The organism is Xanthomonas sp. 3793 (assembly GCF_024806835.1).
In the GTDB taxonomy this organism is placed as follows: Bacteria; Pseudomonadota; Gammaproteobacteria; order Xanthomonadales; family Xanthomonadaceae; genus Xanthomonas; species Xanthomonas arboricola_F.
This window is the reverse complement of the sequence record NZ_JANTYU010000002.1, coordinates 713,904-829,246: the sequence shown is the minus strand read 5'-3', so window position 1 is coordinate 829,246 and position 115,343 is coordinate 713,904. Positions and strand designations below refer to the sequence as shown.

The following is a 115,343-nucleotide window of genomic DNA, read 5'->3' as shown; positions in this document are numbered from 1 at the left end:
AGCCCAGTATGCGGCGCGCACCTTCATTCCACGAGGTTACCCGGCCGCGCATGTCGGTGGCGATGATCGCGTAATCCATGACGCTATCGAGGATCTGCCGGTTGCGCACCTCCGCCTCGCGCACGGCGCGTTCCAGGCTGATGCGATCGGTGATGTCCAAGCCTTGCACGAAGATACCGGACACCGTGCCGTCGGCGCCGGCAATCGGTTGATACACCAGATCCAGCAGATGTCGCTCGGTCGGCCCGCCCGGCACTGCCTGGACGTCGTACACCAGCGCGTTGGCCGTGTACGCGCGCCCGGAGCGATACACCTCATCCAGATGGCGCAAGTGACCCTGCTCCAGCGCATCCGGCAACGCTTCGGCGAGCGGACGCCCGATCACGTCGCGGTGTCCGATCAGGCGCGAATAACAGGGGTTGGCAAACTCCACACGATGCTGCGGTCCGCTCAAAAACGCCATGAACATCGGCGCCTGCTCGAACAAGCGGATCAAGCGCTCATGCTCGTCGGCCAACCGCGTCTGCGCCAGCTTGCGCGCAGTCACCTCGTTGGTCACGCAGAACGCGCCGCCGATACTGCCATCGTCCAGATAGATCGGCGAAAACGAAAACGTCCACCAGGTGTCTTCCGGCACACCGTAGCGGTTCATGGCGATCGGCACTTCCTCAAAGCGCGAGGCGCTCCCGGCAAACGCCGCCTCGATCGGCGCACGCACCGCCTCCCAGGCATCGGCCCACAGCTCGCGCAGCGGCGCGCCCAGCGCATACGGCTGACGCGGCCCGAGGATAGGCGCATACGCATCGTTGTAGAAAAACGTCAGTGCCTCGCCCCATACCACGTACATGCTCTCTGGCGAGGTGAGCATCAGGCTGACCGCGTTGCGCAACGGCGACGGCCACTGCTCGCTCGGCCCCAACGGCGTGCCAGCCCAGTCGTATGCACGTACCGCCTGCGCCATGGCGCTGTCGCCATACGGAAATGCAGCGATCATGCCGCGCGCATCCGCACGGCCACGCCATGCAGGTCGCCTGCACAAGGCAAGTGTGTCGCCGCACCGTCTACGCCCTGATGATTGTTCACCCATCCGTGCATCTGTGCCAAACCGTTATTAAAGAGCCCGAGACCGCGCGGCGCATCGCCAGGAAGCACGATCGACCGCCCACACCACTGTCATCATCCAACGCGCGGCAGGCGGCGTCCATACAGCCACTCGCTGCCATGGCGCCACGGTACTGCGCCGCGTGTGAGGACGTGGGTTAGCCGAGGGCGACGTGGTGCGCGACTGCCAGCCCGCGCCGCGCGGCGGGCCTGTCCGCCGTGCGGATCGCCTGCGTGGCGCCCTCAAGTCCCTAGTGCACCTCACCCGTCCATTGCTCGCGACGTTTCCTCGGCGCCTTCAAGATCGGAAGGTGTCGGTTGTCCTTGGCATGCTTGACCGCTCCGGGTGCGGCATGGGAGAGCCGCTGATCGGCGCCCGGCTGCGGGGCCCTTGCCCGCCCACCGCTACGGGACATGGCGTGAGTCCGCCATGGAGCTCTCAAGCGCCGAAGCCAACGGAAGCAGCATGTTCGCGACGACTCGCTGGATCAGCAACGGCCGCGCCGCCGCCCGGGGTGCGTGCCGACAGACGCATCGCGCCGCTGTGCTGGGAATCAGGACGCGTATATCAAATATGCACGCGACACCTACCGCAGGAACTACCGCAAACCATGCCTGCGTCGCCGCCGCCACTGCATCGGCGCCCTGCAGGGCCCCGTTCGCCATCTTGCTGCGCACGTCCAACGTCGCCCGCTCGATCCCATGCATGCGCATCCGCAGCGCGATCCAACGGCGCCTGAATGCCGGATGCGCGGTGCGTACAGTTCCAGTGGATGAGGTCGCTAACGGACGAGGCGATACACGATTGGGGTAGCAACGCAGCCCTGTCGGAGGCCTCCCTGCTGCCCCGCATCCCTGCCCATGCCGGGATTCCCCCCGCCCTCCGGATCACCGATCTCCTCCTTATGCACACCCTCTCCGACCTGCGCATTGGCCAACGCCTGTCCCTCGGCTTTCTCGCGATCATCATCCTGATGGTGATCCTTACCGTGGTGGGCATCCAGCGCGTGCGCAGCATCGACCGGCAATTGACCGCCATCAATGAAGTCAACAGCGTCAAGCAACGGTACGCAATCAATTTCCGTGGCAGTGTGCATGACCGCGCAATCGCCTTGCGCGATGTCGTGCTGATGGATGCGCCGGCTGACCGCCGCACTGCGGAGCAATCGATCGACAAGCTGGCCGCCGATTATGCCCGCTCCGCCCAGCCGCTCGACGACATGATCGCCGCCTCCACAGACGCGCAGGAAAAAACAATCCTGCAACAGATCAAATCCATCGAGCAGCGCACCCTGCCATTGATCGCACAGGTGCGCGCATTGCGCGACGCGTCGGACCGGCCGCATGCCGAACAACGCTTGCTGCAGGAAGCACGCCCGGCCTTCATCGATTGGCTGGCCAGCATCAACGCCTTCATCGATCTGCAAGAGCACAAGAACCGCCAAGCCGCCACGCAGGCCGTCGCCACCGCACGTGGCTTCGCCATGCTGATGGTGATCTCCACCGTCATCGCACTGCTGCTGGGTGCAGCGATTGCCTTGCTGCTCACCCGCAGCGTCGTACTACCCTTGCGCCTGTCACTGCAACTGGCCGAGCGCATCAGCGCAGGCGACCTCGGCACGGCCGATACCACGGCAGGCAAGGACGAATCCGGCCAGCTATTGCGTGCCATGCAGCAGATGCAGCGCCGCCTGCGCGATGTCATATCGGCGCAACGCACCATGGCGGCGCGTCACGACGCCGGCCAGATCAGCTATCGCACCGACGCGCAGCAATTTCCTGGCGAGTACGCGCACATGGTGCAGGACACCAACGCGCTGGTGCACGCGCATGTGCAGACCCAGTTGCGCATGACCGAGGTCATGGGACGCTATGCAATCGGTGACCTGACTCCGGAAATCGAACACTACCCCGGCGAAAAAGCCGCCATCACCACCACCATGCAGCAGGTCAAGCAGAACCTGCGCGCCATCAACGCACAAATCCACGCACTGACCCAGGCCGCATGTGCTGGCGACTTCGCGCTGCGCGGTCAACCTGAAAAGTTCGAACATGATTTCCGCCTGATGGTGGACAACCTCAACACCATGATGGCCACCGCCGACAGCAACCTGGCCAAGTTCTCCGAGCTGCTGCGCGCCATCGCCGACGGCGACCTGACCGTGCGTATGTCCGGCAACTTCCATGGCGTGTTCGCCGCCATGCGCGACGATGCCAACAGCACCGTGCATCGCCTGACAGACATCGTCAGCCAGATACAAACGACCTCCAACAGCATCGGATTTGCTGCCGAGGACATCGCCAGCGGCAATCAGGAACTGGCGCGCCGCAGCGAACAACAGGCCGCCAATCTCGAAGAAACCGCAGCCTCGATGGAAGAGCTGACCTCCACCGTCAAGCAGAACGCCGAGCACGCCGGCCGCGCCAACCAGCTCGCACGCGGCGCCGCCACCATCGCGTCGGAAGGACGCGATGTGGTCGGCCAGGTGATCGACACCATGTCCGGGATCGAAGCATCGTCCAGGCGTATCGCCGACATCATCTCGGTCATCGACGGTATCGCTTTCCAGACCAATATTCTGGCGTTGAATGCAGCGGTCGAGGCCGCACGCGCCGGCGAACAAGGCCGAGGCTTTGCCGTCGTCGCCTCCGAAGTACGTACCCTCTCGCATCGCTCATCCGATGCCGCCAAGGAAATCAAACGCCTGATCGACGATTCAGTACAGCGCGTGACCGATGGCTCGGCCCTGGTGCACAAGGCCGGCACCACCATGGGCGAAGTCGTCACCAGCGTGCAGCACGTCACCGACATCATGGGCCAGATCTCCGCCGCCTCGCTGGAACAGGCCGGCGGCATCGAACAGGTGAATCAGACCATCGCCCAGATGGACGAAACCACCCAGCAAAACGTGCGCCTGGTCGAGGCCGCAAGCACCGCCGCGCGTGCGCTGGAAGACCATTCCGTGGAACTGACCCGCGCAGTGGACGTGTTCAAGGTCAAGGCGACGGTGATGTGAGCACGGGGGCCCACATGCCGACCCTCGTTCGCACCCAACGTTGGGACTCGCTAGAGAAAAGCCGCCGAGGTTTGAATAAAGGTCTGCCGCTTGATGGCTTGCACTACAGCTGACGAATAGAGTGGGAAGTGAAGTAACGCCCCTAACCCACTTGTCGATTCCCCGCAATTCAATTCCAGCCAAAATTAGAGGTCAGCGGTTGATGTTGATCACGGAACTCAGCGGGCGTTAGTGCGTCCAAGCTGTCGTGCGGGATCTGCTGGTTGTAGTCGGCCAGCCAGTGTTCGGTCTGTTGCGGACCTCGCTCAGCGTGCGGAAGAGATGCATGTCTAGCACGTCACGCCTGTAGCTGCCGTTGAAGCGTTCGATGAAACCGTTTTGCATCGGACGGCTCGATGAAGTCCAAGGCGATACCCTTGCGCTCAGCCTACTCGGCTAAGGCCAACGCGACAAGTTCCGGTCCGTTGTCCAAGCGTAGCTTGTTCGGATAGCCGAGCCAGGCCGCGATGCGTTCCAACGCGCGGATGACGCGGGCGGCCGGAAGATTCAAGTCAACTTCGATCGCCAAGGCTTCCCGACTGAAATCGTCGATGACATTGAACGTGCGGAAGCGTCCACCATCCCATAGCGCATCAGATATGAAGTCGATCGACCATCCGGCATTGGGACGTGCTCCGCATGCCAACGGTTGTGGATGGCGCGTGGGGACCCGGCGCCTGCTGCGACGACGCTGATTGAGCTTCATCAGGCAATACACGCGCCAGACCCTCTTGTGATTCCACGCATGTCCGCGACGGCGGATGATCTGAAGAGCTTTCCAAAACCACGCTCGGGAAAGCGCTCGGCCAATTCGGACAACAGCGCAATGACTTCCTCGTCGCGATCGGGACGACGCCGATAGCGCGCTGTCGAGCGCGCTACACCAAGCGCTGAGCAAGCCCGACGCTCGCTCCAGCCATGCTGCTCGACGAGCCAGGCAAGGAGCGGGCGCTTATGCGCCGGGTCTACAGCTTTTTTGCGATCAGATCCTTCAACGCATGGTTCTCCATCGCCAACTCGGCATACATCCGCTTGAGTTTGGCGTGCTCGGCTTCAACATCACGCAGCCGCTGCACGTCGGAGGCTTCCATGCCACCGTACTTGGACTTCCAGACGTAGTACGTCGCATCAGAAATGCCCAACTCACGGCAAACATCCTTGACCTGTCTTCCGGCCTCAACCTGCTTCAACGTCGTAACGATCTGGCTCTCGGTGAATTTGCTCTTGCGCATCGTTGGTCTCCTCGGTGGCTAGTGTGCCCGGAGACCTCTAACTATGGATGGACCAATTTTACGGGGAGCTGACAAAGTCACCGACGTCCAGAACTTCGAACTCACCGGCTGCGTTGAAGCCGAAGGCGCCGAGGGCTACCGCTGCGACACGAGTGGCAAGGTGGCGATCGATATCGGTGGCCGCCAAGTGCCAATCCCCGTGAGCAAGAACTTGAGGTATGCCAAGGAATCCGGCACCTGGAGGGCCTACGCCAAATGAATACCGAATCGAATCCAATGGCAGGGGCGTCAGTCGGCGCCGTGGGAGGGCTCGGTGGGGACGGCGCACTACGCGCCGCTCACAAGAAAGTCCTGACGCCGCACACGCGCTTCTTCCGGTGGTTCTCGCTCAGCCTGCTCTTCCTGGGCCCACTCGGCTTCATCATGGGGCCGTTGATGGCGCGCCGGGGTCTGCAGAAGGCGGAGCGGCTCTACCCTCAAGAGGCCTACGCGGCTCGGCAGAGGGATCAGGGCTTTAACTGGGGCCAGTGGTGGGTGATGACCCCGCTGACCGTGATGGGAGCTTTTTGGGTCTACTCGGTGATGAGTGGACTGCCCATGGTATTGCTGGTGCTGTTGTTGCAAGTCAATTGAGGATTGGGCTCTTCACCACCGTTCCGACTTTTCTTACGTGTTTCGCAATAGCGAGAGCGCCACTTAATTACACCTTACGACCTCGTTACCACCGCTGATCTCTCAAAGGGAGCGAATCCATAAAAGAATACTTTCCAGCCATTTGTCGGATTAAATATATTATTGTGAGAAAAAAACCTAATGGCCAAAGAAAAATAATCAAAATAAAAGTAAAACGATGCAGCCATTCCATATACCATACTTGCAATAACAATACGCTCATCGCACCCGGCACAAAACCCAGTAGCGCAACTAAACAAATTAACCAAAACAACTTTGGCTTATTGGTTATGAATTTAAAATCCATCTACTAATCCTTCTCGTCACGAAGAGGGGGAGTAACAATTGCCCCAGTATAAAGCGTTCCGCCGCCTACACCAATGTAACTGCCGATACCAGGCTTGAATCCAGCAGACACACCACCTCCCCCACTACTCCACTGAACAGCCCCGCCCACATCTACAGGAGTTCCCGACGCAGTGACCGCAGTGACCTGAGCAAATGCCGTATTCGTCTGCGAGATCCCGGTTTGTAGAGGGCCCTCATTTAGGCCAATCGAAAAATTTCCAGAAACAACGCTGCCCCCACCGATCGATGGAACAAACCCCACGTTTCCTTGCAGTCCGAGCTGACCGGAACTCAAGTTTGCTACCACCCCAGCATCAGCAACAAGGGTAACGCCCGGGGTCATCCCGTTCCCAATCAGGGGGCCTCCAATCATGCCGGATCCTCCCACTGTGACAACCGCATCGCGTCCACCAATGAAATTTTTAACATCCTGTGCCGTTCGGTCAACAGCGCTTTTACCTTCGCCAACAAGCGCTCGACCAAAGGCAAATGACTTTTCCACGACAAGGTGCGTCGCAGCGCTCTTTGCCTGATTAACCAAGCTACTACAAATCTCACAGGAGATACGCCCATCCGGGTCAGTGAACCGATATGGATTGTTGTTCGCATACCAGTAGCGGTTGAAGTTGGCTGCAAGCACCGAGTCCGCGGCCACCGGATCCACGCTCAGGAACCGTCCCAAGTCTTGGTCGTAGTAGCGCTGCTGCATGTAGGTCAGCCCGGTCACCCCGTCCATGGCATGGCCGGTATAGCCAATGCCATCTACCGTCTTTCCAATAGGGCTGCCGTAGGGCTGGTAGTCAGTTCTCTCGACCACCTGACCAGCGGCATCCGTCACCGCGATCGGGCTGCCCAATGCATCGGTGTGCTGGAACTTGATGGCCCCTGCATTACGCGTGGCGAGCAAGCTGCCGTTGAGGTAGACGTATTCTGTGTTGCCTTTTCCACGCACCTCCGCGTAGAGCAACTGTCCTGCCTGACTGTAGGCCTGAACGTTCAAGGTAGACAGCCCGCCAGACAACACCCGACGTCCATAGGCGTCGTAGCGATACGCCTCTTTTCCCGTCGCGTCTCTGAGGCGATTGCCATAGTCGAACACAAAGGCTTGGCCGTTCTTGTTCTTCAGGTTGCCCTGCACGTCATAACCTAAGCCAATGACGGTGGCGCCTGCATTGTTCTGAATATTGGTCAGGCGGTTCTTGGAGTCATACCAATAGTTGTTCTCGCTGACACCCGGCAACTTGGCTGTCAGGATGTTGTCCAGCACGTCGTAGGTGTAGCGGTTCCAATGATCACCTCCGAAACGGGCGGAGCCCGCTTCCATGAGTCGATCCAAGCCGTCGTATCCCATGTAGCGATTCAGGCTCTCGCCACGCTGCTGATCAAAGATCCCGGTGACGTTGCCATTAGCGTCGTATTGATACTCGAAGGAAGCAACGTTGTAGTCGCGCACCTGCTGTGGCATCTGGCGCCCATTGAGCACCAAGGAATGATTTACGCCGTTGCCGTAAGTGAACTGGCTGGCCGCACCATTGGGGTAATAGGCAATCCCGGTGGCATAGTTGTTGCCAGCTTGGTCGCGAACGCCCGTCGGCTGACCCAGCGCGTTTGGTGCGTAGGTCACCGTTGTGCCGGTGGGATAGCTTTGGCTCGCCAAGGCCCCATTGGCGTCGTAGCCATACCCAAATGACCAGCTGACTCCTGGTTGTTGAGTCACCTCGGACAACAGCTGCCGACGTTTGTTGTAGTTGTAGACGTTAACGACTGTCGTGTTCCCGGCATCGTTTACTGTGCTTACGCGAGACGGAAGACCATCTGGCGTATAGTCCCAATCTTGATCACCATTGCGATCGGGGAATCGCAGCGTCTTGAGTCTGTTACGCGTATCGTAGGTGCGGGCGACACGCCTTCCACTGTTCGCTGCTGCATCCAGATCACAGCTGGTCGTGCTCGGAAGGTCCAGGCCGCTAGCCGACCAAGCCAGATTGCCAGCAGCATCGTAGGCCATAACCGTAGCGCCAGTTTCGGGTTCGATCACTTTGCATAGCTGCTGGTTGGCGTCGTAGACATAGCTGCGAGCTGCGAGGCCCACGCCATGCTCAACCGGCGGCGGAGCGACGACTTGCACAACCTGATTACTGGATTCGTTCCCAATGTCCCCGGCGGAGTCACGCATCCGCCAGCGCAGGTTGTAACCTCCTGCAGCCAGAGGCGCCCGCAAGTTGAAGTTGAAGTCCACGCTCGCGCCGGGCGCCACGTCGGAGGGAAGGCTAACTTCGCCGGGAGACCAGCCACGTGTGTCGCCGACCAACACGACGCGGTAGCCCTGACCTTGGCGCCATGTGATGTTACCAGTGTTTGTGAAGCGGACAGACCCGCTCACCGAACGTCCAGTCGATAGCTGGCCTGGCATGTTCTGAGACACGAACATAGCACTGCGCTGCATGGCAGGAATCGCCAGCACGCCCGATCCATCAATGAGGCTGTTCGCTCCACCAAGTGGCGATATCCCATGGATATAGAAAGGCTTACCTCCGTAACTGCGGATCAGATCCTCTGAAATTGGGATAGAGAAGCGGTAGTTGTTCCCCGATGAAGAGCAAGCACTTGCCACACCAGCTTCGCTTGAAAGGTTAGCAGCCGCACTTGCCACCATCGCGCCAGTGCCAGCAGGTCCACCCGCATACAGGTGAACATCAATCGATCGGCGCAGTCCTGCAGAACACGCCCAGCCGACGATCGCCTTGTTGTCTTGGATACCGTCGATTCGTCCTTTGATCACCGATGCAGGCACAGCTACCGCGCCCGATCCAGAAATAGTGTCGTTCGATGCGCCTACAGGAGACAGCCCATGTATATAGATGGGCTTACCGCCGTTCTGGATGATGAAGTTCTCATCGATGGGGAACGAAAATCGGTAGTTGCTGCCGGAAGCACTACAAGCGCTAGCAATACCGGAATCACTGGGCAACGTTGCGGCTGTCGCCCCAGCAAAGGTCCCGGAGCCAGCAGGCCCGCCCAAATACATATGCACATCAACAGAGCGATTCAAATACGTCGAGCAAGCCCAGCCAGATATTGAGCCGTAGGTGACGCTATCGATGTTGCCTTTGATCAGCGATGGGATGACCTGGACCATCTGTGAACCAAAAGCACCAAACCACTCTGTCCCTTCCTGCAGCATTCGCCAGACGAACTGATATTGCCCGGGAGTGGTCGGGGCAGTGACATTGAAGTTAAAAGTTACATTGCTATCAATGGAAACCGGGGCTGGCAGTTCCACCCGAGAAATTCCCCACGGGCTAACTGGAACCGAACTACCGCCGTAGCCGAGCTTATGCCCTATCCCGGAGCCCCATACCTGGTTCCCCACGTTCTGATAGGTAGCGCTCACGGCATAGGTCTGCCCGACAATCATTTGCGATGGCACACCGTAACTAAGCCATTTCGCTGAGTTTTGCGGGACGTCTGGACACACATTCCCTCGGCCTGCAGGGCTTCCGTCCGGACATTGTCTAGCTGCTTCTGCAAGACCCGGAAGGGTCACTAGCGAAATCACAACAATCGCTGCTCGCAGCAACCTAGAGACCTTGGGCTTTTTAAGAGCGCCTAGTTGACAGCTACCCAATACCTGCTGACTTGCTTCCATGCACTGGTTCATTGCGCGCCCCGCTCAATCTTTAGAGCTTTTCCGAAGACATCACGAGCAATATTCGTCCTGCTGGACTCTGGTAGCAGCACCCACACAGGTGCGTCATAGACCGGTTGGTCAAACACCTGGTAACCAGTGCGCGTCTGAGCACCACGCGGGTTGGTAACCAGCGTTTGCGCGCCAGGCAGATACTGCGTGATCGTGGTCAGCAGTCCTTGCTCACTGTCCTGCGATACCGCCGTGGGCCGCCCTACCACGTCGAACTCCGTCCAGACTCCGGTGCTAGCTGTCTCGTTGCCACTCGGATAGGAAGCAAAGACAGCCCGTCCTTCGTGGTCGTAGACAAAGCGCTTGACCCGAAGCGTTCCCGTGACGTTTGCCGCATCGTATTCCCGCGTCAGTAGCGGCTGCCATAGCGCATCGAAGTAGGTAACTTTTTGTGCGTTTCCAGTGGTCACGGTCTGGCGCCAATGGCCGGCACCGATGCCGTATTCGTCGCCACCCACTCGCTCGAACGCCTGTGCAGTCGAGTTCCAAGCGGTGCTGTCGCCCGATGGGTAATTCGTGGCGTTCAACCGCCCCATCGCGTCGTAGCCATACGTCGTGGCGAAGCCATTTTCGTCGTTGGTCTGACGGATCCAACCGTTGTCGTCCACAGAGGCGGACTTGGCCGTGCCGTCTGGATTTGCAACGGTTTGAGGGATGCCGCGCTTCCAACCAGACAAGGTCGTTGTGTTTCCTAAGCCATCCTTGACTTGGGCCAGGGTCCCATCGGGATTGTATGTGTAGCTTGCGACCAGCTTCCCGTTGCGCCACTCCGTTCGGGGCAATGCATTGCTGCCGTAATCGACCTGAGAGGTGACGATGCCGGTGTTGATGTTGCGAGCAATGGCAGTTTGCCCCAAGACCCAAGCACCGCGTTCGTCGTAATACGTGGTCTCGTCAGTGCGGCTGTGCCAGGGACTGAAGCGTTCGATCCGCAACGGACGGGCGAACTCATCGAAACACGGCTGGCCACTGCAATCGGCCACACGCCAAACGAACTGATCGCCATTGTCTATGGTCGTCACTTGACGGGCTGGCCGATGCTCTGCTGCCACAGTGTTATCACCCCAATCGCCCGCTGGATACATAGTGCGGGCTGCATAAGGCGAGGTGGACGCCGCTGCGTAGTCCGTCAGTTTGCTTCGCGTTGCACCCGAGCCGTTCCATCCGAAGTCTTGCTGAAGCAGCAACCCCTCGTTGGCCCGATAGCGATTACCAAACCGGTAGCGGGTGGTTTGGCCCGCAGGATCCTTGACCGTGATGTCTCGGGTGATGGGCGAACCGGCATTGCACTCGACGTATCTGGAAGGGTCGAGTGGTTTCGGGTTGGGACTTGGCTGCCAGCAATTGTTTGGTGTTCCATAGTTGTAAGACCACGTCAGGCCTTGGGACGGCAATCCCGGGCCGGAGATACGCCGACTGGTCACTGCCATGACATAGAACTGGTAAGGGATGTCTGAGTAGGCTTCCTGGATATGGCAGACTCGAGGCACCCAGGACCGACCCATTAGCATGGAATTGAGTGTGTAGTCGCTGCGAGCACCGGTGGGGGCAGTGATGCTTCCCACAACATTGTTGCGAGACCAAGGACGAATGTTGTCGCAGTCTGGCGGCTGGCTATAAGTCACGCGTGCACGAGACAAGGCAAGCAAATCGAACGTCCAGCCGCTGCCGTCAGGCAGCGTCACTGTATCCAGGGTGTCGCTGTAGCCGTAAGACCAGGTTCGCCCGCCTGTGGTCACGGAGGTGATGGTCTTGCCATCCCCTCCAGCATACGACAGGTCAATGCGACGCCCATCGCTGGCAACAATGCTTAGAAGCTGCCACGGAGCACCAGGATTCCAGTTGTATACCACTGTGTTGCCAAAGCGATCCGTCACACGAGTCGGATAGATCAGGACCTCTTCTCTCACCAAGTTGTAGTTAAGGCCAACCATAGGGACAATTCCGCCAACGGCGGCAGTTTGCATTGCACTTCCCGCGGAAATCGACTGAGGAGCTGGTGACGACTTGTGCAGTGCTGGGTAATGGCGTGACACCAAGTGATTGAACGAATACATCGAGCCTTGGGTGTCCACTAACTCAAACCCTTCACCACGAGCACCGGCTTCACTTGCACCATCCAGTGAGGCTAAGCATCGGATTGCAGACCCATCTTTTAGGACAATGGGATACGTCCTTCCATCTGCTGGCCTCAGGGCTCCAGCAGACGCTTGAAGAAGCTCTTGGTCGCCAGCACCTGGGCGGTATGCAAAGCTTCCCCGCCAATACTCCGGGGCATCGAAGAAACCGCCCTGGACCTCGATGACTGGAGGCCGACCGTAGAGGCTGCAACGGTTGTTGACGAGATCACGCGCGGCTTCAACAGTCCACCCGCTGCCAGAAAAGACCCCATGCATGTAAGGAATGTCCAAGTCCCAAAGCTTGAAGTGCCCTTTTGTAGGACTTCCGACTGAGAAGCGACGACCGATGCGCACCTGAAGGGCGTTGTTGCCCTTCAGATCCACGTCGGTTTGGACGATCTCCATCGACCCCGTGTAGAGGTTGATGTTGTCCCCGAAGAGCTGGTCGCCGGGGCTCTTCACCACTGCGCCCGATTGGATCAACTTGCCATAGTCGTCGTAGACATCCTCGGCGGCGCCTAATGCAGGGGACAATCCTGCCAAAGCAGCCAGTGCAAATCCAAACGCGCGCATCTGGCGCGGCTTTGTGCCCGATTCCATAGCATCTTCCAAGTTAATGACTGACCGAGATCCGAATAGACCTCATCGCTCCCACGAACTCGCGCTCACGTAAAGGCGAGGCATGACAACACATGCCCGGCCAAGCCATTGGCAGGTGTTCGTTATCAAGAATCCGGGGGTGCGCGAAGCGCGACCGCGAGGTCATTCCCCAATACCCCCACGCCACCTACGGTTGCGCGCCGCCAGTTCGTTGTCAACTGACCACCAGCCCCTGCTCGGCTCTGCATGAGCCGGGACCTAGATCAGCAAGTTCTTGACGTTATGAGGAATCGCTCACGAAAAGATATGCGATGAGCGATCTACCTACACTGGACTCAGAAATTTCTGACACAATTTTCAGCAGTAGTCTGACACAGCACAACGATGCCGTTGACCTGCTCGCAACACGCAGCACTTGCTGTTTTTGCCATTACGCGACTCGACGCGCGGGCAACTGCTGAAGGCGTTTGGTCACACCTTCCGAAATTAAGGACTGACGCTAGCGCTCGTTTGTTAGATACAAATGATGATCGCGCGCCACATCGTGGCAATAGTACGCGGCGTAACCCCACCACTCGCCCAGTTGAGCTGTCTTCGACTGTCTACTTTACCTCGTCAACTTGTGCGTTCCTCAGCTGGTAACGGTCTTGTCCGATGCTTGAATGGGTTGTGCGCCCCCCCCAAACAACAAAAGGAGATGCGCTGCTATGCGATTCCGAATCCTCCTCGCCTTATTGCTGCTCACAACACTAAGCGTTGCTGCCCAAGTGACCTCCTCCCCACGTTAGGTCCCAGCGAAACTGGAAAATCCGGCTTTGGGTGAGCAGGTGAATCGGGCGGCAAACTCGGCCGGCGTACATCGCCGATCGAGAAGTGCGTCCAGAAATGATTGTAATCGACCCTTCAGTGTTCGATCTTCTGGCGGGCTTCATAGAGCGACAGAAGCCAGTGCGTTTGAGGCACTCATCCCGGAAACTGCCATTGAACGATTCGATGAAAGGATTGCCTGTCGATTTGCCGGGACGGGAATAATCCATGGTCATGCCGTTGTCTTAGGCCCAGCGATCCATCGCCATCGAGATGAACTCGCTACCATTGTCGGTCTGGATGCGCTGCGGCAGGTAGCGTTGGTGACGCAAGCTCTCCATCACTGCCACCACCTCTTCGCCCTTGAGTTGCTTATTCACTTCGATGGCCAAACTCTCCTTGGTGAAGTTGTCCACGACAGTCAGGGCCCGGAAGCGGCTTCCGTCGAATAACGCATGTGCTGCAGCCTTGCGTCTGCACGGACGTTTGCGCCGCAGGTTGAGGCCCGCTGGGCAGTACAGGCGGCACACACGCTTGTGGTTGGCTTTCCAGCCTTCTCTGCGCAACGGCACGAAGATCCGCCAGAAACCATAGCGGACCCGTAAGGCCGGGATCTCTTCGATCCGTCGAGATAGTGGCGCATCATCATTGTCATGAGACTGGTAATACCACGCCGACCGACTTTGCTTGACGACCGCGCACGCCCGACGGACCCCAACCGGATACCGATCGACCAGATGGCCCACGAGCGTCTTGCGCTGAGTGGGGCTCAGAACTTTTTTGACAGCACGTCCTACAGCATCACCTTGCCCAGGCGCAAATCGGCAACCAGTTGCTTGAGCTTGCAGTTCTCCTCCTCAAGCTGGCGTAGCCGACGCAGTTCGACAGCACCGAGCCCGGCGAACTTCTTGCGCTACGCATAGAACGTGGCCTGGCTGATGCCCATTCTTGCGACAGATCTCCTCGACCGTTGTGCCGGTCTCGGCCTGCTTCAGAACAAACGCGATCTGCTCTTTGGTGAATTCCGACTTCTTCATGGCGACGGGCCCGCTTGGGCCTGAGTGTCGCTGAATTCTCTAGTTCTGGCGGTCCAAGTTATAGGGAGGAGGTCACCGAGCATAGTCCGCGCCAAGCAGCAGTGCCCGAACGTGAGCATGCACCAACTGTTTTGTTCGCAAGGTGCGCTTGACAAGCCGGCAGCCCATCACGGTTTGCAAATCAATGGGCACACGTTGGACGAACGACCAGCGGCCGGTGGACGACCGGCTCAAATGATGAGGGATGCGCATGCGAGTGTTTCCTCCGCATGCTTCCTGCCTTCCAATCAGACCAAGTTAGATTTTTATATTCAAAATCAATGATTTGGAGGCAACTGGCGGAGAGAGTGGGATTCGAACCCACGGAAGGTTTGACCCTTCGCCGGTTTTCAAGACCGGTGCCTTAAACCGCTCGGCCATCTCTCCGATGTTGCTGCGCGCGACCGCCGAAAGCATCGGTTGTCACGCTGGCGACCCGCATCGCGCGGGTGGCGCCTGGCGGTGACCGCACGGGCGTCCATGTGCAGAGCCACCACTCCCGGGATTGCTCCCGGGCGCGCATTCTCGCATGCCCGGGCGCGTTTTGCTTGGGCACTACTCGCTTATGGCTGGCGCAGCGTAGTGCGGCGCTAATCGTGGCCGGCCACTGCACGTGGTGGTCGGCGGGATGCACCTAAGCATAGATGCAGCCTGCCGAATGTCTGAGGCGAGCTGACTGCCGAGCAGCTCGCTGGCTGCCAAACAACCGGGCAGCCAGCGCAGCGGCGAACACAGCCCTCAGCTTGCTTCGGTCACGACTGCTCAGCCTGCCTCGGCCACCGCCAAGCGCGGCGCAGTGCCAGCGGCGCGCTTGAGCTTTTCGGCCAGTTCGGCGCAATTGCCGCCGCAGTCCAGGCGCGAGCGTTCGATTTCCTGCGGCAGGTGTTCGGCCAGGAAGTCGATGAACACCCGCACCGCCGGCAGCAAGCCGCGACGCGAGGCGAACACGGCGTGGCAGATGCCCTGTGGTAGCGACCAGTGCGGCAGCACCACTTCCAGTTCGCCGCTGCGCACCGCTTCGGCGCAGACGGTCTCCGGCAGCATGGTGATGCCGAAGCCATCGCGCGCCATCGACTGCAGCAATGGGAAATCGAAACCGGCCAGACGCGGCTGCAGGTCCACGCGACGCATCTCGCCGTTGGGGCCGTGCAGTTCCCAGCGCTGATGCGCTTCGTCTTCGCTGGTGCTCATGGTGGTGTGGTTGGCCAGCTCGCTCGGGTCTTTCGGGCGACCGGCGCGGTCCAGATACTTCGGGCTGGCGACCAGCAATTCCTGCACCTGGCCGAAGCTGCGCATCACCAGGCTGCCGTCGTCGTCCAGGCGCGAACGCACCCGTAGCGCGATGTCGTAGCCCTCGTTGATGACGTCGACGCGGCGGTTGCTGATGTTGAGCTGCAGCCGCACCTTGGGGTACTTGGCCAGAAACTCCGGCAGCAGCTTGGGTAGCTGGATCTGCGCGAGCGAGACCGGAACGCTCACCCGTACAAGACCGCGCGGCTCGGCGCTGAGACGATCCACCACCTCGCGCGCGGCCTGGGCTTCGGCAAGCATGGTCTGGGCGTGCCGGTGCACGCTGGTGCCCACGTCGGTGACCGCGAAGCGGCGCGTGGAGCGTTGCAGCAGGCGCACCCCCAGGTCGGTTTCGAGTTGGCTGATACGACGGCTCAGGCGCGACTTGGGGATCCCGAGCGCACGCTCGGCGGCAGCAAAGCCACCGTGGTCCACCACCATCGCGAAGTAGTACAGGTCATTCAGGTCGTGCATGGCGCAGGTATCCATGGATAGAACGATAAGTGATATTTAATCACCTTTATCCCAACAGAGCAACGACCTAGTCTTCGCAGCGACTCGGTTGCCCAGGCCCTGGCATCGCTGCAGGAGCCGGAAAAAAGAAAACGGGACCTTCGCAGGTCCCGTTTTTTACTCGCCGTTCTGGATGCTGCTGGTTACTGCGGGCTGCAGCGCTACGCAGCCGCCCGCAGCAACCAGGCTGCAGATCGGCCTTGCGCGCCGGCATCGACGTCACGCAAGGCGCGTTGCCGCGCATTGGAGCCGATGCGTAGCGCCCCAGCCCAACGCAAGTGAGATCAGCCGATCTTTTCCAGCCCACCCATATACGGACGCAGCACCTGCGGTACATCGATCGAGCCATCGGCGTTCTGGTAGTTCTCCATCACCGCGATCATCGCGCGGCCCACGGCGGTGCCGGAACCGTTGAGCGTATGCAGCAGTTCCGGCTTGCCGCTGGCCGGGTTGCGCCAGCGCGCCTGCATGCGGCGCGCCTGGAAGTCGCCGCAATTGGAGCACGACGAAATCTCGCGGTAGGTGTCCTGCGACGGCAGCCAGACTTCCAGATCGTAGGTCTTGATCGCAGCAAAGCCCATGTCGCCGGTGCACAGCAGCACCTTGCGATACGGCAGGCCGAGTTGTTCCAGCACCACTTCGGCGCAGCGCGTCATGCGCTGATGCTCGGCATCGCTGTGTTCCGGCGCGCAGGCGGTGACCAGCTCCACCTTCTCGAACTGGTGCTGGCGGATCATGCCGCGCGTATCGCGGCCACCGCTACCGGCTTCGGCACGGAAGCACATCGAATGCGCGGTCATGCGCAGCGGCAGACGCTCGGCGTCGACGATCTCGTCGCGCACGATGTTGGTCAGCGGCACTTCCGAGGTGGGGATCAGATAGCGCTTCTGAAGACCATCAACCACACGGCTGAAACCGCTCTGATAACTGCCAGCCACTAAATCTGGCGAGGGCGTAGCGGACATCAACGTATGCAACCGCTGAGAAGCTACATCTGTTAACTCGGTATCGACAACCGAGAACAGATCCTCTTCGAACTTGGGCAACTGCCCGGTGCCGCGCATCGACTCGGCATTGACCAACAGCGGCACATTGGTTTCTTCGTAGCCGTGCGCGCCGACATGCAGGTCGAGCATGAATTGCGCCAGCGCGCGATGCAGGCGCGCAATCGGACCGCGCAATACGGTGAAACGTGCGCCCGACAACTTGGCGGCGGTTTCGCTATCCAGCCAGCCGTGCGGTGCGCCGAGTTCCACATGGTCCTTGACCGGGAAATCGAAGCTGCGCGGCGTGCCCCAGCGCGACTGCTCGACGTTCTCGCCCTCGTCCTTGCCCAGCGGCACATCGTCGGCCGGCAGATTGGGCAGGCCCAGCGCGATGGTTTCCAGCTTGGCGCGGATCACGTCCAGCGCGTCTTCCGAAGCCTTGAGCTCATCGCCGAAGCCGGCCACCTCGGCCATCAGCGCGGTGACATCCTCGCCCTTGGCCTTGGCCTGCCCGATCGCCTTGGATCTGGAATTGCGCATGCTCTGCAATTCCTGCGTGCGCACCTGGATCCGCTTGCGTTCGCTCTCCAGCGACTCCAGTTCCGCAGTGTCCAGGGAGAAACTGCGCGTGCTGCGCAGGCGCTCGGCAAGGTCGGCGGGATGTTGGCGAAGCAGGGCCGGATCTAGCATCGGAAGTCTGTGTGTCGGTGAGGAGCACTAGATTATCGCCTGTTCCGCCACCTGCTGCGATCGATTCACCGGGGCTATGCCAGAATTACCGCGATCCTTCAGGTGAGCCCTATGCCCGCGCCCCGCCCTGCATCCGATCGTCAGATCGTCCTGCGTCTGCCCCGCCACACCCTGAAAATCGCCGGTATCGCCTTCGGCGCCGGCCTGCTGCTGTTCCTGCTGGTGTGGGCCACCGGCCGCAAGGACGATTTTTACAAGGCCTCCCCGACACAGCCGACGGCTGGCACGCCGGCCGCCGACGACACCATTCAACCGCTGCCGGCGCCGCTGCCCGCCCAGGACGGCGCCAGCGACATGCCACAGGCCAAGCCGCCCGAACAGGCGCCGACCCTGGTGGAGACCGCGCCACCGGCGCCGCCTGCACCGGCTCCGTTGCCGGAGAACACGGTACCCGGTGCGCCAGGCACTTCGGCGCCGCCTAACGCGCCAGTGGCAGGCGGCAACCGCCCGGTCCCCATGCAGGGCCAGATGCCACCACCGCGTTATCCGTCGGCAGCACTGCGGCGCGGCGATGCAGGCGATGTGGTCGTGCGTGTGGACGTCGATGCCGCCGGCAATCCGGGCGGTGTGACCCTGGTCAAGCGCAGCGGCTCACGCGATCTGGATCGCGCCGCAATGGAAGCGGTACGCCATTGGCGCTTTCACCCAGCCCAGCAAAACGGGCAGCCGGCTGCAGGAAGTCTGGATATCCCCTTCGAGTTCAAGCCGGCGCAGTAAGCACGGCACGCCAGCTGGACCGGCGGACTGGGGCCGCCACCACAAGCACGTGCAACGGGCTGTTTTGCAAGGAATTAGCTGGCGCTGCCCCGACGATTGTTGGCAGTGCCATCGCGCCATCGGCGCCTCACCAAGCTGAACGACTACAGCGTCGTAACAGTGACGCGGGCATCCGCCTTAGCTGCCCCTCAGGCAGCGCCGACCAGACTGGCTGCGTCATCCCAAAGATGCGCCAGGAGGCGGCCATGTCCTTCACCTCGAACCCCTCGTCACATCACACGCCGTCACTGTCTCGCTCTGCCCCTAAAGCGTCCGGGCGTCGGCAGGACATGCAGGACGACGGTGCCTCGCCGTGGCTATGGGCAACGCTGCTGGCCTTGTTGGTGGTGATCCCGGCGTGGTGGTGGGCCCGGCATGGCGATGAGTCGCTCGCCACCGACATCCGCCCTGCCCCTGCTGCGAGCCGCCAGATCCTGCCCAGCGCGGATGGCCCGCGCGCGATGACGATGATTGCGCATCAGCCGGTGCGCGCGGCGATCAACAGCGTGGATGCCAAGCCACTGCCGGGTAACACGATGCCCCGCTACCCGGCCGATGTTGCGCGCGCCGGCGTTGAGGGCAGCCGCACCGCACGCCTGCAACTGGACATGCAGGGCCAGGTGCGTGCAGTGACCATCGTCGACCGCAGCGGCAGCAACGACCCGCGGCTGGACGCAGCGGTGACCGAGAGCCTGCGCCAGTGGCGTTTCGAACCGGCCACGCGCGATGGCCACGCAGTGGTCAGCAGCGTGCAGGTGCCGGTCGAGTTCAGCGCAGAGCGCTGAGCCCGAAACCGGCGCCCTGCGCCAGCGTGTCGAAGTCCGGGAACGAAGTAGCGACGTTGGCGATGTCGTTGACCTGCACGGCGCCGGTCGAAAGCTGACCGGCAATGGCGAATGCCATCGCGATACGGTGATCGCCGTGGCTTTCGATTACACCGCTGCCAATGGGGCCGCCGTGAATCGTGGCGCCATCCGGTGTTTCATCGACCCGCACGCCGAGCGTGCGCAGACCGGTGGCCATGGCGGCCAGACGATCGGACTCCTTGACCCGCAGCTCGGCAGCGCCGGTCACGACGGTCTTGCCGTTGGCGGCCGCAGCGGCCACGAACAAGGCGGGGAATTCGTCGATCATGTCCGGCACCAGCGCCTCGGGAATCTGCGTGCCCTGCAACGGCGCATAGCGCACGCGCAAATCGGCCACCGCTTCGCCGCCGTGTTCGGCATGGTTTTCCTCGCTGATGTCCGCACCCATCAAGCGCAACGCAGCCAGCAGCCCGGTGCGCCGCGGATTCAGGCCCACCGCGCGCAGTACGATCTGCGAATCGGGAATGATGCTGGCAGCCACAATGAAAAACGCTGCCGACGAAAAGTCCGCAGGCACCGCAATGTCGGTCGCACGCAAACGCTGGCCGCCACGCAGGCGCGCCTTGCCCGGCGAGAACGCAATCTCCACACCGAACGCAGACAACATGCGCTCGGTGTAATCGCGCGTGGGATGCGGTTCGGTCACCGAGGTCTCGCCCTGGGCGTAAAGACCTGCCAGCAGCACGGCGGATTTGACCTGCGCACTGGCGACCGGCGACACAAACTCGATGCCGTGCAACGACTGACCACCGTGCACACGCAAGGGAGGCGTGCCGTCGTCCTGGGTCTCGATGCTTGCGCCCATTTGCGCCAACGGGCCGGTCACGCGTCGCATCGGCCGCTTGGACAGGGACGCATCGCCGACCAGCACGCTGTCGAAGCGCTGCGCGGCCAGCAGGCCGGCGAGCAGGCGCATGCCGGTGCCGGCGTTACCGCAATCCAGTTCCTCGGTAGGCGCCTGCAAGCCGTCCACGCCGACGCCGTGCACGATGCGGCGCGATGCCGATGGGGTGTCGATCCGCACGCCCAGCTTGGCGAAGATGGCTGCGGTGGAGCGTGTGTCTTCGCCTTCGAGAAACCCATCGATCTGCGAAACGCCATCGGCGAGCGCGGCAAACATCACCGCACGATGCGACACCGACTTGTCGCCGGGAATGGCCAACGTACCGCGCAATGCGCTGCCTTGCTGCGCGATCCAGTGTTGCGTGCTGCTGCTCATGCGAATGATCCGATTGCTGCGCCGCCATGCAGGCGATGCGCTGGGTAAGAGATGACAGCGCCGTCATCGCCAGAGCGGCGGCGCGCCAGTTGGGCGGGTGGTCGAGCACTCAGGGGATCGCCACCGGATACGAGCCCAGCACCTTGATCTGCGCCGAATGCGCTTCCAGTTCGGCCAACGCCTGCTTCATCGCCTCGTCTTCCACGTGGCCGGCCAGATCGATGAAAAAGCCGTATTCCCACTTGGCCTGGTGCGAGGGACGCGACTCGATGCGATTCATGCTGATGCCATGCCGCGCGAACGGGCTGAGCACGTCGAACAACGCGCCCGGCTTGTCGTGGATGAACACCAGCACCGAGGTGCGGTCATGCCCGGAGGTGGGAAAGATCTGCCGGCCGATCACCAGGAAACGCGTGGTGTTGTCGTCGTCGTCTTCGATCGACTTCATGATGACTTTCTTCAAGCCATACACGTGCGCGGCGCTCTCGCCGCCGATCGCTGCGGCATCTTCGGCATTGCGCGCGCGCCGCGCGCCCTCGGCATTGCTGGAGACGGCGATCTTCTCGACCTTGGGCAGGTGCGAGCGCAGCCAGCCGGCGGTCTGGGCGAAGGATTGCGAATGCGCGTAGATGCGCTCGATATCTTCCAGTCGGCCGTTGCGCGAGAGCAGATACTGGTGCACGCGCAACTCGACTTCGCCGCAGATTTTCAGGTTGGAGGTCAGGAACATGTCTAGCGTGACCTGGATGGTGCCCTGGCCCGAGTTCTCCACCGGCACCACGCCGAAGTCCGCATTGCCGGCTTCAACTTCCTGGAACACTTCCTCGATGGTCGCCATCGGCAGACCCACGGCCGAGCGACCGAAATGCTTGAGCACGGCCTGCTGGCTGAAGGTCCCTTCCGGGCCGAGATAACCGATCTTCAGCGGCTCCTGCTGGGCAAGGCAGGCCGACATGATTTCGCGGTACACGTGCACCAGCACTTCATCGCTGAGCGGGCCTTCGTTGCGGTCCACCACCATGCGCAGCACCTGCGCTTCGCGCTCGGGGCGGTAGTAATCCACCGCTGCGGCGAGCTTGCCCTTGGCCTTGCCGACCTGGTGGGCGAAGTTGGCGCGCGCGGCGATCAAGGCCTGGATGTTGCGGTCGATCTCGTCGATCTTGGCGCGCACGTCGGCCAGCACCGGTGCGGCGGCAGCCGGCTTGCCGATGGACTTGCCCGGCTTGGTCGCCGGCTGGGCGACCTGCCTGGTCGCCGAGGTGTCAGCCGGGCTGCTCGCTGTTTTGGTCTTGCTGCCCTTGGCAGCAGCGGGTTTGTTGGACTTGGGAGCCATCGCTGGGCATTCCTTGAAAAACGGCGCAAGCGCCTGCGCGGCCTGCGCCGCGGTCGAAGATGGGACTCAGCCGTGACGCTGCTGAAAGTCGTGCATGAAGGCCACCAGCGCCTGCGCGCCAGCCACCGGCATGGCGTTGTAGAGCGAGGCGCGAATGCCACCGACGGCTTTGTGGCCCTTCAATGCCAGCAGACCGGCGGCCTTGGATTGGCTGACGAACAACGCGTCCAGCTGCTCGTCCGGCAGGAAGAACGGGATGTTCATGCGCGAGCGCACGGCCGGCTTGATCAGGTTGCGATAGAAGCCGCCGGAGCGATCGATGGCGCCGTAGACCAACGCGGCTTTCTCGGCATTGCGACGTGCGAACTCTTCCACCCCGCCCTGCTCCAGCATCCACTTCACGGTGAGCCCGAGCAGATACCAGTTCCAGGTCGGCGGGGTGTTGAGCATCGAATCGCGCGCGGCATGCGAGGCGTAGTTGAAGATGTCCGCACGCGGCTGGCCGGCGCGCTCCAGCAGGTCGCGCCGCACGATCAGCACCGAGATACCGACCGGGCCCAGGTTCTTTTGCGCACCGGCGTAGATCAGCCCGTAACGCGAGATATCCAGCGGCTCGGAAGCAATGGACGAGCTGAAATCGGCAAACAGCGGCAAGGTACCGACATCCGGCGTGTCGCGAAATTCGACGCCGTGGATGGTCTCGTTGGCGGTGATGTGCACGTAGGCCGAGTGCGGCGACAAGGTCCAGCTGGCCACCGGCGGAATGTCGATAAAGCCATCTGCCTGCGCATCGGCGGCAATGCGCGCATCCACATAGGTGGCCGCCTGCTTGATCGCAGTCTTGCCCCAGTGCCCGGTGATCACGTAGTCGGCGGCCTGCCCGGGCGCGGCGAAATTCAGCGGCAACAAGGCCTGGATGGTTGTGGCGCCACCGGCGGTGAACAGCACCGCGTAGTCGTCGGGAATGGACAACAAACTGCGCAGATCGGTTTCGGCCGCGGCCGCTACGGCCATGAAATCGGCGCTGCGGTGGCTGATTTCAACGATCGAAGCGCCAACGCCATTCCACTCGATCATCTCCGCCTGCGCCTGCCGCAGGACCACTTCCGGCAATGTCGCAGGGCCGGCACTGAAATTGAACGCGCGTGTCATGGCACACCTTGTCGAGCTAGCCTTCTAGTATGCCGCAGCGCATCGGGCTTGGCAGCGGGTAAAAAAGTTGCAGCTGCATCCTTTTGACCGGGCCTCACGTAACGTGGTGACAGCCACGGGACGAACGTTCACCCCTGTGGGCTACTCTCACGCTGCAGCCACTGCCGGAGCCTGCCATGTCGTTTCGCGATGCGTTCAAACTGCCGTCCAGCCAGATCACCGATGAGTCCGTCTACCGCGACCGGCGCCGGCTGCTGCAGCTGTTTGCGCTGACCCCGGCACTGGGCATGGCCGGATGCGCCGAGGCCGACCCGCCGCCTCCGCCCAAGACCGTGGTGACGCCGGCGCAGGCGCGCAGCGGCTTCCGCACCGCCGAAGAACTGACCAAGCTGGAAGACGTGACCAGCTACAACAACTTCTACGAGTTCGGCACCGACAAGACCGACCCGTCCAAGGCCGCCAAGACCCTGAAGTTGTCGCCCTGGTCGGTGAAGGTCAGCGGCGAATGCGAAAAGCCCGGCAGCCTGTCGCTGGACGAATTGCTCAAAGGCATCAGCGCCGAAGAACGCATCTACCGGCTGCGCTGCGTGGAAGGCTGGTCGATGGTGATCCCGTGGACCGGTGTGCCGCTGGGCGAGGTACTCAAGCGCTTCGCGCCAACCTCCAAGGCCAAGTACGTGGCGTTCACCACGCTGGCCGATCCGCAGCAGATGCCAGGCGTGCGCTATCGCTCGATCAACTGGCCCTACCGCGAAGGCCTGCGCATCGATGAAGCGATGCACCCGCTGACGCTGCTGGCCACCGGCCTGTACGGCAAGCCGCTGCCGCAGCAGAACGGCGCGCCGCTGCGGCTGGTGGTGCCATGGAAGTACGGCTTCAAGAGCATCAAGTCGATCGTGGAGATCCGCTTCGTCGAGAAGATGCCCGAGACCGCCTGGCACGATCTGCAGCCGTCCGAATACGGGTTCTTTTCCAACGTCAATCCGGCGGTGGATCACCCACGCTGGAGCCAGAAGACCGAGCGGCGCATCGCGGGCACCGCCAGCAAGTTGTTTGCCGAGCGCATCGCGACCAAGCCGTTCAATGGCTATGCCGATCAGGTCGCCTCGTTGTATGCGGGCATGGACCTGAAGAAGTGGTTCTAGGCGACGCCCCCTCTGATACCGACCTGTCGTAGGAGCGCACCCGGGCGCGACGGGCCTTACCGGTAATGCCTGTCGCGCCCGGGTGCGCTCCTACGTTTCCTGCCCGCGCGGCATCTCCTGCCCGCGTGGCACCGCTTCCTTGTTCGAGATCGCATGGCCAAGACGTCCGCTTCCCTGATTGCCGCCAAGACCCTGGTGCATGCCGCCGCACTGACGCCGATCGCATTGCTGGCCTGGCAGTTCTGGCAGGTGTGGCAGAACGGCAGCGATGCACTGGGCGCCGACCCGGTGGCCGAGATCGAGCATCGCACCGGGGTGTGGGCGCTGCGCTTTCTGGTGATCACCCTGGCGATCACCCCGCTCCGCCAGCTCACCGGCCAGGCCGTGCTGATCCGCTTCCGCCGCATGCTGGGGCTGTACGCCTTCTTCTATGCCAGCGTGCACCTGGCGGTGTACCTGAGCCTGGACCTGCGCGGCTTCTGGACGCAGATCTTCGAGGAGATCATCAAGCGCCCCTACATCACCGTGGGCTTCGCGGCGTGGCTGCTGCTGGTGCCGCTGGCGATCACCTCGACCCAGGGCTGGATGCGGCGGCTCAAGCGCAACTGGGGCCGCCTGCATCAGCTGATCTATCCGATCGGCGTGCTGGCGGTGCTGCACTTCTGGTGGCTGGTGAAATCCGATATCCGCGAACCGGCGCTGTATGCCGGCATCCTTGCGGCCCTGCTGGGCTGGCGGACCTGGAAGAAACTCAGCGCGCGCCGAACCACAGCAAGGCGCTCAGCGCAGCCGCCAGCAACACCGCGCTGAGCAGCAGCCACGGCCAACGCGCCACCTTCATCGGCGCGCGCGCCGGCTCGGCGACGGCGCGCGGGGGGAGCGGCGGCTCGGAATCGGGGATGTCCCAGGTGGTGCCGTGATGGATGCGCGGCACTTCCACCACGAAGCGGTGGCGAGCGTCAAACACCACCTGGTCGCCGGCCTGCAGCCAGCCATCGCGCACCTGCACGCCGTTGATCCAGCTGCCCTCCTCCGAGCCGAGATCGCGAATCAGTACGCGGTCGCCATGACGCTCCAGGCGTGCATGCTGCGCGGCGAAGGCGGGGTCGTCGATGACGATGTCCGCGGCCGGGTCGCTGCCGACCAGACGCGAGCGGTCCAGGGTGAAGCTGCGCCCGTGGTGACGGCCGCCCAGCCCGCGTAACAGCAGGCAGACTTCGCTCAGGCCGGCATCGTCTTCCGGCGTATCGTTGGCCGGCGCGCTGGAGGGCGCACTGCGCAACAGCATCTCCACGCCATCGGCATAGATCGCATCGCCCGGGCGCAACAACGCCATGCGGCGCACCGGGCGCCCGTTGACGTGGATGCCGCGGATGCCGTTGGCCACCTGCAGCCACAGGCCGCGCTGGTCCAGACAGAATTGCGCCAACAGCAGCGCCCCCTGGGCATCAGCCACCACCCGCACGCTGCCAGAGGCATGACGGACGATCCGGTGGACGCCGGGCTTGAGGGAATGATCCGGCTGCTGCCGGTGAGTGAAATGAACTTGCAGGTCGCGCACCCGCGGCAGACTAACAGGTTTGCCCCCGCCAGCGGCCAATCACCTCGCGCGCAGCCGCTACCGCGCGTTCGAAATGCGGGCCGCGTCCGTCACCGCGTCGCCGCAGCATCGCTTTGCTCGCCTCGGTGCGGCCCTGCAACGTGCGTCCACACTTGGAGCCAGCCGCGCGCATGCGCACAATGCGCGACTACTTTCGTCTTACCCAGGCAGCTCATGTCCAGCATCGATATCCGCCACGACCATTCCCTGCCGCCGGCACAGGCCCGCGCGGCGATCGACGAGGCGGCGCGCAAACTGACCGATCGCTACGGCGTCGCCTCGCATTGGGAAGGCGACACCTTGCGCATCTCCCGCGCCGGCGTGGACGGGGCGATCGCGCTACTGCCGCAGCAGGTGCATGTCACCGCCGAACTCGGCTTCCTGCTATCAGCCATGCAGCCGATGGTGGAATCGGAAATACGTCGCCTGCTCTCGGAAAAGCTCGCCTGAGCGAGCGCTGTCCTCACAGCTGCTTCAGCGCCAAGTCACCCGCCCCGCACGCGATGGGCGGATGCTTGAGCCGGGCCGGGTCGGGCACCGCTTCACCTGCCCGATGCAGGGCCGGCACTAGGGTGAACGTAACGTCACTTCGGCAATCGACAGGAGCATCGCATGACGACCGGATACGATCAGAACGGCAACCGTGACACCACGGCGTCGGGCTTCCAGGCCCAGGCAGAGCAGATTTCGCGGCGGCTTGGCGAGTCGGCGCAGACCGTATGGCTGGCCGGACTCGGCGCACTGGGCCGCGTGCAGAGCGAAGGCGGCAAGTTGTTCGACTCGCTGGTGCGCGAAGGCGCCGCCTACGAACGCAGCGGCCAGCGCAAGGCCGCCGACAGCGTGGACGAGCTGCGCGAGGAAGTGGAGACCCAGTTCGAGCAGGCCCGCGATACCGCAGTGCGCGGCTGGGACAAGCTGGGCAAGGCCTTCGACGAGCGCGTCAAGGGGGTGCTGCGCACGCTCAATATCCCCGAGCAGGAAGAACTGGAAAACCTGCGTCGCGAGGTCGAATCGTTGAAGGCGCAGGTGCGGGCCAACACCGCCGCAACCAAGCGGGCCAATCGCACCGCCAACCAGGCCGCACAGGCTGCGAGCAGCGACGCGGGCTCGTCGACCGGCAATCCGGCGGCGTTCGACGGGGAATAAGCGTTACCGCCGCTGGTGATGGCGAAATCTCACGCCCCCCGGCGGCGGGTAGAGGTAGCAGTTCGATCTGCATGGGGGTTGCCCGTGCAACTCTTCGGGTTGGACCGTCTGTGGGCTGACGGCATCATTGAGGCCTCCGTCTGGGCGGCGATAGGCTGGACGCCATTACGCAGCATGGCGTCGCAAGCCTAGCTGGCGTCGCCAAGGTGCGCCACGCTTGCGCATCTGCGGCCGGGCAGCAGCCATACACATGCGCGATGTTGCAAGGCAGCATTATTTTTCGGACAATCGGGAAGGACCCGCCAGTCCTGCAACACGAAGTCCGTTTGCTCCCCTCCCCTCACGGCTTCGGACTGGCGGGTCTTTCGCTGCCTGGGTCACGGCTCGTGACATCCCTGCCTGCGATGCATTGACGAAACCTGCGCGAAGGATTCTTCTAGGCGTACCGATTCGTTATACGCGCCATACCCTCGCTTGATGCTTATGCCTTCCTGGATCTTGGCGCTGCTGGCCGCACTGCTGCTCTGGCTGGCGGTGTCTGTCTACTTCTGGCTGGTGCGACGTCGCGCCAACGAAACCGATGCGGGCATCCGCGCGCTGGCGGCCATGCACTGGCGCGATTTTTCCACCGTGGTGCTGCGGGTCCTGCAGGACCAGCGTGGCTGGCAGCCGGTGCAGCTGCCGCAGGACGGCCTGCCCACGGCCGACTTCATGATGCAGACCGATCACGGCACCCGCCTGGTGGCCTGCAAGCATGGCCGCGGCTATCGCATCGGCGTGGCTGCTGTGAACGAGCTGGGCGCGATGGCGCGGCTGGCCGGTGCCGGCGGCGGCGTGATGGTGACCGAGGGCCGCATGGAGCGCGAAGGCCTGGCCGCTGCGGAAAAACAGTCCATCGAAGTGCTGGACGGCACGCGGCTATGGCCACTGCTCAAGCCTTATCTGCCGGGCGATGTGGAGACCGGCGTGGTCAACATGGCGCGGCGACGGGCGATCCGCCACAGCATCATCGCCGGTGCCGCACTGGCCACGCTGGCGCTGGTAGCGGTGCTGGCGCTGCGCCCCCCTGAGCCTGCTCCGGCACCGGCGCAGACGGTGGCCGCTGCGCGTGCATCGGCGGATGCGGCACCGCGCACGCCACCGGCGGCCACTTCGCCGGTGAACGCTCCGCAGGCTGCGCCCGGTGCAGCGTCGACAACGGCCGCCCCCCTGCCGCCGGCAACGGCGGCAGAGCCGGACGACGCAACGCTGCAAGGCTATCGCCGCGAGGTGTCCAGGACGCTGGCGCAAACGCCGGGCCTGGTGCGCGGCATCTGGATCACCCAGGCAACGCTGGCGGTGGATCGCACCGTGGAAGACAGCGCGGCCTGGCCATTGATCTGCCAGCAGCTCGAACGCTATCCCTATCTGCGCACGGTCCGCGTACAGCTCAATCCCCGCCCCGGTGTGGACGAGCCGGTGCGCTGGCGGCAATGCACCACGATCTGACCGGGTGTGCCCTACAGATTGCGCCGCGCCATCGAGCACCGGCGGTTCTGATATGGACGCGATTGATCGAGACGGCAGTTGCATGCACAAGCAGCTGCAAGTCCAGAAAGCAGTGGCGCAAATGCGCCGGCTGACTACCTGCGGACGTCGAGGTCGCGATCCTTACGTCACCCGATCCAGCCAAGACAGCACGAGAAGGCATGAGACGGCAGTCGTGCGCACGATCGTCTGCACACCGGCGCTGCCCTGCCGCAGATGGACCGGCTGGCTGCCTGCAGTCGGGAGTCACGCCCCTCTGTCAGCCAAATGTCGGGATACATGGATTGGCCGACCGACGCCTCGAAAGGATTGCGCGTTCGATTTGCGGCGTGATTGCAGCTGCTGACCCGCTCAGGCAGCGCTGCCTGCGACACGTCGATGTCGATCACGCCGACATCTTCCACAGCACCGTTACCGATGCCACCCACCCATTCCAGCACCGCCCCTCAACGCATGCCGGGCGCAAATCGCGCCACCAGATCGTATGAGCCGCCCAGAAACATTTGCCGCACGTAGGTCACCGGCTGATCGCCGCGCCAGGTGTGGCGGTCGATCACCAGGCATGCAGCACCCTCGTTGACCTGCAGGCACCTGGCTTGTACGGCGTCGACGCTGACCGCACTGATGCGATGCTCGGCGCGCGTCCACGGCACGTTGCGCAATAGCCAGCTCCCGGGCGCCACATCGGTGAACGTCTGCCTTAATGCGTCTGGCACGGTGGTCACATCGATCACGCGCTGCTCCAGCGCAAACGGGCTGCCGTCGGCCAGATGCACGCTATCGAGCGCCAACAGTTTGCCGGTGCTGCCCAACGCGCGCTCCTGAGGCACGCGCTGACGCACGTTGCGCAGCCGGCGCGACAACAGCGAAAACGCATACAGGTGACCGCGCGTGGTCATTTCCACTTCGATATCCGGGATCGAGAGCGCCACCTGCTCCAGATGCGGATGCGGCCGGGCCACGAACGACCCGGTGCGGCGGCGGCGCTCGATCATGCCCGCATCGGCGAGCAGGCCGAGCACCTTGTTGACGGTCATGCGCGAGCAGCCGTACTGCGTCATCAACTCGTGTTCGGGCGGGATGCGATGGCCCGGCGGCCAGTCGCCGCTATGAATGCGTTGCTCCAGATCCTGCCGGATGCGTTGATGCAAGGTGCCGGGTGCGGCGATGGGGGTGGCGGTCAAAGCTGCGGTCTCCGGTCAGACCTGCATTGTGCCCGCATCGTCTCAATTGCCCAGCACTGTGCGCAACACGCCGGCAAAACGCGTGGCAATGCGCGCGCGATCCACATGCCGACCATCGCGCACCACCTGGCGCCCGCCGCGCCAGACGTGACGCACGGCAGTGGCGCGTGCGGCGAACAGCCAGCTGTCCAGCAAGGCGTCGTCGCTGCGGGCGAGCAAGGACGGATGGGCAGTGTCCAGCTCCACCAGATCGGCCGCAGCGCCGGACTGGATTCCATGCCGCGCCACGCCCAGCGCCTGCGCTGCACCGTCGCCCGCCTGGTCGTACAACCAGCGCCCGCTGGAGACGTCGGCAGGCGCGAGCACGTTGCGCGCCTGCCGGTGCAGTCGTTGGCCGTATTCGAGCAGGCGCAGTTCTTCGGCCGCATCGATCAACACGTTCGAATCCGAGCCCACGCCAAAGCGCCCACCGGCGGCGGCGAATGCCTGCATCGGGAACAAGCCGTCGCCCAGATTGGCCTCGGTGATCGGGCACAGCCCGACCACCGCGCCGCTGTCGGCGATCGCCCGCAGCTCGCTGGCGTCCACATGCGTGGCGTGCACCAGACACCAGCGCGCCGCCACCGGTGCGTTGCCCAGCAACCATTGCACCGGACGCTGGCCCGACCACGCCAGGCAGGCGTCGACTTCGCGCTGCTGCTCGGCGATATGGATGTGGATCGGGCCATCGGTGAGCGGCACCAGCGCCAGCAGTTGCTGCGGCGTGACCGCACGCAAACTGTGCGGTGCCAGCCCGAGCACGGCATCGGGCAATGCCTTGAGGCTGAGCCTGCAGTGCTCGAGCAGGCGCGCGAACCCATCGATGTCATGGATCAGTCGCTGTTGCGCCGCGCTCGGTGCAGCCCCGCCGAAATCCGAATGCGCATAGAACACCGGCAGCAGGGTCAGCCCGATCCCGGTGCTGACGGCCGCAGCGGCGATGCGCTCGGACATCTCGCCGGCATGCGCGTAGGGCGCACCGCCGACAGCGTGGTGCAGATAATGGAATTCGCCGACGCGGGTGAAGCCGCTTTCCAGCATCTCGACATACGCCTGCTCGGCGATCGCCTGCAGGCTGTCCGGATCCAGCCGGTCGACGAAGCGGTACATCAACTCGCGCCAGCTCCAGAAGCTGTCGCCGCTGCGCCCCCCCACTTCGGTCAGGCCGGCCATGCCGCGCTGGAACGCATGGCTGTGCAGGTTGCCCAGGCCTGGTACCAGCATCTCTGCGCGGGTATCGGTGGCGGCCGCGGCCACCTCGCTCTGTACCGTAGCGACGCGCCCCTGCTCCAGGGTGATCCGGACACTGCCCGCCCAGCCACTGGGCAACAGGGCCCGCGCTGCCCACAACGCCTGTACCGGTTGATCTGCCACTGGACACCCTCGATTGACGATCTTATTGTATATACATATCAGACACCACGAGCCTGCGCCATGCATTGCGACGCCCTCTGGCACAACGCGCAGCTGATGACCCTGGACGCCGCCGATGCTGGCCTGGGCATCGTGGACGATGGCGTGATCGCCTGCCGGGACGGCCGCATCGTGTATGCCGGCACGGCGGCACAGGCGCCCGCGCTCGAAGCAGACAGCACGCACGATTGCCAGCGGCGCTGGATCAGCCCGGGCCTGATCGATTGCCATACCCACCTGGTCTATGCCGGCAATCGCGCCAACGAGTTTGAACAACGCCTGCGCGGCGCCAGCTATGCGCAGATCGCCGCGGCCGGTGGCGGCATCGTGGCCACCGTGCGCGCCACCCGCGCCGCAGCCGATGCCGCATTGCTCGCCGCCAGCCTGCCGCGCCTGGACGCCATGCTCGCCGAGGGCGTGACCACGCTGGAAATCAAATCCGGCTACGGGCTCACGCTCGAGGACGAAACCAAGCAACTGCGCGTGGCGCGCCAACTTGCCACGCTGCGTCGGGTCGAAGTCGTGCCGACTTTTTTAGGCGCGCATGCGGTGCCGCCGGGCAGCGATGCGCAGCGGTACATCGATGCGGTGTGCACGCAGATGATTCCGGCCATTGCCGCGCAGGAGCTTGCCGAGGCGGTCGACGTGTTCTGCGAGCACCTGGCGTTTTCGCCGGCGCAGGCCGAACAGGTTTTTACCGCCGCGCAGGCCCAGGGCTTGCGCGTCAAGATCCACGCCGAGCAACTGAGCAACCAGCACGGCGCAGCCCTGGCGGCGCGCCATGGCGCGTTGTCGGCCGACCACATCGAATACCTGGACCAGGCCGGCATCGATGCGATGGCCGCTGCCGGTACCGTGGCGGTCCTGCTGCCCGGCGCGTTCTATTTCACCCGCGATACCCAGCTGCCGCCGATCGATGCGCTGCGTGCGGCCGGGGTGCCGCTGGCGTTGGCCACCGACTGCAATCCGGGCACCTCGCCGCTGACCAGCCCGTTGCTGGCGATGAACATGGCGGCCACGTTGTTCCGCATGACGGTGGACGAATGCATCGCCGGTTTCACCCGCGAAGCTGCGCGTGCGCTCGGCCGCAGCGCCCGGCTTGGCCAGCTGCGCGCCGGCATGGACTGCGACCTGGCGATCTGGGACATCGACGCGCCGGCCGACCTGGTCTATCGCATGGGTTTCAACCCTCTTCATGCCCGCATCTGGCGCGGGCATTCGACCTGATCGATCGTGGAGTTGTCATGAGTGCTTCTGTTGTCTTGCAACCCGGCCAGGTGACGCTGGCGCAATGGCGCGCGTTGTATCGCGGCGCTGACGTGGCCTTGGATGACGCCTGCGCGGCGGCGGTGCTACGCAGCGCGCAGACCGTGGAGGCCATCGTCGCGCGCGGCGAGCCGGTCTATGGCGTCAACACCGGTTTCGGCAAGCTGGCCAGCGTGCGCATCGAGCGGCAGGACCTGCAGACCTTGCAACGCAATATCGTGTTGTCGCACGCAGCCGGCGTCGGCGATCCCACGCCGGTGCCGGTGGTGCGGCTGATGATGGCGCTCAAGCTCACCAGCCTTGCCCAGGGAGCCTCGGGCGTGCAGCCGGACACGTTGGCATTGCTGGAAGCGATGCTGCGTCAGGGCATCACTCCGGTGGTGCCGTGTCAGGGGTCGGTCGGTGCGTCCGGCGATCTGGCGCCGCTGTCGCATCTGGCGGCGGCGATGATCGGCGTCGGTGAAGCCTTCGTCGGCGGCAAGCGTTTGCCTGCCGCCGACGCGCTTGCGCAGGCGCAGTTGCAGCCCCGCGTGCTCGGCGCCAAGGAGGGCCTGGCGCTGCTCAACGGCACCCAGTTCTCCACCGCCTGTGCATTGGCCGGCCTGTTCGAGATCGAAACCGTGTTGCAGGCCGCGCTGGTGACCGGAGCGCTATCGGTGGAAGCGGCCAAGGGCTCCGATACGCCGTTCGATGCGCGCATCCATGCACTGCGCGGGCAACCGGGGCAGATCGCAACCGCTGCGGCGCTGCGGGCGTTGATGACCGACTCGGCGATCCGCGAATCGCATCGTCTTGGCGATGTGCGCGTGCAGGACCCGTATTGCCTGCGTTGCCAGCCGCAGGTGATGGGCGCGGCGCTGGACATCATGCGGCAGGCTGCGCGCACGCTGGAAATCGAAGCCAATGGCGTCTCCGATAACCCGTTGGTCTTCAGCGACACCGGCGAGGCCTTGTCTGGCGGCAACTTCCATGCCGAGCCGGTGGCCTTTGCTGCCGACATGCTGGCGATGGCGGTATGCGAGATCGGCTCGATCAGCGAACGCCGCACCGCAATGCTGGTCGACCCGGCGCTGTCCGGCCTGCCGGCGTTTCTGACCCCGCGCCCGGGCCTGAATTCCGGCTTCATGATCCCGCAGGTGACTGCTGCGGCATTGGTGTCGGAAAACAAGCAGCGCGCGTATCCGGCCAGCGTCGACTCGATCCCGACCTCGGCCAACCAGGAAGATCATGTGTCGATGGCCGCGCATGGCGCGCGACGCCTGCTGGCCATGGCGGAAAATGCCGCGCACGTGATCGGCATCGAGTTGCTGGCGGCGGTGCAAGGCTGCGATTTCCATGCGCCGCTGCGCTCCAGCACTGCACTGGAAGCCGCACGCGCCCTGCTGCGTGCACAGGTGCCCATGCTGCAGGACGATCGCTACTTTCATCCCGACATGCTGGCGGCCAGCGCGCTGGTGCGCTCGGGTGCGTTGGCCGACGCGGCGGCGATCGCGTTGCCGGGCGTGGAGCAGCACGCATGACGCAGCGGCTAACACAGCATTTGCGCAGCGCCATGGCGCCGTGCTGTGCGTTGGCGGCGGACGCGAGATCTGCACGCAACACGGCTGCATTGCGTACTAAAGCCGATGACGCTCGCTCTGGCCGGCACGACTTTCTGGTTTCCAAGCATGCAACCGGAGCACAGCGATGAGCGCCCTGCCCGCTTGGCTGGAGGTGCATCGCGGCGAGGCGCCATTGCTCATCAGCTTCCCGCATACCGGCACCGAGCTGCCCGAGACGGTGGCCGACCAGTTCGTGTCGCCATGGCTGGCGCGCCGCGACGCCGATTGGTGGGTGCACCAGTTGTACGACTTCGCACAGGCGATGGGTGCCACGACGGTGCGCACGGCCATCTCGCGCTCGGTCATCGACGTCAACCGCGACCCCAGTGGCGCATCGCTGTATCCGGGCCAGAACACCACCGGCCTGTGTCCACTGACCACCTTTGACAATCAGCCGCTGTATGCCGACGGGCAGGCGCCGAATCAGGCGCAGATCGATCTGCGCCGCACGCAGTGGTTCGACCCGTATCACCTCGCCCTGTCCGACGAAATCGCGCGCCTGCGTCAGCGCCACGCAAACATTGTGGTGTACGACGCGCACTCGATCCGCTCGGTCATCCCGCACCTGTTCGACGGTGAGTTGCCCCAGTTCAACATCGGCAGCAACGACGATCGCAGCTGCGATCCCGCCCTGGCCGACGCCGTCGAACAGCTGTGCCGAAGCAGCGGCTCCAGCACCGTGCGCAACGGACGTTTCAAGGGCGGCTGGATCACCCGTCATTACGCGCAACCCGATCGGGGCGTGCACACGCTGCAGATGGAGCTGGCCTGCCGCGGCTACATGCGCGAGCCGGACACCATCACCCAGGACAGCTGGCCCACGCCGTGGCAGCCGGTGCACGCCGTCGCGTTGCGCGCAGTGCTGCGACACGTGCTGCTGGCCTGCCTGCAGTTCGCCAATGCGCCCCTCTCCAACACCGCGCCGCACGCGGCCAACCGTTGATTGCAAGGAACCCGGCATGACCCGTCACGATGCAACCCGCGTCATCCGCGCCGCCACCGGCACCACGCTCACCGCCAGGAGCTGGCTCACCGAAGCGCCGCTGCGCATGCTGATGAACAATCTGGACCCGGACGTGGCCGAGCGCCCGCAGGAACTGGTGGTGTATGGCGGCATCGGCCGCGCCGCGCGCGATTGGGAATCCTTCGATGCGATCGTCGCCGCACTCACCCGACTGGACGAGGACCAGACCTTGCTGGTGCAATCGGGCAAGCCGGTCGGGGTGTTCCGCACCCATGCCGATGCGCCGCGCGTGCTGATCGCCAACTCCAACCTGGTGCCGCGCTGGGCGACCTGGGACCACTTCAACGAACTGGATAAGAAAGGTCTGGCGATGTACGGCCAGATGACCGCCGGCAGCTGGATCTACATCGGCGCGCAAGGCATCGTGCAAGGCACCTACGAAACCTTCGTCGAGATGGGCCGCCAGCACTACGCCGGCAACCTGGCCGGCAAGTGGCTGTTCACCGGCGGCCTCGGCGGCATGGGTGGCGCGCAGCCGCTGGCTGCGGTGATGGCCGGCGCTTCGTGCCTGGCGGTGGAATGCCGCCGTTCCAGCATCGACATGCGCCTGCGCACCGGCTATCTGGACACCTGGACCGACTCGCTGGACGAAGCGCTGCGCCTGATCGAGGAATCGTGCACGGCCAGGAAGCCGCTGTCGGTCGGCCTGCTCGGCAACGTCGCCGACGTGCTCGACGAACTGCTGCTACGCGGAATCAAGCCGGACCTGCTGACCGACCAGACCTCCGCACACGACCCGGTCAACGGCTATCTGCCGCAGGGCTGGAGCGTGGAAGCGTGGGACGCAAAGCGCGTCAGCGCGCCCAAGGAAGTAGAAGCCGCCGCGCGCGAGACAATGGCCAACCATATCCGCGCGATGCTCACCTTCCACGCGCTCGGCGTGCCCACCGTGGACTACGGCAACAACCTGCGCCAGATGGCGCTGGAGCAAGGTGTGTCCGACGCGTTCGACTTCCCCGGTTTCGTGCCGGCCTACATTCGCCCGCTGTTCTGTCGCGGCATCGGCCCGTTCCGCTGGGTCGCGCTCAGTGGCGATCCGGACGACATTGCCAAGACCGATGCCAAGGTCAAGGAACTCATTCCCGACGATGCGCATCTGCATCGCTGGCTCGACATGGCCGCTGAAAAGATCGCCTTCCAGGGACTGCCAGCGCGCATCTGCTGGGTCGGCCTGGGCGACCGCCACCGGTTGGGCCTGGCCTTCAATGCCATGGTCCGCAGCGGCGAGCTGAAGGCGCCGGTGGTGATCGGCCGCGACCATCTGGATTCCGGCAGCGTGGCCTCGCCCAATCGCGAAACCGAAGCCATGGCCGACGGCTCCGACGCGGTGTCCGACTGGCCGTTACTCAATGCCCTGCTCAATACCGCCAGCGGCGCGACCTGGGTCTCGCTGCACCACGGCGGCGGCGTCGGCATGGGCTTCTCGCAACACGCCGGCATGGTCATCGTCTGCGACGGCAGCGAAGCGGCCGACAAACGCATCGAACGCGTGCTCTGGAACGACCCGGCGACCGGCGTGATGCGCCATGCCGATGCCGGCTATGCCATTGCGACCGATTGCGCGCGCGAGAAAGGACTGGATCTGCCGGCGATTCTGATCTGAAGGTATACGAAGAAGCAGTGCCGCGTGCTGGGTGGACCGACGCACGCGTTGGAACCGAATGCGCCTGCCGCCACGCGGTGGCGCCAGCGCTCGAACCTGCATCCTGCCTCCATTGCAGCATCCGCCGGCCAAGCGTGCGACGTTCGACGGTCGTCGCGTCGCTCATTGGTACCGCTTGCCTGGAGTGAATGCGGCGCCCTGGCCGACACGGGGCGATCTTGCGTTCATGGCTCAGCGGCCAATCCCGACATGCAGCGTCCCTGTTCAGCCCGATACATTGCGTGACCTCCATCACAATGGGGATGGACTGCATAAAGCGATGACGCGCAATGCGCCGATCGGCTAGGCTTGCACCTGGTCAGATCCGGGGGGGGATGCTCTGACCACGACGACTTCGCACCACACAGCAGCATCGCGCCAGTTCAGGCGTGGGTTTTTTTCGCATGGATCACACTGAGAGCCCCCCTCATGCAGCAGGAACAGCGCATCGATTCATTGACCGGTATTCGCGGGCTCGCTGCCTTGCTGGTGGTCTACGCACATCTGGCCGAAGAAAAATTCTTCGCCGACACCCATCTTTATCCCGGTGAAATGGGCGTCATGGTGTTTTTTACCCTGAGCGGATTCTTGATGGCGTTTCTTTATGGCGATAAAGAAGCCAATTATGGCTCGGTGGCCCGTTACGCCATTTCAAGGTTCTCGCGCATTGCACCGGCCTATCTCACTGTCGTGCTGGCTTCGTACCTGATCTACAACCTGATCGACCCGCAGTTTGTTTATGCCATCAGCCATGGCAACCTGCTGCGTCACCTGTTGTTTTCGGGCAATGTCTCCGCGCTATGGAGCATTCCGCCGGAAGTTCAGTTCTACGTGGTCTTCGTTGGCATCTGGTTTTCGTTGCGCGCCCTGCGCAACAAGAACAATGTTGCCTTGATGGTGGCGGTGCTCGGCACCATCATGGCGCTGATCGCCTACCGACAGGAACTGCCCGGTACGTTTGTCGGATCGAAAATCCATTATTTTCTCGCAGGCGTGGTGTTTGGCCTGATACGCAGCCGCGTGCGTGCGAGCGACAGCATGACCGCGATCGCGATACTGCAGGCGGCAGTCATCGGACTGATATCGCTGGTGATCCTCGGTGTGATCGACGTGGATCTGGGTTCCAAACGCGAGCTTTACCTCACGCTGGAGACGGCGGGCTTCTCCGGCATCTTCGTCTTCCTGTTCTCCTTCGATACCGGCCTCAGCAAGCGCCTGCTCGGCAACCGCTTCATGATGCTCAGCGGCGAATGCAGCTTTTCGATGTATCTGCTGAACATTCCGATCATCTATGCCGCGCTGGCGGTGATGGATGGCATGCCACCGAAGCCGGCCCTGGCGCTACCGATCATCGCCATCACCGTTGCTGCGGCATGGGCCATGTATCGCCTGGTCGAAATGCCGGGTAACACACTGCTGCGCCGGCTGGGCACGCGTCTGCTGCTGCGCCCCGCGCCTGCGCCGCCGCTGCCGACCAATCCCCCTGTGGCATTGGCAACACAGGCGTCGCCTGGTACGCCCCCGCTGCCTTGATAGCCGCCCACTGGCTTACCGGCATACCACGTTACGCCTCCTGACCGGAGGCGTTTACGTTTCAAGCAGCTGACAGAACCGGATGGTGAGCGCGGCCAGTGCCAGGAAGCGGCAGATAGCACCCGTCTATCACGGTTACGTTGCCCCCATATCTGTCTTGCAGCACCCGCTAGGTGGTATTGCTGGCAGCCAAAGCGGCCAGATGATGGTGAGTGGACCAGTAAACTGATCGCCCGCCGCCGATTGCCCTCAAGAACATCGCTGCCAAGCCGACAAGGTATGCAACGTTTCGAGGAATCCCCATGGGCATCCTGATCTACCTGGTGCCTGCTTTCGCACTCTGGGCGCTCATCGCCACGGGGCTGGCGTACGTGCGTGGGCGCCAGCTCAACGCCGAGTACGGGCAGCACGCCAGCACCCAGGACAGTCTTGCGCGCTATCAGGCAGCGCTGTCACAGCTCAAGGCGCGCGCCGCAGCCACGACGCTGGAGCTGGAATCGCTGCAGCGCAGTTACACCGTGCTCAAGCAGTCGCTGGAGCAGCAGGAACAAAGCGCCGTAGAACAGCAGGGCGCGGACGCGCCCGAGCAAGTGATCCCGATGGTCATGGTGCAACAGCTGGATATCGCCAACGAGATCGGAACGCTGTTTGCCCACGTGGCGCGCGTCGCCCGCAGCCTGCGCCGCTACAGCGCCTACAGCCGCGGTCACAATGCGCCCGAGCCCAGCACCGCACGTTACGATCTGCATTGGCTGGCCGACTGCCTGCACAGTTTCGACCAGATCGGCCACGCGTTGGTACGCGGCAATATCGCCGCATTGATCACCGCCTGCCAGGATCTGCTGTCGATGTACGAGCACTATCTGAGGGACGGCTCCGGCTACAACAGCCGCGATACCTTCCAGCGCCTGAGCAGCGACGTGCCGCTGTCGGAGGCCACCGACGCCATCCGCTCGATCATCGTCAAGGCGACGCTGGCGCAGGATGTGCGAGATGCGGTGCAGGACGATGCGGTGGCAGTGGCGCAGTGAGTTCGGGATTCGGGATTCGGGATTCGGGAATCGGGAATCGGGAATCGTAAGAGCGTGTGTGGCGCGAACTGTGGAGTCACCGCGTGCGCATGGATTGATGGCCTTGAAGCCGCGCCTGGCTAGCGCAAAAAAAAACGCGCCGTTATCGGCGCGTTTTTGTTTCCACTTCCAGCACTAATGCTGCGGTAATGCGTAGGCGATCAACGCGTCGCCTGCCGGGGTTTCCATGAAGTGGTGGCCGCCGGCCATGATCACCAAGTACTCGCGGCCGCCATAGGAATACACCATGGGGTTGGCCTGCCCGCCTGCCGGCAACTTGGCGTGCCAGAGCTCCTTGCCTGTCGACAGGTCGATGGCGCGGATCAAGTCGTCGGTGGCTGCCGCGATGAAGATCAGCCCGCCCGCAGTCACCACCGAGCCACCGTTGTTGGGCGTCCCGATCTCGATCGGCAGGCCGGAGCGGATGCCGAACGGGCCATTGCCGCGCGCACTGCCGAACGGGCGATCCCACAGCGTCTTGCCGCTGGCCAGATCGATGGCGCGGATGCCGCCATACGGCGGTTCCTTGCACAACAGCTTGGTGAACGGCAGCCGCCAGCCGGCGTTGACGTTGATCGCATACGGCGTGCCGGCCTGCGGGTCGCCCGCGCCTTCTGCGCCGCCTGCATCGCCGCGCACCTGGTCGCGCGGCGCCCAGCCCAGCTTGTCGGCCTTGGCCCGCGGCACCAGCAGGTTGTAGTTCGGCATGTCGTTGTAATTGGCCACGATCACGCCGCGCTGCGGGTCCACCGCCACGCTGCCCCAATCGGAGCCGCCGTTGTAACCGGGGTATTCGATCGAATGCCGCTCGGCTTCCGGTGGGGTGTAGATGCCCTTGTAACTGGCTTTGCGGAACTGGATACGACACACCAATTGGTCGATCGGGGTCATGCCCCACATGTCGCGTTCGGTCAGATCCGGCTTGCGCAACGTGTGATACAGCGAAAACGGCTGGGTCTTTGCGCGCATCTGTGGCTCGACGCCACCGGCGGGCACCGCGCGCTCTTCCACGCCAACCAGCGGCTTGCCGGTGCGTCGATCCAGCACATACAGCTCGCCCTGCTTGCTCGGCAGCAACACTGCCGGCACGTTGACGCCGTCCTTGGGGAAATCGATCAGGCTCGGCTGCGAACCCAGGTCGTAATCCCAGGCATCGATATGGGTGGTCTGGAAATTCCACACCGGCTTGCCGGTGGTGACATCCAGCGCCACCAGCGAGGTCGCGTAGCGATTCTCCTGCGGCGTACGCGAGCTGCTCCAGTAATCGGCGGTGGAGTTGCCCATCGGCAGGTACACATAGCCCAACTGCTCGTCCGCAGCGGCAGTGGTCCACATATTGGGCGTACCACGCGTCCAGGTCTGCCCCGGCGGTGGTGCGCCATTCCAGTCCGGATGGGTCATGTCCCAGGCCCAGCGCAGTTTTCCGGTGATCGCGTCGAACCCTTCGATCACACCGGAGGGTTCGTAGCGCTTCTGTCCATCCAGCACCTGATGGCCGGTGACCACCACGCCGCGCACAATGGCCGGCGGCGAATTGATCGACACATAGCCCGGCGGGGTGTCGCCCATGCCCACGGTGATATCGACCTGGCCATTGCTGCCGAAGTCCGGGCACAGTTGACCGCTACGTGCATCCAGCGCAATCAGGCGTCCATCCAGCGTGCCTTCGATCACCCGCGTGCGGCACAGCGCCGAACCGGCGGTTGCGGCCTCGGCAGCGCCCGTCGTGGTCACGGCCGGCACCTCGTAGTACGACACGCCACGGCACGCGGCGGTATACGGAATCGCCTCGTCCCTGACCTTGGGGTCGTAGCGCCAGCGCTGCTTGCCGCTGGACGCATCCAGCGCGATCACCTGGTTGCGCGCAGTACACAGGTACAGGCTGTCGCCCACCTTCAACGGCGTGGTTTCCGCGCCCCAGCGCTTGCTTGGCAAGTCTCCGGTGTGGAAGACCCAGGCCTGCTGCAGCTGCGCGACGTTGTCGCGGTTGATCTGTTGCAGCGGCGAATAGCGCTGACCTGCCTGGCTACGCCCGTATGCGGCCCAATCGCCGTCGGCGGGCGCGTTGGCCGGTTGCACGTCGGTCGTTGCAGACGCTGCCGGTGCATCGCCATTGACCAGGCCGCCGCCCATCCCTGCAGCAGGGGCCAACGCGCCATCGGCCTCGGTCACCCCAAACGGCTTGAACGCCAGCGCGAACGCGAACACAAACACCGTCGCCAACACACCCGCCACGCTGCGCGACACCGCGCGCGATACCGGGCGCTGCAGCCTGGGCAACAGCAGCGCAAGCACCAACGCCAGACCGACGATCAGGCCCAGGCGCGGCACCCAACGCCAGTAATCGCTGCCCGACTCCCACCATGTCCAGAGCAGCGAGCTGGCCACCACAGCTGCAAACCACCACGCGCCCGCGTTGCGGCCACGCAACAGCAACACGCCTGAAATCAGCATCGCCGCACCAGCCGGAGCGTAATACCAGGAACCACCCAGCGCGGCCAACCACACGCCACCGGCCAGCAACACCGCACCCAGTACGGCAATTACGCCTCCCAGGATCGCAAGCGCCCAATGGCCGCGACCGGAAGGACGATCCACATTCGTCATCAGTTGTTCCTCTTCGACTCAGCGGCGACGCAACGCCGCCGCACCGCCACTTACCTTCGACCCGCAGCGGTGAAAGCACCGCGTTTTTCGCGGGGATGACGGGTAAACACTGCGTTGCACATGTCATCGCGTGCAACAAATCAAGCACATAAAACTGGAACACAAAAAAAACGCCGGCATTGCCGGCGTTTTCGTTCGACTGCAGCGATGACGCTACACGATCACTCTTCGGTTGCCGGTGGCAGTGCGACGGACTCGGCGGTTGCGCCCGCGTCGTCCACCACGTCGTCCACTTCATCCAGCGATGCATCCAGGCGTTCGACCGCCTGCAGCTTTTCGCCCTTGGACAAGCGGATCAACGTCACGCCCTGGGTATTGCGGCCCACGCGCGAAATTTCCGAACCGCGTGTGCGCACCAGGGTGCCGCCATCGGAGATCAGCAACACTTCGTCGGTAGCGCCCAGCAGCACCGCACGCACCAACTTGCCGTTGCGCTCGGTGGTCTGGATACCGATCACGCCCTGCGTACCGCGCCCCTTGCGCGGATACTCGGCCAGCGGAGTGCGTTTGCCGTAGCCGTTCTCGGTGGCGGTGAGGATATAGGCCACATTGCCGTCGTCGGCGACTTCAATCACGCCTGCATCGGCGCCGTCGGCGGTGTCGACGACTTCGTCGGCAGCGTCTTCATCGGACTCGATCTCGATGCCACCGGCCGGGTCGGACACGATCAGGCTGACCACTTCCTCGCCCTTGGGCATGCGGATACCACGCACGCCGGTGGCGGTACGGCCCATCGAACGCACGGTGGACTCGCCGAAGCGCACGGTCTTGCCGTTGGAGGCGAACAACAGCACGTCGCGATCGCCGTCGGTCAGGGCCACGCCGACCAGCGCATCGCCTTCATCCAGATTGATGGCGATCTTGCCGCGCGCCAGACGGAAGGCGAATTCGCTCAGCGGGGTCTTCTTGACGGTACCGTTGCGGGTAGCGAAGAACACAAAGCGGTTGTCGGCGTATTCGCGCACCGGCAATACCGCCTGCACCCGCTCGCCGGATTCCAGCGGAATCCAGTTGATGATCGGGCGGCCACGCGCATTGGAGCCGGCTTCCGGCAATTGATGCACAGGCAGCCAGAACACCTTGCCGCTGCTGGTGAAGGTCAGCAGCGTGTCGTGCGTGTTGACCAGCCACAGCTGGTCGATGAAATCCTCTTCCTTGGTCGCCGCGGCAGACCGGCCACGGCCACCACGCCGCTGCGCGCGATACGCGCTCACCGGCTGACGCTTGGCATAACCGGCGTGCGACAGCGTCACCACCACGTCTTCCGGCGCGATCAGATCGAGAATATCCAGATCTTCTTCGCTGTGACGGATCTCGGTGCGGCGCTCGTCGCCGTACTCTTCGCGGATGTTGATCAGCTCGTCGCGGATCACCTGCAGCAGCACGTCCGGGTTTTCCAGGATGCGGATCAGGCCCTGGATGACCTCGAGCAACTGCTTGTACTCGTCGGTCAGCTTTTCCTGTTCCAACCCGGTCAGGCGATGCAGACGCATTTCCAGGATCTGCGCGGCCTGCACTTCGCTGAGCTGATAGAAACCATTGGCCAGGCCCACGCCCGGCGCCAGGTCTTCCGGCTTGGAGGCCTCGGCGCCGGCCGCGCCCAGCAGCGCACCGACCAGACCCGGTTCCCAGGTCTTGGCCAGCATGCGCTCGCGCGCTTCCTGCGGGTTGGCCGAGGTCTTGATCAACTCGATCATTTCATCGATGTTGGCCAACGCAACGGTCAGGCCTTCCAGCACATGCGCACGCGCACGCGCCTTGCGCAGTTCGTAAATGGTGCGGCGGGTGACCACCTCGCGGCGGTGGCGGATGAACGCCTCCAGCATCTGCTTGAGGTTCATCAACTGCGGGCGGCCGTCGATCAGCGCCACCATGTTGATGCCGAACACCGACTCCATCTGGGTCTGCTGGTACAGGTTGTTGAGCACAACCTCGGCCGACTCGCCGCGCTTGATTTCGATGTAGATGCGCATGCCGTCCTTGTCGGACTCATCGCGCAGCTCGCTGATGCCTTCGAGCTTCTTTTCCTTGACCAGCTCGGCGATCTTTTCGATCAACCGCGCCTTGTTGACTTGGTACGGGATCTCGGTGACGACGATCGCCTCGCGGCCGTTGTCGGCCACTTCAACATCGGCCTTGGCGCGGATGCGCACGCGGCCGCGGCCGGTGCGATAGCCCGCGGCAATGCCGGCGGTGCCGTTGATGATGCCGGCGGTGGGGAAATCCGGGCCCGGGATGTATTCCATCAAGCCTTCGACGTCCAGCTCGGGCGTGTCGATCAGCGCGATGCAGGCGTTGATCGCCTCGGTCAGGTTGTGCGGCGGGATATTGGTGGCCATGCCCACCGCGATACCGGCCGAACCGTTGACCAGCAGGCTCGGGAACCGCGTCGGCATGACCGTCGGTTCCAGTTCCTTTTCATCGTAATTGGGCTGGAAATCGACGGTTTCCTTGTCGATATCGGCCATCAGTTCATGCGCCAGCCGCGACATGCGCGACTCGGTATAACGCATCGCCGCGGCCGAATCGCCGTCGACCGAACCGAAGTTACCCTGACCGTCCACCATCATGTAGCGCAACGAGAACGGCTGCGCCATGCGCACCAGCGTGTCGTATACCGACTGGTCGCCGTGCGGATGGTATTTACCGATGACGTCGCCGACGATACGCGCCGACTTGAAGTAGGCCTTGTTGCTGTGGGCGCCCAGTTCGTGCATCGCGAACAACACGCGGCGGTGCACAGGTTTGAGGCCATCACGGGCATCGGGGAGTGCGCGGCCCACGATCACGCTCATCGCGTAATCGAGATAGCTCTTGCGCATCTCGTCTTCCAGGTTGACCTGGATGATTTCCTTGGCGGTTTCTGCCATTCGGGTTCCGTAAGTGAGGTGGCGGGCGAGCCGGAAAGCCGCGTCGGGGGCGCCTTAGTCACAGGCTGCCGACCCCACGCTCCCGCCGATCGATTCAAGCCCCGGATTGTACCACGAAGGGGCTTCCCGATACCGTCGCTTTACGGCCAGAAACAAGCACTTGCGGGGATTTTGGCGGGACGTTGGCGGCAACCTTGCCGCCGGTCCGGCTCAGCTGCCGAAAGCGGCCTGCATTCGGGCCGGATCGGGGTGCTCGATCACCCCTCGCTCGGTGACGATGGCATCGATCAGTGCCCCCGGGGTGACGTCGAACACCGGGTTCCAGGCATGGATGCCCTCGGCCACGGTCCGCACCCCGCCCACGCCGAACAGCTCGCCGGGATCGCGCTGTTCGATCTCGATCTGATCGCCATCGCTGGTGGCCATGTCCACCGTCGACGACGGCGCCACCACCATGAACTTGACCCCATGGTGGCGTGCGGCAATGGCCAGCTGATAGGTGCCGATCTTGTTGGCGGTATCGCCGTTGGCGCAGATGCGGTCCGCACCGACGATCACCCATTGCACAAGGCCGGATTTCATCAGATGCGCGGCCGCCGAATCGGCGATCAGGGTGGCATCGATGCCGTCCTGCTGCAGTTCCCACACGGTCAGGCGCGCGCCCTGCAGCCACGGGCGGGTTTCGCCGGCGAACACCTTGGCGATGCGTTGCTGCGCCATGCCGGCGCGAATCACGCCCAGCGCAGTGCCGAAACCGGCGGTGGCCAGCGAGCCGGTATTGCAGTGGGTCAGCACGCCGCTACCCGGCGCGATCAGCCCGGCACCGAGCGCGCCCATGTGACGATTGGCGGCCAGGTCTTCATCGGCGATGGCCTGTGCCTCGCGCGCAATCACCTCGCGCCAGTCGGCACCGGTCGCGCCCAGCACGCGACGCATGCGCATCAATGCCCAGGCCAGGTTGACCGCGGTCGGGCGCGCAGCATTGAGCCGCAACAGCGCCGGTTCGAGTTTCTGCAGTGCCGCACTGCCATCGTCGGCAGCGATGTCGCGCGCCGCCAACACCACGCCCCACCCGGCTGCGATACCGATTGCCGGCGCACCACGCACGGCAAGCGAATGGATGGCCTCGGCCACCGCATCGCTGCTCTGGCAGCGCACATGCTCCACCACGAAAGGCAACTTGCGTTGGTCAAGCAATTCCAGGGCATCGCCGGTCCACAACAGCGGACGGATGTGGTCGTAGCGGGCGTAATCGATATGGGCGCTGTCGTTCATGCGTCTATTGTAAGGCGCAGGGGCGGTGCAGTCAGTGGGCCGTCAATGGGCAGCTCGCAGCGCGCACGGCGATGCGTAAGCGCAAACGCCCGGTTGGTTGAGGGCGCGGTGCCCTCGCCGCTCGCGGGACACGCCGTGAACCCGTCCATGGGGGCTCGGTGGCGGCATCCATGCCGCCAACGGTCCCGCAATCGGCGAGGACACCGCACCAGACAGTTGGCTAGTGGTTTATTGAAGAACGAGGGCAGCGCGTCGCTGTCTGCCGATTGCTTGTTGCAAACCACGCACGCCGACCATCTCGACTGGTCCTTGCCCGCCCAGCGTCGCGGGATCTTACGCGGCGTGGACGGCGTGACAGCTTGCGAGGACGTACCTTCAGCACGTGCCGGGATGGTGGGCGGGCAAGGACGCTGCGACCAAACCACAGATCAGCGCGCTACGGCGCAAGCCGACATCCCGCTCAATACTTAGGCCGACACCCAACGGGCTTGTCAGCCGCTCAGTCGACGATGAACTCGGCGCGGCAACCGTCGTTGACCCACACCCCGTCGCGGCTCCAGCCCCAGGTCTGGCCCTCCACGCACGGCGTTCGGGATATCTGCCGGCCCAGGCGCACCTTGCGCTCCACCGACACCCCGCAGGTGCGGCGCGTGCTCTTCTTCGATTCGCAGGTGACCATGCGCGGCACCGCCACGAACCCGGAGCCATCTTCGGCACCGACCTCGAACTCGCCGTCGCAACCGCGCGACACCCAGATTTCGTTACGGCGCGTTCCCCAGGTGCGGCCTTCCTTGCACGGCCACATCGAGCGCTGGCGCAGCAGGCGTACCGGCGCGCCGCGCAGCACCACCGGGCACGCAACCTTGCCGCCATTGGAATCGCAGCGCACCACCCGCCGCATCAAGGTAGCCGCAGGCGCAGCGGTGGCGAATTCGGCACGGCAGCCCTGCTCCACCCACACACCGTCGCGGTCGACATCCCATTCGCTGCCGCGGATGCAGCTGGTTTCGGAGAGCTGACGGACCAGCTGCACGCCGCTGGCGACATCCATCGCGCAGTGCACGCGGGCCAGGTCCTTGGATTCGCAACGCACCACGCCCGAGCCCCGCTCGGCGGCACGCGCATCAGCGAGCATCAGCAGCGGCAGGCACCACAAACCGCATAAGCTGATCAGCCACTTCATGCCAACAATCCTCACCCGAAACGATCGACGTCGCGCCCCCGTGGACGTGAAGATGAGAGCATCATCGATGTGAAGATGGCAATACGGCGGCGATGACAACCGGATGGCAGCGTCACGCCATCGTGGTGGTCGCACTGCCGGGTGCGGGCGGTATTGCTTGCATGCAGTGAGTTGCACCGATTGGATCTATGCCGTGATCGGTGCTGGCCCACTGCGGCCTACAGCGACGCGACAACTGCATTCCCATAGTGAATCAGGAGCGGCCAAGAACGCCTGGCAAGTCGTCGTCAGGTGGGCATGAACAGTGCGCTCGAACCGGAGTGACGCGCGCAACGGGCACTACGTACCGCGCCGAGTACCGCCTACACCCGCCTGGCGATGCGCGTAGCCAGTTCATTGGCCGCTCTCGGTGCCTGTTACGCCGCCACTGCCTGCCAACGCATCAGGCGCGCGCGAAGTCGAATGCCAGCACGTCGGCAATCTGCGTAGTGCCGCGCAAGGCCATCAATAGCCGATCCACTCCCACCGCCACGCCGGCGCAATCGGGCAGCTGCGACAACACCGCCAGCAGGTGCTCATCCAGCGGCAGCTGCGGCAAGCCGCGCGCCGCACGCACGCTGTTGTCGCGGATGAAGCGGGCCCGTTGCTCCCGGGCGTCGTTCAATTCGTGGTAGCCGTTGGCCACTTCATAGGCGCCCAGATACAGCTCGAAGCGCTCGGCCACCGGCGGGCTGTCGTGACGGATCCGCGCCAGCGCGCATTGGCTGGCGGGCCAGTCGTGCACCACGGTCAAGGTATCGCTGGCAAAGCCCGGCTGGAGGCGATGGGTCATCAACAGGTCCAGCCAATCGTCGCGCGTCAGTCCCTGCGGATCGATGGCGACGTCATGCAGTACTGCACGCAGCGTGTCGACCGGGTCCAGCAAGGGGTCGATGCCCAGGCGTTGCACGAACAGCTCGCGATAGCTGAGCACCTGTACCGTCGCTTGGCGCTGCACCAGGGCCAGGGCGCGCTGGACCAGCGCGATGGCTTCCTGGGCCAGGGCGCGGTCGTCCCAGCCCACCCGATACCACTCGAGCATGCTGAATTCCGGATTGTGCCGGCCGCCGGCTTCGCCATTGCGAAACACGCGTCCCAGTTCGTAACAATCGCCCAGGCCGGCTGCGAGCAATCGCTTGAGCGGATATTCCGGCGAGGTGCGCAGCCAGCGCACCGGCGCGCCGGCATCCACGTGCCCGCTGAAGCAGGTGCTGAAGCTGTCGATGTTCGGTTCGGTGTTGCCGGCCTGCGACAGCACCGGCGTCTCCACTTCCAGCACGTCGCGCTCGGCAAAGAACGCGCGAATCGCGGCATTGAGCTGCGCGCGCAGTTGCAGCGCGGCCAGATCCAGTTGCACTGCCGTCATGGCTGTTGACCGTGCTCGCCCAGGAAGGCCAGCAGCCGTGCTTCGTCCCAGATTTCCACACCCAGCGATTGCGCCTTGTCGAGTTTGGAACCGGCCTCTTCGCCAGCCACCAGGAACGCGGTTTTCTTGGAGACGCTGCCGGCGACCTTGGCGCCCAAGGCTTCGAGCCGCTGCTTGGCGGCATCGCGCGTCAATGCGGCCAGGGTGCCGGTGATCACCACGGTCTGCCCGTCCAGTGGACCGGACTGCACGGCCTCGGCTTCCGGCAGGCGTGCCAGCACTGTTTCCATCGCCTGCTGCGCCGATGTGGCGAGTGCCGCGTTTTCGGGGCGATTCAGCCATTGCAGCAGCGCGGCGACCACCGGTGCGGGCACGCCGGCCTGCAACAAGGCGTCGCTGCCGGCAGTACGCAGCGCATCGAACGACGGCACCGCTGCCGCCAGTTGCTGGGCGCGCACCGGCGTCACCTTGGGAATGTCCATGTCTTCCAGCACGCTGGCAAAACTCAGGGCATCGCGCAGCTTGGGCGATGGCGGATGTGCATCGCCGATGCGCACACCACGTTGCAGCAAGTCGTCGATGGCCTGCTGATTGCCCGGCTGATCGAGAAAGTGCCCGAGCGAACGAGCTACTTCGCCACCGATATCGGGCACGCGCTTGAACAGCGGCCACGGCAGATGGCGGATCAGCTCAAGATCGCCGAACCAGGCCGACAAGGCCTTGGCGGTGCTCTCGCCCACATGCTCGATGCCCAGCGCGAACAGGAAACGTTCCAGCGTGGTGTCGCGCGATGTTTCGATCGCCTCGATCAGGTTCTCGGCCCATTTGGTGGCGATCTTGCGGCGGTTCCAATCGAAGCTCGGCAGCCCCGCACGCAGCAGGTCGGCCTGCCAGCTCTGCGGCGCCTCGCGCTCGCCGGCCAGATCCACGCCGATGCTCGCCACGGTGGCTTCCAGCTGCGCATACGCACCGGTTGCCAGATGCTCACGCGCCTCACGCAAGAACGCATGCGGGCTGTCGGCGGTGCTGATCAGGCGCAATTGCAGCAGTTGATCGACGCTGAGCAGATACAGATCGGCCACACCCTGCACCAGCCCGCTATCGACCAGCACTTCGATGAATTTTTCGCCCAGGCCATCGACATCCATCGCGCGGCGCGAGACGAAATGCCGAAACGCTTCCTTGCGCTGCGCCGGGCAAGTCAACTCGCCCGAGCAGCGCCACACCGCCTGGCCTTCTTCGCGCACGATCTCCGACCCGCACACCGGGCATTGGGTGGGCATGCGCCATTCCTGCGTGCCCGGCGGGCGCTGATCGGCGACCACACCGGCCACTTCGGGAATCACATCGCCGGCACGGCGCACGATCACCGTATCGCCCACGCGCACATCCAGCCGCGCGATCTGGTCGGCGTTGTGCAAGGTCGCGTTGGTGACGATCACGCCCGCCACATGCACCGGCTTCAGTCGCGCCACCGGCGTGGCCGCACCGGTACGGCCGATCTGGATCTCGATCGCCTCCACCGTGGTGGATTGCTCCTGGGCCGGGAACTTGTGCGCGATCGCCCAGCGCGGTGCGCGCGAGACAAAGCCCATCTCGCGCTGCCCGGCCAGATCGTCGAGCTTGTAGACCACGCCGTCGATATCGAAAGCCAGCCCGTCGCGCGCCGCTCCGATGCGTTGGTAGTACGCCAACAGGCCGTCGCCGCCCTGCACCACCTCCACCAGCTGGCTGACCGGAAACCCCCAGTCGCGCAGCTGCGCCAGGATGGCCGAATGCGTCTGCGGCAAGGCACCGTCGCGCACCTCGCCCACGCCATAGGCAAAAAAGCTCAGCGGACGCTGCGCGGTGATGCGCGCGTCCAGCTGCCGGAGCGAGCCGGCCGCGCCATTGCGCGGATTGGCCAGCACCTTGCCGCCTTGCGCGCGCATCTGCGCGTTGTACGCCTCGAACGCGACGCGCGGCATGTAGACCTCGCCGCGCACCTCCAGCACCTTCGGCCAGCCCTGCCCGCGCAGGCGCAACGGAATCGCCTTGACGGTGCGCAGATTGGCGCTGACATCCTCGCCGGTGGCGCCGTCGCCACGGGTCGCACCCTGCACGAATTCGCCGTCTTCGTAGCGCAGGCTGATCGCCAGGCCATCGAGCTTGGGTTCGGCCGAGAACACCGGTTGTTTGAGCTCCAGCCGCTCGCTGATGCGCCGGACGAACTCGTTCACTTCCTCGTCGCTGAAGGCATTGCCCAACGACAACATCGGCATGGCATGCCGCACCTCGGCAAAGCGCGACGCGGCCAGATGGCCCACCCGTTGCGTTGGCGAATCGGCACTGGCCAGTGCCGGGTGCTCGGCTTCCAGCGCCTCCAGCTCACGCATCAGGCGGTCGTAATCGACGTCGGCCATCTGCGGCTCGTCGAGCACGTGATAGCGGTAGTTCGCGTCTTCGATTCGACGACGCAAGGCGTCGATGCGCTGAACGGGATCCGGGCTGACAGTCATACTATCGCTGGGCTGGCACTGGGCCGCCCATTCTAACGGGCCGTGCCGATGCGCAAGCGATGGTGGGCGTGACCGCGACGCCCGACATGCCCTCCCTCACTGGATGGACCGATGCAGGCAACCGCAAGGCCGGAGGCGATGGCGCTGCTGGAGCGCGGGGCACAGCCGGCCAGCAAACCCGCCAGGAAGTGCCAGAGCGCAGCCGGCCCCGATGGGCTTTGTGGACCAACGGCCTCGCCCGCTGACGGCCGACAGCCTACCGCCCGGGGATTTCCCGATAGGCAGACCGGCACAAACCCGCTAGCGTGGCGCCCTCTTCGCCGCCCCATCTGGAGCTCACCCGTGTCGTTGCCCGTCTCGCGCCGTTCGTTTCTCAGCCTTGCCACCACTGGCGTGGCGGTCTCCGCATTGGGGCTGGCACCCGCGGCCGAGGCGGCCCGCAAGCGCGCTGCCGCTCCGGCAGCGCCTGGCGTGGCCGCGGCGGCCGGCACGGTGTACCTCAATCTCAACGAGCACCCGCTTGGGCCCGCTCCGGCCGCGCTGGATGCCGCAACGCGGTCGTTGGCGCGGTCGGGCCGCTACCTGCTGGAGATGGAGCAGGACCTGCGCAATCTGATGACCGGCGAACTGCAGCTGCCCAACGACCATCTGGCGTTGTTTGCCGGCTCCAGGGATGCGCTCAACCGCGCCAGCAACCTGTTCACCTCGGCGCGCGCCGGCCTGGTGGTGGCAGACCCGAGCTTCGACCCGGTGATCGACAGCGCCACTGCGCGCGGCGTCGCGGTGCGCAAGGTGCCGCTGCGGGCCGACGGCGCCCACGACGTCAAGGCGATGGCCAAGGCCGACCCGACCGCCGGCATGATCTATCTGTGCAACCCCGGCAACGCCACCGGCAGCATCACCCCGCGCAGCGACATCGAATGGCTGCTGGCCAACAAGCCGGCCAGCGCGGTGCTGGTGGTCGATGAGGCATACATCCACTACAGCAACGAGCCGTCGGTGGTCGATCTGGTGCGTCAGCGCCAGGATCTGATCGTGTTGCGCAGCTTCTCCAAACTCTACGGCATGGCCGGTCTGCGCCTGGGTGCGGCGCTGGCCCCGCCGGGCCTGCAGACCAAGCTCGCCAGCTTCGGCAGCAACCCGCTGCCGGTCCCGGCGATGGCCGCCGGCATCGCCAGCCTGCGCGATCCGCAGCTGGTGCAGACCCGGCGCGCCGACAACGCGCGCGTGCGCGATGAGACCGTCGCCTGGCTCAAGAGCAAGGGCTACACCTGCCTGCCCACGCAAGCGAACTGCTTCATGCTGGACGTCAAGCGCGACGCCGGCGTGTTTGCCGATTCGATGCAGAAGCAGGGCGTGATCGTCGGCCGCAGCTGGCCGATCTGGCCCAAGCGCGTGCGCGTGAGCGTCGGCACCGAGGCGGAGATGGTGCGGTTCCGCGAGGCGTTCACCAAAGCCAAGCGCTGAGCACTGAGCATTGCGTGGTCATTCCTTCTCCCTTCGGGAGCAGGTATCCCGAAGGGGCGCATGAGGGTGCGCCTCGAAGATCTGCCAACACATGTCATGACAAACGCGTCGCCACGCGCCGTCAACAGTGAATCAGCAACTGCGCCATTGCTTCGCTCCGTGCCCGCACCCCTGCCCCGCGCCCCGGCCCGCGCTTGCGGCGCGAAAGCCGTGCTTGCTCGTCCCGCAGGGAGAGGTGCGTTAGAGCTACCGATCCAACGCCTCGCGCTGCGGTGTGCGCAGCGTGTGCCGGATCCAGCAATAACTGATCACAAAGGTCAGCACCATCGAGCCGGCATTCCACAGCAGTAGCTCACGCAACAGCGGCGGGCCTTGCAGGATATGCGCGTAATAGCGGCGATCCAGCAGCGCGATCGCATGCGGCAGGAACACGCTGATGAAGGGCGTCGGCACCGGGGCAACCAGCAAGGTGATGGCAGCGGCAAAGCTGCCCTCCACCCACGGCGAGTTGCGCGGGCGTTTGCGCAGGCGCGCGGTGATCAACGAAAAGATCCACAACAGCGGCATTGCCAGAATCGTCCACAGCACCAGCAGCAATGCCACTGCCAGCATGCCCTGCAGACTCAACATCGCTCAACTCACCAGCGCGGGGATTTGGTCAGCGGCGGTGCCTGGTGCTGACGATCGTAGGCGCGCAGTTCGTCGCGGATATGCGCCACGCGCTGACGGCCCAGCGCATTGCGGCTGTCATCCAGTACCACGCCGTCCAGCAACTCGGCCATGCGTTGTACTGTTGGCAACATCTTTTCCCAGGCATCCAGCGCGGTCATCGGCGCCGGCAGGGTCAGGAAAAACGCGATCGCCGGCGTCTGCATCTCGCGGATGTTGGCCATGTCGAAACTGCCCGGCTTGAGGATACTGGCCATGCTGAAGATCGGCCCGCGTTCCGGATGCCCTTCCACCAAGCGGTGGAACACATTCATATGGCCGAACACCAGGCCGGTCTTTTCCGCAGCAACCACCACATCTTCGCCACGCAGGATCTGACCTGCCTTGGCCGCCACGAACAGCGACACAATTTTGTCGAAGTCCTGATTCGGGCGCTTGCCGACGTCGTTGCCGCCGGCCGCGTCCTGCTCGCCCAGGTCGAGCTCGCTCTGTTCGGTGCCGCCTTCGCTGCGCTCGAACGCGTCTGCGTCAACCCCCGCATCGCCGGAAATCACCGGCTCGCGGCGTTCGCGCAGCTGGCTCTCGTCCTTGTCGACGCGACGTCCCTGCGGCGACTTCTTCGGGCGGCCGAACAGAAAAATTGCAGCGACCAGCAGCACTCCCGCGATCAGGATCCCGATCCGGATCATGGCCATGTCGGACATTCAGCGTGCCTCCGCATAAGAGTGACAGGTGTCGATATTCCGACAAGCATGGCACGTCATGCCGCACCCGCCAAACGTGCGGCTTCTTCCAGGTCCACGCTGACCAGGCGGCTGACGCCTGGCTCGCGCATGGTCACGCCGGACAACTGGCGCGCCGCTTCCATGGTCGCCTTGTTGTGGCTGACGAACAGGAACTGCACCTTCTCGCTCATCTCGCGCACCATGTTGGCCAGGCGGCCAACATTGGCTTCGTCCAGCGGCGCGTCCACCTCGTCCAGCAGGCAGAACGGCGCCGGATTGAGCTGGAAGATCGCAAACACCAGCGCCACCGCGGTCATCGCCTTTTCGCCGCCGGACAGCAGCGAAATGCTGGACACGCGCTTGCCGGGCGGGCGCGCCATGATGGTCACGCCGGTATCGAGCAGGTCTTCGCCGGTGAGTTCCAGGTATGCGTGGCCGCCGCCGAACAGGCGCGGATACAGCGCCTGCACGCCCGAGTTGACGCGATCAAAGGTGTCCTTGAACCGGCCACGGGTTTCGCGGTCGATCTTGCGGATGGCTTCTTCCAGCGTTTCCAGTGCGGTGTTGAGGTCCAGGTTCTGCGCGTCCAGATATTCCGAACGCTGCGCGGCCTCGCCGTATTCCTGGATCGCCGCGAGGTTCACCGGCTCCAGGCGCCGCATGCGGCCGTCGATCTGGTTCACCGCCGCTTCCCATTCGGCCACGTTGGCGGACTCGGACAGGCCGTTGACCACGTCTTCGAGCACGAAGCCGGCCTTGACCACTGCGGCAGACAACTGTTCGGCGTTGAGCACCAGCGCCTGTTGATCGAGCTTGCGCTGGTTGATGCGCTCGCGCTGCGCCAGCGCCTGTTCGTCGCGCTGCTGGCGGGTCTGCTCGAAGCTGCGCAGCTCGCCGTCGATGCTGTCGAGCAGCGTGCGCGTTTCGCTGAGCACACGCTCGGTGCGGACGCGCTCGCTGAGCGCGGCCTGATGTTCGTGCTCCAGCGTTTCCACCGGCGAATCGCCATCGCTGAGCTGGGCGACCAGATCCTCCAGACGCGTGTCCAGCTGGCCGCGCTGGCTGTCCATTCGCTCCAGGGTCTGGCTGAGCGAGGTGATCTGGGTGCGCTGCGATTCCAGCGTGAGCGCCAGTGCATGCATCGCATCGCGCACGCCGCGTGCGGCATCGCGGGCCTGGTCGCGGCCATCGGTGAGCTGGCGGCGTTCGTCTTCCAGCGCCTGACGCGTGCCTTGCAGGTCGCCCATCAAGGTGACCGCGTCTTCAAGTTTCGCACGTGCCTCGCGGGCCTGTTCGCGGCTGGTGTCCAGCGTTTCCAGCAACTGCGACAGCTCGTTTTCGATGCGCTCGATGCGCGTACGCGCGGCATCGACCTTGCCCTGCTGGCTCTGCAACTGGCCGGCCAGTTCCGACACGCTGCGGTGCGCCATGTACAGCTGGCGCTGCGCATCTTCGCGCTGCTGTTCGGCCGCCAGCAGCTGCTCGCGGAAGCTGCCCAGGCGCTGCTCGAGTTCGGCTTCGCGCTCCTGCAGCGTTTCGATCTGCGCACGCAGCTCCTGGATTTCGCGCTCGCGCAGCAAGGCGCCCTGCTTGGCCGCGCCGGAGCGCGATACGCGCACCCAACCCTCGCCCAAGCGCTCGCCGTTGCGGGTAATGACCGAGTCGCCTTCCGGCAACGAGGCCTGCAACGCGCGTGCGGCCTGCAGATCGTCGGCGGCGTGCAGACGCGCCAGCAGGCGACGAATCGCGATCGGCCCCTGTACTTTCGCCGCCAACGAGGTCGGTGCGAAGGTGGCGGCATCGGTGGCACTGGACACCAGCGCGATACGGCCCTCGCCCAACTCGCCCAGCGCGTCGACCAGCTGCTCGGGCGCATCCACCAGCACGCCTTCGATCAACTGCCCCAGCGCGCTTTCGACGGTATTTTCCCAGCCGCTTTCCACCGTGATGCGCTCGCCCACGCGCGCCGCCGAATCCAGCCCGCGCGACTTCAGCCACGCCACCGCCGCGCCCTGTTCCTGGCCAAGGGCGGCCTGTTGCAGGGTTTCCAGCGACGACAGCCGGCCACGCGCGGCCTGCGCCTGCTTGCGCACCTCGGCCAGCTCGCCCTGGCTGGCTCGCTGCTGTTCCTGCAGCCCGCCAAGTGCGTGCTTGCGCGCCTCGACCTGCTCGGTCAGCCCGTCCAGCGACGTCTTTTGCGTCTCATGGCGCAGCTCGATCTGCTCGAACGCCTCGGCCAGCGCGTCCAGATCCAGCCCGGCACGTTCGTTGACCAACGCTTCGCGGCGGCGGTCGGCTTCCAGCGACTGGCGGTCCAGGTAATCGACACGCGTACGCTCCACCTCGCCGGCGCGCGAGGCTTCGCCGGTGTCGCGGTTATGGGTTTCCCAGCGTTGCTGCCAGTCGGCCAGCCGCGCTTCGGCTTCGCGCAGTGATTCCTGGCGGAACTCATGGTCTTCGCGCAGCTGTTCCAGCTGCGGCTCGGCCGCATCCACGGCCTCGCGCAACACCGCCAGTTTTGCCGAGTCGCCGCTGATGTGCTGGGTCAGTTCCTGCAACTGGCTTTGCGCCTCGTCGCGCGCCTTGTGCAGGCGATGCGAGAGTTCGCGCTGGTGCTGGATCTGCTGCTCGATGCGCGCCAGCGCGCTGCCCACCTGGTACACATCGGCCTGCGCCTTGGCCACCGCTTCGGCGGCTTCTTCGCGACGCACGCGCCCGGTTTCGATCCGCGCCTCGGCATCGCGCTGGTCGGCGATCAGCTGCTGCAGGCGGGTCTCTTCCTGGTTCAATTTTTCGCGCAGGCCCTGCAATTGCCCATCCAGGCCGCGGTATTCCAGCGCCTTCCACTCGGCATCCTTGATCCGGCGTTCTTCCTGCAAGGCCTGGTACTGCTCGGCCTGGCGCGCCTGGCGCTGCAGATGCGCCAGCTGCTTGGTGATTTCCTCACGCAGGTCGCCCAGGCGATCGAGGTTTTCGCGGGTATGCCGGATGCGCGTTTCGGTTTCCTTGCGGCGCTCCTTGTACTTGGAAATGCCGGCGGCTTCTTCCAGATACACGCGCAGGTCTTCCGGGCGCGCCTCGATGATCTGGCTGATCATGCCCTGCTCGATGATCGAGTAGCTGCGCGGCCCCAGGCCGGTGCCCAGGAACAGGTCGGTGATGTCGCGGCGCCGGCACTTGGTGCCGTTGAGGTAGTAGGCGCTGTTGCCGTCGCGACTGACCAGGCGCTTGACCGATATCTCGTTGAACGAGGCAAACTCGCCGCTGATGGTGTGATCGGAATTGTCGAAGATCAGCTCCACCGTCGCCTGCGACACCGGCTTGCGCGCCGATGAGCCGGAGAAGATCACGTCGGTCAGCGAGTCGCCACGCAGGCGGCTGGCCGAACTTTCGCCCATCACCCAGCGCACCGCGTCGATGATGTTGGACTTGCCGCAGCCGTTGGGACCGACGATGCCGGTCATGTTGGTGGGCAGGTGCAACGTGGTCGGGTCGACGAACGACTTGAAACCGGACAGCTTGATCGTGGACAGGCGCATGGAAACAGGGATCTCGGTCAACGGCGCGGGGCACGCCATCGGGTCGGGGTTGCAACGGCGTCGCGCTGGCCGACAGGACGCCAGCAACACGGGCCACGCGAACGATTGGCGTTGAGTATAACGGCCGGGCACGGCGGACACCGGCAGGCCCGCCAGCGCCGGTGTCCGGAGGCTGCGTCGATTCAGACCCTGGGCTGTGCCTGGCCCCTTGCCGGCAACCCGACCACCTCCCGCAAAACGGCCCGCAACGACGCCTGAAACACCGCCGCATGGTGCAGCGCAGGGAACTGGCGGTAACGCACATCCAGACCCGGCAGGACCATCAGGCGCCGGGCAAGCTGCCATGCCGCATCGGCCGGCGCGCCCTGGATCGCGGCCAGCAGCGCAGCGCGATCGGGGTCATCGCGGCAGCGCGCATCGATCTGCCCGGCCCGCTCCGCGCCGCCAAGAAACAGCCACAGCCGCGCGACATGACGCAGGCCGCGCGCGACCAGCGCGTGTTCGGGCGTGCCCAGCAGGGCGCCCTGTCCCCACCAGAGCGACGGACTGGCGGCCGCAAAATCGGTAAACCAGCCCTGGTCGACATACAGCGCGTGCAGGACGAACAGGCCGGCCAGCGAGTGACCCCACAGCGCCTGCCGCCTGCCATCCAGTCGTACGCGCTGCGCCAGCGCGGGCACCGCCTTTTGCAGCAGCGCAGCGTGCAGCACCTGCGCGCCGCCGCCCACCCGCCCTGCGGCGGCACCGGGCGCGGCAAGGAATGGATGATCGGCCGGCTGGAACGTGTAGTGGCGGGCACGGGTGGGCAAGTCGATCAGCAGCGCATGGTCCGCGTCGACAAAGACCAGCACCGGCAGGCGCGCCAGCCGCCACAGCGTCACAGGATCGAACAGGCCCAGCGCCCGGTTGCCGTCCAGCATCCACAGCGCCGGAGCGCCACGCCTGGGTGTTGCCGCGTGCGGAATCGCAAAACGGATGCGCCAGCGACAGGCGTCATCGTCGCCAACCGGCACGCTGACGCTGCCGAAGCGATACCCGCGCGCCAATGGCGAACGCGCGCTTGCCAGCGCCGCACCCAGCCGCAACCGATCCGTGCCGGGTGGTTGCGCATTGATTCCGCGCGATGTCGTCGGGCTCATCGGTCGCGGCTCGCCACCGCCGTACAGCGCTTGAGAACGATCGGCAGCATGCCGCGCCCGAACGCACAACGGGCGCCCTGAGGCGCCCGTTGTTGTTGTCGCAAGCGAACTGTTCCCTAAGGTCAGCTTCGCTTAGATGCCACTGACCAGGATCAGGCGTCGGATTCGACGATGACCTTGACGGTGGTTTCCACATCGGCGTGCAGGTGCAGCACAACGTCGTACTCGCCGACATTGCGGAATGCGCCTTCGCCCAGGATCACTTCGCTCTTTTCCAGCGGCAGGCCGGCGGCGGTGAACGCCTCGGCGATATCGCGCGGACCGACCGAGCCGTACAGCTTGCCTTCGGTCGACGCGTGCGCACCGATGGTGACGCTGGCGCCTTCAAACTTGGTGGCGCGGCTCTGCGCATCGGCCAGGATGGTGTTGGCCTTGGCTTCGTACTCGGCGCGCTTGGTTTCGAACGCTTCGACGTTGGCAGCGGTGGCCGGGACGGCCTTGCCCTGCGGCACGAGGAAGTTACGGCCGTAGCCCGGCTTGACGCTGACCTTGTCGCCCAGATTGCCCAGGTTGGTCACTTTCTGCAGAAGAATCAGATCCATGGTGGTGCTCCGTTATTCGTTAGCGCCGGCGCTTTGGCCGACGCAACGTTTGCTGTCCGAAAAGACGGGATTCGGGAATCGGGATTTGGGAATCGCAAAAGCACGATCAACACCGCATCTCGAATGACCGGCCTCTAATTTTTTAAACAGCCCGCACATGGATGTGCGGGCTCTTGTGAGGGACTCACATCAACGACTCGGATTAAACGTCGTGGTTGTCCGTGTACGGGATCAGCGCCAGGAAACGCGAGCGCTTGACGGCCGTGGCCAGCTGACGCTGGTACTTGGACTTGGTACCGGTCACGCGGCTCGGCACGATCTTGCCGTTCTCGGTGAGGTACTGGCGCAGGGTGTTGAGATCCTTGTAATCGATCTCCTTGACACCCTCGGCGGTGAACTTGCAGAACTTGCGACGACGGAAGAACTTGGACATGACAGCGCTCCTTAAGCGGCTTCGGCGTTGTCGCCGTCGGTATCGGTGGCAGCGGGGGCTTCGCCCTCTTCATCGTCACGACGACGACGCTCGCTACGCTCGGGCTTGTCGCCCTTCTCGTCCTTGCTCTTCATGATCAGCGACTGCTCGGTGTCCGGGCCATCGCGCTTGACGACCAGGTGACGCAGCACCGCATCGTTGAAGCGGAAGCTTTCCACCAGCTCGCTCAGCACGGCCTGGTCGACTTCGATGTTGAGCAGCACGTAGTGCGCCTTCACCAGGTTCTGGATCGGGTAGGCCAGCTGACGACGGCCCCAGTCTTCCAGACGGTGGATGGTGCCGTTACCGCCCTCGATCAGCGACTTGTAGCGCTCGATCATGGCCGGGACCTGCTCGCTCTGATCCGGGTGGACCAGGAACACGACTTCGTAATGACGACTCATGTTGTATTACCTTTCGGATGTGGCCACGTGGGCCGGACAGCTCCCCGGTGACCCGCACAAGGCGGCCGGTGGAGCAAGGGTTCCCGCCCGGAACCGGGCAGGAAGCAGGAAAGTATGGCAGTTCAGGCGTTTAGCCGCAACCAGGCCGTGCCAGCGGCCGAGCCGACGAACAGGACATCTGCGCGACGACTGCTTGAGCCCCTCTCCCGCCGGGAGAGGGGTTGGGGTGAGGGTTCGGAGGCGAAGCCCCTCCGCAGAATTCGACCGCGCGAGGCTTCGCCCGTACCCTCATCCGCCCTTCGGGCACCTTCTCCCGAGGGGAGAAGGGACCTCCAGGGAAATTTGGCTTAGCCGGGCTCAGCGATGCTCGGCTTCGGTGGTGAAGCTTTCCCCGCATCCGCATTCGGCAGTCGCATTGGGATTGCTGAAGGTGAAGGTCTCGCTGAGGCCGTGCTTGCCGAAATCGATGCAGGTGCCGTCGACCAGCGGCAGGCTGGTGGGGTCCACGAAGATGCGCACCCCGTCCTGCTCGAATACCGCATCGTCATCGCGCTTCTCGCGCGCCAGGTCGGTGATGTGGCCCCAGCCCGAACAACCGGTCTTGGTCACACCAAAGCGCAGACCCAGCGTCCCCGGGGTCTGCTGCACGAAACGCTGCACGCGCTCCAGCGCGGCGGGGGTGAGGCTGATGGCCATGGGCGTGCTCCAGAAACGATGGTGAAACGATGACGGCAAGTATAGCGAGGCTGCAAGAACCAAGGACTGCACCCGCCGATACGACGTGCTCTCCAGATGGGGCCATGCCGAGCCTTCGACAAGCGCGACCACCCGCAAGCGGTTCAGGCGCTCGCGCCAGCGCGCCCGCAGCCAGTAAACTCGCAGGCCATTCAAGGTCGCTACGGCGAGGAAAAGTCATGACGGTGGTCAGCGTTGAACATGCGCTTGCGGGCAAGCTCCCCGAAGGCGGCGAAGTCACGGTACGGGGGTGGGTGCGCACACTGCGCGGATCTGCCGGACTGGCCTTCATCAACGTGACCGATGGCTCGTGCTTCGCTCCGATCCAGGTGGTGGCCAACGACACCCTGCCCAACTTCGACGAGATCAAGCGCTTGACCAGCGGCTGCTCGCTGATCGCCAAGGGCGTGCTGGTGAAGTCGCAGGGCAAGGGCCAGTCGTTCGAGATCCAGGCCAGCGCTGTGGAAATCGTCGGTTGGGTGGAAGACCCGCTGACCTACCCCATCCAGCCCAAGCCGATGTCGCCGGAGTTCCTGCGCGAAGTGGCGCATCTGCGCCCGCGCACCAACCTGTTCGGCGCGGTCACCCGTATCCGCAACTGCCTGGCGCAGGCGGTGCACCGCTTTTTCCACCAGAACGGCTTCAACTGGATCAGCACCCCGATCATCACCACCTCCGATGCCGAAGGCGCCGGGCAGATGTTCCGCGTCTCTACGCTGGACATGGTCAACCTGCCGCGCGATGCCAGCGGCGCGGTGGATTTCAGCCGCGACTTCTTCGGCAAGGAAACCTTCCTGACCGTGTCCGGCCAGCTCAACGTGGAGGCGTACTGCCTGGCGCTGAGCAAGGTCTACACCTTCGGCCCGACCTTCCGTGCCGAGAACAGCCACACCACACGCCATCTGGCCGAGTTCTGGATGATCGAGCCGGAAATCGCCTTCGCCGACCTGGCCGAAGACGCGCGCCTGGCCGAGCAGTTCCTCAAGTACCTGTTCCGCGCCGTGCTGGACGAGCGAGGCGACGATCTGGCCTTCCTGGCCGAGCGCGTGGACAAGAACGCAATCAGCAAGCTGGAGGCCTTCATCAATGCGCCGTTCGAGCAGATCGACTACACCGAGGCGGTGAAGCTGCTGCAGAACTCGGGCAAGAAGTTCGACTTCCCGGTCGAATGGGGCCTGGACCTGCAGACCGAGCACGAGCGCTGGCTGACCGAGGAACATATCGGCCGCCCGGTGGTGGTGACCAACTACCCCGAGCACATCAAGGCCTTCTACATGCGCCTGAACGACGACGGCAAGACCGTCGCAGCGATGGACGTGCTGGCGCCGGGCATCGGCGAGATCATCGGCGGCAGCCAGCGCGAAGAGCGCCTGGATGTGCTGGATGCGCGCATGGCGCAGTTCGGCCTGGATCAGGAGCACTACAGCTGGTACCGCGATTTCCGTCGCTACGGCTCGGTGCCGCATGCCGGCTTCGGCTTAGGGTTCGAGCGCCTGGTGGTCTACGTTTGCGGGCTGAGCAACATCCGCGACGCCATTCCGTATCCGCGCGCACCGGGCAGCGCCGAGTTCTGATGTGAGCGAGCATGCGGCCACGGTGACCATGTACCGTCCGCTGGGGCCGGAGGAATACGCCCTGGTGCGTGACTCCGGCTTCCGACGCTGGCCGCCGCGATTGCCGGAGCAACCGATTTTCTATCCAGTCACCAACCAACGCTATGCCGAGGAAATCGCATCGCGCTGGAACGTCAAGGACAGCGGGGTCGGCTATGTGGCGCAGTTCGATGTGCGCAAGTCGTTCGTCGACAATTACGCCATTCAGAAAGTCGGCGGCGCACATCACACCGAATGGTGGATTCCTGCCGAAGAACTGGATGCATTGAACGACAATATCGTCGGCGTCATTGCGATCATCGCCCGCTTCGACGCTCCACCCCAGGAGCATTCCGTATGACGCTGTTCTTCGCGCTGTGTTTTGTCGGTGTCGCCGTTGCCGGGCTGACCGCGCTGCTGATTTTCTGGCCGCTGACCCTGGTGCACCTGCGCGACCGCCATCCGGATGCGTTAGACAGCTTCGGCGACCCGGCCTTCATCAGCCCCACCGCATGGCGCTGGTTGTTGGCGCGCCGCTACCGCAGCTACCGCGACGGTGCGCTGTCCGGTCTGGCCACACCCGCCTGGCTCTCGCTGCTGACCATTTTTTTCGGCCTGGGCATGGCGGCCCTGCTCGGGCTGCTTTCCAAGGTACTGGCATGAACATCATCGACACCGACGCAGCGCACGGCTCCGACAGCCACGACCAATGGTGGCTGGCGACCATCGGCCGCACCCTAATCTGGGCGCGCCTGCGCATCAAGGCCGCCGGCACCGCCGAAGTGCTGGACAGCGATGGCAAGACGCTGCCCTACGACAGCGAGGACACCGCGCGTGCGGCCTTGTTCGATGCCGAATTCGTGGCACTGGACGGGCTGGACGAAGAAGACGCGCTGATGCGCGGTTTCTCGCTGCACGAAATCTCGCCGCCACGCGGCGACAGCGATGCCGACCTGCGTGCGCGCATGGTGGTGACCATGGGCGGCCGCGCCTGAGATGTACGCACCGCGCGCGTTCGCACAGACCGATCTGGCGCTGCTGGACTGGCTGCTGGCGCGCGACCCGTTCGTCACCCTGATCAGTCAGGGCGAGGATGGAGCGCCGGCAATCTCGCACCTGCCGGTGCTGTATCACCGCGATGGCGAGGCCATCATCATCGAAGGCCATTGGGCACGCCCCAATCCACAGGCCCGCGCACTTGACGATGTGGTGATCGTGGTGCACGGGCCGCACGCCTATGTGTCGCCCACCTGGTATCCGGACAAGGAGGCCGCCGCGCGCGTACCGACCTGGAATTACGCGGTTGCACACCTGCATGGCCAGTGCAGCCGGGTCGACGACGAAGCGGCCCTGGGCGACCTGATCGACCGCATGAGCCGGCATTTCGAGCACCGTGTCGGTAGCGACTGGCTGTTCGAAATGGAGCGCGACAGCCATCGCCGCCAGCTGCGCGGCCTGGTCGGATTCCGCTTCGTGCCCAGCCGCATCGAACTCACTTTCAAGTTGAGTCAGAACCACCCGCCAGCCAATCGCCGCAGCGTCAGTCAGTTCCTGGCACAGCAACCCGACCAAGCCTCGCACGCGATTGCAGCGTTGATGCAGGCGGCGATGGACGCCGATACGACACGCTGAGACAGCCTCGGCCGCGCACCCCAACGACTGATCGCCAGACCGCCGCGACGCGTCGGCCGCATCATTGGCTGTCGCTGCAATTCTTCCCTCCACCCGACATTGCCCCTGACCCGGCTCATAGCAGGATCAGCAGATGGGGCCATACACCTCGTCGTCGTGTCAGCTCTGCTCATCCAATGCCCGCTTCGTGCGGCGCAAAGTCGATACCGCGCCGGATCGACTCCTAGATGGCGACGCGCAGCCAATGCGTCGGCCCTGGTCCACGGTTTGTAATGACTGGGAGAGATAGAAAAGCGCGTATCGAAATAGTCGAAGATCAATTGCACATTGCTACGGCCCTCCCCTATCACCGTGTATTCCACATCTCCGGTCAGCACATCGCTGGTACCCGAACGTTCGCGCTGCCGGCTCTGGATGTATGCCTCGGCCCGCTGAAGGATGCAGTCGTGGTGGCGCCCGGCGCGACCGACGCGCATCCTGGCTCGCACTCACATAAGTAATGTCCTCAATGGCAGACGCGCGCCTGCAACAACCTCAGGGCATCCGCTCGAACAGTGTCGTATCGCGCTGGCCTTTCAAGACAAGTGCAAGCTCTGCGCTGCCGTCGGCACGGATCCGCAGGCTGGCTTGGCCATCGCTGAGCTGACGGCAATAGCCTCTATCGTTGGCCCCGATCCAGGCGTTCAACGCGCCTGCCGAACGCCCTGCGTAGCGCAACTCCACCTGGCAGTCGCGAGGAGCGCCGTAGCGCAAGCGGCCAAGCACGTCGCCCGGGCGAATTGTGGCCGCCACGATCTCTAGTTGCACGGCCATCAGGCCCGCCCCGCGCCAGCGGCCGGCTTCGGCCAGTCCTGTGCTGCTCTGGTCCAGGACAACGATCAACGGCGAGTCGCGGCCGGGCAGCGTGAGTTGCATGCCGGAGGTCGCACCATCGGACACCTGAAGCTGGGCACGCCCACCGGCTAGCGCGTCACAAAACTTGCCGCCATTGCGCGAGGACAGCGCGTAGCCGTCCGGCTGCGCCTGTAGCTCAAGCGCGCAATTGAAGGGAGGACCAAATCGCACGTCCGCAGTCTGGATGCCATCGGATCCCGCCGCGCGCCCGCTCAGGCGGACATAGACCGGGCCGGCACCGCCGCTGGCAGACAGGATTCCGCGCCAGTCACCGGCCGGAATGCTGCCAACCGGAGCGGCCTGTCCTGCAGCTAGCGAAAGACACAAGGCCAGTGCCGAGGTGATGCGCAAGGTGTGATGTTGATGATGACGTTGACCAGACATGAGAAAACTCCGATAAGAAGTTAGACAGGATGCAGAGATCGATCAAGCTGCTACTCGGCACGCCCGCAGCAGCAATCACCGGAACGGCAGCCGGGCATATGATGAAGATGGATCTCTGTCGGCGCCGAGAACGCCGACAGAGATCTGATGCAAGGCGGCCACATCAGTTCCAGCCGTTCGGTCACCGCATGGGCATCGGCGTCGGACAGCACCAACCTCATGGCACCGCCCCGGCAGCGGAAAGTGGCACGTCCACAAACGGATGAAACGTCCAATGCGTGAACGCAATGCCGTCAAACCAAAGCACGCCATGCGGACATTCGCTCCCATCGGCGTCACCTGTCGAGTTGATCGGTGGCGCCAGTTTCGGCATCGATGCAATGGTCGGACATCGGCCGTTCACCGATACTACGGAGCCTGAAAGCTGATTCATCCTGTGCCCCGACACTGGCCACCACGAACGCGTTTTCTGGAATACTGCGCCCATGAACGAGCTCAACCATTTACTTGAAAACAACCGTGCCTGGTCCGAGCGTATCCGTCGCGAAGACCCGGAATTCTTCTCCAAACTGTCGACGCAGCAGACCCCGGAATACCTGTGGATCGGCTGCTCCGACTCGCGCGTGCCGGCCAACCAGATCATCGACATGGCGCCGGGCGAAGTGTTCGTGCATCGCAATATCGCCAACGTGGTGGTGCACACCGATCTGAACTGCCTGTCGGTGATCCAGTTCGCCGTCGACGTGCTCAAGGTCAAGCACATCCTGGTGGTGGGCCATTACGGCTGCGGCGGCGTGTTCGCCAGCCTGACCCAGAAGCGCATGGGCCTGGTCGACAACTGGATCCGCCACGTCACCGATGTGGCCGACAAGCACGAAGCCTGCCTGCACGATGCCGGCGACCTGCCGGTGCAGCATGCGCGCCTGTGCGAGCTCAATGTGCTGGAGCAGGTGGTCAACGTCTGCCGCACCACCATCGTGCGCGATGCGTGGGAGCGTGGGCAGGAACTGTGCGTGCATGGCTGGGTGTACAGCCTGCGCGATGGCCATGCGCATGATCTGGGCATGTCCATCGACCGCGCCGACCTGCTGCAGGAGCGTTACGACGCGGCGCTGGCGAAAATCCAGGCCGATCACGCCGAACGCTGAGTCGGCGCTGCATGCTTGGTCGACCGCGACGCCCATCGGCGTCGCGGTTGGCTATGCTGGACGTCTTCTTCGCCGAGGAATGTCGATGCTGGTCCCGCCGATCAACCTGCATGCCTGGATCGAGCAACACCGCCACCTGCTCAAACCGCCGGTCGGCAACAAGTGCATCCAGCAGGATGGCTTCATCATCATGATCGTCGGCGGGCCCAACGCGCGCACCGACTACCACTACGATGAAGGCCCGGAGTGGTTCTTCCAGCTGGAAGGCGAGATGGTGCTGAAGGTGCAGGATGCGGGCGTGCAACGCGACATCCCGATCCGCGCCGGCGAGATCTTTCTGCTGCCGCCGAAGGTGCCGCATTGCCCGCAACGCGCCGCCGGTTCGATCGGCCTGGTCATCGAGCGCGAGCGCCTGCCGCACGAGCAGGACGGGCTGCAGTGGTATTGCCCGCACTGCAATCACAAGCTATACGAGGCGATGTTTCCGCTGGGCAATATCGAAACCGACTTCCCGCCGGTGTTCGATCACTTCTATCGCTCGCTGGCGCTGCGCACCTGCAGCCAATGCGGGCATGTACACCCGGCGCCGGAGCGCTATGCCACGGTCGAGGTCTGAGCCGACGACGGGCCGCGACGGCGGCGAGCGGATCCAGTGCGGTGGGCATGAGCCGACGTGCAGCGTCATTGGCGCACCGGTGCCGGGGCCACCGTCCCCGGGCGCAAGGCCGAGGCCGGTTATCTGTGCGCACGAGGACCGGGTGAAGATCGCCGTCCGCCTCGCCCTGCCCGTTTGCCTGCAGCCGAACCGGCCGACCTGCACGCCATGCTGCGCGCACTGATCGACCTCAAGCCGCGCGACGTGCCACTGCGCGTGGCCTTGCGCAACACCGCTGCGGTGGTCTTGCCGTTGGCGGCAGGCGTGGCGACCGGGCAGGTCGCGGCCGGGCTGGCCGTGGCCAGCGGTGCGCTCAACACCATGTTTTCCGACCAGCCCGGCCCGTATCGCGCCCGCCTGCAACGCATGTTGATGGCGGCCCTGGCCGCCGGTGGCGCGGCCTTGCTCGGCATCTGCGTCGGCCATCACACGCCGGCCCTGGTCGTGGCCGGGCTAGTGCTCGGCCTGGGCGGCGGACTGCTGGTGGCGCTGGGCCCGGTCGCAGCGCGGGTCGGGCTGACCAGCATGATCCTGCTGGTGGTCAGTGCGGACATGCGACTGCCGGTGGACCAGGCGCCCGGCGTGGCTGCGCTGATCTTTGCCGGTGGCCTGCTGCAGGTGTTGCTGGCCCTGGCGGCCTGGCCCCTGCAACGTTATCGCCCGGAACGCTTCGCGCTGGCCGAGCTGATGCGCCAGCTGGCAGGGATTGCGCGGCAACGGCCGGAAGCCAGCGCGGCGCCGCCCGCAACGCAGGAAGTCCTCGATGCGATGGTGATGCTGCACGGCGAACACCGCTCGCGCGCGATTGCGGTGCAGAGCTTTCGCATCATCGCCGAGCTGTGCGACCGCGTGCGGCTGGAGCTGTTGTCGCTGGCCGATGCCCACACCCGCCTGACCGACTCGCAGGCACGCCCGGCGATCGAGCGCGTGCTCGAACGCAGCGCCATCGTGCTGGAACAGCTGGCGCATGCGATGACGGTGGGCGAAGACCCGAAGGCGGCCGATGCATCGATGACCGGCTTCGACGATCTGGTCGGCGCGCTGGCGCAGTTTCAGCACGACAACGCCGATACCCGCGAGCGTCGCCTGGTCCGCGTGGCGGTGGCCCGTGCGCAGGGGTTGGGCGGGCAATTGCGCGCCTTGATCCGCAACGCGCACTGGGCCAGCAGCCGCGGCGAAATCCAGGCGCAGCTGGCCGAAGCGCGGCTTCCCGCCGCACTGCGACCTGCCGCGACCTGGGCCACCCTGCGCGCGAACCTGGATCTGTCCTCGGTGGCGTTCCGGCATGCGCTGCGCTGTGGCGTATGCCTGGCCCTGGCGATCGCGTTCCAGCGCTGGCAGCAGATTCCGCACGGGTTCTGGATCCCGATGACCACCGCCATCGTGCTCAAGCCGGATTTCGGCGGCACTTTCAGCTTCGGCGCCCTGCGCGTGGCCGGCACCTTCATCGGTTTGTTGGTGGCTACCCTGCTGGCCCATTTTGCGATGGATGGCGCCGGTCTCCGCCTGGCCTTGCTGGCGCTGTTCTGCCTGGGCTTTCGCTTGTTGACCCAGGTGAACTACGGCATCGGCGTGGCCTTCCTCACCGGCATGCTGGTGCTGTTGCTGTCCTTCGAAGGTATGACGCCTGGCGAAGCGGTCGGCGCGCGGCTGCAGGCTACCGTGGCCGGCAGCGCGCTGGCGCTGATCGCCTACGCGCTGTGGCCGACCCGCGAGCGCCGGCATATCCGCGCCTCGCTGGCACAGTTGCTCACTGCCTATCGCGAGCATCTGCATAACCTGTTGCTGGGCGAGATGGATCGGTTGAGCGACAGCCGCGCCGCCGCACGCGTGGCGCGCACCAATGCGCAGGCGTCGATCGAACGCCTGCGCGGCGAGCCGCGCAGCCGCCGCAACCTGCACGAACTCAAGTTGGCCGAATCGCTGCTGGCCAATGGCAACCGACTGATCCGCGCCACCTTGCTGCTGGAGGCGGTGCTGCGCGATGGCCACCGGCTGCCCTCGCTGGAGGCACTGCCGGACTTCGCCGATCACGCCGACCGGGCACTGGCCGAGCTGATCGACTGCCTGCGCAGCGGCGGCACGCCGGCTGCGGCCACGCTACGCAGCGCCGAGCGCAAACTCTCCGATGCACTGGCCGCGCTGCCGGACGGCTCGCCCACCGCCGCCGCGCTTGCCGACACCGTCGACCGCGTCACCGACAGCATCGGCACGCTCACCCATCTGCTGCGCCCTGCCCGACCGGCCTCGACCACAACGCCAGCGGTGCATGACGGCGCGCAAGGTGCCGGCGGGTAAACTGCCACATCGATTCAGACCCTGCGAGCCCGATGAGCACCGACCCGCTGTCCCGTTCCCACGCCGCGGCGCTGGATGCCGCCGACCCGCTGCGCAGCCTGCGCGACGCCTTTGTGTTCCCGCAACACGATGGCCGGGATCAGACCTATTTCGTCGGCAATTCGCTGGGCCTGCAGCCGCGTCAGGCCCGCGCGATGGTGAGCGAAGTGCTCGATCAGTGGGGCGCGCTTGCGGTGGAAGGCCACTTCACCGGCCCCACGCAATGGCTGACCTATCACCAGCTGGTGCGCGACGGGCTGGCACGCGTGGTCGGCGCGCAACCGGGCGAAGTGGTGGCGATGAACACCCTCAGCGTCAATCTGCATCTGATGATGGCCAGCTTCTATCGCCCCACCCCCGAGCGCGGCGCGATCCTGATCGAAGCCGGTGCGTTCCCGTCCGACCGCCATGCGGTGGAATCGCAGCTGCGCCTGCACGGACTGGACCCGGCCGCGCAATTGATCGAGGTGGACGCCGATGCACCCGATGGCACGGTGTCGATGGCAGCGATTGCCGATGCCATCGCACGGCATGGTCCGCGGCTGGCGCTGGTGCTGTGGCCCGGTATCCAGTACCGCACCGGCCAGGCCTTCGACCTGGGCGAAATTGCGCGGCTGGCGCGCGCGCAAGGGGCGGCGGTGGGGTTCGACCTGGCGCATGCGGTGGGCAATATCCCGCTGACCCTGCACGACGACGGCGCCGATTTTGCGGTGTGGTGCCATTACAAGTATCTCAATGCCGGCCCGGGTGCGGTGGGTGGGTGCTTCGTGCATGCGCGCCATGCCACCAGCGATCTGCCGCGCATGGCCGGCTGGTGGGGACACGAGCAGCAGACCCGCTTCCGCATGGACCCGCAGTTCGTGCCCACCCCCGGCGCCGAAGGCTGGCAGCTGAGCAACCCGCCGGTGCTGGCATTGGCGCCGCTACGCGCATCGCTGGACCTGTTCGACCAGGCCGGCATGGCCGCGTTGCGCGCCAAGTCCGAACAGCTCACCGGGCATCTGGAACAGCTGATCCGCGCACGCGTGCCGCAGGTGCTGCAGATCGTCACCCCGGCCGAGCCGGCGCGGCGCGGCTGCCAGCTGTCGTTGCGGGTGGCCGGCGGACGCACGCAAGGACGCGCGTTGTTCGAGCATCTGCACGCGGCCGGCGTGCTTGGCGACTGGCGCGAACCGGACGTCATCCGTATCGCGCCGGTACCGCTGTACAACCGCTTCAGCGATCTGCACACCTTTGTGGAACAGGTGGAAGCCTGGGCCGCCCGCTGAGCGCGGCACGCTGACTGCAACACCACCGATGACGCGTCAGGCACACGCGAAACCCGCGCAGGCCCACGTACACTCCCAGCCCGCCTGCGACAACGCAGGCGGCCGCTTTCGCCAGCGGCTCTTCCCTCACCTTTGCCGGCTCGCGCATCCGGCCGCTGCCGGACATTGCATTGAGCCCAGTCTCCCCCCGCTCCCTGACCCTGATCGGCGCCGGCCTGGCCGGCTGTCTGCTGGCCATTCTGCTGTCGCGTCGCGGCTGGCAGGTCACCGTCTACGAACGGCGTGGCGACCCCCGCATCAAGGGCTACGAGTCCGGGCGCTCGATCAACCTGGCGCTGGCCGAACGCGGACGCCACGCCTTGCGTCAGGCCGGTGCCGAAGAGGCGGTGATGGCCAAGGCGGTGATGATGCGCGGCCGCATGGTGCACCCGATCGACGGCGAACCGCAGCTGCAACGCTACGGCCGCGACGACAGCGAAGTGATCTGGTCGATCCACCGTGCGGCATTGAATGTCGCGCTGCTCGATCTGGCCGAGCAGGCCGGTGCGCGAGTGCACTTCTATCGCCGCCTGCACACGGTGGACTTCGACGCCGGCTACGCGCGTTTCATCGACGACCGCGACGACCAGCCGCACGAGATCCACTTCCAGAGTCTGATCGGCAGCGACGGTGCCGGCTCGGCACTGCGCGCGGCCATGCAGCGCAAATCGCCGCTGGGCGAACGCACCGAGTTCCTGGATCACTCGTACAAGGAACTGGAAATCCCGCCGCTGCCGGGCGGCGGCTTCCGCATTGAACGCAACGCGCTGCACATCTGGCCGCGCGGGCGCTACATGTGCATCGCGCTGCCCAACGATGGCGGCACCTTCACCGTCACCCTGTTCCTGCCCAACGCCGGCGACCCCAGTTTCGCCACCACCCGCACCGGCGAGGAAGCGCATGCCTTGTTCGCCCGCGATTTCCCCGACGCGTTGCCGCTGATTCCGCAGCTGGAAGAACACTGGGAAGAGCATCCGCCCGGTCTGCTCGGTACCCTCACCCTGGAGCGCTGGCATCTGGACAGCCGCGCCTTGCTGATCGGCGATGCCGCACACGCGATGGTGCCGTTCCACGGCCAGGGCATGAATTGCGCGTTCGAAGATTGCGTGGCGCTGGCCGAGCAGATGGATGCGCACGACGATATAGGCAGCGCATTTGCCGCGTTCGAAGCCGCGCGCCGCGACGACGCCGCGGCGATCCAACAGATGGCGCTGGAAAACTATCTGGAAATGCGCGACCGCGTCGGCGACGCCGAGTTCCTGCTGCAACGCGAGCTCGAGCAGCAATTGCAGGCGCGCTGGCCTACGCGCTTCGTGCCGCATTACACGATGGTGACCTTCCTGCGCACGCGCTATTCGATCGCGTTGGCACGCAGCGACATCCAGCGGCAGATTCTGGTCGAGGCCACGCGCGGGCATGGCGACCTGTCGCGCATCGACTGGGACGCACTGGAAGCGGTGGTGCATGCACGCCTGGAGCCCCTGGAAGGCGCGCACTAAGAGCGGCTGACAAAGGTCTGCGCCCACTGCCGGACGGGCGCGGCCGGTGCTCTGCGCGGCATGGAGCGTTCGTACTCTCCGGTACAGCGCGCGCAGGCCATACCCACCTTCCATGTGGTATCAGCCGCTCCAAGGTCTTCTGTGCGTCTGCGCACTGTGCGCAAACGCGCACGCGGCGCTCGCCAACACCTACAGCACGCGGCCCCGCACGGCATGTGACTGCCCCAACGCACAGCTGCGCCTCAGCGAGCCGGCGCTGCGATGAGGGATACTAGCGGGCACTGGCGGCGCATACGCCGTGCGCCGCGGATCTGGATCTCGCCCCCGCATGCCTGACAGCTTTCTCTTCTACGACCTGGAAACCTTCGGCCAGGACCCGCGCCGCACCCGCATCGCGCAGTTCGCCGCCGTGCGTACCGATGCGCAACTGCGCGTGATCGACGAGCCGATCAGTTTCTTCGTGCAACCGGCCGACGATCTGCTGCCCTCGCCCTACGCCACCATGGTCACCGGCATCACCCCGCAGCACGCATTGCGCGAAGGCGTGACCGAGGCCGAAGCGTTCGCGCGCATCGCCGAGCAGATGAGCCGCCCGCAGACCTGCACGCTGGGCTACAACTCGATCCGCTTCGACGACGAGTTTGTGCGCTGCGGCCTGTTCCGCAATTTCTACGACCCGTACGAGCGCGAGTGGCGCGGCGGCAATTCGCGCTGGGACCTGCTGGATGTGCTGCGGCTGGTGCACGCCTTGCGCCCGGACGGCATCAGCTGGCCGCAGCGCGAAGATGGCGCCACCTCGTTCAAGCTCGAACATCTGGCCGACGCCAACGCCGTGCGCGAAGGCGATGCGCACGAAGCCCTGTCCGACGTGTACGCCACCATCGGCATGGCGCGTAAATTTCAGCAGCATCAACCCAAGTTGTGGGAGTACGCGTTGCGCCTGCGCGACAAGCGCTTTGCTGCCAGCTTGCTCGATGTGATTGCAATGGAGCCGGTGCTGCACATTTCGCAGCGCTACCCGGCCTTGCGCATGTGCGCTGCGGCGGTGCTGCCGCTGACGCGGCATCCGCGCATCGACAGCCGCGTGATCGTGTTCGATCTGGACGGCGACCCGGAGGTACTGCTGCGGCTGAGCCCGGATGAGATCGCCGACCGGCTGTATATCCGTGCGGCCGATCTGCCCGACGGCGAACAACGCATCCCGCTCAAGGAAGTGCATCTGAACAAGTCGCCGGCCCTGGTGGCATGGCAGCATCTGCGCGAGCCGGATTTCCAGCGCCTGGGCGTGGACCGCGATGCGGTGCTGGCCAAGGCCGCACGGCTGCGCGAACTGGGCCCTGAACTGGCCGAAAAGGTGCGCAGGGTCTACGGCAACGAGCGCGCTGCGGCGCCGGCCGTCAACGATGCCGACGCCTCGCTCTACGACGGTTTTCTGGCCGAAGGCGACAAACGCCTGCTGGGCCAGGTGCGCGCCAGCGCACCGGACGAACTGGGCGCGCTGGAAACGCGGTTTCGCGATCCGCGCCTGATCGAGCTTCTTTTCCGCTACCGCGCGCGCAACTGGCCGCAGACGCTGTCGTTCGACGAGCAGGAACGCTGGAACACGTATCGCCGCAAGCGCCTGCTCGAAGACCATGGGTTGGGCGAAGTCACCCTGGAGCAGTACAACGCGCAGATTGCGGATTTACGGCTCGCTCACCCGGACGATGCTACCAAGCAAGCCCTGCTCGACCAGCTCGCTGCCTGGGGTTCGGACCTCCAACGTACGCTATGACCACCTATTTTTCAGACGCCAGCTTCAAGTTCCTGCGCGCCCTGGCCCGCCACAACGACAAGACCTGGTTCGCCGATCATCGCCACCAGTACGAGGCGCACGTGCGCCAGCCGTTTCTGCAGCTGATCACCGATCTGCAGCCGGCGCTTGCCGAGGTCAGCGAGCACTATCGTGCCGACCCCAAGACCCAGGGCGGCTCGCTGTTTCGCATCTATCGCGATGCGCGGTTTTCCAACGACAAATCGCCCTACAAGAACTGGCAGGGCGCGCGCCTGTTTCACGAGCGCAGGCGCCAGGTGCCGGCACCCTCGTTCTACATCCATCTACAGCCGGGCGAGAGTTTTGTCGGTGCAGGGCTATGGCACCCGGAACCGGACACGCAGCGCAAGCTGCGCCAGTTCATCTTCGAAAATCCGGGCAGCTGGAAGGCTGCCGCCTATGCTCCCAAATTGCGTCGCAAGTTCGCCCTGGACGACAGCGAAAAACTGGTCCGCGCACCGCGCGGGTTTCCCAACGATTTCGAGTTCATCGACGATCTCAAGCACCGCAACTGGGCGTATCTGCGTCATCTGGACGACGCCATCATGACCGGGCCGCGCCTGCGCCAGACCATCGAGGCGGACCTGGTGACGCTGGCGCCGTTTGTCGATTATCTGTGCGCGGCACTGGACCTGGAATTTTGAGGCCAGCGGCGGCGCAGGCACCTCGCGCCACGGCGCTGCCGCGCCGGCGGCCTGTCGCTACCGTTCGGCTGCCGTCGCGCACCCTGCCCACATCACGCCTTGCAACGGAGTGCGAACGATGAGAAAGCGCTGGTGGATCCTGCCATTGCTGGCCGTGGTGCTGCTGGCGGGGTATGTGGTGGCCGGCCCGTATCTGGCCATCCGCGGCATCAGTCAGGCGGTCGCCGATCGCGATGCCGCGCAGTTGGAAAGCTATGTGGATTTCCCCAGCCTGCGCGTCAACCTCAAGGCGCAACTGGACGATTACCTGATCCGCCAGGCCGGCAGCAGCATGCAATCGAGCCTGCTCGGCGGTTTTGCGCTGCAACTGGCCAGCGGCATCAGCGGCGCCGGCGTGGATACCTTGGTCACGCCGCTGGGGATCGGTGCCTTGCTGCAAGGCCACAGCGTGTGGAACCGTCTCATCGGCGACACCGTCAGCGCCGACACCTATGCGGCACCGGCGCCGGCGCGCCCGCTGCAAGGCGCCACGCAGCGCTTCGAATCCACCCGCCGCTTCACCGCCACCACGCAGACTGCCAATGGCGCGCCGGTGACCTTCGTGCTGACCCGCCAGGGCCTGCGCTGGCGACTGACCGATATCCAGTTGCCGTTGCCTGCCACACCCAGCGAGCGCACGCCATAATCGGGTAGCGCCGAGGCCCAGGGCGTCGACGCACAAGCCTTGAGTGACCAACAAAACCAGTGTGTAGCAGCCCCAGGCTGGCGCAGCCGCTCGACAGCGGGCTGGTGCACGCGGGCACTGCCGTTCCGGGCATGCCGTCCCCCCACACCGCCAACGACTGCTCGCTACGTCGTGTTAGCCGCTCTTGGCCGGACCTGCAAAACGCAACGCCTCAGGAAAACCGCCAGGCCCGTTCCTGCCATGCCGCCTGCAAGCGCAGCATCGACGGCCGCAATTGCCGGCGTGCCGACCATGCCAAGCCGGCCAGCGCGGCGTCCGGCGTACCCGGTGTACGTCGGCTATTCCAGGCGAACACCACCTGGTTACGCAGATCCGGTTCGGGCAGCAGCAGCACCAACCCGTCGAACAGCTCTCGCAGCTGCGCCAGATGCTCGGCCATCGGCACCTGGTAGAGATTCAGTGCCAGCACCCCGCCCTCGCGTAAGCCCGCGCGACAATCGGCATAGAACTGCGACGTGCAGAGCGCCGGCGGAATGCCGTCGGCGTCGTAGGCATCCAGCAGCAACAGGTCGTAGCGGCCGGCGCGGCTGCCGATCCAGTCGGCGCCGTCCCCCAGCGTGATCTCCAGACGCGCGTCGTCGCGCGGGATGGCGAATGCATCACGCAATGCCAGCACCTGCGGGTCAGCCTCCACCGCTTCCAGACGCGTGCTGCGCAAGTAGCGATGGCAGAACTTCAGCTGCGCACCGCCGCCTACCCCGATCAGCCCGATGCATTCCGGGCGCGGTTGCAGCCACAACGCAGCCAGCATGCTGCGCGTATACGGCAGCACCAGCCGATACGGTGCCCAGCGCGACATCCGGGTCTGCACCGTGTCGTCGGTGAAGGTCAGTTCCAGCTTGCGCCAGGTCCGCAGCAGCCCGGCACGCGCTGGCGCCCGCGGCGCTTCGCTCATCGGCTCGGCGGATCGTTGGCCACGCCGTGCGGCACGTGGCCGGCCGCCACATGCTGGTGCTGGCGTGCGCTGTCGATGTTGTGTTGCGAGTCGTCGAAGAAGATATCCGCGCCAAACGCTTCCAGAAACGGCCCCTTGTGCCGGCCGCCGAGAAACAGCGCTTCGTCCAGGCGCACGCCCCATTCGCGCAAGGTGCGGATCACCCGCTCGTGCGCAGGCGCCGAACGCGCGGTGACCAGCGCCGTGCGGATCGGCGACGCTTCGCCCGGCGGGAACGCCGCCTGCAAGGTATGCAACGCCGACAGGAAATTGCGGAACGGGCCAACCGACAATGGCTCGCGTGCGCGCTCGCGCTCGTGGCGCCCGAACGCTTCCACACCCTGCTCGCGCGAGATGCGTTCGCTCTCATCGCCGAAGATCACCGCGTCCCCGTCAAAGGCAATGCGCAGCTGCGTGGATAGCCGGCTTTCGTCGTTGTCCACGATCGCTGCGGCCGCTTCGGCACGTTCGCCCGGGGCGCGCGGCATGATGGTGGCCGCAGCGATGCCGTGGGTCAGCGCACGCCGCACCGAGTCCGGGTTGGCCGACAGGAACAGATCGGTGCCGAACGGTTTGACGTACGGCCAGGTCGGCTCGCCGGAGGTGAAGGTCGCACGCACGATGCCCAGGTTGTAGTGCTGGATCGAATTGAAGATGCGCAACCCGGTATCGGCAGAGTTGCGCGACAGCAGAATCACTTCCACGCGCGGGGTTTCTTCGGGCACATCGTGGTTGAGCGCCAACAGCTTGCGCACCACCGGAAATGCCACGCCCGGCTGCAGGATGTCGTCTTCGTGTTCGCGCTGAAACGCCGAATACGCCTCCACCCCGTCTGCCTCGAACAGCGCATGGCCCTCTTCGAGATCGAACAGCGCGCGCGAGGTCACCGCAACGGTCAGGAGCCTGGGGGAGTTGTCAGCCATTTGGGTGCCGGGATTGGGGAGTGGGGATTCGGGATTGGTCAGAAGCTTAAGGAGTGGGGAATTTCAAATTCGGGATCGGATCATTCCTGCCGCAGCCTACCGTGTCGGCACCATCGCATGCGCCACGCGTCGCGCTGCAGCCGTTGCCAATCCCGAATCCCCAATGCCCAATCCCCGCGCCTCACACCGCAAACTGTTCGCTGAAGATGCGTTCTTCCAGATTGTGTTCGGGGTCGAACAGCAACGTCACCTGGCGCTGGGTGGACTCGCGGATGGTGACTTCCACCACGTCGCGGATCTCGTGCGAGTCGGCGGTGACGCTGACCGGACGTTTGTACGGGTCGAGCACGCGAAAGCGCACTTCGGTATCGGCCTTGAGGATGGCGCCACGCCAGCGGCGCGGGCGATACGGCGCGATCGGCGTCAGTGCCAGCGTATGCGAGCCCAGCGGCAGGATCGGCCCGTGCGCGGAATAGTTGTAGGCGGTGCTGCCGGCCGGCGTGGCGACCATCACGCCATCGCCGATCAGTTCGGCAATACGGGTCTGGCCATTGAGATCCACGCTCAGATGCGCGGCCTGGCGGGTCTGGCGCAGCAACGAGACCTCGTTGTAGGCCAGCGAGCCGGCGCTGGTGCCCGATTCGGTCTGCACCAGCATTTCCAGCGGCCGCAGGTGCGCAGGTTCGGCGCGTTGCAGACGCGCCAGCAGATCGTCTTCGTCGTCGCGGTACTGGTTCATCAGAAAGCCGACCGAGCCCAGCTTCATGCCGAACACCGGCTTGTCGGCGGCACCGTGACGATGCAGCGTCTGCAGCATGAAGCCGTCGCCACCCAGCGCGCAGACGACCTCGGCGTTCTCCAGCGGATGATCGCCGTAGCGCTGCACCAGACGCGCCCGCGCGCTCACGGCGGGCTCGGTGTGGCTGGCAAGAAAGGCAATGCGGGGTGATGCGGTCATCGTTGACTCCAAAGCATGCGAATCAGCATACCGCAGCACTGTGGTGGGCTTGTTGCCAGCGCGCCCTGCCCTCGCACGCGCGGCCGCGATTGCGCCCGCGCGTTCAGGCGCCACCACGCCTTGGCCGTGTGTCCATGCAGTACCTGCGTTTGCTGGCGACTCCGCCACCGCAGGCAGCACTCCATCGGACACAACCGGCTGGGCTCAGGCCGTCAACCGCCACGCGCGATGGATGCGTGCATGGCGTTCGAAATCCGGGTCGATGGTGCGCGGGCTGATTTCCTCGCATTGCGCGAACTCGGCGACCGCTTCCTCGTCCAGCTTGAACCGGCGGAAGTTGTTGGAGAAATACAGCACGCCGCCCGGCGCCAGGCGCGCCACCGCGGCGCGCAGCAAGCGCACATGCTCGCGCTGGATATCGAAATCCTCCGCGCGCGCGGAGTTGGAGAAGGTCGGCGGGTCGCAGAAGATCACGTCGAAGTGCGCACGCTCGGCCTCCAGCCAGGCCAGCGCATCGGCCTGCACCAGCTTGTGCTTGCTGCCAGCCTGGCCGTTCAAGGCCAGGTTGTCGGCGCACCACTGCAGGTAGGTGCCGGACAGATCCACGCTGGTCGTGGCGCTGGCACCGGCTGCCGCCGCCTGCACGCTGGCCACGCCGGTGTAGCAGAACAGGTTGAGGAAACGCCTGCCCTTACTCTGCTGCGCCATAGTGCCGCGCAACGGGCGGTGATCCAGAAACAGGCCGGTGTCCAGGTAATCGAACAGGTTCACCCGCAGCAGCGCGCCGTGCTCGCGCACGTTGACGATTTCGTTGCGCTGCTCGAAACGGCCGTACTTGCTGCCGCCCTTGCCCCGTTCGCGCGACTTCAATGCGACACGCTCGGCCGGCACCTCGAACACCTCGCGCGCAGCCGCCAGCAGCTCGCCCAGGCGCCGGCGCACATCCGCCTCGGGAATGGTCGCCGGCGCGGCATATTCCTGTACATGCAGAAAGAGGCGCCGGTCGCCATCGGCTTGCTGATACACGTCGATGGCAGCGGAATACTCCGGCAGGTCGGCATCGTAGGCGCGGAAGCACTCGATGCCTTCGCGGGCGCGCCACTTCTTGAACTTCTGCAGGTTCTTGCGCAGGCGGTTGGCCACCATCTGCGCGCCTTCGCTGAGCGCAGTCGGTGCCGCCAACGGGGTACGGCGCGGCACCGCGATCGGGTCGCAGACGATCAACGCGCACTCGATCGCGCCATTGAACAGCTGGTATTTCTTGCCGGCGCGCAGCCCGGTGGCATAGGCCAGCTCGGCGTTGCCGCACAGCAGACTCGCCCGCCACTGCGGCACCACGCGCTGCAAGGTATCGCCCAGCTTGCGATACAAGGCCGCATCGGCAGCCAGGCGCTCGTCGTACGGCGGGTTGCACACCACCACGCCGGTGGCCTGCGGCGGGGACTGCAGATCGCCGACCTCGCGCACGCCGAACCAGATCGCTTCGGCCACGCCGGCTACCTGCGCATTCTCCTTGGCGGCGCGGATCGCATGCGGGTCCATGTCGCTGCCGTGGATCACCTGCTTCAGCGCGGCACGCCCGGCGCTGTCGCGATCGCGCGCCTCGTTCACCAGCTGCTGCCAGCCCTCACGGTCGAAGCCGCGCCAGCGGCTGGGCACATCGCTCCCATAGCGTTGCAGGCCGGGCGCGACGTCGGCGGCCATCAGCGCACCTTCGATCAGCAAGGTGCCGCTGCCGCACATCGGGTCCAGCAAGCCGCCGCCGTCGGCATAGACGCGCGGCCAGCCGGCGCGCAGCAACACCGCCGCGGCCAGATTTTCCTTCAGCGGCGCCTCGTTCTGCGCCATGCGCCAGCCGCGCCGGTGCAACGGGCCGCCGCCCAGGTCGACCGAGATGGTGGCGCGGCCCTTGCGCAGCGACAGGTTCAAGCGCAGGTCGGGGCTTTCCACATCCACCGACGGGCGTTCCAGCCCCTGCCTGCGCATGGTGTCGACCACCGCGTCCTTGATGCGCTGCGCGGCATAGCGCGCGTGCGTGATCGCGGTGCCGGAGACGTGCGCGTCCACCGACAGCGTGTGGCCGACGGACAGGTGCTCGTCCCACGGCAACTCGGACACGCCGGCATACAGCGCGTCCTCGTCCGGGCAGTCGAACTCGGTGAGCGGCCACAGCACGCGGCTGGCCAGGCGCGACCACATGACGGCGCGCAGCGCGTCGCGCGGTTCGCCTTCGACATTGACGCCGGAGATGGTGGCGGTGGCCTTGCTGGCACCGAGCGTCAGCAGCTCGTCGGCAAGCAGGTATTCCAGGCCCTTGGCACAGGATGCGAAGAATTTCACGTAGGCAGGTATCGATAAGACGCTGGCGCGGCGGCGAGCGTGGGAGCAGGACAGCGGGCCGGCGCCCGGGTGGGCAGTGCCGTGGTCGCCGTGGGTGGGCCGCAAATGGTCGGCCATCGCGGCCGGCATTACCACCCCCGCCGGCTGCACGGCCCGTCGCGCGGTTCACCAGGGCGCCAGCCGCCACTGCGCCTGCCCGGTGTCCAGCCGCTGCTGCAGGCCCAACCTGCCCAGGAAGGCGGCATCGTGCGAGGCCACCAGCAACGCGCCGGTGTAGCTGCGCAGCAGTGTTTCGATCGCTTCGACCGATGCCAGATCCAGATGATTGGTGGGTTCGTCCAGCAACAGCAGCTGCGCCGGCCGGGCCCGATACAGCGCGCAGGCCAGCGCCGCCTTGAGCCGCTGGCCGCCGCTGAGCTGACCGGTGGGCAGGTCGGCGCGCTGCCGGTCCAGCCCCAGCAACGCCAGCCGCAGCCGCTGGGCGTGCTCGGCCGCGGCAGGATCGGCATCGCGCAGCTGCGCGACGACCGAGCGGGCCGGGTCGAGCATGGCCAGGTCCTGATCCAGATAGGCCACCGGCACATGCACCTCGCACTGGCCGGACTGTGCCGTCAGGCGCCCGCCCAACAGCTGCAACAGCGAGGATTTGCCGCTGCCGTTCGGGCCGACCAGCCCGATGCGGGGCTGGCCGTGCAGCAGCAGATCTACGCGTCGCCCACCCAGCCGCCCAGCCGCCAGCTCCACCTGCCGCAGGGTCGCCAGGCGGTGCGACGCGCCCACCGCCATTGCCGGTGCCAGCAGTGCAATGGCCTGCGGCGCCTCGACATGGGCGGCGGCCTGCGTCACCGCCTCCGCCAGGCGCGCCTGTTCGGCCTGGCGTTGCTGCTGCAGCCGGCCCGCACTCACCTCGCTGCGCTGCCGCTGGCCTCCCAGCAGGATCGGCGCCTGGTTGGCCTGCGCGGCCGCCCGCGCCCCTCGCGCCTGGCGCTGTTGCTGGCGCATGTGCTGCTCGCGCAGTGCCTGTTCGCCGCGTGCGCGCGCCTGTTTGCGCTGGGCGAGCAGCTCGCCGGCCGCCTGTTGCTCGCCTGCGAGCTGCTGGGCGTAGTGGGTGTAGTTGCCGCCATAACTGCGCACCCCGTGCGCGGACAGCGCCAGGATGCGCTGCATGCCGTCCAGCAGCACCCGGTCATGACTGATGACCAGCAATCCGCCAGTCCACGCCTGCAGCTGCGCCATCAGCCGCTGTCGCTGCGGGCCGTCCAGATGGTTGCTGGGCTCATCCAGGATCAACATGTCCGGCTGCATCAGCCAGGCACCGGCAAGCGCCACCCGCATGGCCTGGCCGCCACTCAGATGCGCGGCGGGAGCATATGGATCGCAGCCGCCAAGCCCCTGCCGCGCAAGCGCTTCAGAGAACTCGGCGTGGGCGTTCCAGCGCTCGCCCACCCGCTCGAAATCGGCAGGCGCCACGCTCCCGGCGGCGATCCGCTTCAATGCATCCAGCAGCGGCGCCACCCCGGCCAGATCGACGATGCGCTGCCCCGGCGTTGCGCTCACGCGCTGCGGCAGGTAATGCACGCTGCCACTGCGCACGCAGCGGCCGCTGCCGGGAGCCAGCTGGCCAGCCAGCAAACGGCCGAGCACACTCTTGCCCACGCCATTGCGCCCGACCAGGCCGGTATGGCGCTGATCGAGGTGCAGGGTCAGATCGGAAAACAGCGTACTGCCATCGGGCAGCACGAACGCGACGCTCTCCAGCGTCACCAACGGACAGGTCATCAGTGTCTCCATTGCATGCCAGGACACGTCGCGCTCCAGACGGAACGGCAACGGGTATGGCCGTCATCGCGACGGCGGCATCAATGGCGCATTGGACCAATCCTCGAATCGGGGTGCGGCCCAAGTGTAGGCCGGTCTGCGGCTGCAGCGAAACCTTTGAGCCCGGATGCGCCGCAGGGCCGCTCGCTGCAATGGTTTAGATCGGCTAACAAAACGTGGCGAGCGGTCGTCAGTTGCGTGGGCGGCGCGGAGGAAACGGAGTGTACGGTTGGTACCTGAGCATTCCGGGCACCGGCCGCACCCGCCTGGCGGGGAGCACAGTCGTTTTGTCAGTCGGTCTTGGCCGCAGCAAGCACCCGCCTGCACGCTAGATCCCCCTGGCCGCCACCTTGCCGGCACAGCAGATCGGTGCGGTTGCGATTATCGGCGTCTGCAAGCGCGCGCCGACGCAGCGGACACGCGCCAACAACGCAGCGACACTCCACGCGGCAAGAGCGATTGGCCGCTGCCGTCAGTGACCCATCGGCTTTTGCGCAATGACCGTGGGAAAAATGCTGGCGCGATCGTCGATGAATCGCACGCTCGCAAAGCCGGCACTTTCCAGCTGCACGCGCGTCTGCGCATGGGTGCGGAACGATGCCCAGCGCGCCTGGACGATATCGATGAAAACCTGGCTCTGCAGCACAAGCGACGCCTGGTCCAACAGCGCCAGCTTCCACGGGGATTGCGCACACAGGCTGGGCGGAGGCGTCAGGAAACTCGCCACCAGTGTACCGCCCGGCCGCAACCTGTTGAAGAACGCGCTGTACAGCGCGACCACGCGTGCATCGTCGGGCTCGTAGAGATTGAGGCCGTTACTGGTCACCACGTCCACACTGCCTGCATCGCCCTGCGCCCAGGCATCTTCCAGACGCAGCGACAGCTGTTGTTCCAGCCCGTAGCCACGCGCCAGTTGCAGCGCACCGTCCAGCGCCTGCGGGTCCAGATCGATGCCGATCAGGCGTACATCCGGGCACTGCCGGTAATCCAGGCTCAACACGTCACCCATCCATCCGCACGGTACCGACGCGATGGTGATCCCGGGCCGCAACAAGGCCTGCAATTGCGCACGGAAGATGCCGAACCGCTCGCGGGTTGCAAGCACGGCCGGCGTCTTCTCGAAAATTTCGTACTCCAGTGCCAGCGTGGTGTCTTGCGGCAGGGTGCCCGCTTGATAGGTGACCAACCGATGCGTCCACTCCGCATTGAGCCCGCGATTGCGCAACAGGAACCGGCCCAGCTCCATCGCCCACAGCGCATCGACCAATTGCAGCAAACGCTCCACCTCGGCAGCAGAACGGCTGGCGTCCTGTCGCAGTCGCGACCTGATCGACGCAAGCAGGGTCGCATCGTCGTGCAAGGCATCGCCTGCGTGCGAAATCAGGCGCGCATGCGGTGCGGTTGGCGGCACCGGTGACTCGTCACGTTGCATCTTTCACCTCGGCAAGCGTCAATCGCTGGTGCCGACCATGGTGACGATGGCGGCGCTGCGCTGCGGCCGGAAGCGCGATGCAGGGTGCGGCTGAGCGAACGGGCGCGGCGGTGCGCGCAGGGTTGCGACGACACCGGGCACGCGTGTGCGGCGCAGCGCGACTCAGCCCAGACCGAATGCCGGGTGGTAGGCCACGTCGGCCAGCGGCAACAGCCGGTCCCCGAACGCCAGCGCCTGCAGTTCCGATACGGGTGCATCGGGCACGCTCAGGCCCGGCTCGACAGCAAACCCGAACCGGCGGAAAAAACCGGGTTCGCCAAAGACAACGCATCCCGCCGCACCGCGCTCGCGCAAGGTGGCCAGGGCTGCGTGCACCAGACGGGTGCCCAGGCCCTGGCGCTGGTGGCCCGGGCCCACCGCCAGCGGCCCCAGCGCGAACCAGCCGGACGAGCCGTCGGACAGGCTCACCGGCGACACCGCCAGATGGCCGACCACATATCCATCGTGGTCGGCGACCAGTGACAATGCCAGCGCATCGTCCTCGCGCAGCGCGGCGATCACGTGCTGCTCGTCATGGCGGCTGTGCTCGGCGCGCATGAACGCCACCATGGTCAATACCTCGATGGCTGCTGCGTCGCCGTCGCTGGCTTCGCGGATCAGTACCGCCATCGGCGGCTCGGACTGCGCGGGCGGCATGTCGTCGGCCTCGTGCATCACAGGCGCTGCAACAGCTCGGCAAACGCGCTCGCTGCCGTGTCCACATGCGCAGCAAGATCGTGCTCATCGTCGACCAACAACAGCCGCGCCCGACGCGCCTGCGCCCAGGCGATGACGTCTGCGGCAGGAATCAAGGCATCGCGCCAGGCATGCACCACCGAGGTCGGCACCGGTGCGGCGTCCAGCGCCGGCAACGGGCCCATCGTGGTTGGCGGCACCATCAGGAACAGTCCGCGCGTCGGCACCTGCAGGGACACCTGCGCGGCGATATAGGCGCCCAGGCTGGACCCGACCAGCACCAACGGCCCCTTGCCTGCGGCGTCGCGTGCGATCTGCAACAGGCGCTGCAGGCGTCCGCGCACGTCACCGAGCGGGCTGACGTCGCGTTGCGCGTCCAGATCGGTGAAATCCGGGCGCTCGTGGGTCCAGCCCAGGCGGTCGGCAACCTCGGCCAATGCGCTGACCTTGCGTGCCGCAGGGCCGCTCTCGAACCCGTGCGCCAGAATGCAATGGCCGCGGCTCATAGCGCCTGCACCGTATCGCCAACACGCAGCACACCGCCCCGCAAGACGCGCGCGCACAACCCGCCGTGTCCACGCATCGCGTTGTAGCCGCCAGCGCCCAGCGCGTCTTCCATGCGCGAACACGGGTCGCACGGGTCGGTGCCTTCCAGCTCGACATCGCCGATGCGAAAGCGCCGCCCTTTCAACGCGATCAGCGGAATGCCCGACACCACCAGATTGCGCCGCAGCGTGGCCGGCGCGATCGCCGCGTGCCCTGCCAGCGCCGCGATCACCGGCAGGTGCTCGGCCTGGATCAAGGTGATCCCACGCTTGCCGCTGCCGCCTTTGTAGCGATCGCCCACCAGCCCGGTGCCGGTGGTGGCCTGTGCGGCGTCCACCTCCAGCATGTCTACATCACGCGCAGGACGCACGCCGATCCAGGTCACCTGACCGGTCTGCGGCAGCGTCGCCATCAATTTGCCCAGCGGGCTGTCGGGATTCAAAGCCATCGGGCAATGCTAGCATTCGCTTCATGTCCGATGCCGTCCTGCCGTCGCCGCCGATCACCTACGCGCCGTTGCCTTATCAATCGCGACTGGCCCGCCGCCGGCTCGAGCACATCGACATGGTGGTCATCCACTGCACCGAACTACCGGACATGGCGATGGCGCGCGACTACGGCGAGCGCGTGCTCTACGACAGCGGCACCGGCAACAGCGGGCATTACTACATCGATCGCAACGGCAGCATCCAGCAGTACGTGGCGCTGGAGCGCGTGGCGCATCACGTGCGCGGCCACAATCCCCACACCCTGGGCATCGAACTGGTCAACAGCGGCCGCTATCCGCACTGGCTGGACTCGCGCCATCAGGTGATGCACGAACCGTATCCGGACGTGCAGATCGCCGCACTGGTCACCTTGCTGCAATGGCTGCAGCAGCAGCTGCCATCGGTGCGTCGCATTGCCGGTCATCAGGAACTGGACACCACCCAGGAAGCGGCCAGCGACGATCCCGCACGCAAGATCCAGCGCAAGCTCGATCCCGGGCCGTTGTTTCCATGGCCACGGATCGAAGCGGCGATCGGCTGGGCGCACGCATTGCGTTGAGGGCGCAGCTCACGCGTCGGCAACGCCCCCAATACTCGATCGATCAGGGGTCCAGGGCGCGATAGGTTTTTTCGCCGGCATTTACCGCCACCGCCAGCCGGTTTTCCGGTGGCGCAATCGGGCAGACCACGTGCGGGGTGAACGCGCATGGTGGATTTTCGGCGAGATTGAAATCGAGCAGCACACGGCCATCGCGCGGCATCGCCGTGAACAGATAGCGCGCGCCACCATAACTTTCCTTGCCGCTGGTGCGATCGGTAAACAGAAAGAACAGGCCGCTGCCATCGTCCTGCGCGATCGCCTGCAGATGGTATTCCTGACGACTGCGGGTAAAGACCGCCTCGCCCGGAACCTGGACCGTCAATGGTGTGCCGATGGATGTCAGCAGGGTCACCGAGCGAGGCATGGCATACGGCTGCCAGCGTGCATCGACTCGCCACTGCGGATCGATCGGAAAATACTCAAACCCCTGAAATGCGTTCAACGCCGGCGCTGACTGGTCGCGAAAACGCCAGCCGAACAACGTGCCGGTCTGCACCAGGTAGAACTGACGCTCGCCCACGTCGAGCCGGTCGCCACGCTGGCCCGCGCGCTCCGGTGTCAGGCCGACGTCAAGCACAGGCTGTCCGTTCAAGCGCACCGCCGCTCCGGCCGCCGCCTTGAAGCGCGCGTGCCCCTGCGCATCCAGGCTCAGCTCGCCCAGCTGTGCGGGGCCGGCAGGCAGGACGAGATCGCTGCGCAGATCGCTGCCCACCTGATACCGACCTGCACGCACGCGGCCGGAGCCGGTGTAGCTCAGCCAGCCATCGGGGGCGCGCACCTGCGCCAGCCGCTGCGCGCGCGCACGTTCCAGCGCGAGCCGATACAGCTGCTTATCGGTCGTCGAACGCGTGGAGACACGCACATCGCCGGCATCACCAGAGCTTGCCGAACACGCAGCCATCGCCATCACCGCGACGCACAAGGCGCCCTTCTGCAACTGCAACCGCATGCATCCACCCACCACTGCAAGAAACTGCGCTCCGCGCAGCGAGCCTGCGTCCCCACAGACCACCATTCCTGCCAGTATTGTGCCTGATCAGGAAGCGGTCGCGACCGGGCGCGCCGGATCCTGCAACCAGCCGCTCCAGGAACCGGCATACACGCGCGCACCTGACAGGCCAGCCACTTCCAACGCCAACAGCAGATGGCACGCGGTCACGCCCGACCCGCACATCACCACGGCCTGCTCGGGCCGGTACGCGCCCAGCAATGCAGACAACTCGGCACGCAATTCGTCGGCCGGCTTGAAACGGCCATCGCGGATGCTCAGACCCAGCGGGCGACTCACCGCACCCGGCACATGCCCGGCAACCGGGTCGATCGGCTCCACCTCACCCCGAAAGCGCTCGCCTGCGCGCGCATCCAGCAGCCAACCCGGAGCCTGCCCCAGTCGCGCCAGGATCTGGTCGGCGTCCACCACGGCATCGGCGTCGAAACTGCCAGGGTACGCAGCGCCGTCGTGTACTGCCGGCGGCTCGGTGGTTTGCGCCAGACCGGCGGCGCGCCAGGCGGCCAGTCCGCCATCGAGCACCGCCACGCGGCGATGCCCCATCAGCCGCAGCATCCACCACGCGCGTGCGGCGGCCATGCTGCCATCGCCGGCGTCGTAGACCACCACCTGAATCTGCGGATCGATGCCCCACGCACCCAGGCGCCTGGCGAAGTCGGCGCTGCGCGGCAACGGATGGCGCCCTTGATCGGCACGCGACAGGTCGGCCAGGTCGTGATCGAGATCGACGTAATGCGCACCGGGCAGATGCCCCTGGGCATACGCCTTGCGCGCCGCCTGCGGGTCGGGGGCGGTCGGCGGCGCGGCGCGCGCGTCGAGCAGCCGCAGCTGTGGGTGCGTCAATGCTGCCGCCAGAGTGGCGCTATCGACCAGCGTGGTCCAGTTCGGATCGGCACTCATGCAACCTGCTCCAGGCGACGACGAAGATTGAGAAGAATGGCCGCGGTGGCGCCCCAGATACGCTGCCCGGGCCAGGCGTACTCGAGCACGCGACGTGGACGGCCGCGGAACTCAAGCTCCACGCTGCGCAGATTGTCCGGATCCATCAGATAGGCCAGCGGCACCTCGAAGATCTCGGCAACTTCCTCCGGTTGCGGCACGGCCACGAACGCAGGGTCGATCACCGCCACCACCGGCGTCACCCGAAACCCGCTCACGGTCAGGAACGGATCCAGATATCCCAGCGCATGCACCTGCTGCGCGCCCAGCGCGATCTCCTCGCAGCTCTCGCGCAACGCCGCCGCTGCCGCGTCGGCATCGGAGGGCTCCATCCGCCCGCCCGGGAAGCTGACCTGCCCGGCATGGTGGCGCAGGCTGTCGGTGCGCCGGGTCAGCAGCACCATCGTGCCCTGCTCGCGCGGCACCAGGCCGCACAGCACCGCCGCTTCGGCGGATGCGCCCCCTTCGCTCAGGTCGATCAATTCGGCATGGTTCCAGCCTGGGCCGTCGGGTGCGGTGTCCAGCGGATACAGCGCCCGGCGCAACTGCGCGTACTCGGGCAGCGCCGCCATCAGCCCGCGTGCAGGCAACACGGTATGCAATAACTCCTGGCGTTCGGCGTCACTCATGCTCATCCAGCGTGCGATTTCATCCAGGCTGCGCAAGCAGCCGACACAGTGCGACTGCGCGTCCAACGAACATACACCGATACACGGGCTGGGCAGATCTCCGCGATTGGAATCGGTGTCGCTCATCGCTCGTTTCCGCAGACGCGGCGTGGATGTTTCATCGGCTTCTTCAGGCAAGTCGGCCAGGCCAAAACGACAACGCCGGCCTGGTGGCCGGCGTTGTCAGTGCAACAGCAAGCGCAATTACTTGACGCTGACCAGCTTGATCTCGAACTGCACGGCCACGTTCGGCGGGAACGGCGTACGCGGGTCGGCGCCATAGGCCTGATCCGACGGCAAGGTCACTTCCCACTTGGAGCCGGCCGGCATCTGCAGCAGGGTTTCGCGCATGGCCTTCATTTCGACTTCGCTGACCTTGATGGCCGGGATCTGCTGGGCAGGACGCGCCTTCTCGCGGTCGCCGAAGGGGAACGGACCGGCCACTTCCAGCTGCACGGTGCTGGCCTGGGTCGGCTTGGCGCCCTTGCCCGCCTCGATCACGCGGTACTGCACGCCGCTCGGCAGCGTCTGCACGCCGGCGGTGCCCTTGTTCTTGGCCAGGAATGCGTCGCTCTTGGTCTTGTTGGCAGCGGCGGCCTTGTCGTACTCGGCCTTGGCCTGCTGGGCACGGCCCTGCTCGCGCTTCTGGAACGCTTCGACCGCCGGCTTGAGCTGGTCGGCGGTGATCGCCGGCTGCTTCTTGGCATAGGCGTCCTGCAGACCCTTTACCACCGCGTTGATGTCGAGCTGCTCGCCGCGACCGGTGAGCTCGGCAAGGTTATTGCCGTAGTCGTAACCGAAGTAATAGCTCAACTTGCCCTTTTCGGACGTCGTGTCCTGGGCCAGTGCATTGCCCGTCAGGGCCAGGGCCGCCACAGCGACCGCGATAGAACGCAACTTCATCAAACAATTCTCCAGGGTGGTGGCACAGGACGGGTCTGCCGCCTGAGATGACGCGCTAGGATAGCGGCCGCGATACCGAACCGCTACTTATCACGAAAGCTATGACCAGCAAGGCTTTCGGAAGTTCCGTATTTACTATTTTTTTACGTTCGCAAGGGTTTGCCATGTCCAATGACGTCATTCTGATCGCCGATCACGCCAGTGTCCGGACCATTACGGTCAATCGGCCGGACAAACTGAACGCATTGAACCGCGACACCATGCTGGCGTTGGACCAGGCGTTCGTGGACGCGGCCGATGCCGACGATGTGCGCGTGGTGATCCTCACCGGCGCCGGGCCCAAGTCCTTCGTGGCCGGTGCGGACATCGCGGAAATGAGCGACCTGTCGGCGATGGACGGCCGCGAATTCTCACTGGTCGGCCAGCGTTTGATGCGCCGGATCGAGCGCATGCCCAAACCGGTGATCGCCATGGTCAACGGATTTGCGCTTGGCGGCGGGCTGGAGCTGGCAATGGCCTGCCATCTGCGCATCGCCGCGTCCACCGCCCGCCTGGGGCAGCCGGAAATCAATCTTGGCCTGATTCCCGGCTTCGGCGGCACCCAGCGCCTGTTGCGCCTGACCGGACGTGCCGCAGCACTGGAGCTGTGCCTGCTCGGCATGCCGATCGATGCAGCGCGCGCCGTGCAACTGGGCCTGGTCAATCGCGTCGTCGAACCGGACGCCTTGCAGGAACAAACCCAGGCCTTGGCCCAACAGCTGGCCAGCGCCGCGCCATTGGCGTTGCGCGGCATTCTGGACGCGGTCGTGTTTGGCGGCGAATGCGGCATCGAAGAAGGCCTGCAGCTGGAAACCGCGCAATTTGCGCTGTTGTTCGCCAGCGAAGACATGCGCGAAGGCACCCGCGCGTTCCTCGACAAGCGCGCCGCACAGTTCCACAACCGCTGAGCCCCCGATGCCGAACGCCCCCATGCCGACACCGCGCGCACTGGCCTTGCACCTGTTCGACTGCGTGCAAGCGGACGATCTCGATCGCGCACTGCAGCTTGGCCTGATGGACTACCAGCCCGAGCCGCACCTCGATGCAGCGGATGCACCGATGGTTGCAACCCTGCGCGCCGCACAGCAACGCCTGCACGCTGCATGGGCCGCGCGCGAACGCTATCGCGCACGTGCCGCGCGCCTGCAACGCCGCGCCGCCGAGCGCGACGCGCGGCGTGCACCCGCACCGGCGCCCAGCCAGCCGACAGCGGCTGCGTTGCCGCCGCTGGCCGCGGCGATCCTTGCGCGTGCCAAGGCCAAGGCAGCCGGAGGCACGCAGCCTTGAACGTTGCACAGACGGCCCCGCCGGCACGCCGCGGCAGCACCATGCGCAAGCCTGAAATACAGGAAATGTTCGAGCGTCTGCGCGAACTCAATCCGCACCCGACCACCGAGCTGGAATACACCACGCCGTTCGAATTATTGATCGCGGTGTTGCTGTCGGCGCAGGCCACCGATGTCGGCGTCAACAAGGCCACCCGCAAGCTGTATCCGGTCGCCAATACCCCGCGCGACATTCTCGATCTTGGCGAAGAAGGGCTGAAACGCTACATCGCGACCATCGGCCTGTTCAACGCCAAGGCCAAGAACGTCATCGCCACCTGCCGCATCCTGCTCGAGCAGTACGGCGGCGAGGTGCCGCACGATCGCGCGGCGCTCGAAGCCCTGCCCGGCGTCGGCCGCAAGACCGCCAACGTCGTGCTCAACACCGCATTCGGCGAACCGACGATGGCCGTGGACACGCATATCTTTCGTGTCGCCAACCGCACCGGCCTTGCACCGGGCAAGGATGTGCGCGTGGTGGAGGACAAGCTGGTCAAGGTCATTCCCGCGCACTTCCTGGACGATGCGCACCACTGGCTGATCCTGCACGGCCGCTACGTCTGCAAGGCGCGCAAACCCGATTGCCCGGGCTGCGTGATCCACGACCTGTGCCGCTACCGGGACAAGACCCCGGCGCCCGCCGAACGGCCGCCAGCGTCAACGCGCTGAGCCGGTCCAAGCGCAGCCAACGCAACGATGCCCTCACCGCCAGGCGGGCGCCGCCAGTGCCCGGTGCGGCTGCGGCGTTGCAACTCGCGCATTCCGGCATTCCGGTCCTGAGCGCGCCAGCCACAGCCACCCCGAGACTCTCGCCGCGCTTGTTGAGCCGCTTCAAGAGCACGTGGCGGACACGCTGTAGCACAGCCACCCCCTAAAACAGCGACACACGGGCCCGCGTTCGCCCCCTGGTGCCGTCAAAACAATCTAGTACCGTCAACGCAAAAGCCGTTGCGATTCCCGATTCTCGAATCCCGCCAAAAAAAAATCGTGACCGGATGATGCGTCTTTCGGCGCCATGCATCATCCGGTCACGACAGCTGTCACCCGGCGCGAACGCCGGGCGTTTGTCACTGATTACGCCGCTTTGCGCGGTTCGTCTACCGGCACGCTTTCCACGGTCGGCTGACCTTCGACGCGTCGGTCCAGTTCCTTCCAGTCCACCACCAGCTCGCATCCGCGCGAAGCCGCATTCCGGCTCCAGTCGCGCAGCAGTTCGATGCAGGCATGGTCGACGTGATGCAGCTTGGCCACGTCCAGATGCAGCGCGGTGTTCGGCGGCACGCTCTCCAGCGTCCGCGCCATTGCCGGCACTTTCAGGAACGTTGCCGAACCCTGCAGGGTCAGGTGCATTTCGTCCTTCTTGTCGGCGTGCTCGCGCACCTCGACCTTCAGGCGCGAGGAGTGCAAGGCCAGACGGAACAGCGACAGGCCGAAGCCGATCAGCACGCCGGTCAGCAGGTCGGTCGCCACGATCGCGAAGGTGGTCGCCAGATAGATGGCCGCAGTTCCACGACCGTAGGTCGCCAACTCCTTGACCTGACCGATCTTGATCATCTTCACGCCGGTGTAGACCAGGATGCCGGCCAGACAGGCCACCGGCGTCATCCGCAGCAGCCATGGCAGCAGCATTGCGAACACCAGCAACCAACCGCCATGCAGGATGGTCGACGCACGCGTGGCCGCACCGGCCTGCACATTGGCCGCACTGCGCACGATCACGCCGGTCATCGGCAACGCGCCCAGGAAGCCGCACAGCATATTGCCCACGCCTTGCGCCGCCAGCTCACGGTCGTACTGCGTCCGCGCACCCTGATGCATGCGATCCACCGCCGCCGCCGACAACAACGTTTCGGCACTGGCGATGAAGGCGAAGGTCACCGCCGACACCAGCAAGGTGTGATTGAACACGCCGAAGATGTCGGAGATGCTGGGGATGCTGATCGCCGAGAACAGGTTGCTCGGAACGTCGACACGATTGACGTCCAGGCCCTGCAGCTGCGCCGTCGCGGTGACCGCGACCACCGCGATCAGGGCACCCGGCAAGAAGCGCAGACGCTGTGGACGCAACTTGTCCCAGGCCAGGATGATGCCGATCGTCGCCAGACCCACGAACAACGCCGTGCGGCCGGTGCCTTCGCTGACCGCCTGCCACAACACGGCAGGCAATGCGGCGAAGTTCTCCAGGCCACGCGCCTTGGGCGCAGCATCCATCAACACATGCGCCTGCGATGCCACGATCAGGATGCCGATGCCCGACAACATGCCGGCCACCACGGCCGGCGATGTCATGCGGAACCACACGCCAGCCCGGCACAGGCCGGCCACCAATTGGATCGCACCGGCCACCAGGATCACCGGACCAAGCGCGGCAGCGCCGTGCTCACGCACCAGTTCGAACACCAACACAGCCAGGCCGGCGGCCGGACCGCTCACCTGTAAAGGAGAGCCCGCCAGGAAGCCAACGACCAGCCCACCGATGATGCCGGTGATCAGACCTGTGGCCGGCGGCATTCCGGACGCGATCGCAATACCCATGCACAACGGCAGCGCGACAAGAAAGACCACGACAGACGACAACAAATCACGCCCGAACAGTCCCTGACGGAAATATCCGCCGATACCTGATGTGTTCATGATCGACTCCGTCAGGCGAGTTCAGCGCGAACGACTTGTTGCAGTCGCGGGCGCGGGGTGGCTTCGGGAGTGTTCTCGCCCAGCAACGGACGGAAGCCACCCTTCTCTGCATCGAAGGCGCGGATATCGCCATGGGCGATGTCGTAGATCCAGCCGTGGATGCGCAAGGTGCCAGCCGCAAGACGCGCTGCGACCACCGGCTGCGTGCGCAGATGGTCCAGCTGCGAGACCACGTTCTCTTCGGTCATGCAGCTGAGCGCATCGTGGCTGGCCGGGTCGTGGCCGTGGTGGGCAGTGACATGCCGCGCGGCATCGGTGTGCTTGAGCCACGCCGCCACCGACGGCACGTCTTCCAGCGATTCCGGCTTGAGCACGGCCTTCATCGCGCCGCAGTCGGTGTGACCGCAGATCACGATGTGGCGCACGCCCAGAACGGCGATTGCGTATTCGATTGCCGCAACCACGCCGCTGACATGCTGGGAATACGGCGGCACCACGTTGCCGATATTGCGGTAGACGAACAGTTCGCCCGGCTGCGCGGAGAAGATCAGCTCCGGCATGACGCGCGAGTCGGCGCAGGTGATGAACAGGGTATGCGGGCTCTGGCCGCCGGCCAGCTCCTGAAAGAGCGCACTCTGGCGCGGATACACTTCCTTACGGAAATGACGAAAACCTTCTAGCAAACTTTCCATGGGAGATTCCTCTAGGCAACGAATGGCTATCCGCGGCGCAAACCGCGAATTGCAAAGACAAACAAATCAATTAGGAAGTCCGGCGCGCAACGCACCGGGTACAGCGACAGCGTGGATCAGCCAAGCAATGCGTTTGGAGGACGCAGTTGCGGGATCAGGTCGCGTTTTTGATTTGCTGGCGCGTGATGCGCGTGCCAAGAAGGGGAGTACCGCGCCAGCATCGGCCATGCTTGGGAGAGCAAGGGGATATCGTCTGCAGGCTGTGTATCGACTTGGCTTTGTGTATCGCCTTCGTCCTGCGGATCTTCTGCTGCATCACGTTCTTCGCCAGCATCCACCATCACCGCCAAGCCATCGCCCACCAACGCATTGTGGATGCGCGTGTGTGCATTGGCTGCCGACCACGCGGTGAGCGCGAGCAGGCAGACCAACAGCAATTGGAGGAATCGAGGAAACATGGCCTCGAAACTAACAATTTAGAAGCTGCATGTGCAAGTGGTGCGTTGCACAAGCTGACACATACGTTCAGCGGAAAGGAGCTGCGGTTCAGGTCGCCATGCCGGACGACTTCGAAAGCAGCCAATTGAGCGTGACGCAGCGCACTGTCACATGGCAGCACCGTTCAGATTCTTGACACACGGCGACACAGTCTAAACAAACGTAAAGTCTTGTCTTTATTGACAAAAATCGTTTATGACGATTCTGTTGTTTTGTCACATTAACGCAACCTTCACGCCATAGCCTGCGCCCACTTCCTCATGTCGCAAGGCATCTATGAAACTCGCTCCCACCCTGCTTGGCTCGGCCCTGTTGCTGGCACTGAGCGCGCCCGCCGCGCATGCCGAAATCGCCATCGATATGATCGGCGGCTCGGAGATCTCGTTGGAAGGCCTGGTCCAGGCCGACGGCAACTGGTTCCACAACGATGTGCAGGACCTCAATGGTCCGATCGGCGCCAATGGCGACAATTCCGAATTCAGCATCCGCCGCGCCGAGCTGGTGCTCAAGGGCAAGGGCCCGGGCAACTTTGAATGGGTGGCCGGTTACGACCCGAGCGTGCTGAAGGAGGTCACCATCCGCGGCACCACCATCCGCAGCACCGGGCGGTTCCTGGACAACAACATCAAGTACAAGTTCGGCGGCAACGCCAACACCTATCTGCAGATCGGTCAGTTCAAGCAGCCCAACAGCCTGGAAGAACTGTCCAGTACCAAGAACAACGACTTCGTCTCCAAGGCGTCGGTGACCAACACCTACGGTATCTCGCGCCGGCTGGGCGTGGCGTACGGCATGGGCGACAACAACTGGAGCGTCACCGCCAGCGCGTTCGGCCGCGAACTGACGCGTAACCAGGCGCATGGCAGCGGCTACGGCGCGCGCGGCACCTGGGCGCCGATCAACGAAAGCGGCAACGTGCTGCACTTTGGCCTCAGCTACCTGGGTTACGACACCGACGACGACACCCTGCGCCTGCGCGCACGTCCGGACGCCGACCTCACCACCATCCGCCTGATCGACAGCGGCGCCATTACCAATGTCGATCGCGTGGGTGTGGCCGGTGCCGAGGCGATGTGGGTCACCGGCCCGTTCAAGCTGCAGAGCGAGTACTTCCAGGAAAACGCCAAGCGCATCGGCAACAACGCGCAGGACTACAAGAGCGACGGTTGGTACGTCAGCGGCGTGTGGAACATCACCGGCGAAACCTGGGGCTACAAGGCCGGTGTGCCGACCACCCCGCTGCCGAACGAACCGGCATCGGGCCTGTGGCAGCTGGCCGTGCGCTACGACACCCTGGATCTCAACGATGGTCACCTGATCGCCAACGGCAACACCCCGTTCGTGGATGGCGTGCTGGGCGGCAAGATGAACGTGTGGACCGTCGGCGCCAACTGGTACTGGCGCTCCAACTTCAAGTTCGCGCTGGACTACGCGAAGGTGGAAAGCACCCGTTACAGCAGTGCCACGCGCGGCCTGGTCGATGACAACCCGTCGATCATCGAAGCGCGTGCGCAGTTCTATTGGTAAGCGTCTGCGTCCCTGGCCACCGTGTGCGCTCGCCCGAGCGCATGCGGTGGATAGATCCGCCTCGACGTGTTGCAGCGCACACTTGCCCGGCGCCATTTTGTTTCTGTCATCTCTCCGACACCTCACGGTCATGCCCTTGCCCTGCAATGGCGCCACCGCGGGACGTCGCGATCCCTACCTTCTCTGGAGCTGTTCCGTGACCCACTCCTTCAAGACCCGTCTGGCCGTCGGCATGCTCGCCGCTTCGCTGGCTTTGTGCGCCCAGGCTGCCGATGTCACCGGCGCCGGTGCGTCCTTCATCTACCCCGTCATGTCCAAGTGGTCGGCCGACTACAACGCCGCTACCAAGAAGCAGGTCAACTATCAGTCGATCGGCTCGGGCGGCGGCATTGCCCAGATCAAGGCGGCCAGCGTGGACTTCGGTTCCTCCGATGCCCCGCTGAAGCCGGAAGAGCTGGCCGCTGCAGGCCTGGCGCAGTTCCCGTCGGTGATCGGCGGCGTGGTACCGGTGGTCAACGTCCCGGGCATTGCCGCCGGCGCGCTCAAGCTCGATGGCAAGACCCTGGGCGACATCTTCCTGGGCAAGGTCAGCTCCTGGAACGATCCGGCCATCGCCGCGCTCAACCCGGGCGTGAAGCTGCCCGAAGGCAAGATTACCGTGGTGCACCGCTCCGACGGCTCGGGTACCAGCTTCAACTTCACCAACTACCTGTCCAAGGTCAACCCGGACTGGAAGAGCAAGGTCGGCGAAGGTACTGCCGTGCAGTGGCCGACCGGCATCGGCGGCAAGGGCAACGAGGGCGTGGCTGCCTACGTGAAGCAGATCAAGGGCGGCATCGGCTATGTCGAACTGTCGTATGCGCTGCAGAACAAGATGGCCTACACCGCGATGAAGAACGCCGCCGGCAAGTTCGTACAGCCGTCCGATGAGACCTTTGCCGCCGCGGCCAACAGCGCCGACTGGGGCTCGGCCAAGGACTTCTACCTGGTGATGACCAATGCCGCCGGCGACAACGCCTGGCCGATCACTGCCACCAACTTCATTTTGGTGCAGAAGAAGCCGAAGAACGCCGCTGGGCTCAAGAACACCCTGGAATTCTTCCGCTGGGTCTACAGCAAGGGCGATGCGCAGGCCAAGGCGCTGGACTACGTGCCGCTGCCGGACAGCCTGGTGACGCAGATCGAAGGGTATTGGGCCAAGAACCTGCCGCACTAACCGCGGGCAGCGAGGCAGCCGCATGCATCGCCAGGTGCATGCGGCTGCCGTCGAACACGGTGGTTGCGCACAAGCATTGGCGTGCTCCACCAGGCCGGGCTGACACCTGCGTGTCACGTTGACTGGCCACTCTCAGCAAGACAGGAACGACGCCGTCTCTCTCCCCGGCGTCGGAACCGGGACGCGGGTCCCGGGGGGTGCGACGCCCTCCGCGATCCGCGTCTTTTTTTGTGATGCCTCTTCTAAAAGGCACTGTCATGCGGGTGTAACAAAAACATCATTTCATAGCGTGGTCTGCCGGACACCCGGCCAATCCAGCCTCGGAGCTTCCATGAAACTGCAGTCGGCCAGCCTGACCGCCCTGTCCCTCACCATCGCCCTTGCCCTGGCCGCGTGCTCGCCCGGCAAGGACGCGCAGTCCGGCGATGCCGCCAAGGGCGCTCCCGGCGCAGGCGCCACTGCCAGCGACAGCAAGGCCGCGGAAATCTCCGGTGCCGGTGCGTCCTTCATCTACCCGCTGGTGTCCAAGTGGTCGGCCGACTACAACGCTGCGACCGGCAACAAGGTCAACTACCAGTCGATCGGTTCGGGCGGCGGTATTGCCCAGATCAAAGCGGGCACGGTGGATTTCGGCTCGACCGACAAGCCGCTCGATAGCGCCGAGCTGCAGCAGGCCGGCCTGGGCCAGTTTCCGTCCGCCATCGGCGGCGTGGTGCCGGTGGTCAACCTGGAAGGCATCGCCCCGGGCAAGCTGCGCCTGACCGGCGCGCTGCTGGGCGACATCTTCCTGGGCAAGGTCAGCATGTGGAACGACGCGGCGATTGTCGCGGCCAACCCGGGCGTGACCCTGCCGGCCACCAAGATCAATCTGGTGCACCGCTCGGACGGTTCGGGCACCACCTTCAACTTCTCCAACTACCTGTCCAAGGTCAGCCCGGAGTGGAAGAGCAAGGTCGGCGAAGGCACCTCCGTGCAGTGGCCCGGTGGCGTCGGCGGCAAGGGCAACGAAGGCGTGGCATCGTACGTGCAGCAGATCAAGGGTTCGATCGGCTACGTCGAGCTGGCCTACGCGCTGCAGAACAAGATGCCGTACACCTCGCTGCAGAACGCTGCCGGCCAGTGGGTGGAGCCGAATGCAGACAGCTTTGCCGCCGCTGCCGCCAGCGCCGACTGGGCCAATGCCAAGGACTTCAACCTGGTGATCACAAATGCGCCGGGCGAAAAGGCCTGGCCGATCACCGCCACCAACTTCATGCTGATGCACAAGCAGGCCAAGGACGCGGCGCGCAGCAAGGCGACGCTGGACTTCTTCAAGTGGGCGCTGGAGAACGGCCAGGCCCAGGCCAGCGAGCTGCATTATGTGCCGCTGCCGCCGGAGCTGGTGAAGCAGATCCAGGCCTATTGGGGCAGCGAGTTCAAGTAATGCCTGCATCCCGCCTGCACGGCGGGCTGCGCGGCGGTGAGGTGCCTGCGGGCGCCTCACCGTTCCTGATGTCTCACGCTCCCGCCAGTGCGCGGGTGACGAGTTCAATCGAATGAATGCCACCGCCCTTCCCGAAGCGATGACCGCACCCCGCGGCCGCGACCTGCGCGATGCGCGCGCCGATCGCCTGTTCAAGCTTGCGCTGGCCGCCACCGTCGTGTTCGTCCTGTTGGCGCTCGGCAGCGCCGCGCTATCGATGTTGTGGGGCGGACGCCACGCACTGCAGATGCAGGGCCTGAGCTTTTTCTATTCCGCCGACTGGAATCCGGTCGAAAACAAATACGGCGCGCTGGCGCCGATCTACGGCACCCTGGTCACCGCACTGATTGCGATGGTGATCGCGGTGCCGGTGAGTTTTGGCATCGCGTTCTTTCTCACCGAAGTGGCGCCGCGCTGGTTGCGCGGGCCGGTCGGCACGGCGATCGAATTGCTGGCAGGCATCCCGTCGATCATCTACGGCATGTGGGGCCTGTTCGTGCTGGTGCCGGTGATGACCGAACACGTGACGCCATGGCTCAACGATCACCTGGGCACGCTGCCGGTGATCGGCCCGTTGTTTCAAGGCCCGCCGCTGGGCATCGGCTTGCTCACCGCAGGCTTCGTGCTGGCGATCATGGTGATCCCGTTTATCTCCTCGGTGATGCGCGAGGTGTTCCTGACCGTGCCGACACGGCTGAAGGAGTCGGCCTACGCACTGGGGTCGACCAAGTGGGAAGTCAGCTGGGACATCGTGCTGCCCTACACCCGCTCTGCGGTGATCGGCGGCGTGTTCCTCGGGCTGGGACGCGCCCTGGGCGAAACCATGGCGGTGGCCTTCGTGGTCGGCAACACGGTGCGGCTGTCGCCCTCGCTGCTGGAGCCCGGCACCACCATCGCCGCGTTGATCGCCAATGACTTCGGCGAAGCCACCGAAACCTATCGCTCGGCCTTGTTGCTGCTGGGCTTTGTGTTGTTCATCGTGACCTTCATCGTGCTGGCGATTGCGCGCTTCATGCTGATGCAGCTGTCGCGCCGGGAGGGCAACTGATGTCTGCATCTTCGGTCTCGCAATCGCTGTACAACCGCCGCCGCATCACCAATGTGGTGGCACTGTTGTTGTCGTGCATCACCGCGCTGTTCGGGCTGTTCTTCCTGGCGTGGATTCTGTGGACCTTGTTATCCAAGGGCGTGCCCGGCATCGATCTCAATCTGTTTACCAAGATGACACCGCCGCCGATGCAGGAAGGCGGCCTGCTCAATGCCTTCTTCGGTAGCACCGTGATGTGCGGGCTGGCGTTGGCGATCGGCACGCCCTTGGGCGTGGCAGCCGGCACCTGGCTGGCCGAATACGGCAATGCGCGCAAGGCCGGCATCGTGGTGCGCTTCGTCAACGACATCCTGTTGTCGGCGCCGTCGATCGTGCTGGGCCTGTTTGTCTACACCCTGTACGTGATGCAGACCGGCGGGCGGTTCTCCGCGTTTGCAGGCGCGTTGTCGCTTGCCTTCATCGTGCTGCCGGTGGTGGTGCGTACCACCGACGAGATGCTGCGGCTGGTACCGGCGCAGATGCGCGAAGCGGCATTGTCGCTGGGCATTCCGCAGTGGAAGGTCACCGTGCAGGTGCTGTACCGCGCGGCTTCGGCCGGCATTCTCACCGGCGTGCTGCTGGCGCTGGCACGCATCAGCGGCGAAACCGCACCGCTGCTGTTCACTGCATTCGGCAATCAATACTGGAACAGCAACATCTTCCAACCGATGGCCAGCGTGCCGGTGATCATGAACCAGTTTGCAGGCAGTCCGTACGAATCCTGGCAGACCCTGGCCTGGTCCGGCGCACTGGTGCTGACCGTGTTCGTCCTGTTGGTGAGCCTGGGCGCACGTGCGCTGCTGTTGCGTAACAAGATTTCCAATGACTGACCTTTCTTTCCGGACACCCGACATGAACGATCTCCAAAACGCCAAGCCGATGCATCGCATCGCTGTTCCGGCCGCCAAGGGGGCGCCGACGGCGCAGGCGCCGGTGAAGGTGGCCGCACGCAATCTGGATTTCTATTACGACAAGTACCACGCGCTCAAGAGCATCGACATCGAGATTCCGGAAAAGCGCGTCACCGCACTGATCGGTCCGTCCGGTTGCGGCAAGTCGACCCTGCTGCGCATCTTCAACCGCATCTATGCGCTGTACCCGAAGATGGAAGCGCGCGGCGAAGTGCTGCTGGATGGCGAAAACATCCTGTCGCCGAAGTACCCGATGAACCGCCTGCGCAGCAAGGTGGGCATGGTGTTCCAGAAGCCGGTGCCGTTTCCGATGACCATCTTCGAAAACGTTGCCTACGGCATCCGCCACCACGAGAAACTGTCCAAGCCCGACATGCAGAACCGCGTGGAACAGGCCTTGCGCCAGGGCGCGTTGTGGGACGAGGTCAAGGACAAGCTGGGGCAAAGCGCGCTGGGCCTGTCTGGCGGTCAGCAGCAGCGCCTGTGCATTGCGCGCGCAGTCGCGCTGCGGCCGGACGTGCTGCTGCTGGACGAACCCACCTCGGCGCTGGACCCGATTTCCACCAGCCGTATCGAACAGTTGGTGGAAGAACTCAAGCGCGACTACACCATCGTGATCGTGACCCACAACATGCAGCAGGCTGCACGCGTGTCCGACTACACCGCCTTCATGTATCTGGGCGACCTGATCGAGCACGACCGCACCGAAACCATTTTTTCCCAGCCCTCCAAGCAACAGACCGAGGACTACATCACCGGTCGGTTCGGTTGATGTAAGGCGAGCCGTCGCAACACCGCACTGACGCAACGCCATCGCACATACCGGCACGACAATTGCATCACGTGCCAGACCGCCAAGGTCAAGGCGGACATCCACCACTGCCAAGAATCGAGAACACGATGAACCAGCACCTCAACGACCACATCGTCAAAAGCTACGACGAGGAGCAGCACCGTCTTGTTGCCGAGATCGTGCGCATGGGCGACACGGCGGTGGCGCAGCTGGAAGCGGCGCTGGATGTGGTGGAGCGTCGCGACGACAATGCCGCGCATCGCATCGTGGTCAACGACGAGGCGATCGACGCACTGGAACATGCGATCAGCCACGACGTGATGCGTCTGGCACTGCGCGGCCCGATGGCGCGCGATCTGCGCGAGATTCTGGCCGGCCTGCGGATTCCTGCGGATATCGAGCGCATCGGCGACTACGCGGCCAACGTCGCCAAGCGTTCGATCGCACTCAATTCCGCACCGCCGCTGCCGCAAACGGTGGGCCTGCGCGCGCTTGGCCAGATGGCGGCCGATGCAGTGCGCGAAGCCGTGCAGGCGTATCGCAACAAGGATGCCGATGCGGCGATCCGTGTCCGCGACGAAGATGCACGCCTGGATGCGCAGTACACGGCGCTGTTCCGCGAGCTGTTGACCTACATGATGGAAGACCCGCGCAACATCACGCCATGCACGCACCTGCTGTTCATGGCCAAGAACCTGGAACGCATCGGCGACCATGCGACCAACATCGCCGAGAACGTGTGGTTCCTCGTGCACGGCGAACAGCCGCTGCCGCCGCGTCTGAAGCGCGACGAGACCAGCACCACCGGCGTGATCTGATCGCAGCTGGGTGTCGGCACAGCGCGCCGGCATCGGGCGACCGACAGTCTCATTGCGTATTCAGCTTCACCTCCCTACGGTGGGGGTGCACAGGCCGTTCCTGTGGTGCAGGAGTACGCAGATGAAGCGCCTCATTGGATCTTTCATGGTTGCGTCGCTGCTGGCTTCGGGTGCCGCGTTTGCCGCACCCCAGCAGCATGACGATCACGATCATGACCGCGACCGCGACCGCATCGAGCAGCGCCACGACGAGCATGGCCCGGACCGGCATGACGATCGTCACAACGAAAAGCGCGATGACCGACGCAGCGCACATCACGACGATCGCAACAGTCGCCATGGCCCGCCCTTCCATCGCGGCGAGCGCCTGGCCCCGGACCATCGCGGCAGCCACGTTGCCGATTACCGCAAGCATCATCTCAAGCAACCGCCGCGCGGGCATGAGTGGCGGCGCGTGGACAATCAGTACGTGCTGATTGCCATCGCAACCGGCGTGATCGCCAGCGTGGTCGGCGGGAACTGATTCCGACGTGTCGGTGTCATCAGTCAGGCCCGGTCCGTGGCAACGCGGATCGGGCCTTCTATTGCGTGCAGTTGTGCTCTGGATGGCGGAGCGAAGCCGCAGCGACCCATGGCGCATCGAACGGACGCGATGCGGTGCATTTACAGCGGCTAACAACACGTAGCGATCAGTCGTGAGGGGGACGCGGAGTGACCGGAGTCTACGAGTGGTCGATGCCGCACCTAGCACCGGCCGCGGCCCCTGGCGCTGAGCGCAGTCGTTTGGCTAACCGCTCTGAATCGATGCTTGGCTTATCGGCGTAAACGCCTGCGGACGGCGGGGCGCCAGGCGACTTTCTGATCAGGACGCGGCTTCCTTCTGAAGCAGCTGACACCACGTTCTGAGCTCCCCTCCGGATGGACCTTGCCGTTGCTCGGCGCGAACATGCACCACGCGTGCACGGCGCTTCTGCAGGGATCGTCCAGACCCTGCTGACGACTGCTCGTCCGGTCTGTCCGCCCTGCTGAGCCCCGCCATTGGCCGTCACAGGCCCCGCTGCCTTGCGATCCATCCGCCGCGTCACTGCACCAACCGCCGCTGGGCCTCGGCAGCGTCCTGGCGATGCGCGGCGACGCCTGGCCTGTCTGCCGGCTCGCCGGACCGACGGCGGAGAGACCGGGCGTGGTGCACCGGCCGAGCCCGGGGTGCGACCTGCTAGGCTATGCGGATGAACGCACCGGTCGATCCGCAGCCTGCCCCCTCCTTTTTGCCCATGTCGCGGCGTTTCCGCGGCTATCTGCCCGTGGTGGTGGACGTGGAAACCGGCGGGTTCGACTGGAACAAGCACGCACTGCTGGAAATCGCCTGCGTGCCGATCGAAATGGATGCCGACGGGCGTTTTTTTCCCGGCGAAACCGCCAGCGCGCATCTGGTGCCGGCACCGGGCCTGGAGATCGACCCGAAGTCGCTAGAGATCACCGGCATCGTGCTCGATCACCCGTTCCGCTTCGCCAAGCAGGAAAAGGACGCGCTGGACCACGTGTTCGCGCCCGTGCGCGCCGCAGTGAAGAAGTACGGGTGTCAGCGCGCCATCCTGGTCGGGCATAACGCGCATTTCGATTTGAACTTCCTCAACGCTGCGGTTGCGCGCGTGGGGCATAAACGCAATCCGTTTCACCCCTTCAGCGTGTTCGATACGGTGACCCTGGCCGGCGTGGCCTACGGGCAGACCGTATTGGCGCGTGCCGCGCAGGCCGCCGGCCTGGACTGGAACACCGCCGATGCGCACAGCGCGGTCTACGACACCGAGCAGACCGCGCGGCTGTTCTGCACGATCGCCAATGCCTGGCCGGGGCCTGTTTAGGGCGGGATTGGGCATTCGGGATTCGGGATTAGCAAGGGCCAGGTTTGTGCGCGGCTGAAAGATCGCTCGGCTGAAGCTGCAACGGAAGTAGCCGATGCGCCCTGCATAACCGGTTGCAGCACTCCCCCCCGGCGTGTGGTGCGAGCCGTGGCATTTCCTCACCGCCCGGCACGGGAACAAAAGCACCAGCGACCGTGCTGTTACGACTCCCCAATCCCGACTCCCCAATCCCGGCCTCTAACCCACACAAATCCGGTCGCGGCCTGCGCTCTTGGCTTCGTACAGCGCGTGATCGGCGCGCTGCATCAGCGACGAGCCGGTATCGTCGTCGCGCAACTCGGCCAGGCCGGCGCTGAAGGTCACCTGCAGCCCTTCCACGTCGCCCCAGTCGGCGCGCGCATGGAACAGCATGCGAAGGCGCTCGCACAGCACCTGTGCTTCGCTCAGGGTGGTCTCGGCCAGCAGCAGCGCGAATTCTTCGCCGCCCAGGCGCGCAGGCAGATCCGAGGTGCGCGCGGCTTCGGTGAGCAGCTCGCCGACGTCATGCAGCACCGCATCGCCACTGGCGTGCGAGTAGCGGTCGTTGATGCGCTTGAAATGATCGATGTCCAGGATCGCCAGCACCAACGGCCGGCCGCTGCGACGTGCGCGACTGATGTCGCGCGCCAGCGCTTCGTCGAAGTGGCGACGGTTGGGCAAGCCGGTCAGTGCGTCTTCATGCGCCTGGCGCTCGAACACGTCAGACTTGATGCGCAGGCGCGTCAACAACTCGCTTTTCTCCTGATTGGCCTGCAGCAGGCGCTGCGCCTGCAGCTGCAGATCCTGCGTGCGCTTGCGCACCAGCTCGGCCAGACGCGCGTTATGGCTCCTGTAGCGATGCAGCAGCGCCCGATATAGCTGGGCCAGCGCCAGAATCGCGCCAAGTACCGCAGCAAACCGCACATCGTGGCGTTGCCACCACAGCGGCAGTACATCGAAAGTCCAGCGCGCTTCCTGCCGGCTCCACGCACCGCCCGGATGGCGTGCGGCCACGCGCAGGGTGTAGTGCCCGGGCGGCAAGCCGATGAACTCCACGCTGCGCTGCCGGCCACGCGCGATCCACACATTGTCCAGGCCGTCCAGACGCGTTCGGTATTCGATACGCTCGGACAGCAGGAAACTCATGCCCACATACGAGACATTGATCCGATAGCCACCAGGTAACTGCGCCTGTTGGCGCCAGGCCAGCGGCCGACCGTCCTGCTGCACGCTTTCGATCAGCGGCGGCGGTGGGCGTCGCTCGCGAAACCGCTGCAGGCGCGTCGGATCTACCGTGCTCACACCGCCGGCGGTGACCACCCACAGCGTGCCATCGGCACGTTCGATCATGCTGGGGCCGGAGCTGCCGTTGGCCTGAGCGCTGCCCATGCCATCGATCTCGCCATAGCGCTCGATGGCAAGCTGGCCGCGCCCATCGGCGACCGCATCGAGCGCGGCAAGCTCGGTGCGCAGGACGCCGCGATTGCTGCTGATCCACGCATTGCCAAGCCGGTCGTTCACGAGCTGGAACACCGTATCCACCGGCATGCCCTGCTCCAGGCCAACACGTGCAAGCGTGCCGCCGCGCACGCGATACAGGCCGCGATCGGTGGAGATCCACACCGCATCGCCGATCGACTGGAAGCCGAACACGCTGCGCGCGCCACCCAGGCGCTCCAGATCCAGCTGTTGCAACTTGCCGTCGCGCAATACCGCCGCGCCATCGACCGAGCCGATCCACAGCGCGCCATCGATGCTGGCCAACGCGGTCACCACGCCATCGGGCAGGCCCTGGATCGTCGCCGGCACGCGCCTGCCATCCTGTAGTTGCACCACGCCGCGCTGAGTGGCCAGCCACACCGCATCGCGCGCATCGATCACGATGGCGCGGATATGGCCGCTGGGGATGCCGTCGGCCTCACCGTAGTGCTGCAGCACCCGGCCATCGCGCAGCACGAAGACGCCGTCGGCATAGGTGCCCACCCAGAGGTTGCCCTGCCGGTCGAGCGCCAGGCTGAGCACCGACAGCCGGCGTCCGGACGGCGTGGCGACAGGAACCGGCACGATCCGGCCGTCCGGCAGCATGCGGTCCAGACCGGCGGTGCTGGCGATCCACAGACTGCCATCGCGATCTTCGAGCACGGCCCGCGCGTAGTCGCCACTCAGCCCATCGCGCTGGCTGTAGCTGCTGAACAAAGTCTCGCGCAAGCGGAACAGGCCGCCGTTGGCGCCGACCCAGATGCTGCCCTCCGCATCTTCGCGCAGGCTGACGATGCGCCCGGTGGGCAGGCTGCGGCCTGCCGGCAAATGCTCCACCCCATGACTGCCGATCCGTAGCAGGCCCTGGTTTTCGCTGCCCAGCCACAGATCGCCATTGCGATCCTGCAGCATCGCGGTGAAGTGGCCCTGCCCCGCCAGCCGATGCACCAGCTCGGCGCGCTCGTCGTGCAGGCGATACAGCTGCTCGCCCGCGACCACCCATACCGTGCCATCCGGGGCGCGATACGGCCAGGCCAGGCCGGGCGGCAAGCCGAACGCGGCAGGTGCGCGATGCATGCGCCCGTCGGGCTCGCGGTAGATCAGGCCGTCCAGCGTACCGATCAGCAGCCGGCCCTGGGCATCGAACAGCATGCGCGGAAAGCTGCTCTGCAGCGGCACCCCATCGCGCGGCGGGAAATAGTCGAAGCGGCCATCCGGCCACAGGCAGCCCAGCCCGTGCCCTTCGAACAACAGCCACATCCGGCCGTCCGCATCCATGGTCATCGCGTGGATCAATGCCTGCGGCCACTGACCCTTGCGTTGCCATTGCCGCCACTGCCCATCGGCGCCATGACGCACCAGATTGCCGCGCGCATCGCTCAGCCACAGCGCGCCATCGCGATCCACGTACAAGGCGCCGACACCGTTATCGGGCAGGCCCGGGCGCGTGCTGCGATCGATGACGTTGAATTCCAGGCCGTTGTAGCGCACCAGCCCTTCCCAGGTGGCGAACCACAGATAGCCATCGCGGGTCTGGGCGATATCGCGCAGCGAGTTGTGCGGCAGGCCGCTGCGCGAACTCCAGCTGTCGATGGCGTAATCGCGCAATTGGGCGGTCCCGGCGGGTGCGGCGACCGCCGCCAGCGAGCACAACGCCAGCAACATGCAGGCGGCAGTGCTCAGCCAGCGCCGCCACTGCCCCTGCCATCGTGCCGACGCCATGCCGGCGTCCCCGTTCTCGCCCCTACCGCAGGCGCCCACCCCAAGTTTCATCAGACATGACACGCCGTTTGCTGGCGATATGGTAGGCAAAAAGTCGCAGCGGCGCTGAGCGTGTGCGCCACTCGACGTCAAAATCCCTGTCGTGGCGGCGTTGTAGGCGCCATCGATCGCGCCTGCCCGCCAGTCACAGCGGCACAATCTGCGCGGATTGCAGGCAACACGCCTGCGCGCAGCAGACCGGGTGCGTGCCGCAGGGCAGCGCCCGGGCGCGCCTCAATCACCGTCCTCAGACACCAAGGCGCTGGCGCACGGCCTCGAACAGGGTCACGCCGGTGGCGACCGACACGTTGAGGCTTTCGATATCGCCGGGCATCGGAATCTTGACCAGACCATCGCAGTGTTCGCGGGTCAGGCGACGCAGGCCATCGGCCTCGCCACCGAGCACCAGCCCGACGTTGCCGCGCAGGTCCACGCTGTACAACGACGCTTCGGCCTCGCCTGCCAGGCCATACAGCCATACGCCCTGCTTCTGCAGATCGCGCAGGCAGCGCGCCAGATTGGTCACCGCGACCACCGGAATGCGGTCCGCGGCACCGGCCGAGGTCTTGCGCACAGTGGCGTTCACGGTGGCCGACTTGTCCTTGGGAATCACCACCGCCGTGACGCCCGCCGCCGCAGCGCTACGCAGACAGGCGCCGAGGTTGTGCGGGTCCTGCACGCCATCGAGCACCAGCACCAGCGCGCGGCCTTGCGCGGCCTCGACCAGGCCTTCCAGTTCGTTTTCGGCCCACAGGCGCGCGGCGGCGTAGCGCGCGGCCACGCCCTGATGGCGCACCTGCCCGCCGACGCCGTCCAGCGCCTGGGTATTGACCCGGCGCACGTCGATGCCCTTGCGGCGCGCCTGTTCTTCGATCTCGGTCAGACGCGGGTTCTTGCTACCGGCCTCGATCAAGACCTCGCGCACGTTGTCGGCGTCGTTCTCGACGGACGAGGCGACAGCGTTGACGCCGACGATCCACTGGTTCTGCTTGCTCATTGCGCGGGCATACGAAGAAATGAGGGGGAATGGTAGGGCCTGCGGCCTGCCACGTCACGGCCGGGGCAAGGATGGGCCTGGGAAAATCGGATAAAGGCGGCGCCGCAATGCCGCTGGCACCTGCGGGAACCATGCGCCACTGACTGCGCCGTGCACGCTGCAACCGCATCACTGCACCGGCGGTCTTCGCGCAGCGTGGACCGCCGTGAGGCGGTGCCTGGACGCGTACTGCGCTGACGTCGGCAACCAACCGTAGCGCGCCGACATCAGCCTGATGGAGACAGCGACGACCTGCATTGCGAAAACCACCTCGCCGCTATGCCGGCCAGCGCTCGGTGTCGTGGTCCGGATGTTGATGCGATACCAGCGCGGTCTGAAACGCCAATGCCGCAGCATCGTCCTCGCTGCGGCGTGTCGGCAGCTGCGCCAGGCCATCGACGAACGGCAACTTGCGCTCCAGCCCGTACTGGATATGAGGAGGCAACCGCTCCGGCGTATCGAATGCGCCGGCGGCAATCGCCACGCCATCGGGCGCCTCATAGGTCAACGGCGTACCGCAGTCGGCGCAAAACCCGCGCTGCACCAGCGTCGACGACGCAAAGCGCCTGGGCTCGCCGCGTGTCCAGCGGAACTCGCTGCCACGCACCGACACCAGCGGGGCGTAATACGCCCCAAACGCTTTCTGACACATGCGGCAGTGACAGATCGATGCGTCGTCCAGCACGCCGCGCACATGAAAGCGCACGGCGCCGCATTGGCAGCCACCGCTGTACTCGGGGGATGTGCTCATCGTTCGCCTCGCAGATCAGCGTGTCATGCAAGCCGCCGCGTCACTACGGCACGCGGCGGCACCCACTACGCATGCAGACTCCATGCATTGCGGGCAGCCACTTCGGCCGCCCGCAACAGCATGCACCAAGCATCAATACGACTTTTTCTTGCGCTTGGCCGGCTTCTCGCGCGGCGGCAGCGGCGCTTCGACAGGCGCGCCATCCTCTGCCAGACGGAAGTCGATCTTGCGCTCTTCCATGCTGGCCTTGAGCACCAGCACGCGTACCGGGTCGCCCAGGCGGAACTCACGGCCACGGCGCTCGCCGCTGAGCGTCTTGCGGATCGGATCGAACTGGTAATAGTCCTGCGGCAACTGGGTGACATGCACCAGACCGTTGACCTTGGATTGGGTCAATTCCACGAACAGGCCGAAGCCGGTCACGCCGCTGATCACGCCATCGAACTGGCCGCCGACATGCTTTTCCATCCAGGCCGCGCGATACCGCTCGTCCACTTCGCGCTCGGCCTCATCGGCACGCCGCCCACGCTCGGAGCATTGCAGCGACAGTGCCGCCATCTGCCGCGGCGTGTAGATGAATTTTTCCGGGCTGGCACCGGTCAGCGCGTGCTTGATGGCGCGATGCACCAGCAGATCCGGATACCGGCGGATTGGCGAGGTGAAGTGCGCATACGCCTCCAACGCCAGACCGAAGTGGCCGTTGTTGTCTGGCGAATATACCGCCAGGCTCTGGCTGCGCAGCAGCACCGATTCCAGCAGCGCCGCATCCGGGCGCGCACGCACCTTCTTCAGCAACTTGGTGTAATCGCCCGGGCGCACCTTGCTCCATGCCGGCAGGCTGAGCTGGAATTCCTTGAGGAACTCCAGCAGGTCTTCGTACTTGCTCTCCGGCGGCCGCTCGTGCACGCGATACGGCGCAGGTATGTGCACGCCCAGCAGATAGCGCGCGGCTTCCACGTTGGCGGCGATCATGCATTCTTCGATCAGCTTGTGCGCGTCGTTGCGCACCAGCATGCCGGCCTGGGTGACCTCGCCGGTATTGTCGAGCACGAAGCGCACTTCGGAGGTTTCGAATTCGATCGCACCGCGGTGCGTGCGCGCCTTCGACAGCACGTTGTACAGCTGATGCAGGCGCTGCACCTGCGGCAACAATGGGCCGATAAACGCCTTGGTATCGGCATCGTCTTCGCCAACCGCCTTCCAGACCTGGTTGTAGGTCAGGCGCGCGTGCGAGTTCATCACCGCTTCGTAAAAACGCGAACCGGTCACTTCGCCATCGCGTCCCACCTGCATGTCGCAGACGAAACACATGCGGTCGACCTTGGGCATCAGCGAGCAGATGCCGTTGGACAAGGTCTCCGGCAGCATCGGCACCACAAAGCCGGGGAAATACACCGAGGTAGCGCGCTTTTGCGCTTCGTCGTCCAGCGGCGTGCCGGGACGCACATAGTTGGACACATCGGCGATCGCCACCACCAGACGGAACCCGTCGGCGTTGGGTTCGCAATACACCGCGTCGTCGAAATCCTTGGCATCCTCGCCATCGATGGTGACCAGCGGCATCTGCCGCAGATCCACACGCCCGCCGATCATCTGCGGCTCGACCACCAACGGCACCGCTGCGGCCTCATCCAGCACTTCCTGCGGGAATTCGTGCGGCAATTCATGGCCATGGATGGCCATCTCCACCACCAGCGACGGGGTGAGCTTGTCGCCGAGCACCGCGATGATCTTGCCGATCGCCGGGCGGCGGGCGTCCGGCGGCGCGATCAGTTCGCACACCACCAGCTGCCCTTCGCGCGCCTCGCCGATACCGTCCGGCGCAATCTGCACATTGCGTTGCACGCGCTTGTCGTCGGGGTCGACGTAGGCCACACCGTGCTCGTAGAAGAACCGCCCGATCATGCGCGACATGCGGCGTTCCAGCACACGCGCGATCGCGCCTTCGCGGCGGCCGCGGCGGTCGATGCCGGTGACGTTGGCCAGCGCACGGTCGCCATGCATGACCTTGCGCATCTCGAACGGCGGCAGGAACAGGTCGTCACCGCCCTCGTCCGGCTTGAGGAAACCGAAGCCTTCCGGATTGGCGATCACCACGCCGGCGATCAGGCTGGTCTGCTGCACCGGCGCATAGCCGCCGCGGCGGTTCTGCACCAGTTGCGCTTCGCGCACCATCGCAGCCAGGCGCTTGCCAAGCGCATCGATGCGGTCGCTCAGACCAAGCTGCTCGGCGATCTCTTCGGCGGTCTGCGGGCCGTCGCAGGCGTCCAGCAACTGCAGGATCGCTTCGCGGCTGGCAATCGGCTCCGCGTAGCGCAGCGCCTCACGATCGGCATGCGGGTCCTTGAAGCCGACGGCGTCGGCCTGGACGACCTCTTGCTGGAAACGTTCCGGCGGCGGCGCGGGCGGCCCACTCTTGCGTGGATGCGGTGCGCGGGGTGCAGCAGGCTCGACGGGCGGTGGCGGCTGGTCGGGCGACGCCTTTGCCGCAGCGCGCCTGTTGGCGGATTTGGTGGACGCACCGGCCGCAGCGCGGACCAGGAAGTCCGGCATCCAACCCGGCAGTTTCTGTTGCTCGGCGGTGGTGGACTCGCCCGGGCTGGTGGATTTGCGGCGGCTGGGCCGGTCGGAATCTGGGGTGTTTTTCTTTGTCATTACCCTAATGGTACCCCTTGCTGTCCTGACGTGGGCGGCAAGGCCGGCCGGACCATTGACGATTGCGACAGACAACCCGTTGACAAGCCTGTCAGGAGTCTGCAAAATTCGCGGCTCACCTGCCCAGGTGGCGGAATTGGTAGACGCACTAGCTTCAGGTGCTAGCGGGGGCAACTTCGTGGAGGTTCGAGTCCTCTTCTGGGCACCAGTTTAAAAAGACCTCCGAGCAATCGGGGGTCTTCTGGTTTCTGGGATTCGAACATCTCCGCTGCGCCCAGATGCCGACGCCGATCAGCGCTGGGGACCAATGCGAGTCAGAGCAGGCAATGGAAGGTAGGAGCGGTCGTCAGCCGGGTGTATGGCCGACGCCCTCAGAACCGCAGTGGACGATGGCGACGTGCCAGTTCCGAGCGCCCGCCGCGCCGGCTTGGCGGCGAACGCAGCCCGATGAGCGCTGTCGACTTGTTAGCCGCCTCCAGTCGACTGATCCATCGAAGCGATCGGATGATTGCCACGCCTACGCGGCCTTGCGGCATGGTCCATTAACGACCGTCGATCAGCGTTACGCGCAACTCGTCGCGCCCCGGACCTATGGCGCACGCTGCGCCACGGTCCCATCCCACAACATCGAAACGACAGCAACTACCTGCGCGGCAGGCGCCGCCGCGATGGGCCGTCCTACGGAGCGGCGGTGATTCCAGCATCGCGTAATGCCTGTGCCCAGAGTCGGTAGCCGGCTTCGCTGGGATGGGTGCCGTCGGGCATCAGCGCTTCCGGCAGGCTGCCATCGGGCTGCAGCAGTTGTTTGCCGATATCGACTAGGCGCACCGATGGGTCGGCCGCATACCGTGCGCGCAGCAGGCGGTTGGTTTCGGCAATCGGGCCGCGTTGCGGATCGCCGGCAGTGCGGCCGCGCGGCATGATCGCCATCAGGATCAGCTTGCTGTTGGGCATGCGCGTGCGCACTTCGCGCACGATGGCATCGATGCCCTGCGCGGTTTCGGCCGGCGTGCTCGCACGCGACTGCGTGGTGCCGGTGAGGTTGTTGGTGCCGATATGCAGTACCACCCAGCGCGGATCCAGGCCGTCGAGCTCGCCCTGGCGGATGCGCCACAACACGTTCTGGGTGCGATCCCACCCGAAGCCCAGGTTCAATACCGGCCGCTTGCCGTACAGCCACTGCCAGGACTCCGGACCACTGACACGGGTGGCCTGCGGCGGGCCGGCCCAGAAATGGGTGATCGAGTCGCCGATCATCACCACCTCCGGCTTGAGCGTGCGTGCCGCCGCCAGCGCGGCATGGTGGCGCGCATACCAGTCGTAGGAATCCTGCTCCAGCCAATCGACCGGCATCAACGACGTGGCGACGCCGCGGCCGAGTTCGGCCACCGGCTTGACCGGCGGCTCACCCAGCAGCCGCGCCAGGGTCGGTTCGATCGCTTCGGCCAGCATGCGCTGCCCCTGGGTATCCGGATGCAGGGCGCCGGCGGCGGGCCGGAAGCGGGTGTCGTAGAACAACTCAGTGCGCAGCTTGCCGTCGCGCTGGAAGACCGAGCTCACATCCAGATACGTCACGCGCGGGTTGTCGCCATAGCGCACCGCCAGACCCTGGTTGATCTGCGCATCGCGAGCGGATTTCTCCGCCGAAATCGCGCTCGGCAGCACGCTCAGCAGCAGGATGTGCGTGCGCGGCAACTTCTGCTCGATCGCCGCGACCACCGCATCGATACCGAGCTGAGTCTGCCCTGCGGTCTGGCCGAGATGGCCGGTGTTGTTGGTACCGATCAACACCAGCGCAACCTTGGGCTGCAGACCGTCGACCTCGCCATTGGCCAGCCGCCACAGCACGTTTTCGGTGCCGTCGCCGCTGAAGCCCAGATTGAGTGCACCGCGGCTGCCATAGAAGGTCTGCCAGGTGGGCTGAAAGTCTTCGTCGGGCGCCTTGGATTTTTCGTAGTTCTGGGTGATCGAATCGCCGATCAACAGCAGCTTCGCCTCCGGATGCTGTTTGACCTGTTCCAGCACCTGCGCGTGGCGCTGGGCCCACCACGGCTCCTGCAGGCGGTCGGTGGGCACGATCGACGGCGGTGGTGTTTGCGCGCCGACGGTGGCGCAGACCATCAACAGCCCCCAGCACAGCAATGCGGGTGCAATGGCAGACCGCGAAGGGCGGGGAAACACGGCGTGCAGAAACCGGGGCATGCGCGCACCAGCAGACGGGAGAAGCGGCGATTGTGGTCCGCACGTGCCGTCAACGACAAGCGTGAACGCCGTGCACCTGCCGCCGGGCGCTGCGGCCGGAGATGCTATGAGCTGGCGACTTACCCAGCGCAGATCCACCAGAGCCAAGGCGCGCCTGCACGCTGCAGCGTTATCGCCAACGCCGCCTCGCGTGCAAGCACGCTCCTACCAAAC

General features: G+C 65.0%; 89 protein-coding genes, 2 tRNA genes, 3 other RNA genes and 5 pseudogenes (1 of these 99 only partly in view). 45 read left to right on the top strand and 54 right to left on the bottom strand.

All coding sequences use genetic code 11. The features are described 5' to 3' along the window. On the bottom strand, positions 1-994 hold the start of the coding sequence (locus FHY18_RS09855) for a PAS domain-containing protein (RefSeq protein ID WP_259153784.1). It extends 1,865 nt beyond the left edge of the window; 994 of the gene's 2,859 nt are visible here — the first part of the coding sequence; its start codon is at positions 992-994; its stop codon lies beyond the left edge, outside the window. 1,012 nt (positions 995-2,006) lie between these two features. Between FHY18_RS09855 and FHY18_RS09850 the strand changes: the two genes are divergently transcribed. After that, positions 2,007-4,118, top strand: a complete 2,112-nt coding sequence (locus FHY18_RS09850) for a methyl-accepting chemotaxis protein (protein ID WP_259153783.1) — start codon at positions 2,007-2,009, stop codon at positions 4,116-4,118. 169 nt (positions 4,119-4,287) lie between these two features. Here FHY18_RS09850 and FHY18_RS09845 read toward each other — a convergent pair. Next, positions 4,288-5,389 (bottom strand): annotated as a pseudogene (locus FHY18_RS09845) (IS3 family transposase). Positions 5,390-5,444: 55 nt separating this feature from the next. Here FHY18_RS09845 and FHY18_RS09840 point away from each other — a divergent pair. Both FHY18_RS09840 and FHY18_RS09835 read left to right on the top strand, forming a co-directional pair. Next, positions 5,445-5,648, top strand: a pseudogene (locus FHY18_RS09840) (hypothetical protein); the annotation flags it as partial. After that, positions 5,645-6,022, top strand: a complete 378-nt coding sequence (locus FHY18_RS09835) for a hypothetical protein (protein ID WP_259153782.1) — start codon at positions 5,645-5,647, stop codon at positions 6,020-6,022. The pseudogene FHY18_RS09840 and the gene FHY18_RS09835, both read left to right, overlap by 4 nt. Before the next feature lie 349 nt (positions 6,023-6,371). On the opposite strand, the gene FHY18_RS09830 is transcribed toward FHY18_RS09835, so the two are convergent. The 7 genes and pseudogenes from FHY18_RS09830 to serS form a co-directional block, all read right to left on the bottom strand. Then, entirely contained in the window at positions 6,372-9,692 is a 3,321-nt protein-coding gene (locus FHY18_RS09830) for an RHS repeat-associated core domain-containing protein (protein WP_259153781.1), read from the bottom strand. Positions 9,693-10,066: 374 nt separating this feature from the next. Beyond that, positions 10,067-12,841, bottom strand: coding sequence for an RHS repeat domain-containing protein (locus FHY18_RS09825; protein WP_259153780.1), 2,775 nt, complete (start codon positions 12,839-12,841; stop codon positions 10,067-10,069). Between the two features lie 772 nt (positions 12,842-13,613). Beyond that, positions 13,614-14,673: pseudogene (locus FHY18_RS09820) on the bottom strand (IS3 family transposase). Positions 14,674-14,748: 75 nt separating this feature from the next. After that, a pseudogene (locus FHY18_RS09815) lies at positions 14,749-14,925 on the bottom strand (DUF6538 domain-containing protein); the annotation flags it as partial. 84 nt (positions 14,926-15,009) lie between these two features. Further along, positions 15,010-15,099: transfer RNA gene (locus tag FHY18_RS09810), tRNA-Ser, on the bottom strand. A 375-nt stretch (positions 15,100-15,474) separates the two neighbouring features. Continuing rightward, positions 15,475-16,491, bottom strand: coding sequence for a LysR family transcriptional regulator (locus FHY18_RS09805; protein ID WP_007964080.1), 1,017 nt, complete (start codon positions 16,489-16,491; stop codon positions 15,475-15,477). Positions 16,492-16,799: 308 nt separating this feature from the next. Beyond that, positions 16,800-18,191, bottom strand: coding sequence for a serine--tRNA ligase (gene serS, locus FHY18_RS09800; protein ID WP_259153779.1), 1,392 nt, complete (start codon positions 18,189-18,191; stop codon positions 16,800-16,802). 111 nt (positions 18,192-18,302) lie between these two features. Between serS and FHY18_RS09795 the strand changes: the two genes are divergently transcribed. After that, entirely contained in the window at positions 18,303-18,968 is a 666-nt protein-coding gene (locus FHY18_RS09795; protein ID WP_259153778.1) for an energy transducer TonB, read from the top strand. A 245-nt stretch (positions 18,969-19,213) separates the two neighbouring features. Beyond that, positions 19,214-19,792: an energy transducer TonB gene (locus tag FHY18_RS09790; protein WP_259153777.1), complete on the top strand. Its 579-nt coding sequence runs from the start codon at positions 19,214-19,216 to the stop codon at positions 19,790-19,792. Here FHY18_RS09790 and aroA read toward each other — a convergent pair. From aroA to serC, 3 genes are all read right to left on the bottom strand, one after another. Beyond that, positions 19,776-21,092 carry a 3-phosphoshikimate 1-carboxyvinyltransferase gene (aroA, locus tag FHY18_RS09785; protein ID WP_259153776.1) on the bottom strand — a complete coding sequence of 439 codons (1,317 nt, stop codon included), beginning with the start codon at positions 21,090-21,092 and terminating at the stop codon, positions 19,776-19,778. The two genes, FHY18_RS09790 and aroA, sit on opposite strands and share 17 nt — an antisense overlap. A 109-nt stretch (positions 21,093-21,201) precedes the next feature. Continuing rightward, complete coding sequence (gene pheA / locus FHY18_RS09780) at positions 21,202-22,425, bottom strand: prephenate dehydratase (protein WP_259153775.1); 1,224 nt, start codon at positions 22,423-22,425, stop codon at positions 21,202-21,204. Between the two features lie 66 nt (positions 22,426-22,491). Further along, entirely contained in the window at positions 22,492-23,577 is a 1,086-nt protein-coding gene (serC, locus tag FHY18_RS09775) for a 3-phosphoserine/phosphohydroxythreonine transaminase (RefSeq protein WP_259153774.1), read from the bottom strand. Positions 23,578-23,753: 176 nt separating this feature from the next. Here serC and msrP point away from each other — a divergent pair, with 176 nt between their 5' ends. Next, positions 23,754-24,722, top strand: coding sequence for a protein-methionine-sulfoxide reductase catalytic subunit MsrP (gene msrP / locus FHY18_RS09770; protein ID WP_259153773.1), 969 nt, complete (start codon positions 23,754-23,756; stop codon positions 24,720-24,722). A gap of 153 nt (positions 24,723-24,875) precedes the next feature. Further along, positions 24,876-25,532, top strand: coding sequence for a protein-methionine-sulfoxide reductase heme-binding subunit MsrQ (msrQ, locus tag FHY18_RS09765; RefSeq protein WP_259153772.1), 657 nt, complete (start codon positions 24,876-24,878; stop codon positions 25,530-25,532). On the opposite strand, the gene FHY18_RS09760 is transcribed toward msrQ, so the two are convergent. Further along, positions 25,474-26,283: an FHA domain-containing protein gene (locus FHY18_RS09760; RefSeq protein WP_259153771.1), complete on the bottom strand. Its 810-nt coding sequence runs from the start codon at positions 26,281-26,283 to the stop codon at positions 25,474-25,476. The genes msrQ and FHY18_RS09760 overlap by 59 nt on opposite strands. 213 nt (positions 26,284-26,496) lie before the next feature. Here FHY18_RS09760 and FHY18_RS09755 point away from each other — a divergent pair, with 213 nt between their 5' ends. The 3 genes from FHY18_RS09755 to FHY18_RS09745 all read left to right on the top strand — a co-directional run bounded on the left by FHY18_RS09755 (position 26,497) and on the right by FHY18_RS09745 (position 28,956). After that, positions 26,497-26,772, top strand: coding sequence for a polyhydroxyalkanoic acid system family protein (locus FHY18_RS09755; protein WP_005991192.1), 276 nt, complete (start codon positions 26,497-26,499; stop codon positions 26,770-26,772). A gap of 162 nt (positions 26,773-26,934) precedes the next feature. Continuing rightward, positions 26,935-27,468 carry a phasin family protein gene (locus FHY18_RS09750; protein ID WP_046965565.1) on the top strand — a complete coding sequence of 178 codons (534 nt, stop codon included), beginning with the start codon at positions 26,935-26,937 and terminating at the stop codon, positions 27,466-27,468. A 477-nt stretch (positions 27,469-27,945) separates the two neighbouring features. Beyond that, on the top strand, positions 27,946-28,956 hold the full coding sequence (locus FHY18_RS09745; RefSeq protein ID WP_259153768.1) for a restriction endonuclease: 1,011 nt from the start codon (positions 27,946-27,948) through the stop codon (positions 28,954-28,956). 485 nt (positions 28,957-29,441) lie between these two features. Here FHY18_RS09745 and hutC read toward each other — a convergent pair whose 3' ends face one another. Beyond that, positions 29,442-30,179 (bottom strand): histidine utilization repressor, encoded by a 738-nt coding sequence (gene hutC / locus FHY18_RS09740; RefSeq protein ID WP_259153767.1) that lies wholly within the window; start codon positions 30,177-30,179, stop codon positions 29,442-29,444. 42 nt (positions 30,180-30,221) lie between these two features. Then, on the bottom strand, positions 30,222-31,592 hold the full coding sequence (locus FHY18_RS09735) for a formimidoylglutamate deiminase (RefSeq protein ID WP_259153763.1): 1,371 nt from the start codon (positions 31,590-31,592) through the stop codon (positions 30,222-30,224). 60 nt (positions 31,593-31,652) lie between these two features. On the opposite strand from FHY18_RS09735, the gene hutI reads away from it, so the two are divergent. From hutI to FHY18_RS09705, 6 genes are all read left to right on the top strand, one after another. Further along, entirely contained in the window at positions 31,653-32,858 is a 1,206-nt protein-coding gene (gene hutI, locus FHY18_RS09730) for an imidazolonepropionase (protein ID WP_259153761.1), read from the top strand. Positions 32,859-32,875: 17 nt separating this feature from the next. After that, complete coding sequence (gene hutH / locus FHY18_RS09725; RefSeq protein ID WP_259153759.1) at positions 32,876-34,417, top strand: histidine ammonia-lyase; 1,542 nt, start codon at positions 32,876-32,878, stop codon at positions 34,415-34,417. Between the two features lie 166 nt (positions 34,418-34,583). After that, entirely contained in the window at positions 34,584-35,441 is an 858-nt protein-coding gene (gene hutG / locus FHY18_RS09720; RefSeq protein ID WP_259153758.1) for an N-formylglutamate deformylase, read from the top strand. 16 nt (positions 35,442-35,457) lie between these two features. Then, a complete protein-coding gene (gene hutU, locus FHY18_RS09715) occupies positions 35,458-37,125 on the top strand; it encodes a urocanate hydratase (protein WP_259153757.1) in 1,668 nt (555 codons plus the stop codon). A gap of 468 nt (positions 37,126-37,593) precedes the next feature. Beyond that, positions 37,594-38,697, top strand: coding sequence for an acyltransferase (locus FHY18_RS09710; protein WP_259154016.1), 1,104 nt, complete (start codon positions 37,594-37,596; stop codon positions 38,695-38,697). A 302-nt stretch (positions 38,698-38,999) separates the two neighbouring features. After that, on the top strand, positions 39,000-39,728 hold the full coding sequence (locus tag FHY18_RS09705; protein ID WP_259153756.1) for a hypothetical protein: 729 nt from the start codon (positions 39,000-39,002) through the stop codon (positions 39,726-39,728). A gap of 174 nt (positions 39,729-39,902) precedes the next feature. Here FHY18_RS09705 and FHY18_RS09700 read toward each other — a convergent pair whose 3' ends face one another. The 7 genes and pseudogenes from FHY18_RS09700 to ligA form a co-directional block, all read right to left on the bottom strand. Beyond that, positions 39,903-42,374 (bottom strand): membrane-bound PQQ-dependent dehydrogenase, glucose/quinate/shikimate family, encoded by a 2,472-nt coding sequence (locus FHY18_RS09700; RefSeq protein ID WP_259153755.1) that lies wholly within the window; start codon positions 42,372-42,374, stop codon positions 39,903-39,905. A 221-nt stretch (positions 42,375-42,595) separates the two neighbouring features. Continuing rightward, complete coding sequence (gyrA, locus tag FHY18_RS09695) at positions 42,596-45,304, bottom strand: DNA gyrase subunit A (RefSeq protein WP_259153753.1); 2,709 nt, start codon at positions 45,302-45,304, stop codon at positions 42,596-42,598. A gap of 210 nt (positions 45,305-45,514) precedes the next feature. Then, a complete protein-coding gene (mtnA, locus tag FHY18_RS09690) occupies positions 45,515-46,579 on the bottom strand; it encodes an S-methyl-5-thioribose-1-phosphate isomerase (RefSeq protein WP_259153752.1) in 1,065 nt (354 codons plus the stop codon). Between the two features lie 42 nt (positions 46,580-46,621). Then, positions 46,622-46,811: pseudogene (locus FHY18_RS22060) on the bottom strand (hypothetical protein); the annotation flags it as partial. Between the two features lie 267 nt (positions 46,812-47,078). Beyond that, on the bottom strand, positions 47,079-47,762 hold the full coding sequence (locus tag FHY18_RS09685) for a DUF3011 domain-containing protein (RefSeq protein ID WP_259153751.1): 684 nt from the start codon (positions 47,760-47,762) through the stop codon (positions 47,079-47,081). 442 nt (positions 47,763-48,204) lie between these two features. Next, positions 48,205-49,167 carry an EF-P lysine aminoacylase EpmA gene (epmA, locus tag FHY18_RS09680; RefSeq protein WP_259153750.1) on the bottom strand — a complete coding sequence of 321 codons (963 nt, stop codon included), beginning with the start codon at positions 49,165-49,167 and terminating at the stop codon, positions 48,205-48,207. Continuing rightward, the gene (gene ligA / locus FHY18_RS09675) at positions 49,164-51,665 is read right to left on the bottom strand and encodes an NAD-dependent DNA ligase LigA (protein ID WP_259153748.1); all 2,502 of its coding nucleotides are present in this window, start codon (positions 51,663-51,665) and stop codon (positions 49,164-49,166) included. Before ligA ends, epmA begins: the two co-directional genes overlap by 4 nt. Positions 51,666-52,007: 342 nt before the next feature. Between ligA and FHY18_RS09670 the strand changes: the two genes are divergently transcribed. Beyond that, positions 52,008-53,132 (top strand): pyridoxal phosphate-dependent aminotransferase, encoded by a 1,125-nt coding sequence (locus FHY18_RS09670; protein ID WP_259153747.1) that lies wholly within the window; start codon positions 52,008-52,010, stop codon positions 53,130-53,132. Between the two features lie 246 nt (positions 53,133-53,378). Here the strand turns inward: FHY18_RS09670 and FHY18_RS09665 are convergent, their stop codons facing one another. The 8 genes from FHY18_RS09665 to FHY18_RS09630 all read right to left on the bottom strand — a co-directional run bounded on the left by FHY18_RS09665 (position 53,379) and on the right by FHY18_RS09630 (position 61,378). Beyond that, positions 53,379-53,762 carry a hypothetical protein gene (locus tag FHY18_RS09665; protein WP_259153746.1) on the bottom strand — a complete coding sequence of 128 codons (384 nt, stop codon included), beginning with the start codon at positions 53,760-53,762 and terminating at the stop codon, positions 53,379-53,381. Positions 53,763-53,770: 8 nt separating this feature from the next. Then, positions 53,771-54,505, bottom strand: coding sequence for a cell division protein ZipA (gene zipA, locus FHY18_RS09660; protein ID WP_259153745.1), 735 nt, complete (start codon positions 54,503-54,505; stop codon positions 53,771-53,773). A 56-nt stretch (positions 54,506-54,561) separates the two neighbouring features. After that, positions 54,562-58,065, bottom strand: coding sequence for a chromosome segregation protein SMC (gene smc, locus FHY18_RS09655; RefSeq protein ID WP_259153743.1), 3,504 nt, complete (start codon positions 58,063-58,065; stop codon positions 54,562-54,564). Between the two features lie 182 nt (positions 58,066-58,247). Next, complete coding sequence (locus FHY18_RS09650; protein ID WP_259153742.1) at positions 58,248-59,204, bottom strand: alpha/beta hydrolase-fold protein; 957 nt, start codon at positions 59,202-59,204, stop codon at positions 58,248-58,250. Positions 59,205-59,356: 152 nt separating this feature from the next. Further along, a complete protein-coding gene (rplI, locus tag FHY18_RS09645) occupies positions 59,357-59,806 on the bottom strand; it encodes a 50S ribosomal protein L9 (RefSeq protein WP_005991240.1) in 450 nt (149 codons plus the stop codon). Between the two features lie 202 nt (positions 59,807-60,008). Further along, positions 60,009-60,239, bottom strand: a complete 231-nt coding sequence (gene rpsR, locus FHY18_RS09640) for a 30S ribosomal protein S18 (protein ID WP_005991243.1) — start codon at positions 60,237-60,239, stop codon at positions 60,009-60,011. An 11-nt stretch (positions 60,240-60,250) separates the two neighbouring features. Next, entirely contained in the window at positions 60,251-60,682 is a 432-nt protein-coding gene (rpsF, locus tag FHY18_RS09635) for a 30S ribosomal protein S6 (protein WP_039411444.1), read from the bottom strand. Between the two features lie 357 nt (positions 60,683-61,039). Continuing rightward, positions 61,040-61,378 (bottom strand): iron-sulfur cluster assembly accessory protein, encoded by a 339-nt coding sequence (locus FHY18_RS09630; protein ID WP_259153717.1) that lies wholly within the window; start codon positions 61,376-61,378, stop codon positions 61,040-61,042. A 218-nt stretch (positions 61,379-61,596) separates the two neighbouring features. Between FHY18_RS09630 and asnS the strand changes: the two genes are divergently transcribed. The 5 genes from asnS to FHY18_RS09605 are packed head-to-tail and all read left to right on the top strand — an operon-like array spanning position 61,597 to position 64,641. Then, positions 61,597-62,991, top strand: a complete 1,395-nt coding sequence (gene asnS, locus FHY18_RS09625; RefSeq protein WP_259153716.1) for an asparagine--tRNA ligase — start codon at positions 61,597-61,599, stop codon at positions 62,989-62,991. Between the two features lie 28 nt (positions 62,992-63,019). Then, a complete protein-coding gene (locus FHY18_RS09620; RefSeq protein ID WP_259153714.1) occupies positions 63,020-63,370 on the top strand; it encodes a hypothetical protein in 351 nt (116 codons plus the stop codon). After that, positions 63,367-63,672 (top strand): hypothetical protein, encoded by a 306-nt coding sequence (locus tag FHY18_RS09615; protein ID WP_046964620.1) that lies wholly within the window; start codon positions 63,367-63,369, stop codon positions 63,670-63,672. Before FHY18_RS09620 ends, FHY18_RS09615 begins: the two co-directional genes overlap by 4 nt. After that, entirely contained in the window at positions 63,669-64,004 is a 336-nt protein-coding gene (locus FHY18_RS09610) for a hypothetical protein (RefSeq protein ID WP_259153713.1), read from the top strand. The genes FHY18_RS09615 and FHY18_RS09610 overlap by 4 nt, the downstream gene beginning before the upstream one ends. A gap of 1 nt (position 64,005) precedes the next feature. Then, positions 64,006-64,641 carry an FMN-binding negative transcriptional regulator gene (locus FHY18_RS09605; RefSeq protein WP_259153712.1) on the top strand — a complete coding sequence of 212 codons (636 nt, stop codon included), beginning with the start codon at positions 64,006-64,008 and terminating at the stop codon, positions 64,639-64,641. A gap of 534 nt (positions 64,642-65,175) precedes the next feature. Here the strand turns inward: FHY18_RS09605 and FHY18_RS09600 are convergent. Further along, positions 65,176-65,886 carry a hypothetical protein gene (locus tag FHY18_RS09600; RefSeq protein WP_259154014.1) on the bottom strand — a complete coding sequence of 237 codons (711 nt, stop codon included), beginning with the start codon at positions 65,884-65,886 and terminating at the stop codon, positions 65,176-65,178. 518 nt (positions 65,887-66,404) lie between these two features. On the opposite strand from FHY18_RS09600, the gene can reads away from it, so the two are divergent. The 8 genes from can to FHY18_RS09560 all read left to right on the top strand — a co-directional run bounded on the left by can (position 66,405) and on the right by FHY18_RS09560 (position 76,007). Beyond that, on the top strand, positions 66,405-67,067 hold the full coding sequence (gene can / locus FHY18_RS09595) for a carbonate dehydratase (RefSeq protein ID WP_005996458.1): 663 nt from the start codon (positions 66,405-66,407) through the stop codon (positions 67,065-67,067). An 85-nt stretch (positions 67,068-67,152) separates the two neighbouring features. Then, positions 67,153-67,683: a 3-hydroxyanthranilate 3,4-dioxygenase gene (locus tag FHY18_RS09590; protein ID WP_259153711.1), complete on the top strand. Its 531-nt coding sequence runs from the start codon at positions 67,153-67,155 to the stop codon at positions 67,681-67,683. Positions 67,684-67,890: 207 nt separating this feature from the next. Next, positions 67,891-70,020 carry an FUSC family protein gene (locus tag FHY18_RS09585; RefSeq protein ID WP_259154011.1) on the top strand — a complete coding sequence of 710 codons (2,130 nt, stop codon included), beginning with the start codon at positions 67,891-67,893 and terminating at the stop codon, positions 70,018-70,020. Positions 70,021-70,052: 32 nt separating this feature from the next. Further along, positions 70,053-71,327 (top strand): kynureninase, encoded by a 1,275-nt coding sequence (gene kynU / locus FHY18_RS09580; protein ID WP_259153710.1) that lies wholly within the window; start codon positions 70,053-70,055, stop codon positions 71,325-71,327. 170 nt (positions 71,328-71,497) lie between these two features. Further along, a complete protein-coding gene (locus FHY18_RS09575; protein WP_259153709.1) occupies positions 71,498-72,865 on the top strand; it encodes an NAD(P)/FAD-dependent oxidoreductase in 1,368 nt (455 codons plus the stop codon). 328 nt (positions 72,866-73,193) lie between these two features. Further along, complete coding sequence (gene sbcB / locus FHY18_RS09570; protein WP_259153708.1) at positions 73,194-74,639, top strand: exodeoxyribonuclease I; 1,446 nt, start codon at positions 73,194-73,196, stop codon at positions 74,637-74,639. Continuing rightward, a complete protein-coding gene (locus FHY18_RS09565; RefSeq protein ID WP_259153705.1) occupies positions 74,636-75,322 on the top strand; it encodes a DUF2461 domain-containing protein in 687 nt (228 codons plus the stop codon). The genes sbcB and FHY18_RS09565 overlap by 4 nt, the downstream gene beginning before the upstream one ends. A gap of 118 nt (positions 75,323-75,440) precedes the next feature. Then, on the top strand, positions 75,441-76,007 hold the full coding sequence (locus FHY18_RS09560; RefSeq protein ID WP_259153704.1) for a DUF2939 domain-containing protein: 567 nt from the start codon (positions 75,441-75,443) through the stop codon (positions 76,005-76,007). A 211-nt stretch (positions 76,008-76,218) separates the two neighbouring features. Here FHY18_RS09560 and FHY18_RS09555 read toward each other — a convergent pair whose 3' ends face one another. The 10 genes from FHY18_RS09555 to FHY18_RS09510 form a co-directional block, all read right to left on the bottom strand. Next, positions 76,219-76,962 carry a transferase gene (locus tag FHY18_RS09555; protein ID WP_259153703.1) on the bottom strand — a complete coding sequence of 248 codons (744 nt, stop codon included), beginning with the start codon at positions 76,960-76,962 and terminating at the stop codon, positions 76,219-76,221. Then, positions 76,959-77,924, bottom strand: coding sequence for a 5'-nucleotidase (locus FHY18_RS09550; RefSeq protein WP_259153701.1), 966 nt, complete (start codon positions 77,922-77,924; stop codon positions 76,959-76,961). The genes FHY18_RS09555 and FHY18_RS09550 overlap by 4 nt, the downstream gene beginning before the upstream one ends. 181 nt (positions 77,925-78,105) lie before the next feature. Continuing rightward, positions 78,106-78,882, bottom strand: coding sequence for an NAD kinase (locus tag FHY18_RS09545; protein ID WP_259153699.1), 777 nt, complete (start codon positions 78,880-78,882; stop codon positions 78,106-78,108). A 204-nt stretch (positions 78,883-79,086) separates the two neighbouring features. Next, entirely contained in the window at positions 79,087-81,222 is a 2,136-nt protein-coding gene (gene rlmKL / locus FHY18_RS09540; protein WP_259154010.1) for a bifunctional 23S rRNA (guanine(2069)-N(7))-methyltransferase RlmK/23S rRNA (guanine(2445)-N(2))-methyltransferase RlmL, read from the bottom strand. A gap of 165 nt (positions 81,223-81,387) precedes the next feature. Next, positions 81,388-83,001 carry an ATP-binding cassette domain-containing protein gene (locus FHY18_RS09535; protein ID WP_259153698.1) on the bottom strand — a complete coding sequence of 538 codons (1,614 nt, stop codon included), beginning with the start codon at positions 82,999-83,001 and terminating at the stop codon, positions 81,388-81,390. Between the two features lie 203 nt (positions 83,002-83,204). Then, positions 83,205-83,278: non-coding RNA, sX9 sRNA (locus FHY18_RS09530), on the bottom strand. Positions 83,279-83,512: 234 nt separating this feature from the next. Continuing rightward, positions 83,513-84,472: a class I SAM-dependent methyltransferase gene (locus tag FHY18_RS09525; RefSeq protein WP_259153697.1), complete on the bottom strand. Its 960-nt coding sequence runs from the start codon at positions 84,470-84,472 to the stop codon at positions 83,513-83,515. A 162-nt stretch (positions 84,473-84,634) separates the two neighbouring features. After that, entirely contained in the window at positions 84,635-85,141 is a 507-nt protein-coding gene (locus tag FHY18_RS09520) for an N-acetyltransferase (RefSeq protein ID WP_259154004.1), read from the bottom strand. Between the two features lie 44 nt (positions 85,142-85,185). Next, on the bottom strand, positions 85,186-85,713 hold the full coding sequence (locus FHY18_RS09515) for an alpha/beta fold hydrolase (protein ID WP_326521118.1): 528 nt from the start codon (positions 85,711-85,713) through the stop codon (positions 85,186-85,188). Next, a complete protein-coding gene (locus tag FHY18_RS09510; RefSeq protein ID WP_259153693.1) occupies positions 85,710-86,201 on the bottom strand; it encodes an MOSC domain-containing protein in 492 nt (163 codons plus the stop codon). The genes FHY18_RS09515 and FHY18_RS09510 overlap by 4 nt, the downstream gene beginning before the upstream one ends. Positions 86,202-86,224: 23 nt before the next feature. Here FHY18_RS09510 and FHY18_RS09505 point away from each other — a divergent pair, with 23 nt between their 5' ends. Next, the gene (locus FHY18_RS09505; protein WP_259153692.1) at positions 86,225-86,800 is read left to right on the top strand and encodes an N-acetylmuramoyl-L-alanine amidase; all 576 of its coding nucleotides are present in this window, start codon (positions 86,225-86,227) and stop codon (positions 86,798-86,800) included. A 43-nt stretch (positions 86,801-86,843) separates the two neighbouring features. Here FHY18_RS09505 and FHY18_RS09500 read toward each other — a convergent pair whose 3' ends face one another. The 4 genes from FHY18_RS09500 to FHY18_RS09485 form a co-directional block, all read right to left on the bottom strand. Next, positions 86,844-87,791 (bottom strand): DUF1684 domain-containing protein, encoded by a 948-nt coding sequence (locus tag FHY18_RS09500; RefSeq protein WP_259153691.1) that lies wholly within the window; start codon positions 87,789-87,791, stop codon positions 86,844-86,846. A gap of 87 nt (positions 87,792-87,878) precedes the next feature. Beyond that, the gene (locus tag FHY18_RS09495; protein ID WP_259153690.1) at positions 87,879-88,751 is read right to left on the bottom strand and encodes a sulfurtransferase; all 873 of its coding nucleotides are present in this window, start codon (positions 88,749-88,751) and stop codon (positions 87,879-87,881) included. Beyond that, positions 88,748-89,545, bottom strand: coding sequence for a CoA pyrophosphatase (locus FHY18_RS09490; RefSeq protein ID WP_046964640.1), 798 nt, complete (start codon positions 89,543-89,545; stop codon positions 88,748-88,750). Before FHY18_RS09490 ends, FHY18_RS09495 begins: the two co-directional genes overlap by 4 nt. 117 nt (positions 89,546-89,662) lie before the next feature. After that, on the bottom strand, positions 89,663-90,361 hold the full coding sequence (locus FHY18_RS09485; RefSeq protein WP_259153687.1) for an FKBP-type peptidyl-prolyl cis-trans isomerase: 699 nt from the start codon (positions 90,359-90,361) through the stop codon (positions 89,663-89,665). Between the two features lie 164 nt (positions 90,362-90,525). On the opposite strand from FHY18_RS09485, the gene FHY18_RS09480 reads away from it, so the two are divergent. From FHY18_RS09480 to nth, 3 genes are read left to right on the top strand one after another with little or no spacing between them, the layout of a single operon-like run. Beyond that, positions 90,526-91,308 carry an enoyl-CoA hydratase-related protein gene (locus FHY18_RS09480; RefSeq protein WP_259153685.1) on the top strand — a complete coding sequence of 261 codons (783 nt, stop codon included), beginning with the start codon at positions 90,526-90,528 and terminating at the stop codon, positions 91,306-91,308. Positions 91,309-91,315: 7 nt separating this feature from the next. Then, a complete protein-coding gene (locus tag FHY18_RS09475; protein WP_259153684.1) occupies positions 91,316-91,687 on the top strand; it encodes a hypothetical protein in 372 nt (123 codons plus the stop codon). Between the two features lie 41 nt (positions 91,688-91,728). Then, complete coding sequence (nth, locus tag FHY18_RS09470) at positions 91,729-92,394, top strand: endonuclease III (RefSeq protein WP_259153683.1); 666 nt, start codon at positions 91,729-91,731, stop codon at positions 92,392-92,394. A gap of 405 nt (positions 92,395-92,799) precedes the next feature. On the opposite strand, the gene FHY18_RS09465 is transcribed toward nth, so the two are convergent. From FHY18_RS09465 to FHY18_RS09455, 3 genes are all read right to left on the bottom strand, one after another. Beyond that, a complete protein-coding gene (locus FHY18_RS09465) occupies positions 92,800-94,359 on the bottom strand; it encodes a SulP family inorganic anion transporter (RefSeq protein WP_259153682.1) in 1,560 nt (519 codons plus the stop codon). Positions 94,360-94,370: 11 nt separating this feature from the next. Next, positions 94,371-95,051: a carbonic anhydrase gene (locus FHY18_RS09460; RefSeq protein WP_259153680.1), complete on the bottom strand. Its 681-nt coding sequence runs from the start codon at positions 95,049-95,051 to the stop codon at positions 94,371-94,373. 116 nt (positions 95,052-95,167) lie between these two features. After that, positions 95,168-95,488 (bottom strand): hypothetical protein, encoded by a 321-nt coding sequence (locus tag FHY18_RS09455; RefSeq protein ID WP_259154002.1) that lies wholly within the window; start codon positions 95,486-95,488, stop codon positions 95,168-95,170. A 337-nt stretch (positions 95,489-95,825) separates the two neighbouring features. Here FHY18_RS09455 and FHY18_RS09450 point away from each other — a divergent pair, with 337 nt between their 5' ends. The 8 genes from FHY18_RS09450 (at position 95,826) to FHY18_RS09415 (ending at position 103,886) form a co-directional block, all read left to right on the top strand. Continuing rightward, complete coding sequence (locus tag FHY18_RS09450; protein WP_259153674.1) at positions 95,826-97,076, top strand: OprO/OprP family phosphate-selective porin; 1,251 nt, start codon at positions 95,826-95,828, stop codon at positions 97,074-97,076. 196 nt (positions 97,077-97,272) lie between these two features. Continuing rightward, positions 97,273-98,292, top strand: coding sequence for a phosphate ABC transporter substrate-binding protein PstS (gene pstS / locus FHY18_RS09445; protein WP_259153671.1), 1,020 nt, complete (start codon positions 97,273-97,275; stop codon positions 98,290-98,292). Between the two features lie 331 nt (positions 98,293-98,623). After that, positions 98,624-99,715 carry a phosphate ABC transporter substrate-binding protein PstS gene (gene pstS, locus FHY18_RS09440; RefSeq protein WP_259153668.1) on the top strand — a complete coding sequence of 364 codons (1,092 nt, stop codon included), beginning with the start codon at positions 98,624-98,626 and terminating at the stop codon, positions 99,713-99,715. A gap of 112 nt (positions 99,716-99,827) precedes the next feature. Further along, entirely contained in the window at positions 99,828-100,802 is a 975-nt protein-coding gene (gene pstC / locus FHY18_RS09435; RefSeq protein ID WP_039420811.1) for a phosphate ABC transporter permease subunit PstC, read from the top strand. Beyond that, entirely contained in the window at positions 100,802-101,671 is an 870-nt protein-coding gene (gene pstA / locus FHY18_RS09430; protein ID WP_259153665.1) for a phosphate ABC transporter permease PstA, read from the top strand. Before pstC ends, pstA begins: the two co-directional genes overlap by 1 nt. Positions 101,672-101,693: 22 nt before the next feature. Further along, a complete protein-coding gene (gene pstB, locus FHY18_RS09425; protein WP_039420807.1) occupies positions 101,694-102,524 on the top strand; it encodes a phosphate ABC transporter ATP-binding protein PstB in 831 nt (276 codons plus the stop codon). A 128-nt stretch (positions 102,525-102,652) separates the two neighbouring features. After that, positions 102,653-103,363: a phosphate signaling complex protein PhoU gene (gene phoU / locus FHY18_RS09420; RefSeq protein ID WP_075285808.1), complete on the top strand. Its 711-nt coding sequence runs from the start codon at positions 102,653-102,655 to the stop codon at positions 103,361-103,363. A gap of 121 nt (positions 103,364-103,484) precedes the next feature. Continuing rightward, entirely contained in the window at positions 103,485-103,886 is a 402-nt protein-coding gene (locus FHY18_RS09415) for an RcnB family protein (RefSeq protein ID WP_259153664.1), read from the top strand. Positions 103,887-104,033: 147 nt separating this feature from the next. Here the strand turns inward: FHY18_RS09415 and FHY18_RS09410 are convergent. Further along, positions 104,034-104,100, bottom strand: a non-coding RNA gene (locus FHY18_RS09410) — sX9 sRNA. Positions 104,101-104,309: 209 nt separating this feature from the next. On the opposite strand from FHY18_RS09410, the gene FHY18_RS09405 reads away from it, so the two are divergent. Both FHY18_RS09405 and rnt read left to right on the top strand, forming a co-directional pair. Further along, positions 104,310-104,385: non-coding RNA, sX9 sRNA (locus tag FHY18_RS09405), on the top strand. Positions 104,386-104,586: 201 nt separating this feature from the next. Continuing rightward, the gene (rnt, locus tag FHY18_RS09400) at positions 104,587-105,228 is read left to right on the top strand and encodes a ribonuclease T (protein WP_259153663.1); all 642 of its coding nucleotides are present in this window, start codon (positions 104,587-104,589) and stop codon (positions 105,226-105,228) included. A gap of 237 nt (positions 105,229-105,465) precedes the next feature. Here rnt and FHY18_RS09395 read toward each other — a convergent pair whose 3' ends face one another. The 4 genes from FHY18_RS09395 to rnr all read right to left on the bottom strand — a co-directional run bounded on the left by FHY18_RS09395 (position 105,466) and on the right by rnr (position 112,928). Next, positions 105,466-108,447, bottom strand: a complete 2,982-nt coding sequence (locus FHY18_RS09395; RefSeq protein ID WP_259153662.1) for a ligand-binding sensor domain-containing diguanylate cyclase — start codon at positions 108,445-108,447, stop codon at positions 105,466-105,468. Positions 108,448-108,733: 286 nt separating this feature from the next. Then, positions 108,734-109,483: a 23S rRNA (guanosine(2251)-2'-O)-methyltransferase RlmB gene (gene rlmB, locus FHY18_RS09390; protein WP_046964963.1), complete on the bottom strand. Its 750-nt coding sequence runs from the start codon at positions 109,481-109,483 to the stop codon at positions 108,734-108,736. Between the two features lie 316 nt (positions 109,484-109,799). Beyond that, on the bottom strand, positions 109,800-110,273 hold the full coding sequence (locus FHY18_RS09385) for a GFA family protein (RefSeq protein ID WP_259153658.1): 474 nt from the start codon (positions 110,271-110,273) through the stop codon (positions 109,800-109,802). A 132-nt stretch (positions 110,274-110,405) separates the two neighbouring features. Then, a complete protein-coding gene (gene rnr, locus FHY18_RS09380) occupies positions 110,406-112,928 on the bottom strand; it encodes a ribonuclease R (RefSeq protein WP_259153657.1) in 2,523 nt (840 codons plus the stop codon). A gap of 121 nt (positions 112,929-113,049) precedes the next feature. Here rnr and FHY18_RS09375 point away from each other — a divergent pair. Next, positions 113,050-113,136: transfer RNA gene (locus FHY18_RS09375), tRNA-Leu, on the top strand. A 470-nt stretch (positions 113,137-113,606) separates the two neighbouring features. Here the strand turns inward: FHY18_RS09375 and FHY18_RS09370 are convergent. Continuing rightward, positions 113,607-115,130, bottom strand: a complete 1,524-nt coding sequence (locus tag FHY18_RS09370) for a platelet-activating factor acetylhydrolase IB subunit (RefSeq protein WP_259153656.1) — start codon at positions 115,128-115,130, stop codon at positions 113,607-113,609. Between the last annotated feature and the right edge of the window lie 213 nt (positions 115,131-115,343).

Coding starts and splice junctions, on each gene's coding strand:
- pstA (WP_259153665.1), top strand. CDS start 100,802: ATGTCTGCATCTTCGGTCTCGCAATCGCTGTACAACCGCCGCCGCATC.
- serS (WP_259153779.1), bottom strand. CDS start 18,191: ATGCTAGATCCGGCCCTGCTTCGCCAACATCCCGCCGACCTTGCCGAG.
- msrQ (WP_259153772.1), top strand. CDS start 24,876: ATGGCCAAGACGTCCGCTTCCCTGATTGCCGCCAAGACCCTGGTGCAT.
- FHY18_RS09415 (WP_259153664.1), top strand. CDS start 103,485: ATGAAGCGCCTCATTGGATCTTTCATGGTTGCGTCGCTGCTGGCTTCG.
- msrP (WP_259153773.1), top strand. CDS start 23,754: ATGTCGTTTCGCGATGCGTTCAAACTGCCGTCCAGCCAGATCACCGAT.
- mtnA (WP_259153752.1), bottom strand. CDS start 46,579: ATGAACGACAGCGCCCATATCGATTACGCCCGCTACGACCACATCCGT.
- FHY18_RS09620 (WP_259153714.1), top strand. CDS start 63,020: ATGTACCGTCCGCTGGGGCCGGAGGAATACGCCCTGGTGCGTGACTCC.
- FHY18_RS09545 (WP_259153699.1), bottom strand. CDS start 78,882: ATGACCGCATCACCCCGCATTGCCTTTCTTGCCAGCCACACCGAGCCC.
- aroA (WP_259153776.1), bottom strand. CDS start 21,092: ATGAGCAGCAGCACGCAACACTGGATCGCGCAGCAAGGCAGCGCATTG.
- FHY18_RS09685 (WP_259153751.1), bottom strand. CDS start 47,762: ATGAAGTGGCTGATCAGCTTATGCGGTTTGTGGTGCCTGCCGCTGCTG.
- phoU (WP_075285808.1), top strand. CDS start 102,653: ATGAACCAGCACCTCAACGACCACATCGTCAAAAGCTACGACGAGGAG.
- FHY18_RS09450 (WP_259153674.1), top strand. CDS start 95,826: ATGAAACTCGCTCCCACCCTGCTTGGCTCGGCCCTGTTGCTGGCACTG.
- FHY18_RS09795 (WP_259153778.1), top strand. CDS start 18,303: ATGCCCGCGCCCCGCCCTGCATCCGATCGTCAGATCGTCCTGCGTCTG.
- FHY18_RS09520 (WP_259154004.1), bottom strand. CDS start 85,141: ATGGCGGTACTGATCCGCGAAGCCAGCGACGGCGACGCAGCAGCCATC.
- kynU (WP_259153710.1), top strand. CDS start 70,053: ATGAGCACCGACCCGCTGTCCCGTTCCCACGCCGCGGCGCTGGATGCC.
- FHY18_RS09755 (WP_005991192.1), top strand. CDS start 26,497: ATGTCCAGCATCGATATCCGCCACGACCATTCCCTGCCGCCGGCACAG.
- FHY18_RS09560 (WP_259153704.1), top strand. CDS start 75,441: ATGAGAAAGCGCTGGTGGATCCTGCCATTGCTGGCCGTGGTGCTGCTG.
- FHY18_RS09460 (WP_259153680.1), bottom strand. CDS start 95,051: ATGGAAAGTTTGCTAGAAGGTTTTCGTCATTTCCGTAAGGAAGTGTAT.
- FHY18_RS09610 (WP_259153713.1), top strand. CDS start 63,669: ATGAACATCATCGACACCGACGCAGCGCACGGCTCCGACAGCCACGAC.
- FHY18_RS09370 (WP_259153656.1), bottom strand. CDS start 115,130: ATGCCCCGGTTTCTGCACGCCGTGTTTCCCCGCCCTTCGCGGTCTGCC.
- FHY18_RS09710 (WP_259154016.1), top strand. CDS start 37,594: ATGCAGCAGGAACAGCGCATCGATTCATTGACCGGTATTCGCGGGCTC.
- FHY18_RS09805 (WP_007964080.1), bottom strand. CDS start 16,491: ATGGATACCTGCGCCATGCACGACCTGAATGACCTGTACTACTTCGCG.
- FHY18_RS09385 (WP_259153658.1), bottom strand. CDS start 110,273: ATGAGCACATCCCCCGAGTACAGCGGTGGCTGCCAATGCGGCGCCGTG.
- rplI (WP_005991240.1), bottom strand. CDS start 59,806: ATGGATCTGATTCTTCTGCAGAAAGTGACCAACCTGGGCAATCTGGGC.
- pstC (WP_039420811.1), top strand. CDS start 99,828: ATGAATGCCACCGCCCTTCCCGAAGCGATGACCGCACCCCGCGGCCGC.
- rnr (WP_259153657.1), bottom strand. CDS start 112,928: ATGACAAAGAAAAACACCCCAGATTCCGACCGGCCCAGCCGCCGCAAA.
- ligA (WP_259153748.1), bottom strand. CDS start 51,665: ATGACTGTCAGCCCGGATCCCGTTCAGCGCATCGACGCCTTGCGTCGT.
- FHY18_RS09585 (WP_259154011.1), top strand. CDS start 67,891: ATGCTGCGCGCACTGATCGACCTCAAGCCGCGCGACGTGCCACTGCGC.
- FHY18_RS09500 (WP_259153691.1), bottom strand. CDS start 87,791: ATGCGGTTGCAGTTGCAGAAGGGCGCCTTGTGCGTCGCGGTGATGGCG.
- FHY18_RS09590 (WP_259153711.1), top strand. CDS start 67,153: ATGCTGGTCCCGCCGATCAACCTGCATGCCTGGATCGAGCAACACCGC.
- pstB (WP_039420807.1), top strand. CDS start 101,694: ATGAACGATCTCCAAAACGCCAAGCCGATGCATCGCATCGCTGTTCCG.
- FHY18_RS09535 (WP_259153698.1), bottom strand. CDS start 83,001: ATGACCTGTCCGTTGGTGACGCTGGAGAGCGTCGCGTTCGTGCTGCCC.
- pheA (WP_259153775.1), bottom strand. CDS start 22,425: ATGGCTCCCAAGTCCAACAAACCCGCTGCTGCCAAGGGCAGCAAGACC.
- serC (WP_259153774.1), bottom strand. CDS start 23,577: ATGACACGCGCGTTCAATTTCAGTGCCGGCCCTGCGACATTGCCGGAA.
- sbcB (WP_259153708.1), top strand. CDS start 73,194: ATGCCTGACAGCTTTCTCTTCTACGACCTGGAAACCTTCGGCCAGGAC.
- FHY18_RS09850 (WP_259153783.1), top strand. CDS start 2,007: ATGCACACCCTCTCCGACCTGCGCATTGGCCAACGCCTGTCCCTCGGC.
- FHY18_RS09650 (WP_259153742.1), bottom strand. CDS start 59,204: ATGAGCCCGACGACATCGCGCGGAATCAATGCGCAACCACCCGGCACG.
- FHY18_RS09555 (WP_259153703.1), bottom strand. CDS start 76,962: ATGAGCGAAGCGCCGCGGGCGCCAGCGCGTGCCGGGCTGCTGCGGACC.
- FHY18_RS09490 (WP_046964640.1), bottom strand. CDS start 89,545: ATGAGCGACACCGATTCCAATCGCGGAGATCTGCCCAGCCCGTGTATC.
- hutU (WP_259153757.1), top strand. CDS start 35,458: ATGACCCGTCACGATGCAACCCGCGTCATCCGCGCCGCCACCGGCACC.
- FHY18_RS09565 (WP_259153705.1), top strand. CDS start 74,636: ATGACCACCTATTTTTCAGACGCCAGCTTCAAGTTCCTGCGCGCCCTG.
- smc (WP_259153743.1), bottom strand. CDS start 58,065: ATGCGCCTGTCCACGATCAAGCTGTCCGGTTTCAAGTCGTTCGTCGAC.
- FHY18_RS09475 (WP_259153684.1), top strand. CDS start 91,316: ATGCCGAACGCCCCCATGCCGACACCGCGCGCACTGGCCTTGCACCTG.
- FHY18_RS09700 (WP_259153755.1), bottom strand. CDS start 42,374: ATGACGAATGTGGATCGTCCTTCCGGTCGCGGCCATTGGGCGCTTGCG.
- FHY18_RS09630 (WP_259153717.1), bottom strand. CDS start 61,378: ATGGCCATCAGCCTCACCCCCGCCGCGCTGGAGCGCGTGCAGCGTTTC.
- FHY18_RS09790 (WP_259153777.1), top strand. CDS start 19,214: ATGTCCTTCACCTCGAACCCCTCGTCACATCACACGCCGTCACTGTCT.
- FHY18_RS09485 (WP_259153687.1), bottom strand. CDS start 90,361: ATGAAGTTGCGTTCTATCGCGGTCGCTGTGGCGGCCCTGGCCCTGACG.
- FHY18_RS09505 (WP_259153692.1), top strand. CDS start 86,225: ATGTCCGATGCCGTCCTGCCGTCGCCGCCGATCACCTACGCGCCGTTG.
- FHY18_RS09465 (WP_259153682.1), bottom strand. CDS start 94,359: ATGAACACATCAGGTATCGGCGGATATTTCCGTCAGGGACTGTTCGGG.
- FHY18_RS09745 (WP_259153768.1), top strand. CDS start 27,946: ATGCTTATGCCTTCCTGGATCTTGGCGCTGCTGGCCGCACTGCTGCTC.
- hutH (WP_259153759.1), top strand. CDS start 32,876: ATGAGTGCTTCTGTTGTCTTGCAACCCGGCCAGGTGACGCTGGCGCAA.
- FHY18_RS09550 (WP_259153701.1), bottom strand. CDS start 77,924: ATGGCTGACAACTCCCCCAGGCTCCTGACCGTTGCGGTGACCTCGCGC.
- FHY18_RS09480 (WP_259153685.1), top strand. CDS start 90,526: ATGTCCAATGACGTCATTCTGATCGCCGATCACGCCAGTGTCCGGACC.
- rnt (WP_259153663.1), top strand. CDS start 104,587: ATGCGGATGAACGCACCGGTCGATCCGCAGCCTGCCCCCTCCTTTTTG.
- gyrA (WP_259153753.1), bottom strand. CDS start 45,304: ATGGCAGAAACCGCCAAGGAAATCATCCAGGTCAACCTGGAAGACGAG.
- asnS (WP_259153716.1), top strand. CDS start 61,597: ATGACGGTGGTCAGCGTTGAACATGCGCTTGCGGGCAAGCTCCCCGAA.
- rpsR (WP_005991243.1), bottom strand. CDS start 60,239: ATGTCCAAGTTCTTCCGTCGTCGCAAGTTCTGCAAGTTCACCGCCGAG.
- rlmB (WP_046964963.1), bottom strand. CDS start 109,483: ATGAGCAAGCAGAACCAGTGGATCGTCGGCGTCAACGCTGTCGCCTCG.
- FHY18_RS09705 (WP_259153756.1), top strand. CDS start 39,000: ATGGGCATCCTGATCTACCTGGTGCCTGCTTTCGCACTCTGGGCGCTC.
- FHY18_RS09605 (WP_259153712.1), top strand. CDS start 64,006: ATGTACGCACCGCGCGCGTTCGCACAGACCGATCTGGCGCTGCTGGAC.
- FHY18_RS09395 (WP_259153662.1), bottom strand. CDS start 108,447: ATGGCGTCGGCACGATGGCAGGGGCAGTGGCGGCGCTGGCTGAGCACT.
- FHY18_RS09835 (WP_259153782.1), top strand. CDS start 5,645: ATGAATACCGAATCGAATCCAATGGCAGGGGCGTCAGTCGGCGCCGTG.
- hutI (WP_259153761.1), top strand. CDS start 31,653: ATGCATTGCGACGCCCTCTGGCACAACGCGCAGCTGATGACCCTGGAC.
- FHY18_RS09665 (WP_259153746.1), bottom strand. CDS start 53,762: ATGTTGAGTCTGCAGGGCATGCTGGCAGTGGCATTGCTGCTGGTGCTG.
- pstS (WP_259153668.1), top strand. CDS start 98,624: ATGAAACTGCAGTCGGCCAGCCTGACCGCCCTGTCCCTCACCATCGCC.
- zipA (WP_259153745.1), bottom strand. CDS start 54,505: ATGTCCGACATGGCCATGATCCGGATCGGGATCCTGATCGCGGGAGTG.
- FHY18_RS09495 (WP_259153690.1), bottom strand. CDS start 88,751: ATGAGTGCCGATCCGAACTGGACCACGCTGGTCGATAGCGCCACTCTG.
- FHY18_RS09515 (WP_326521118.1), bottom strand. CDS start 85,713: ATGAGCCGCGGCCATTGCATTCTGGCGCACGGGTTCGAGAGCGGCCCT.
- FHY18_RS09615 (WP_046964620.1), top strand. CDS start 63,367: ATGACGCTGTTCTTCGCGCTGTGTTTTGTCGGTGTCGCCGTTGCCGGG.
- FHY18_RS09510 (WP_259153693.1), bottom strand. CDS start 86,201: ATGGCTTTGAATCCCGACAGCCCGCTGGGCAAATTGATGGCGACGCTG.
- FHY18_RS09750 (WP_046965565.1), top strand. CDS start 26,935: ATGACGACCGGATACGATCAGAACGGCAACCGTGACACCACGGCGTCG.
- hutG (WP_259153758.1), top strand. CDS start 34,584: ATGAGCGCCCTGCCCGCTTGGCTGGAGGTGCATCGCGGCGAGGCGCCA.
- rpsF (WP_039411444.1), bottom strand. CDS start 60,682: ATGAGTCGTCATTACGAAGTCGTGTTCCTGGTCCACCCGGATCAGAGC.
- FHY18_RS09525 (WP_259153697.1), bottom strand. CDS start 84,472: ATGCAACGTGACGAGTCACCGGTGCCGCCAACCGCACCGCATGCGCGC.
- epmA (WP_259153750.1), bottom strand. CDS start 49,167: ATGACGGCAGTGCAACTGGATCTGGCCGCGCTGCAACTGCGCGCGCAG.
- nth (WP_259153683.1), top strand. CDS start 91,729: ATGCGCAAGCCTGAAATACAGGAAATGTTCGAGCGTCTGCGCGAACTC.
- can (WP_005996458.1), top strand. CDS start 66,405: ATGAACGAGCTCAACCATTTACTTGAAAACAACCGTGCCTGGTCCGAG.